Genomic DNA, 115343 nt, shown 5'->3' with positions numbered 1-115343 from the left:
CTTTGTAGGAGTGTTGTATGCAGCAGATTGCGCCGCGACGCTGGCGTTTGACGCGTTTTAGCTTCGTTTTACTCTTGCTCTTAGCCGCTTGTGCCGATCTCTCCGAACCAACTCCGGTGGCAAAACGCACTCCGATTGCTGGCCAAGCCACACCTGCCGCCCCAACCCGCACCGCCGCTGGCCGCGATGATCAGACCTGGCTGATTATGCTCTACTCCGATGCCGACGATGAGATTCTTGAGGAAGATATGCTCAACGATCTCAACGAGGCCGAATTGGTTGGCTCGACCGATCGGGTGCGCGTGGTCGCCCAAATGGATCGCTACGATGGTGGCTACGATGGCGATGGCGATTGGACAAGCACCAAACGCTTTTACATCGAACAAGACGACAACCTTGAGCAAATGAACTCCAAGGAACTTGCCGACCTTGGCGAGCAAAACATGGCCGATGCCGATACCTTGATCGATTTTGTCACATGGGCCGCCAAAGCCTATCCCTCGGATAAATATGTGCTGATTATGTCGGATCATGGCTCGGGCTGGCCTGGTGGCTGGACTGACCCCGAACCTTCAACTTTGGGTCGCCACGATATTCCCTTGGCCGAGAGCTTTGGCGATATGCTGTTTCTAATGGAAATGAGCGAAGCTTTTGAACATATCATCGCCGAAACCGGAATTGGCGAATTCGAACTGATTGGCTTTGATGCCTGTTTGATGAGCCATGTTGAAGTGTATAGCGCGATTGCGCCCTATGCCCGCTATGCAGTGGCCTCGCAAGAGGTCGAGCCATCGCTTGGTTGGGCCTATGCCGCGATTCTTGGTCGCCTAACCGATAGCCCCGAGATTGATGGCGCTGAGCTTTCGCGGGCGATCGTCGATAGTTACATCGAGCAAGATCAACAAATTCTCGATGACGATGCGCGGGCGAAGTATGTTTCGCGTACCTACGACTTCGATGGCGAGGTCTCTGCCGAAGAAGTGTTAGTGCAAGAGCGTAAGGCCATTACGCTGACGGCGGTTGATTTGGGCAAATTGCCAGCGGTTATCGATGCCCTTGATCGCTTGGTGATAACCTTGGCCGAGGCCGAACGCAAAGATATTGCTGCTGCCCGCCGTTATACCCAAGCCTTCGAGAGCGTTTTTGATAGCGATCAGCCCAAGCCCTATATTGATCTTGGCCACTTTGCCCAATTGCTCAAGCAAAAAGTCAATGTGCCAAGCGTCAATAAAGCCGCCGACGACTTGATTAAGGCCATCGACAAGAGCTTGATCGAAGAAAAACATGGCGATGAAAAAGCTGGCGCAACTGGCATTTCGATTCACTTTCCCAATTCGAAGCTCTACACGAGCGCCGATGCTGGCTATAAATCGTATAACACGGTTGCAGTAAGCTTCGTTAATGATTCGCTGTGGGATGAATTTTTGGCCTTCCAATACGCCAAAAAGCCCTTGCCAACCACCGTTGAACAACCAACCGCCACCATCGAACGCCGGCCAACGCCTGAGCCAGTCGATGTTGGCGAGGTCGAAGCTCCTGGCGCTGAGCCAATTACGGTTGCGCCAATTCAGCTTTCATCCACCACCGCCAGCCTCGATCGGCCAGTTGTGCTCAACAGCAGCATCACTGGCGATAATATTGCCTTTGTCTATATCTTCATCGGCTACTACGATCAAGAATCCGATGCAATTCGCGTGTTGGATATGGATTATCTTGATGCTGAGCAAACCCGTGAAATTGGCGGGGTATTTTATCCCGATTGGGGTGCGGCCTCGACGATTGATATTGAGTTCGAGTGGGACACCCAAGTGTTTGCCATGCAGAACGAAACTCAATCCAGCTTAGCCTTGTTCAGTCCCGAAGATTATGGCGCATCGCCAGAAGAGGCAACCTACACGGTTGAAGGCATGTATACGACTGCCAAAGGCAAAAAGAGCCGCCGCGCCTTGTTGTTGTTCAGCAATGGCGAGTTGGTGCAAGTGCTGGGCTACACGGGCAAGGAAGATACCGGCTCGTTACGCGAAATCAACCCCAAGCCCGGCGATAAATTTGTGCTGCTCGATACTTGGCTCGAAGAATCGCAGCAAACTGGCGAGAGCGAATTCGTCAATTACGAAGGCGAAGATTTCGTCTTTGGCTCGGATAACTTTACATGGAAGCTTGAGCCAGCGCCAGCAGGCAACTACTTGGTTGGCTTCTTTGCCGAAGATTTTGATGGCAATGTCTACTCGGCCTACGAAACCTTGATCGTCGAATAACTGCTTAAACACATAAGGCGCTGGTTGTGGAACCAGCGCCTTGTTTTATTTTAGCTCGCTGAATGGGCTAGGGAAGCCAAATTAACCAGACTTCGCTATTGCCATAGACCGAGCCAGCCACATCGCGGAAAGTAATCGTCAGCGGTTGATCGAGCCATGTTTGCAACTCGCTACGTGAAACTGCAACAATTTGCGGCGTAGTTAACGTGTTTTCATACAAAATTTGATTATTGGCCCAAACCGTCATGCGATCATCAACCCGTACTTCGGCCACCGCATCGCGGCGCGACGAGAGATAGAAACGCCCAGTCGCTGGCAATGGGCCATTGATCGTCACGGTCGTGGTGTAATAAATTTGGCCTTGCTGAGTAATCGGAATCAAGGCTTGAGCAATCGGATTGATCACAACCGGAAAGATCTGGCGCTGATTCGTCACCAACGGCAGGAAGGTCAGCGAGTTGCCAACGCCTGGGGTCACGCTTGGTTGTATCGTTGGCGTGTTGGTTGGAATTTCGGTTGGCGTTGCAGTGCTCGTTGGCGTGTTCGTTGGCGTTTCGGTTGGCGTGTTCGTTGGCGTTGCAGTATTGGTTGGCGTGTTCGTTGGCGTTGCAGTATTGGTTGGCGTGTTCGTTGGCGTTGCGGTTGGCGTTGCGGTTGGCGTGTTCGTTGGCGTTGCAGTATCGGTTGGCGTGTTCGTTGGCGTTGCGGTTGGCGTTGCGGTTGCCATCGAGCGACTCAAAAGAATCGACATATCATGGCTATGATAGTTGGATGTTGCCAAATCAAGCAAGCTATCGTTATTGAAATGCCCAAGCACCAGCGATACAGGATTGGCACCTACTGCAAAGCTTACTGGTGCATCAAAATTCAAGTTCCCTTGCCCCAGCAATACGCTCACGGTTGTAAGACCAGAGTTTGGTTGGCTATTGGTAATCGCTAAATCGATCAGGCCATCACCATTAATATCACCTGACTCAATATCATTGCCTGTAGAGACATTCGGAATGGTCGAATGCGCCACTAATGCGCCAGTTCCAGTCCCACGGAAAATAGTAATACTACTTGAACCCCAATTAGCAACTGCAACATCAGGGAAGGTATCGCCATTGAAGTCGGCAACAGTACTTTCTTGTGGGGTTGTGCCAACAGTATAATTAACAGCTGCGGCAAATATTCCGTTATTCGAACCTTTCAGCACTGAAATTGTTGTATCGCTAGCATTACTCACAATCAAATCTAAGTTACTGTCACGATCAAGATCAGCAGTAGTAATGCCTAGTGGCCCAAAGCCAACCGTATAATATTGATTAGCTTGAAAATTCCCATTTCCAAGTCCAAAACGAATTCCAATACTATTGCTTGACTCAAAACTTAGCGCAAGATCAAGGTTATCGTCTTTATTGAAGTCACCCAAGCGGATTTTCATTGGTTTTCCGCCAGCAGTTACGGCGCTATGATATTGAAACGTTCCATCACCAACGCCAAGATAGGTTACAAAAGCGTTGCTAAGGCGACTTGCCACGACCAAATCAAGTTTGTTGTCATTGTTAATATCACCAGTGTCAATGCCCCATGATTGACCTAAACCTGTCATATAATTGACAGCTTGCTCGAACGTTCCATCGCCATTGCTGAGGTTGATACTAATAGTTTTACCAGCCCAACTAATGCTTGCCAAATCTTGCAAGCCATCACCATTAAAATCGCCCATAACAATTTCACGGTTAGTAAACGAGGTCGGGTAATGAACTGAGGGAGCAAAATCAACCGCTGGTGGTGGTAATTGAGCGGCAGAGGTACTTTGACTAACAATCATGCCACCAACAAGCCCTAAAGCCACCAAACCGAAAATTGAGGACGTGATCATACGCTGGAATGGTTTTTCCATCACTAATCTCCCTAAAAAATTGAGGAATTGGGTTAAACAAAGCCCTCATTGAAAATCCTCGTTTGTTTCAAACCTAAAAAACAAACTGGATATGCGATAACGATACGAGCCTTGATAAAACCCATTCTATGCTAGCATAAGACGCTCTAATTGTACAATAGAATAAGCAGACGTTTATCAGGATGGTTTTTGTACATCCTCACCAAAAATCCCCATCCAGCCTATTCAATATCGTTTATTCCGCACCAAATGCTTTATAGTAGCCTTTATTATCCGAATAATCTATGTTCGGTTTATCACGAAATTTTCCAATGTTGTTACTAGTACATGCTACTACTACCGCGCATTAAGTATTATTAAAGAAAATGGTGTTGTCATCGATAGAAAATTAACTACTTATTGGCCTATTGGCTATATCTTGTTTTTCCCGAAATTTTTAAGGTTTTGGGAACAGCTGTCTTTTTGGCCAAGCTTGCTAATATCATTATGTATCTTTTTAAACATTTTTTGGCTATACAATTGCTAAAATCTCATGTAATCAAGAAAGTATTGCTAGGGCAAACGTTTTGGCGATCGCACTTTAGCCGAATCATGATGCCTATTGTGCTAAATTAATGGCAGAAATCTTCTCCACATTCCTTTACGATTTCCACCAATTGTCGAATAACTGCTTAAACACATAAGGCGCTGGTTGTAGAACCAGCGCCTTGTTTTATTTCAGCTCGCTGAATGGGCTAGGGAAGCCAAATTAACCAGACTTCGCTATTGCCATAGACCGAGCCAGCCACATCGCGAAAGGTAATCGTCAATGGTTGATCAAGCCATGTTTGCAACTCGCTACGTGAAACTGCAACAATTTGCGGCGTAGTCAACGTGTTTTCATACAAAATTTGATTGTTCGCCCAAACCGTCATGCGATCATCAACCCGTACTTCGGCCACCGCATCGCGGCGCGACGAGAGGTAAAAACGCCCAGTCGCTGGCAGCGGGCCATGAATCGTCACGGTCGTGGTGTAGTAAATTTGGCCTTGCTGGGTTACTGGTAGCAAAGCTTGGGCAATCGGATTGATCACCAGTGGAAAGATCTGGCGCTGATTCGTGACCAACGGCAAGAAGGTCAGCGAGTTGCCAACGCCTGGCGTAACGCTTGGCTGAACCGTTGGCGTTGCAGTGTTCGTTGGCGTTGCAGTATCGGTTGGTGTGTTCGTCGGCGTTGCAGTATCGGTTGGCGTGTTCGTTGGCGTTGCAGTATCGGTTGGTGTGTTCGTTGGCGTTTCGGTTGGCGTTTCGGTTGCAAGCGGAACGCGGCGCAACAAAATACTAATACTATCGCCATAATAATTCGAGGTTGCAAGATCAACTAAACCATCATTATTCAAATCGGCATAAATTAATGAGGTTGGGTGCACGCCGACGTTCACGATTTGCGGCGCGCTAAAATTGGCGTTGCCTAAGCCAAAGTAAATGCTGACCGTGCCTGGATCAACATCGGTAATCGTGTTGGTTGCCAAAATATCCAGCATGCCATCGCCATCAAGGTCGCTGATTTCAATATCACCTGGGCCTTGCAAGAAAATTGTTGGCGCAAGTGGGCTAAAGCTGCCAGTGCCGTTATTGATCAAGCGGGTCATGCTTTGTTCCCAGCGGTTCACAGCAATAATATCGTTATCGCCATCAGCATCAATATCACCAATTCCAGCGCTATGCGGAATCTGTCCAACTGGATAATGCACTGCGGCAGCAAAGTTTCCATTGGCGTTATTGCGCAACACGCTGATGCTATCGCTGCCAGCATTGGCCACCACCACCTCAGGATAGCCATCGCCAGTCAGATCGCCCACTGCTTCGAGCGTTGGCGATGCTTGCACGCTATAAACAACCTGATTAGCAAATGTGCCATTCCCGTTGCCCAATAAAACACTCAAACTTTGGCTATTAATGTTGGTTACAACCGCATCGAGGCGGGTATCTTGGTTGAAATCGGCCAAAATCACGTCGGTTGGGCGTGAACCAGTAGCAAACGATTGGTCCAAAACGAACGTGCCATCGCCATTGCCCAGCATCACAACCAATCGATTTGAGTTTTGATTTGTCACCACAATATCGAGGTGTTGATCGTTATTCAGCCTGCCAACATCAATTCCACAAGGAGCGGCAATCTCATAACTCGCGCGGGTAGGAAAACCACCAGCACCATCATTGATAAAGATCTGAACTTCGCCTACCAATTGATTAGTCGTTGCCAAATCAACAAAACCATCGCCGTTGAAATCGCCACGCCCCAATTCACAAGGCCGACTTGGCGCAGCATAGGTTACCACTGGCTGAAAATCAATTGGATTGGGCAGGTTGGGAACCGTTAAACCTTGACTATTGGCATTAACAATCAATACACTGCTCACCAAAAGAGTGCCGACACTTGCGAGCAGGCCACGCCGAAAAAAGCTGGTTGTCATGCGAAAATCTCCCATCAATCGAATATGAAGCTTGGTTGTTCTCTCCAGTGAAGTTCTAACACAGTATAGCAGAAAGGCTTGCGCAACAGAGTCCTTAGTTTTGAGCTAGTTGCCACGCGACCTGCTGCAAGTATTGGGCTTGGGCATCGGGCAAATCGGTTAAATTCGGCAAATTTTGGCTTGGCGAGCGAAAGAGGGTTGTATAAAAAATACAGGCGGTTAAATAGGCACCGTTCAATGTTGCGTGGTTTTGATCTGGCTCGTAGAGGGCGATTGAGCGATCGTGTTGGCGCACGTGTTGCCAAGCAGCGCCAACCTTAACTAGGATTGCCTGTTGCCCAGCAGCTTGGGCATAGGCCGCATTAAGCTGTGGTTGCTGCTCTGGCGCATACTCGCGCGCCCACGTCACAAAGAGCACTGGGGTTGCCCTTTGCTGGCGAATCGCTTGCAGCCAACGGCTTGTTGCCTGTTGAAACCCCTGCGGATCTTCAATTGGCCCCAGGCTGCGCTCTTGCAACACCACATACTGCCATGGTTGGCTTTGCAAGGCTTGCAAGGCTGCTCCATCATTCCAATGCTTAGCCAAACTTGCCCCGCCTTCAACCACGGTTTTAATTTCAAGGCAATAGCGCGGCTCGCCAGCAGCAGCCAATTCCGCCAACAAATTGGGCATGTCATGGCCATAGGTATGGCTATTGCCAATAAAAAGCAGGCTGACTTTTTGGCAATTCTGCTCGTTATTAATCCAAATCAAGGCTCCAACACCGATCGCCACAACCACAATTAAGATCAAAACTTGCGCAAGCCAACGTTGCATCTATCCTCTCCATAATCATTCAGTATTCTCGGCTGAGTTACAGCCATTATCTAAAAAATCCAAGCAGGAAACAAGTATCTTTCCGCTTGTTTCCTGCTTGGATGTGGGCAAGGAGCAACATTCGAGTGACTGTTTGGGTGAAGAAGAACTTAGTTTGCCAAACGTAGTTGGCGTTGTGCCCACCAACTTTGTGGCCAATTTCATTTTCACAAAGGGAATTATGAGTTCGTCTTATAGATTGTGCATCAAATCGCCGCATGGTGTGGCCCAATGATTGTCTGCACCCAAAGTTCGGGCGTTCCGATGCTCATTACTTATGAGATGGTCTTTGATCAACGCTTGATCGATTTTATGCCTTGGAATGAGCGCTGTGGTTACCACAGCGCTCGTTTAATCTCCTAAGGCACGTTTGCGGTGCGAGCTGCTGCCAGCAGATGATACCATTCTTCGCGATTGAGTTCGATCTGCAACGCTTCTTTGGTGGCAGCAATGCGGCCTGGGTTGGTGGTGCCAATAATTGGTAAAATCTGGGCTGGGTGACGCAACAACCATGCCAATTGAATCGCTTCAGAACTTACGCCATACTGTTCAGCCAATTGATTGACCAAGGCCGCAGTTGCCTTAACATTGGCTGGCGCATCATCCTTGAAATTAACCAATTGGCCACCAGACAATGGCCCCCACGCTTGAATTTGAATCTTGTGCAAACGACAATAATCGAGCAAGCCAAAGGCTGCATTAAAAGCCAAATTGCTGCGATTGGTATCAATGCCTTCGCTAATTAATTGATGGTGTAATAAGCTCAATTGCACCTGATTAACCACCAACGGCTGGTCAAGCGCCGCTTGAGTTAGCTCAATTTGGGCTGGCGAATGGTTGCTGACCCCAAAATAGCGTACCTTGCCGCTTTGTTGCAATTGGTCAAAAGCCCGCGCAATTTCCTCTGGCTCGACCAGCATATCCGGGCGGTGTAACAACAACAGATCAAGGTGATCGGTGTTGAGCCGTTTGAGGCTGCCTTCAACCGAGGCAATAATATGTTCGTAGCTGAAATCGTAGCGCTGTGGCGAGCCAGCAGGCTCATCGGCAAAGCGAATACCACACTTCGATTGCAAAACAATCTGATCGCGCAGGCTTGGTCGCTCAGCCAAAAGTTCGCCAAAAATTCGCTCCGATTTGCCGCGCGTGTAAATATCAGCATGATCAAACAGCGTAATATCCTGCTCCAGTGCCGCAGCAAGGGCTTTGCGCCCAGTTTCATATTCGCTGCTCGTCCATGGCTCGTTGCTCCAATTACCCCCAATCGTCATACAACCATAGCCAATTGGTGCCATCTGGAGATCGGTTCGTGAAATCGTGTACGGGTTTTTCATACGAGCATCTCACACTATCCAAAGCCTTGGGGTAGGCCTCGGCTCAGCTTTAGGGTAACACATTTTTACGCCAAACAGCATTGCTAGTTATATGTTTTATTTTGTATAGCAGAATATTTGCTATCAAAAAATTAACACCATTTTATTGCCAGAGCCTAAATATTTATGTCAATCAAAAATTATTCAGCCTGATCAAGATAGTGCTGAATTTGGGCCAACGAGCCTTGCCACATCGTTTGAGATAGGTAGGGCTTGAAGCCCAAGGCTTGGTTGATTTTCAACATTGGCGCGTTCGAATTGGCGTTGGTTGTGCGGACAAACTGCACCATTGGCAATTCACGCCGCATATAATCGAGCATTGCAGCCTTAAGCCAACGGCCTAGCCCGTAATTACGATAGTGCTCAAAAACACCAGTATCTCCTTGCTGAACAACATGTGGTCGTTCGCGATGCCAAAAAATTTCAGTATAGCCCGCCAAAGCGTTGGTTGCCCGCTCGCGCACATAACACGTCCAGCGTTGCATGCCATTAGCCAATTGGGTTTGCTCAAGCTCACGTAGTTGCTCAGCGGTAAAATGCAACGGCTCATAATCCAAATCATCGTAGGGCTGTTGATTCATCACCTCATACAAGGCCACAATCGCCGCCAATTCAGCCTCAGGATACCGCCCTTGCCACATACCCAACTCAAAGCGCTCGCTTAATTGCTGATTTGGTTGCAGCCATTGCTGCAATAATTGTTCGTCGATTTCAGCCAGCACTAATTGATTAATTTGGGTTTTTAGCCGCGCTTCAGCGCCGAGCTTTTGGGCAAAATGCTCACCAGCGGCAACCGCTTGGGTTGTGGTACCAACAATGACCGTGCGCTCCGATTCAATCACAACGGGCAGCATTTCGCGCAATAAACGTCGTGCTAAGCCACGCCCACGATAGCCAGCCAACACGGCGAGATTCAGGTCTGCAAGATTGCGATTGGTATCGAGCAACAACATATGCAGCATTCCAGTCGCCACAATCTGCCCTGCATCACACAAGGCCCACACCCGATAATCGACAAAATCGGGAATGCTTTGCCACACATTGACCAAAAAGGCAGTCGTCATTGGCGGATCATCGGGCGTGCGCTCGTGGCGAATTTGCTGCTCAAAAAGCGCCAACGCGTGATAGTCGGCCTCGCTTGCATGGCCAAATCTGAAGCTTGTTAAGTGCATAAAGGTTCCTCAGCTTATTTAATGCGATCAGCCAGCGCTGCCTTAACCTCAGGGCTAGACCGCAATGCGCCATACACCTTGATCGATTTAATCGTCGCTTGGGCTAGCTCAACCGAAATATCGTTGCTGAGAATCAGCAAACCAACCACCACAATTCGTGCTTGCTCGTTGTTTTGTTGCATGCGCTCCAAGCGCTCGCGGTCAAATAGAATCACCCCTAATACCGATGAGGTGCGTACAACTGCTTGCTTAATTGCTTCGTCGTGGCCGCCAAGTTGCGTGCGCACCGCCGCCCGAAAAAAATCAGTTCTGCTGGAATAAAAGCCTTGATCAACCAAAAGGTCGATCTGGCCTAAATCGACCACGCTCAAATTAATCGATACTTTTTCTATATCCGCCATATATCCTCCTTATATATTCCCAATGGAATACAAAGAGCATACATATGGAGCATATACTTGTCAAGCAGCAATATTCATCAGCTCTGTAATGAGCGAAAAGCTTATAGTATGTCAAATAAAAACACTATCCTGTTAAGCACTCCAACCAAACGAGGTTAGGCAGATTTGCACAGAGCTACTAGCGAAAAGCTTAATTAATTATTACTATTCAGTCATCGAGCGTAACAAACTTAGGCAATTTAGCCAACCCTAGATTGACTGATCTCTTTGTACAACATGCACAATTAACAATCAATTAAGATCGTGCAATTTGCTAATTCAAGCCCATATTTGGATCGGCTATGCTTAGTGCTAACCAAGTTTCAAGCATCATATTGCTGCCAAGCAAGCGAAAATCGGTTTTTGTTTGTACGTTTTGTACAAGTGTCCAACAAAAACCAGCTTCAACCATTCAACACTCATCCACAATCCGATGATCCCCAGCGCTGCGGATCACGAATGTTCAAGCAGTTAGCGTCCGACATTCAGCACAAGTTAGGGAGACCCGCAGCATGGAAATGATTAACGGAGCCGATACGGTTTGGGTGCTTCTCTCAGCCGCCCTGGTTATGTTGATGACCCCCGCCTTAGGGCTGTTTTATGGCGGGATGGTTCGCAAGAAGAACGTGCTTTCAACCTTGATGCACAGCTTTTTTATGTTGGCCTTAATCAGTGTGCAATGGGTACTCTTTGGCTATAGTTTAGCGTTTGGGCCTGATGTTGGTGGTGTCATTGGCAGCCTCGATTGGGTTGGCCTGCGCAACGTGGGCATCGCGCCAAACCCAACCTATGCAGCAACAATCCCGCATCAAGCCTTTATGATCTACCAAATGATGTTTGCGGTCATCACGCCTGCCCTGATTTCAGGTGCCTTTGCCGAACGCAAGCGCTTCAAATCGTTTGTTGTGTTCTCATTGGCCTGGTCAACCCTGATTTACGCGCCAGTAGCGCACTGGGTTTGGGCTGATGGCGGCTGGTTACGCTCATTAGGCGCGTTGGACTTTGCTGGTGGCACGGTTGTCCACATCACGTCAGGGGTTTCGGCCTTAGTTTGTGCCTTGGTGTTGGGCCGCCGTTCGGGCTATGGCAAAGAAGCAATGGAGCCACACGATACTACAATGACCGTGATTGGCACCGCTTTGCTGTGGTTTGGCTGGTTTGGTTTCAATGCAGGCAGCTCGTTGGGTGCTGGCGGCTTGGCAGTTTCAGCCTTTGTCAACACCAACTCAGCAGCAGCAATGGCAATGCTGGCTTGGATGACCGCCGGCTGGATTCAACACAAACGCCCAAGCGTGCTTGGTGCTTCGGCAGGGGCCGTCGCTGGTTTGGTCGCAATCACGCCTGCTGCTGGTTTTGTGACTCCAATGGCCTCGTTGCTGATTGGCTTCTTGGCTGGTGGTATCTGCTACTTCGTGGTCGAAAACTTGGTGCGTGGTCGGGTCGACGATGCGCTTGATGTGTTCGGCGTGCACGGGGTTGGCGGATTGCTGGGGGCACTTTTGGTCGGTGTTTTCGCTACCAAGAGCATCAATCCAGCTGGCGCTGATGGCCTCCTTGCAGGCAACTGGAGCCAACTCGGCGTACAAGCGCTCACGGTCGGGATTGTGGCAGTCTATGCTGGCGCAATGACCTGGGGCATTCTCAAAGTTGTTGATCTCTTGTTTGGCATTCGGGTTACTGAAGCCGAAGAAGAACAAGGGTTGGATAGCAGCCAACACGGCGAAATCGCCTATCGGATGGGTGCCTAATCGGTTTGAATCTCTATCGCATTCGTTTATAAGGAGTTACACCATGGAATTCATCATTGCTTTGGTCTTATTCGTCGCGATGGTTGCTGTTTGGTTGCGCATGCCAAAGAGCGCTCAAGCCTAAGTCAGTTCGTTCAACCCGAGCTATGGATTTTTCCATAGCTCGGGTTTTTGTTTAAGCATATCATCGCCGAAGCTCAATTCGTGGTGCTCTTTTTGCATACACAACACCTCAGTTAAGATCAATCACGATCAATCGCGGTTTACAATGAGGTCAACCATGCAACGACGGCATATCGTTTGGATGTTCGGGCTGGGTCTAGGATTTGTCGGTTTAAGCCAACTCTGGCAGCGCCGTTTCAAACGCGGCAAAACAACCCAACGCCCACAAGCAGGCAGCGGCTCGCTCTATCGCCGCCGGTATTGGGTCGATTTTGCAGCGCCCAAACAAACACCAGAAAGCTTGGTCAAACATATCAAGGCCAATCTGCCCGATTTCAGCCCTGGCTTATTTGCCGATTTTCGCAAAGCCACTGGCGATGAGCGTGTGATGCAGGTTGGCGATGAATATGATATTGCCATTTTGGGGCCGTGGAATGGCTCAGTGCGCGTGCGTGAAAGTCAACCGTTGAGCTTCAGTTTCAGCACACTCGAAGGCCACCCAGAAGCGGGCCAGATTCACTTTGAGCTTAAACTACATCCTGAGCAAGCCCAAACTTGGCGCTTTGAAATTGGCTCCGAGGCTCGCTCGCGCGATGGCTTGGTCGAAATGGCCTATACGATTGGCAAAGCAGTGCAAACCCAAGTTTGGCGCACCTTTTGCGAACGCGTGGTTGAATACGCCCAAGCAGAGCAGCTTGGCGAAATCCAGACCAGCACAATCGAACAAACAATCGAGGGCGAGGTAGTGATCCATGACTGAAACACCTTTATGGCAACAATATCGCCAACAAATCGAATCCTATCGCGATGCCCAACTGAATTTCGATTTGCAGCGCGTCCACGAATATACTAAGGAAAATGGCTGGAATGTTGATGATTACGAGGCTGAATTGCCGCCAGAACAGCCAGGTGAGCCGCAAGCGTATGGCTCGTGGCAGGCAGCCTGCACGGTGCTACGCGAATATCGCTTTCCGCCACCAGATCTGATCACCGGCATTTTTATTCCCGATCAGCCGTTAGAGCAGCGGATTATGTTGTTGCGCGGCACATTTTTGGGCTTTACCTTCTATTTTGGGGTTAAAATTGGTGGCGTGATCGACGAAACCCGCCAGGCCGACCATGGCAGCGAGCGCATTTGGGGCTACAACTACCAAACCTTGCAAGGCCATTTCGAGCGCGGCCAAATTGATTTCAGCATTGTTAAAATAGTCGAAACTGGCCAAGTGCTCTTCCGAATCCATGCCTTCTCCCAAACTGGGCGCATTAGCAACCCGATCTATTGGATTGGCTTTAAACTTTTTGGGCGGCATTTGCAGTTGCGGTTTGCGCGTGATGCGATGAAGCGTATGCAAACCTTGGTGCAAGAAGCCTTAGCTGGTGTGCCAAGCCAAGCCAGCGAGCAAACGCCCATCCAAAGCACCGCCAATAATCCCGAGGCTGCTGAACAATTGGCCGAGGTCGTCGAAAAACAATGATCAGCACATTAGGCTTCATTCATACTGCCGCCGTGCACGTGGCAACCTTTGATCAATTAATTGTTGAAATTGCGCCAAGCTGTGCGGTTGAGCACGTGGTTGTGCCAGCTTTGCTTGAACAAGCACGCCACGAAGGCTTAACTCCAGACATTGAGCACCAGCTTCGGCAAATCATCGACCAGTTGCAGGCCCAAGGCATGCAGCAAATTCTGTGCACCTGCTCGACCCTTGGCGGCCTCGCCGAGACGCTTAGCCCTAAGGTTGTGCGCGTTGATCGCGCGATGGCCCAGCAGGCAATTGGGCTTGGCTCACGCATAGCCGTGGTTGCGGCATTACAAAGCACGCTTGAACCAACCACGCAACTCTTGCATAGCATTGCCAAGCAACAAGCCAAGCCAATTCAGATCGAAACCTACCTTTGTGGTGACGCGTGGCAGGCGTTTTTAGCCAACGATCAAGCCAGTTATTTGCAGCAAATTGCCATGCAGCTTGCGCAGATTCAGGCCGCCGATGTGATTGTTTTAGCCCAAGCATCAATGGCCGCTGCAATAAAATTATGTCAACAAAAAATTCCGGTTTTGAGCAGCCCACGCAGCGCGATTGAAAGCCTGTTTGCAGCCAACGATTGGGCCTAGCTAAAAAATGGTATTGATACGCTGGTTATCAAAGCAACACCAAATCGCTATTTAAGCTTCATTGACAGCTGGTTAAAATGTAACTATACTTGTTTCATATTCACAATGAGGCAAAAAACCATGAGTGCAAGCAGTCGATTCGCTGTAGCGGTGCATATTTTGGCACTGCTTGAAACCAATGCCAATCAAGCTCTTTCCTCAAGCTCAATTGCAGCCAGCGTCAACACCAATCCGGTGGTTATTCGGCGAATTTTGGGCCGGCTGAACAAAGCGGGCTTAGTTCACACCGAATACGGCGCAGACGGTGGCACGCGTTTGGCACGCTCTGCTCACGAAATTACCCTCAACGATATTTATCGTGCCACCGAAAATTGCCGCATTTTACCGTTGCATGCCAGCTCGCCCAACCAAGATTGTCGCTGTGGGCGCACGATTCAGCCAGTGCTTAGCACGATTTTTAGCAATGCCGAAGCTGCAATGCAACAAGTGCTGGCCAATAAAAGCCTCGCCGAGGTTGTGCGCGAGATGCAGGCCGAAGCCAAGCCACAAGCATGCTCTTAATCCCAATAATTAAACAGAATATCGCCCATGCGTTGGGGTTTCTAAGCGCGAATTTCACGTAACTCGACTGGTGCTAGATTGCTGAGCCATGTTTCCTCAACACAATGATTGAGCATTGCTGCCGGATAGCTAGTCACCCCAAAACTTGCGGCAATAGCTGTCAAGTTTGGGAGATCACAAAAAGGCCGTTGATCAACATAGGGATCGACAATTCCTGTAACGCTGGCGATAATTGGGTGAACTGTATGCCCGAGCAAACTCCAAGATGTCTGCTCCGTTTGGACGATCAGCACATGATAACTGCGAGCTAGCTGCGAATGAATATCCTGCTTTACGATTCGCGCTCCGAGTGCTTGCACAATAGCATAGCCAAGCCGGGTAAAATCCTTCGGATCAAATGCTGGTAATGGATCGTCGTGAGCCATCCAAAAACCAGTGCTTCCGCGTGGCAAGTGCATCGTAGGCCTCCATAGCGCAATCAATCGCATTCACTATACACTGTAGATACCAAGGTTTATAGGCTGGTCTTTTAATTAATCTGCGAAGCACCACATCCCCAAGGCCCAATCTGTTAACGCTCGTGACAATCCTTGTCGTGGGCTAAAGCTACATGCTATGATGCAGCACGAAGAGAAACTAGCGGTAGGAATCCAACAATATGGCAGAAACACGTCGCTGGCCATGGGGCCTTGTTTGGACAGCCCTGATTATTTTTCTGGCCGCCCTCGACCAAACGGTGGTGATCACCGTCTTACCAAATGTGGTCAGCACCTTGGGTTTGAGCGTTGATCAAGCGCTTGAGCAGGGCATTTGGGTTATTACTGGCTATCTGCTTGGCTACACGGTTGCCATGCCCTTGCTTGGCCGCATCGCCGATGCCTACGGCCATCGCCGCTTATTTTTGGCAGCTTTAGGGGTTTTTGTGGTTGGCTCGATTGGCTGCGCCTTGGCCAATAGCGTTTGGTCGTTGGTTGCTTGGCGCATCGTTCAGGCCATTGGCGGCGGCGCTGTCTTGCCGATTGGCCTTGCAATCGCCATGGACGAGGTTAAGCCAATCCATCATGCTACTGCCTTGGGAATTATGGGCGCTGCTGGTGAGGCTGGCGGGGTGCTTGGCCCAGCCTATGGCGGCCTAATCTCGCAAATTCAACTCTTGGATGTTGATGGGTGGCGCTGGGTTTTCTGGCTGAATGTACCCTTAGGTGCCGTATTGGCATGGGCAATTATTCGGACGTTGCCAGATCGGCCAGGCAACCGCGGAGCTGTCGATTATGTCGGTGGCGGCTTGATCGCAATCAGTTTAACTGCATTAACAGTCGCACTTTCACGCTCGCTTGGCAGCCTCGCCGTCGAACCAAGCGCCGAAAGCGGCAATCTCGACCAATATGCAGTCGAGTGGACATCGCCGCTCACAATTGGGCTGTTGCTATTAACGGTGGTTAGTTTTATTGGCTTTATTTGGTGGGAACGGCGCACCAAAACGCCATTAATTGAACTAAGCGCCTTTCGCACTCCAGCGTTTAGCGCCGCCAATATTACCAATTTGTTGGTTGGCATGGCCTTGATTGTTGGCATGGTCAATGTGCCGTTTTTTGTTGGCACTGTGCTCTCAGGCGATGCCCTCAGCGGCGGATTAACCCTTATGCGCTTGACGGTTATGATTCCAATTGGCGCTGTTTTGGGTGGGATGTTGATGCGCCGGATCAGCGCGCGCTTGGTTGCTAGCCTTGGGATGATCATCACGGCAGTCGGCTTTTGCTTGCTTGGTTTTTGGAACCTTGAAACCAACCAATGGATGTTAACGCTCTATCTGCTGCTTACCGGAACTGGCTTTGGTTTGGTGTTGCCAGCGTTAAGCGCCGCTGCGATTGGCAACGTTGCCCGTGAATCAATGGGCACGGCAGCTGGCTTGCTCAATGCATTGCGCATGGTCGGCATTACCTTGGGCGTTTCAGCCTTGGCTTCGTGGAGTTTATCCTATCGAAACAGTCTCAACAGTCGCTTGGTATTAACCCTCGAAGATTTAGAAAATGGCAAGGCGCTAGCAGCATTCACCCAAAATGAGATGACGGTCTATCACAGCACTTTTTTTGCTGCTGCCGTCATTTGCTTGTTGGCCTTGATTCCAATTTGGTGGCTGCCTCGCGAACGCAGCGAAGGCGATACACCGCTGTTTGCTTAACCGATGTTAATTGAGGTGCAGGGAATGAAAAGCCTATGCGAATGATTGCCATTTAGGGGGTACAGGGGGATTAAAGCCCCCTGTGTTTCCCGCCTTGAGGCGGGACGGAAGGGTGGTGATCGCCAATAAAGGTCGATTACCATGTCTTAAAAACCTACCACTCTACAAGTAAACGTTTAGTAGGCATTCTCATTGCCGCGAATCGCATCGTAGGCAGTGCGAATAATAATTTTAATATCAAACATGGGCGACCAGTTTTCGATATAATACAAATCGTAGCGCGTCCGCTCCTCGATTGAGGTGTCGCCACGTAAACCATTAACTTGTGCCCAACCAGTAATACCAGCCTTCTCGCGATGGCGATGCATATAACGTGGAATTTGCTCGCTAAATTGGGCCACATAGCGCGGTTGCTCAGGCCGTGGCCCAACCACACTCATATCACCCAACAACACATTGATAAATTGCGGCAATTCATCGATTGAGAAGCGGCGCAAGAAGGTGCCCAAACGGGTACGCCGATCATCATTCGGCGTTGTCCAGCTGCCCATTTTTTCAGCATCAGTTCGCATCGAACGATATTTGATCATCTTAAATGGCCGACCATCACGGCCAACCCGCTCTTGAATAAAAAACGCTGGGCCTGGCGAATCAATTTTGATCAAAATGCCAATTAACAGCAACAACGGCGAAAGCATAATCAAGGCCGTCGCCGAAACTGCCACATCAAGCAAGCGCTTAATCGTGCGGTTCAATTGGCGATCAAGCGGCACAGCCCGCAAGGTAATCAGCGGCAAACCACTCAATTCACCAACCGACACTTCATTATTGGTAATTAATTGAAAGGCATCGGGATAAATTTTAATCGCCACACTTTCATCATCGATTTGTGAAACCAAGGCAAAAATATCGTTATACGATGCCCCACTAACGGCAATAATCACTTCATCGATCGCACAAGTGCGCACTGCTAAGCCAAGTTTAGCGCGTTTGCCCAAAACTGGCACATCATCAAGCACTTGCTGACCAGTCGGCGTGTCGTTGGAGAGGAAGCCAATAATTTGGTAGCCCAAGGTTGGCACTTTGCTCATCTGGCGATAGACCAATTGGCCAATTTCGCCAGCGCCAACAATCAACACCCGCCGCGTATCATAGCCGCGCAACCGCAGCTGGCCAATGCCTTGATGATAAAGCAAACGCAAGATTGTGGTCAGAATAATCGCCAAAATCCAGCCATAGACCAAGGTTTGGGTGGTGATGTTGAGCAACGGGAACACGGTATTAAGCGCGATAAACATCACCGTGCCAATCGCAATTGCCCGAAAAATATGGTAGCCTTCGTCGATGCGCGAGCCACCACGCTGCATGCGATACAGCCCGTTGGCCGTAAACAGCGTGCCAAACAAGGCATTCAGCACCGCCAAGGTCAGCAGCACTTGGCCAGCACTTGGCGGCTGAAATTCGCGCACAATTGCATCGAGATTAAGGTAGTAGGCTAAGAAAAAACCACCGTTCACGCCAATAATATCGCAGCTAATCAGCAGCAATAGCACAACGTAACGATAGCGGCGCGTAACGACGGTTGTTTGATTAAGCATTCTTGTTGTTGCCATGCATTGCTCGCCGAGAGGCTAACGGACGCAATCGATTGCGCACTAACGCTTGCCATTCTTTTAATCGAATGCCGAGGTAAATCAACCAATTGAGCGGTGCAAGTGTCGTCGCCTCATAATGCTTGCGATGAAAAATTCGCATTGCATCATAAAATGCCCGAATCGAGGGCACTGCGCGGCGCGTGCTCGAAACCCGTTTATAGTGCAAAATGGTTACCCGTGGATCGTACCAAACTTGCCAGCCATAGCTCTTGGTGCGATAACACCAATCGAGATCTTCGCCATACATAAAAAAGGCTTCATCGAGCAAGCCCACATCGCGCAAGACTTCAGTGCGCAACAACATTGCTGCGCCAACAATCGAATCGACTTCGGTCGTCACATCAGGATCAAGATAGGTCATATTGTAGCGGCCAAAGCGCGGCGAGCGCGGAAACAGCGCCGCTAAGCCAATCATGCGGTAAAGCGCAACCTCGGCAGAGGGAAACGAACGCCGACACGCAAGGTCGAGCGAGCCATCGGCTAGCACCAATTTTGGCCCGACAATCCCCGCTTTTGGTCGTTCAACCAAGGCCGCAACCAAGCCAGAAATACCATTGCTTGGCACAACTGTATCGGGGTTGAGCACCAAAACCGCCTCAGGCGTTGGCGTTTCGGCCAAAATCTGGCGCAAGGCGAGATTGTTGCCCGCAGAAAAACCAATATTTTCTGGCGATGCAATGAGGCGCACCCAAGCAAACTGCTCGCGCACCATCGCCACACTGGAATCGGCTGATGCATTATCAACCACCCAGACATCAAGCCGACCATCCCAATCTTGCTCAGCCAATGAAGCTAAACAAGGTTTCAATACATCGCCCGAATTGAAATTAAGAATCACAACAGCAATATGTTTCATAGCGTGCCAATTATACTGCATAATATCAAGCGCAATTGTATCGCTTGCGTAACAATCAGCGTTGGTATAATGGGCAAGCACTCAGCATCCCAGGCGATGCGCCATGCAATGTTCTAGCGAAAGGATTGTGCTGTGACGACTCAAGCGTTCCCAATCGAATCGATCAATGCCTGCCCTATCTGTCAGCACCCAGAGGCGCGCTTTGTGGCCCATTACCCAGAACCACATCTTGAAATAGGCGTAACGCTCAATCAATGCCTTGGCTGCTCGGTTGTCTACCAGAATCCACGCCTAAGCTTAGCAGGCATTCATATGCTCGAAGATCAAAGCGATGTCTATGATTACGATGCTGAGCAACAGGCCCAAGCCGTGGACGACCGCGATGAGATCATTGCCTGGCTTGAAACAATGACCAACCTCAAACCGCGTTCGATTCTCGATGTTGGCTGTAATCGCGGCTATTTGTTGGCGGCAGCAGCTCGCCGCGGCTGGCGGCCAAGCGGGGTGGAATTATCGCTGGTTTCGGCGGCAGCGGCCCGCGAACGCTTTGGCTTTCCAATTTATCCCAATCTCGAAGCCTTGCCAGAAGGGCAATTGTATGATCTGATTACCTGTTGGCATGTGGTCGAACATCTGCATCAGCCAGTCCAGATGCTGCAACAACTCTACGATTTGCTCACGCCCGATGGCGTTTTGGCAATTCAAGTTCCCGCCTACAGCTTTGCCGATGAATATCTGCGCCGCGGCCATAGCTTGCATATTTTTTGTGCCTCGCATCCCGTCCACTATACTGCTGAAACCTTAACGATGGTCTTGGAAAAAGCGGGCTTTGAAGTGTTGTATAGCGATGAATCAACAGAGTATTTGTTTCTGACGATCTATGCAGCCAAACCCTCGCGCAATGCCCAAAGCCGTCATAACGCCGAACTGCAAGCCCAGCTTGAACAAACCAGCCAAAAACTTGCTTGGTTCGAGGCCGATCATGCCGAGATTGCCAAACAACTTCAAAGCATGAATCATTATATTCGCCGCCTTGAAGCCACACTTGAAGTTAAAAATCAATACCTCGAACACCTTGAGCAACGCCTCAACGCGGTTAATAATGGCCGAGCGATGCGCATGCTCAATAAACTTAAGCGTTCATAACTTGAAGCTTAAGCCATTTGCGCTACAATGAGTCTAACTCAGTTGTGAGCCAGCATAGGAGTTCCGCGATGATTGATAAAAAGACCCAAGCCACCGAAGCCAAACGGATCTTGGCCCTAAATCCGCGTGAGCTTTCACTAGAGATAGCTCGCTTGGCAGCCCAAACTGGCCTACCGCAAACCAAAATCCTCGAATTGCTCCGCCGACAGGCCGCCGAGGGCGAACAAAAACGCTAAACCAACCACCAAGCGATCTGATGTGAAGTCCATAAACCTAGCACATCAGATCGCTTGGATCAATTCTGAAATTCATTCCCCGCTCGTTTATCGTTTCGCCTCGAGTGTCCTTCGTTTGAGCCACGACGAGCGAGCGTACAGCGAAATCCCCGACTATCACTGCTGACGACCGGAGTTGTCCAGTAGCGCGCTGCGCACAGCATATCGGCGCTGGTTCCATAGTACGAACCACCACACACCACAAACCCAGGAGCTGATTGGTCGTGCTCAATTGCTGCCTGATAGATTGTTGACGTATATTCCCAGAGGTTGCCAACATAATCGAGCGCTCCACACCCTGCTTGGCCAAGCAACCCTAAACCAACTGCCAATGGCCGCTGCGCCTCGCTCCAAGCATAGACTGCGTGCTCTGGCGTAGCTGGTTGATCACCCCAAGGGGAGCGCTGGCGCTGGCCTTGCGCCGGATAAGCGGCGGCAACTTCCCATTCGGCCTCACTCGCTAAACAAACCTCATAGCCCTGCGGCAATACGGGCGCGAGTTGCTGAGTTAGCCAGTTGCAATAGGCCAACACCTCGTACCAACTCACCCCATAAACTGGCTGATTCGCCGCTTCTGGGTGGGTTTGGCTTTCCCACCATTCTGGCTCAGCTCGTTGATATGTTTCTTTCCAAGCCCAACCAGCGCTGCTCCAGCATTCAGCTTTAGCATAGCCACCAGCCTGCATAAAGCGACGATATTGCTCAACCGTAATCATCAAGCGCCCGACCCAATAGGGCTGAAGCTCCACGCTTGTTGGCGTTTGGCCAACCTCCCAGCCCCCAACCTGATAGCGCGCAGCAGGCACATAGCGCCAATAATGCCCACCCTCACGGCCAAATTGCTTGGTTAAGTCGCTCGTCGCTTGCTGCCATTGCTCAATGCTAACCGGATAGCGGGCATCACCCAAAGCAGCCAATAATTCGGTAGCAGTTTGGCGCTGCTCAACCAACAAGGGCGTTGGTTCGATCGTGTGGCCTTGGCGATAGGCAAGGGCTGTTTGCGCATGATCACGATCATCAAGCAACTGGGCTATGCCTTGCACGATCGTTTGCTTGATCGATTGCCCATCAGGCCCAGCCCAATGCTCTTCAGCTCCCAATTGAGCAGCCAACATCAAATCGCGATACCACGTGCTCAACGGCTTGGGACGCTTATGCATCGAATCATGCTGATCAATTAAGCCAGGTAATCTATCATCCATTCAATACTTCTCCCAATTCAATACTTCCCCCAATAAACCATTCCAATGCGCGTTAGGAAATTAATCTCACCGAATAATAGCGTTAGTAGTGTTATAGCTCTCGATATTTTCCATATTTTTGGGCCAAGGCAGCTTGTTGCTGAAAATAGTGCTGTTCTGCTTGGTAGAGATTTGGCTTTGTGCGCTGCAGTTCCCATGCTACCAGCATAAAAACAACTCCCAGCGAAACGAAGGCCATTCCGTTTAACAACGCGTTTGCATCGTTCCAAGCAAGCCAAATGCCCAAGCCCACTACCCCAAGCCCAGATAATAAAGCAACCCAATTGTTCAGCTCAAAGCGGATTGGATACACGCCATCTTCGTCGGGATGCTGCGGATGAGCGCTATAATATGGTTTGCTATTCTGATAGCGCAACCGCTCATTGAGCCAACGCTGCTCTAATTGCACCAATTCAGTCAGGTAGGCTTGCTCAGCTTTTGGCGCATCAACAATAATCCTTTGGATGCGTGCGTGATAGTGTTTATCACGTTTTGGCTCAGCATAATGCAGTTCTTGCAGCGCATAGATTTGTTGTTCGGCAGCAGTCCATTGGCTGGATTGCTGGTTGGTTGGCGAAGAGATGCGTTGTTTGGGTGTTAATGGCTGCGGTTTGCTTGGCCGATTCAGTGCTTTGGCTAATGCAGCTCGCTGTTTAAGATAGCGGCGTTCAGCCAAGCGCAAACGAATACCCGCCCGCAATCCGAATAGCAGCACAACACAAAAACAACTTGCGACAAGCGTTGCCCCCAAAAAGCGCAGATCAACTTGGTTAATTGCCTCGCGCAAGGCCATTGCCCCAAACATCAGCAACATCCAGAGTAATGCGCCAATCATTGGAATGCTGGCAAGCTTAATCCGCGGATCAGCATTATATTCGCCAACATACGTAACCCGTTCTTGCTCCCATTGCTGATCAAGCGCATCTAAGGCATCAAGCGCTCCTAGATTGTGCTCGAAACGAGCAGCATGGTCGGTTATTGGAGTTGATTGCGCCATAGATTAATCCTCATTTCAAGCAATCGCACAATATCCAATTATTTAGCGGCCATAATCGTGGCTCAGCTGTTGGCGTTGGGCAAAATAGCGTTGCTCTGAGGCAATGAGCGCAATTGCCCGTTTGCGGATTGAAAACGAGCCAAGCAGCATAAACAGCCCAAAAGCAGCGCAGAGCAGCGGATACAATAATGAAGCACTGCGATTGAGCAGCATAACCCCAAAGCCAATCAATCCCAGCCCTAGCCCAAAGATAAACCAAGCGCCAAAGACACTCGGGGCTTGCTGGGTTTCCAGCTGATTAACATAGCGCAACGAGCCAAAACGCTCTTTAAGCCAGCGCTCTTCTAATTGAGCTAATTCGCTGAGATAGCGCTGATCGGCTGCTGGAGCATGGTCAATAAAGCGTTGCAGCGTCGCATAATAGGCTTCGTCGCGACGGCCTGAATCGTAGTATTCTGCTTGCAGCTCGTGAAAACGGCTTTCAGCTTCCGAACGGCTCTTTTTTGGCCAAGTATAGCGTAAGCGCTTGCCTGAAAGCAGCAATTCTGCGCCTGGATTGGTGTCGCCATAGTGCTTGACCAACAGAGCGCGTTTTTGCCGATAGCGGCGTTCGCCAAGCACTGCTTTAATCGCATTTGGCAGCGCCAAAAGAAACAAGAGGCTACAGCCAATACAAAAGATTGCAGGAAAATAGGTAAACCAATCAGGCAGCGCGTTGGCTTCGCGCCACAACATAACCCCAACCCCTAAAAATGATAAGGAGAAGGTTATAATAATTAATGACCCTGCGACGGAAATTGGACTATTACTCTGCATCATGCCAACATATTTTGTGCGTTCTTTGCGCCATGCTTGGTCAAGCTGAGTCACAGGGTCGGCATTGGGATCTGGTTCTAGCGATTTTTCAATTGCAAGCTGTTCTTTGTAAGCTTCGACAAGCATGGCGGAAAATTCATTTAATGTTGCCATTACAGCTTCCTTAATGTTCAAACAAATTTCATTTTTAGCTATTTAACCACGAAAAACCTTCCTGTTAGGTGTAATAAACGACGGTTTCCCCCCTCGCCCCTTCGACAGGAGAGGGGCTGGGGGTGAGGGCATGCAGGTTGCCAACCCAATGAACCAGTACAGTTAGGCTCTACGCATTGCTAACAGGCAGGTTTCGGTTTAGATGTTAATTATGTAAATTTATCAATATTTAAAATGGAGCTTGATCGCGAAAGCGGCCATGGAGTTGGTTGCGCCGTTCAGCATACTTTTCTTCTAAAGCACGATAGGCTTTGACCCGTTGATTTGAATACACGGTTATGCTGGCAAGGATTGTCGGAATTACAAGCGCTCCAAGCACATTGACCCAATTGCCCGTCGACAACCCCTGCATAATCCCAGCAGTAGCAAAAAAGACACAGATGCCACCAACAAACCATACATTCGTTGGACGATTAGCTCGTTGCTCACGCCGACCATTTTTAAAGCTCACATATTTAAGCCGTTCTTGAACCCATTCCGATTCAATGGCAGCAAGCGCCTTGAGATACTGGCGTTCATGTTCGGGTGCTTGTGCAATAATGCTCAAGACTGATCGCCGATATTGTTCTTGATCATTGATACTATGATAATGATATTGCAATTGGCGAATTTGATTTGCCGCAGAGGTTGTTACTGATTTATGGATCAGTGGTTTTTCAATCACTGGCGCGCGCGGAACATCTTGTGGTTTGATGCCTAATTGGGCGATTAATGCAGCTCGTTGGGCTAAATAGCGTTTTTTAGCCGTTGCAAAACGCAATTGGTTACGAATACCAAACCCAGACATTACCACAAACAACAACGAAAACAGGCTAAAACAATAGAGTTGTGGCATATGCGATCGAAAGCCAATCACAATCGTCGCGACCAAAACACTTGCAAACACGCTACACAATACAATCAAGACCATTGGACTTTGCTGCACTGGCATGCCAGTGTGTGATGTTTGCATCCCCGTATATTTGACACTTTCTTTAGCCCATTGCTGATCGAGGTATGTCAAGGCATCGGCGTTAGGATCAGGTTCGAGGGCTTGCATAGCAGCTTCATACTCGCGTTTGGCAAGACCAATATATTGGCCAATCGTTGGTCGGCGACTACTATGAATATCCCATTCCTCGTCCATACAAAACCCCTTTATGCGTTAATCGTTTAATCAGCAATCAAATACGATGCTTGCCAAGCTGTACGGTATACCAAACCAGAATGTTACATAATCACATCGCTTCCGCCTAAAACGAAAAGACCCTCGCCCGTTGGACGGACGAGGGTTTGGGGTGAGCGTAGCTTAAATTTAGGCCTGCATCCATTCGCTGGGCACGCGCACAGCCAACACCGTGCCAGTTGCACACAACTGATCGCCTGCGCTCAATGTACAAGTTACTAGAGTTTTCCGTTCATTTTGCACATCGAAGCGGGCGCGTAAGCCAACGCTTGGCCCAAGCGGGGTTGGTTTATGGTAAGCAATTTCGAGCTTGCCAGTCACATACCAAATTGGCGTGGGGCTGCTGAGCGCAACCCCTGCCTGTTGAGCAGCCAAGGCCATGGCGCTGATAATTGAATGGCAATCGATCAATGCGCCGATTATTCCGCCATTGAGCACATGGGTTGGCGAGGCACAATGCCAAGCCTGCGGTTGCCAATGACAAATAGCCTCAGCCCCATCCCAATAGCTTTTGATCTGCAAGCCATGCGGATTATCCTTGCCACAGCCCCAACAATGATTGCCCTGCAATTGATCTTGAAAGGCTGGTTGCGTCGTTGAAACCATCAGTGCTGCTCCTTGAAATGCAATTATTCGCTATAGCCGTGAGGATGTTGTTGATGCCAAGCCCAGGCACTTTCGATAATGCTCTCGATGGTGGCATAGCGAGGTTCCCAGCCCAACTCATTGCGAATCGTATCTGATGAAGCAACCAAGGTCGCTGGGTCGCCAGCGCGGCGCGGCGCAACAACGGCCGGAATCTCGTGCCCAGTGACGGTGCGCACCGCTTGGATAACTTCTTTGACGCTGAAACCACCGCCATTACCCAAATTGTAGCGGCGGCTAGCACCACCATTGAGCAACGCTTGCAAGGTCAGAATATGCGCCGAAGCCAAATCGCTTACATGCACATAGTCGCGTACACACGAGCCATCAGGCGTGGGATAATCGTCGCCGAAGATTGCGATTGATTCGCGTTGGCCCAAGGCAACTTGCAAAATCAAAGGAATCAAGTGAGTTTCTGGATCGTGATGCTCGCCAATCGTGGGCGTGCAGCCACAGGCGTTGAAGTAGCGCAAGGCTCCATAACGAATGCCATGGACGCGTTCATACCAATAGAGCGCCCGTTCCATCCAAGCTTTCATCTCACCATACGGCGAGCCAGGCACGATGCGCTCGTTTTCGTCGATTGGCATTTTGGCTGGGTCGTCGAATAAATTGGCAGTTGAAGAAAGAATAAACGCTTTTACGCCATGCTCTGCGGCAACGGTCAACAAGTTAATCCCAGCTACAACGCTATCGCGTAGATAATACTCAGGGTGCTGCATCGACTCGCCGACCAAGGTATGCGAAGCAAAGTTTAAAATGCCATCAAAGGGGCCATGGGCTTCAAAGGTAGCGCGAATTTCAGCAATATTATTGAGATCGCCTAAGACAAAGGTCGCAGCAGCAGGAACCGCTTGGCGATGGCCTTGGCGCAAATTATCAAAGATCACAACATCGTAGCCAGCATCAAGCAATGCGGCACTGGTTACGCTGCCAATATAGCCAGCGCCACCGGAGACCAAAATACGCATACAAACTCCTTTTTACACGGCAAGAGCGTCGTGTAGCGTCGAATTCGCTGGCTATTGTAGCCGAATCAGCTTAATTGTGGGTGAGAAGTTGAATAAAGGATGAAGGATGAAGAATGAACAATACGCTTTGGCCTAGCCGAGTGCTTGTTCATGGGGTATACTAGGCCTAACAGCCAAACCATACGAATCACATAAACTCTTGCCTTCAGCATTGCTTCCATTCCTGCAGAGTTTTTTGGAGGAGCGATCAATGTATGTAGGAAGAAAAATCGTTGCTGGTGGCTTGTTCGTTGCTAGCCTCGTCGGCCTTGGCCAACTGCAAGCGCCCGCTGTTCATGCCCAAACGCCCACGCCAACTCCAACCGACCCCGGCTACACCACGACGACGATTGGCACGCTTGGTGGCCACGATGGCTACGCCTCCGATATTAACGATTTTGGGCGAGTCAGTGGCTACGCCGAGACCGAATCGTCAGATTATCGTGGTTTTATGTGGCGGCGCGGCACCATGACCCAGATTAATCCTCTAAGTAATGATGAAAGTGATCGGAGCTATGCCTATGGCATCAATGATACTGGCTATGTTGTGGGCGAAAGCACCTTTGGAGATAATCAAACGAGGGCCTTCTATTGGCGTGGCGGAGGCAACTTGATCAACCTCGGTACCCTAGGCGGTAATAAAAGTAGGGCCGTCGATGTAAGCAATGGCGAACGGATTATTGGCACGAGCGATACGGCCAATGGCGAAAGCCACGCCTTTATGTGGTATCGCGGCACCATGACGGATCTGGGCACACTGGGAGGCCCAAGCAGCGCTGCCAACGAAATTAATGATCATAAAGTCATTGTCGGCACGAGCACCAATGCCAATGGCCAAAGCCGCGCCATGATTTGGAAAAATGGCCAAATTATCGACCTGAATGTGGCAGCACCCAATAGTTATGGCTATGGCATTAATAACCATGAGCAAATCGTTGGCACCATGGTCTTGACTGATGGAATTCCACGGGCTTTTCTATGGGAAGATGGCATAACCACCGATTTAAGCACTAGCACTGATACCTATACCTATGCATATGATATTAACGATGCGGGAATTATCGTGGGTTCTACCTATGATTCGGAAGCCAGAAAGGCAACTGTTTGGCGAAGTGGAACAGTTATGTATATCTGGCCAAGTCACGACGAATGGGGCGAATATCATACGGGGGCTGGTGCGATCAATGAAGCCAATCAAATTATTGGCTATCTTGAGACCAGTACTTGGGGCTATTATGGCACCGATGCGAAGCTCTGGCAACTGACTGAATAACGCTTCGCTTGAGGCTACCTAACAACGCTCCTGCTTCAATTCACAGCCCAGGAGCGTTGTTTCGGGGTATAATGCAGCATCCGAGCCTCAAAGCCATGGGTTGCGCTTGATGAAAATCGACCTGAGCCTGCAATGGACACCAACCAACATTCAAACATTGCTGCAAAACCCGCAGCGGCTGCTTCAGCATGGCCAGTGGCAAACAGTAATTCAACACGTTGGTGGCTTATCGGTAACATTTTCCGTCTAGGTGACCGACCAGCGAAATCGTTACCGATTTATCAAAAGGCAATTAATGCTTTTCGTTTAGTCAACGATTATCAAAAACTATCAATCACTTTAGGCAATTATGCAGCTTCATTACGCGCAATTAATCGAACTGATGAAGCAATCGAGATAATAAACGAAGCTTTAGCCTATACACGAGCCAATAATGATCTACACGCAATGACATTAAATTTAATGTATTTGTATGATATTTTCCAAGTAAACAAGCAGGTTGACGCAGCTGGAGTCGTTCTTGAGCAAGCTAAGGCTAATATCAAAATCCTACGAACAAAATATTTTGCTAATTGGATTAGCCTAGCTGAACAACAATTAGCCGCCTTACGCAACCAGTTGTAACATTTTGCTAAGCAGCCTCAAACGCCACAACAGGCCCTTGCACGCTCACCGCAACCCGTAAATTTGGCGCAAGATCAAGCCGTGGCCCAGTTCGCGCCGCCAGTTGCAACGCGCCAATTTGCACATCAAGCAGTTGGTGATGACCATAAAAGCGTTGGCCAAGAATCTGACCATTGCCGGTTGGATCGGGCACAAGCTGGAGCGCTTCAGGTCGAATCATCAGGGTTACAGGGCCATGCATTGGCTTGGTCAGCAGCAATTGGCCCAATCCACACTCGACACTATTATCACGAGCACTGCCAGCCAAAAAGTTGGCTTCACCCACAAATTGGGCTACTGCTTGGCTGGTTGGCCGCAAATACAGTTCGTGCGGGCTGGCGCTTTGCATAACCTTGCCCCCAAGCATCACCGTCACTTGATCGGCCAAACTCAGGGCTTCTTCTTGATCGTGGGTTACAAACAGGGCAGTGGCCCCAACCTGGCGCAAAATCTGCTTGGTCGCACTCCGCACTTGGTCGCGCAAGCCAGCATCAAGATTGGAAAACGGCTCGTCGAGCAGCAAAAGTTGCGGATTGGGAGCAAGCGCGCGGGCCAACGCAACCCGTTGTTGCTGGCCACCAGAAAGCTCATGCGGCATACGTTTGGCCAAGCCTGCCAAGCCAACCAATTCGAGCAATTCATCGATGCGCTGCTGGCGGGCCTGCCGACCTAAGCCATAACCAACATTTTGGCCAACCGTCAAATGTGGAAACAAGGCATATTCCTGAAAAACCATGCCAATCTGGCGCTGTTCGGTTGGCACATGGGTTTTGGCGCTGGCAATTTCGCGCTCGCCAAGCCAAATCTGGCCTTGATCGAGCGTTTCGAAGCCAGCAATTAAACGCAACAAGGTGGTTTTGCCACAGCCAGAAGGGCCAAGCAATGCCCCCAAACTGCCGCTTGGCAATTGAAAATCAATCTGATCAAGCACCTTGGTTGCATTGAATGTTTTGCTCACGCCACGGCAATTAATTGCAAATTTGGTTGGTTCATGCATGGTTGGTATCTCAGGTTTTGCGTTCGTTCGCCAGCAACAGGGCCAAGGAGCCACAGGCGGCCAACATCAATAATAAAGCAGGCAGCGCGGTTTGCGAAAAGCGCAGTTCGGTGGTGTTGTTCCAAATATCGGTTGCCAAGGTATGAAACCCAGTCGGCCCCAAAAGCAGAGTCGCTGGCAATTCTTTCAAAGTCGAAAGAAACACCAAGGCGGCTCCCGAAACAATGCCAGGCCGCAGCAGCGGCAAGGTAATGCTGAGCACTACCCGCCATGGTGGTTGGCCCAACGAACGGCCAGCCTCCTCCAAACGCGGGTTGATTTGCAACAAACTGGTACGCAAACTGCCAATTGCTTGGGGCAAAAAGCGCACAGCATAGGCCAAAATTAACAAGCCCAAGGTTTGGTAGGCCCATGGCAGATAATTAGCGCCCCAAAAAACCAAAGCCAAGGCGACAACAATCCCAGGCAGCGCATAGCCAACATAGGTTGCGCGTTCGATCAGGCTGGTTAAGCGGCTCGGATAGCGCACGGCCAAAAAGACCACCGGAAACGCTAAAACAATCGTTACGAGGGCTGCCAAACTTGCGGCTAGCAACGAATTGCCAAAATCAGCCAATTGCAGATTCCAGGCTTGACCAGAGCGAATGCCGATAATCAGCCAAGCCACAATCGCCACAATTGGCAAAACTACCGCAAACAGCACCACAACCGCGCAAAAAATTAAGGCTGGCCAACGCCAACGCCCAAGCGCAACAACTTTTGCTTGGCGACTAACGCCAGCAGATGAACGATAGTAGCGCGCTCGACCGCGACTTAATGCCTCGGCAGCCAATAAGCCACAGGCTAAGCCAACCAGCAACAACGACAACACCGCCGCGCCAGTTCGATCAAACGAGGCTCGATATTGCAGATAAATTGCGCGGGTAAATGAGCTATAGCGCAACAACGAAACCGCGCCAAAATCGCTCAAGGCATACAGCACGACCAACAAACTGCCAGCAGCCAGCGCTGGCCGCAACTGAGGCAGGGTAATTCGCCAAAAAATCTGGCCCGAGCGTTGACCAAGCGATCGCGCCGCTTCTTCCAGCGCTGGGTCGAGCTTGCGCAAAGCAACCCGCACATTCAACACAATATAGGGATAGCCAAACAGAATTAATGCTCCGGCTGCGCCCCAAAATCCATAAACTTCGGGCAAGCGCTCAACGCCCAACGGTGCGAGCCATTGCTGCAACAAGCCGCGTGGCCCAAGCACGGCAATAATCGCCCAAGCTCCAATATACGAAGGAATCGCCATTGGCAGCATAATTAAGCCGAGCCAAATGCGTGCGCCAGGTAAATTGGTGCGGGTGGTCAGCCAAGCCAAGGGCAAGCCGATCAGCAACGAGCCAGCAGTCACCGTAATCGCTAGCAACGCCGAGCCAGTGAAAACGCGCAAGGTGGTGGGGCGTTGTAATTGCGCCCATGCAGCATCGCCCGCCTCGCTGGTGCGCAAAAGCAAATAGCCAAGCGGCAACACCATCATTAACGCAATTAGGCCAGCACTGATCGTCAAAATCAGTGCTGGCCAGCGGCGTGGCCGAGTTAATTGAAGCCGTTTAAAAAGCATAGTGCCAACAATCTTCCCAAGCGCACACCGAACATCAGCGCATTATTGAATTGCGCCAACATCTTGCAACAATTCCAAAGTGCCTTGGAGATCTTTCAAGTTGCTCAGATCGATCTCAGGGGTGGTGATTTCGCTCAATGGCTTGATCGCTGGGTTGGTGGTGATGCCAGCAACCAAGGGATATTCATTGGTTTTTTCGGTGAAATAATTTTGGGCGGTTTCGCTCAGCAAGAAGCTAGCAAAGGCTTGAGCTGCTTCTGGGTTTTTGGCGGTTTGCAAAATGCCCACGCCAGCAACATTGACCAACGAGCCAATATCGCCGTTGCTGAAGTAGTGGTTGGCTGCCTTAGCATCTGGTTGGTCTTTTTTCAAGGCAAACAGATAGTAGTGATTGACCAAGCCTGCATCAACTTCGCCATTGGCAACAGCTTTGACGATTGCTGAATTTGATTCGTACACTTTGATTTCGTTGGCAATCAAGCCTTCGAGCCATTGTTTAGCCACATCTTCGCCTTGGCTGACGCGCAACGCGGTGACGAATGCTTGCAATGAACCGTTGGTTGGAGCCCAAGCCAAGCGGCCTTTCCACTCTGGTTTGGTCAAATCGAGAATCGAAGCTGGCAAATCGGTGCTGGTTAAGACATCGGTGTTATAGACCAAAACCCGAGCGCGACCCGAAGCGCCAACCCATTTGCCTTCGCTTGAGGCAAAGCGTGGATCAACCAAGCTCAGCAAGCTGCTATCGAGTTGCACAAAGCGATCGCTCAATGCGCCCAATGCGCCAGCATCTTGGCCAAAGAACACATCGGCTGGGCTGTTTTCGCCTTCTTCAAGAATTTGGGCGGCCATTTCGGCGGTGTCGCCGTAGCGCACTTCAACCGCAATGCCGGTTTCTTTCGTAAACAGCTCCAACAACGGAGCGACTAAGCTTTCTGAACGACCTGAGTACACCACCAAGCTGCCGCCTGCTGGCTCAGTCGTGGTCGTGGTTGGGACGGTTGGCGAAACCTCAGCAACGGCGGTTACTTCGACGGTAGCGGTAGCTTCAGCTGCGCTAGCGGTGGTTGAGGTTGCTGCAGCGGTTGTTGGTGCTGCTGGTACAGCGGTTGGAGTGGCTGCACCACCACAGGCTGCAATAACCATGCTCAGACAGAGCAACAGCATCAAAGAACGCACAAGTTTCACGAGTTACTCCTTAAGCCTATTTGCTCGACAATTGAGCAAGTTTTGGCAAGTATTAATCACATGCTAAAAACTATTTTATCTGAAAAAACAGTTTTTATCAGCCGGAAGTATAGCCTGAGCAATCGGCCATGTCAAATAATTAAATCTAGATCTATTTTTTATTCTAGCGCTATAACAATTTAATTGATGTATTTCAATCAATTTTTGCTCGCTAATTTTATTTTCAGCAAAAATCAGCCCAATTTCGGCCTCGAAGATTGGAGCAGCAACAGCGCGTTTAAGTGGTTGCAAGCAGCTAAAATGGCGTATAATCAACAAATACCTAATGCAGCAGAATGGAGCACCCATGCACTATGATGCCGATGTGGTCATTGTTGGAGCAGGTTTGGCCGGACTAGTCGCCGCCGCCGAGTTGGCCGATGCCGGCAAAAAGGTCATCTTGGTCGACCAAGAGTCGGAGCAGAATCTTGGTGGTCAAGCATTTTGGTCGTTTGGTGGTTTATTTTTAGTCGATTCCCCAGAACAACGTCGCCTCAAAATCAAAGATTCCTATGAATTAGCCTTGCAAGATTGGCTTGGAACTGCCGCATTTGATCGGACTGAGGATTATTGGCCGCGCAAATGGGCCGAAGCCTATTTGGCTTTTGCTGCTGGCGAAAAACGCCAATGGCTCTATGATCAGGGCATGCGCTTTTTTCCGGTGGTTGGCTGGGCTGAGCGGGGCGGCTATGGCGCAATTGGCCATGGCAATTCTGTGCCGCGCTTTCATATTACTTGGGGCACTGGCCCGGGCGTAGTTGCGCCATTTGAGCGCCGTGTGCGCGCAGCAGCCCAAAAAGGGCTGATTACGCTCAAATTTCGCCATCGCGTTAATCAATTGTTACTGAATGGCGGGGCTGTTGCTGGCATCGATGGCGATATTTTGGAGCCAAGCAGCCTAGCGCGCGGCGTGCCAAGCTCGCGCAAGGTCGTTGGCAGCTTCACATTGCAGGCGCAAGCGGTGATTGTGACCTCTGGCGGCATCGGCGCAAACCACGATTTAGTGCGCAAAAATTGGCCCGAACGGCTTGGCCAAGCCCCAAAAACCATGGTTGCAGGGGTTCCCGATTATGTTGATGGTCGGATGTTGGCAATTACTGAGGCTGCTGGCGGCACAATTATCAACCCCGACCGCATGTGGCACTACACCGAAGGCTTGCAAAATTGGAAGCCAATTTGGACCAACCATGGCATCCGAATTTTGCCTGGGCCATCGTCGTTGTGGTTCGATGCGCTTGGCCAGCGATTGCCAGTGCCGCTCTTTCCTGGCTTCGATAGCCTTGGCACGCTCAAACATCTGATGCATACCGGCTACGATTATAGTTGGTTTATTCTGACCCAGAAAATTATCGAAAAAGAATTTGCACTCTCTGGCTCGGAGCAAAACCCCGATTTGACCAACAAAAGCGTGCGCCAAGTGTTAGGGCGGGTTCTGCCCGGGGCAACCCCGCCAGTTGAGGCCTTCAAGCGTCATGGAGCCGATTTTGTTGTACGCGATAATTTGGCCGATTTGATCAAGGGCATGAATGCGCTCACCCCAGAACCCTTGCTTGATCCCGCAGCAATTGAGCGCGAAATTCAGGCCCGCGACCGCGAAATGAGCAATCCATTTACCAAAGATATGCAAATTACCGCCTTGCGTGGAGCACGCAACTATCTTGGTGATAAATTGATTCGGGTTGCGAAACCGCACCAAATTCTCGATCGCAGCGCAGGGCCATTGATTGCAGTGCGCTTGAATATTCTCACCCGCAAAAGCTTGGGTGGGCTGCAAACCGATCTTTCGGCGCGGGTGATTGGCCAAGATGGCCAGCCGATCAGCGGTTTGTATGCTGCTGGCGAGGTGGCGGGCTTTGGCGGCGGCGGCATGCACGGCTATCGTTCGCTCGAAGGCACCTTCCTTGGTGGCTGTATTTTTTCTGGCCGCACCGCTGGCCGCGCAGCAGCCGAAGCGTTGGCCTAACAATTTGTGGTTAAATATGATGCATTCCCCGAACCTAGTAAGCCAGCTCTCTGGATTGACATTGTTCGGGGAATGTCCATTTAATTAACTGATGCGCAACCCAAAGTTTAGAGGCATCAACGGCTCATGCTAAGCCGATCAAGCCACTCGGTTAGTAACGCACGCTCGCCTGAAGTCAACATGTGGGCATTTGGCAGCAGAGCCTTGAGCGCCACCGCCATGCTAATCATATGGCTTAGCTGATTCGGCTGTTCAGCGAGGGTGGGTTCCACAGTTCGCGTGATCGCGGTTAAGATGGCTTCGCGAACCCGATTCGAAAGCGCGAGGTCGCGTTTGGCCGAATCGCTTTCAAGCAAACTAAATGTCACTCCCCGACAGGCAGCGTGCAGCATCTGAGCCGCTGACTCAACATCAACCAGCAAACGCCCTGTGGCAGCAATCTGGGTTACTCGTTCGCGCAAGATAGCGAAAGCCTTGATTGCCGCCGGAACCTCTTTGCTTGGCTGTGGCTCGCCATACATCAGGCGATACAAGGCAGGGTTGAGCAACCCAAACTCTACATGCATATCCCAGCCATGACGAATTTCCTCAACCGGATCATGCTGCGCTAGCCGTTCGCGTTTGCTCTCAAGATAGACCTCAAAACCATGACTGACAACGGCGTTCAGCAACCCACGCATATCACCAAAAAGCCGATAGATGATTGGCACTTGAACTCCGGCGGCTTCGGCGACAGCCCGGGTTGATACGCTTTCAAGGCCGCCATTGGCCAGCAAATGAGCCGTAACGCGGACAATGCGATCATGTGAATTTAAATTATGGGTAATTTCAGCATTTTCCATGATAGCAATGATAGCATAAAAGTGATAACAGCGATTGAATTATCATTGATACCATGATATAGTTATCATCGATAACATTATTTGAATCGGAGAAGCTATGATTTTGGTAACAGGTGCAAGCGGACAGATCGCGACAACAGTCATCACGACCCTTTTACGCCAACTACCCAGCAGCCAAATAGCCGCTTTGGTGCGAAATCCCGCTAAAGCGAGCCAGCTTCAAGCCCAAGGGGTCGATCTTCGCATTGGCAGCTATGATGATCGCGATTCGCTTGATCGAGCGATGCAAGCTATTGATACCGTGCTGCTAATTTCGGGAACGGAAGAAGGCAAACGGGTTCAACAACACCAAAATGTCATCGATGCAGCAAAAAAAGCTGGAGTCAAACGAATTGCCTATACCAGCAGAAACTTACGCAATCCTGCGACCCTCGCCAATACGCTGATGCACGAGCATTTTCAGACCGAAGAAGCGATTAAATCCAGCGGCCTGAGCTATACGATCTTTCGCAATAGCTTGTATATGGATGCAATTCCGCAATTTATTGGCGGAGCACGCGGCTTTGAGCGCGGTATTATGCTCCCTGCGGGCGCTGGTAGGGTTGCGTTTGCGCTGCGCAGTGAACAAGGAGAGGCGATGGCCAATGCACTGGTTCAGATAAGTAATGAGAGCCAGATCTATGCACTTACTGGAGCCGAAACGTGGTCATTTGCTGATGTCGCGGAGTATCTCTCCGAACTGATGGGGCAAGCAATTGCCTATACGCCAATTGAAGGGTCGGCATTTGCCGCAAACTTGAAGCAGCGCGGTCTGGATGATCAAGTCATTCAACGGATCATTGGGTTTATGACTGATATTAAGTTTGGTCAAGAAGATCAAGTTTCAGCGAGCTTAGAAACGCTGCTTGGCCGAAAACCCACCGGACTCAAAGCATGCCTCTCAAGCATCTTCGCAGAAGCATTGCAAGCCAGCGCGCATTAGCACCTGCTGCTCATAGTCGTTTTGAATCAAACGATTTTCGCTGGCTTCGCAAGTTGACGGCGGCAACCAACAAGAGTTGCCGCCGTCAATCATTAAACGTCGACCTGAAACACTTGCTCAAGTGGCTTAGCAAAAAGCAGCGCAATCCGAAAAGCCAATTCAAGCGAAGGATAATATTTGCCTTGTTCGAGCGCAATCACGGTTTGGCGGGTGATGCCAACATGATCGGCCAGCGCCTGCTGAGTCATTTCGTCTGCTTCAAAGCGCAGTTGGCGAATCCGATTGTGAATCAAGAGTTTATCCATGAGCGAGTTTCCGATACCCCACCACAATGCTGGCATAATAGACGCAATTGGCCAGCACAAAACTAGCAAATAGCCAATGGATAGCGGTTAAAGCCTGAGTTATAGGTACGCGAAATTCAGCCAAATTGCTTGGCTCGCCACCAGCGCTCACACCCCACGCCATCATAGAAACCATCGCGAATAAACACCACGTCAGCACCGCGCATGCCAGCACAAAGCCTGCATATTTTGCTGCGCGCAACTCAATCATGCGATCAAGTTCATCGATTGGTGGCGTAACGCCACGCTCACGAATCAATTTGCTGCTGATAGCGTTGATCACGTGAAAGGCTGTCAAAATCACCACTAAGGCGATGACCGCCACCACCAAGATGCCAAACGCCAACGGCTGACGCAAGACAATCACCAGGTATGGGGTAAAAACCACGCCAATTGCCAGCAAACTTGCCCAAGCACTTTTTTCGTGAAAGCTCATCACTACATCCTTAAATTAAATAATCGTTTTGTAATGTATACGTTACACAATGTAATTTATAGCATACTCAATGTAATGTCAAGCATACATTCTCAAGCGCTATAATGTGCGAATGAAGATTAGGTGTGAGCACAAGGAGCAGCGACGATGGGGCTTAATGTGGCAAAAATCAGCACAGCAAACAGCAATGGCGAACTATTTGCCAGCTATGATCGTTCAGTAAAAATTATGTCAATTTCAAACCCGCTAGCCCGCGCGTGGGCCTCTAGCATCAATTTCGATAACTATGTCATCATCGATTTGGACGCTCAGGGCTGGATCATCAATATTGATCTGCTAGCCAAGCCGCGCTTAAACGATCAGCTTACAATACCCGATTCAGCTACGCCTGGAGCAGTGCAATGGGTGATTCCGCCAGCAGCAGAGCGCTTTGTGGCAACGCCGATTCTATTTGAAACCAACCGAAACCGCCGCATTGTTCGCATAACGTTTGGCCCAATCCTTGATGTTAGCGCACAAACTCAGGCAATCAAGACCTCTGAACAGGTTTATCTCCAGCTTCAGCATGCTCAACTTAAAGCAATTTTAGTGGATTTTGGTCAAAAAGGCTTATGGGATTAAGCTTGATCGTTACCATGTTTCTGGTATAGCTAAGCATAGCCCAATCGCTAAACAAGGCCGAAAAAACGGTTCGAGTGGCAGTTTTTGGGTAAGAGAGCGTTGCAATTGCGCAGCACAAAGCTGGGCGATCGCTTGCGGAGAAGCTGGCCACCCAGCTAGTGGCGCAATAATCTCGTAATCGGGGTACTGGCCACATTCGCTGAAGCGGCCCTCATTGGTTGGCGGGCCACCAAAACCATGAGGGCAGCCATAAAGCGCCCGATTGGTTGGCGTAACATGACACCACCACGAAAGGGCATAGGTTGCAATGCCCAATTCAGCACAGCCTTGAATTAGGCTTGCAGCCAGATCGCGCGCCACGATCAGCTCGTGCAACCCTTTGCTTGCAGGCGTAGCTGGCGCTAAAAGCTCGCGCAGGGTCGGTTGAATTATCGCAGCATCGCTGTCAAGTGCTGCATAGTACTCTTGTGGGAACCATTCTCCATCCATGGAAAAACCTCACTTAATTACTAGAATTCGACTATAGAAGGAGTAGCAAGACTATGGATCGGGCCAAAGCAGGATTGGCATTGCAATTCTTATGGGATATACCATGCTTAATTATTTACCCGCAGAGGATGTATGTGTACCAGTTTTGCAATTAACCAAGCCCAAGACTTGGTGGCGATGAATTTTGATATTGGGCCACGCCCAATCGCCTTGAGTATGCCCAATCCAGCCCAATTATTGATTTTACAATCGGAGCAGGGCCAATGGTTGCCAGCAATTGGCCTCACCAACAATGGCCGCTTTATGAACCTGCAAATGCTGCCTGCCACAGCTGCCGGAGCCTATCGGCGCAACAACAATGTCATGCACATGATGAAGGTTTTTAAGCAATTTCTGGCCGGAGCCATTGATTTTGCTGCGCTACAAAACCAACAGATTGTCAATGTGCCGAATCATAGTGTGCATAGCTTACTGCGCGATGAGCATGGCCAGCTTGGCATTTTAGAGCCAGGCCAGATTGGGCTGGTTCAACACGAGCAGAGTCTAATTCAGACCAATTTTTCGTTGCATAGCACGCCAGTAGCCAGCTTGAGCCAACAACCAAGCGCCGATCGCTACTTGAGCTGTCAGCAATTATTGAATCAACAGCAGCCAGACGTTGATCAAGCCTTTGCTATTTTGGCTGCAACCCAACAAACCGCAGGCGATTTTCCAACCCAACTGAGCCTAGTCTTTGAACCACAGCAACACACTGTTTGGTTTGCCCAACCAAACCAATTCAGCCAACGCTGGCGCTTTACATTTGGCGATCAACAGCTGATCGTTGGCAAGCAGAGCTATCAACTGAGCAAAAAACGCCTGTCGCTTAGCAGTCTCAGCAACTAATATTCAATAGCGCAAACCTGAACAAAAATGAATAATTGTTACCAAGGCTTGCAGTTAACCCTACGGCAACTTGTATTATGCATCTATTACTTGAAATGGGAGTAAATGTATGCAACGAGCAAGTTTGATGGGCCTCAAGATCGTGTTGGTTTTGGTGGGTTTGTATAGTTTGTATATCAGCCTCGATTTTGGGCTAGGCGGGTTTGAAACGCTTGGTTGGCAGGGTGCGCCACCGCAAGTTGCCGACGCAAATAATCTGCGCTATGGCGTGCAAGATAGCCATTTTCGATTTTTGGCTGGGGTTTTTGGCACTTTAGGGGTGTGCATTCTGCTAGCAGTACGCGATTTAGCCAAATATCGCTTACTGCTGCAAGCGATATTCAGCGCCTTTATTGTCGGTGGGTTATTGCGCTTCAGCGCCAATAATTTCACCATATTGTTCAGCAGCGAATTGCTAAGGGCATTAATTGCTGAAATTGGGCTGATGCTGGGATTACACTGGTGGTTGCGGCAAGCCTTGAAAGGCGATTCTCTGACCCAAAGCGCACAAGGGTAGGATTTACGATCCTCCTCGCCCGCGTTTCAGTGGGAAAGAGGACTTTTACAAGAGTAGTTTATTAACCATTATCCGTAATCACCACCCTTCCGTCCCGCCTCCAAGCGGGAGACGCAGGGGGCTTTAATCCCCCTGCACCCCCTCAAGGATAATTGGGATGTGGTAGCCATGCACTGCTGAACTACGAGATTGCTGGTTCGGCACGCACAACGATACTAAAATCTACCCTTGAAGTGCGAGAGATCTGCGCATGAGAGAATTAAAATTCGCCTGGCAGGGCATAGGGTTGGAGCCACAGCGTAACGTGCAAAACTACCGCCTTAAACCAAGCAGCATACATCTGTTCAACTTCTGCTGGGCTATGGCCGCCAGCTTTGAGAAATTCTTTGATCGTGATCGTAATTGGCACGATAAAGCCAACCATATAGCGCAACGGGATAATCGTTGGCGCTCCAGCAGCAGCATCGGTATGATTTTTCTTCTCAGTATGGTGGCGCAAGCCAATTTCCATTTGATAGTTAAGCCAGGTCTGATCATACTCGCGCTGGGTTGTATCGCGAATCCATTGGGCAAAGCGGGCACGAACCCGCGCCAAATAATCGGGGAGAACCGCGCCCTGAGTGGTTGAAAAATAGGCGACCAAATGCGGATGCGCGCCCACAAACCCATACCAAACATCCAAAATCGCCTCAACTTGCGGTTCGAGCACAGTGCCAGCCATGCGCAAATACGCCACATCAGCTTCAGTAAAAAGCAGTGTCTGTTTGAGGATGGCAAGATCGTCTAGGCGAAATGGCGATTCGGCCACCTCTGCACTGCCATAAGTATAGCCAGGAATCGATGCTGTCGAAGACATATGGTTCTCCAGAAACAACGCCATTCAATGGCGCGAACATTCAACACCACGATTCTAGCCCGCCTGCTATAATTAGTCTAACAGATAGATCTTATCTTTTTGATAAGCTGAGGTGATGATGGAATTACGTCAACTGCGCTATTTGGTAGCGGTTGTGCAGGCTGCCAACTTTACGCGGGCCGCCGAAACGCTGTTCATTTCGCAATCAGCGTTATCGCAGCAAATTCAGGTTTTAGAGCAAACTGTTGGCACTGTGCTGATCAATCGCTCGAAACGTGGCGTGAGCCTGACCGCAGCAGGCAGCATTTTATATCAGCATGCAGAGCGAATTTTTGGCGAGTTGCAGCAAGCAGAAACGGCAATTCGCGAGCTGGCAGGCTTGCAACGGGGCGAATTAACGATTGGCGTTGTGCAAACAGTCAACGATTATTTGATTCCAGCGCTTGCCGCTAGCTTTGCAAACCGCCACCCTCGAATTAAATTGTTGATCGAGGAAGCACCAGCAGACACAATTGAACAACGTTTGGTCGCAGGTGAGTTGCAGCTTGGTTTAAGTTTTGTGCCAAGTTCGCACGAACTTTTGGCCAGCCAAGCGTTATTCGAGGAACGCTTAGCGCTGATTGTGCGCAACGATCATCCGCTTGCCAGCCAGCAGGAAGTGACAGTTAGCACACTTGATGCGATGGAATTGGTGCTGCTAGCCAAGAGCTTTTGTACCCGCCGCCTGTGGGAAGAAAGCGCGCGCTTGGCTCCAGCCCAGCCCCAGATCGTGATGGAACTCAACACGGTGAGCAGTATTTTGGCGGTGGTTGAACGCACAGGATTGCCAACCGTTTTGCCAGCCTTGAGCTTGAATGATCGGCCAACAGCGAATTTAGCGCGCATTCGCTTAATCAACCCAATCCCAGCCCGCAAAGTTGGCTTACTCTGGCAGCGCGATGTCTACCGCTGTCATGCAACCCAAGCCTTTAGCGAGCTTGTGCAAACTGCGACTGCGCACCTGCGTGAGGCTTAAGCGTGGCCTTGTTCGCCAGCATAAGCCTGTTGCAGTGCCGCCAGATCCAATTTCTTCATGGCGAGCATGGCTTGAGTAACCCGCGCAATTTGAGCTGGATCAGCAGTTTCGAGCATCGTATTCATCGCTTTGGGAACAATTTGCCATGAAAGCCCATAGCGATCTTTCAGCCAGCCACATTGCTCAGCTTCGGGCACTGCTGAAAGTTTCTCCCAGTAATAATCGACTTCAGCTTGGTCATCGCAATACACCATGAATGAGATCGACTCGTTGAATTTGAATAACGGGCCAGCGCTAATTGCCATAAACGGCTGGCCCATAAGGGTAAACGCAACCGTGGTTGCATCACCTGATGGCGCATCGGGCAAAGTGGTATTGCTGGTAATCTGCGAATCGGGGAAGATTGAACAATAGAAGTTTGCTGCCTCGACCGCTTGGGTATCAAACCAAAGATGCGGAACGATTTTGTGGGCAATAGTTGCCATCAGGTTACTCCTTTCGTTGAATCAACAACGAGCACAATCAACGTTTCACATTTTCCAGCATAAAGCATACCAACCACAGGTTTGTATATGGCTATTGGCTACGATAGCCCACTTGAAAGCCATCGCGGCGATAAAGAGCCGCTGGATCGGTCGCAGTGTTATTCCAAATCGGCCCGTTGGCCTGCGAAACAACGACCAAAGTTTGGCCTGGAGCCAACGTGCCACTCAGAATTGCATGACGCTGATTGCCAGTCATTGAACAAATCCACCAGTTGTTTATGTCGACAGGTTGGTTCGAGATATTGCGAATCGTCACGGTTTCTGGATTGCCAGCCTTATTAACATTCGTAATCGCAACGGGATAGTTCGGAGGGGAAGAACTGGCCGCGCCATCACAACTTGGGTTGACCGTGCCCAACGTCGGCGTTGGCGGAATTGCGGTTGGGGGAATCGGCGTTGCAGTTGGAATTCGTGTAGCGGTTGGGATGGGCGTTGGCGTAGCGGTTGGCGTTGGCGGCGCTTTGACCACGATTGGCAGATAGTTATCAAGGCTGATCGGCGCGGCAGTTGGAATTGTGGTGGGCGTGAGCGTTGCAGTGGGAGTCAGTGCAAGCGTAGGTGTTAGGCTTCCACCAGCAAGGCTAACCATTGCTGGGGCTAGATTTGGACTGGATTGATCAGCAAGCACCTGCTGAATCAGCAATAATCCAGCAAGCAAACTCAAGCCGACGACAACAAAACGACGAAGCATAAAAGCCTTCCTGTATCGCATACCATTACGGGATACAATCTAAAGCCCACGCTGCACAATTTGCCTATGCTGCGTGGAGTGCTAACTGTAAGCGTCTGCATTCTAACGCATCTTACTGTGCTTGACACAAAAGTTTTGCTCGGTGTAACATGTGCTCACTAATTGAATTCCGACCACCAAATTTTGGGGACGGCCATCACATAGACCGACAGGTCTGTTGATGCCGTCCCCTTTTTGTTGGATCGGGCAAAGGAGTAGTTGCAATGCAGATTCAGTTCCAAGCACTCACCCAAGCCATGGTTGATACGCTAGCTACCGTTGATGCTGAACAGTCAGCCATCACCCGAGCCTATGCAAACGCCGCTATCATTCCAAATGCCCAAATTCGCGCGATCGTCGAGCAGGAAACGCAGCAGCTGGTTGGAGTGGTAGTCGAAGGCACAGCGATCGCTGATGGCCGCTGGTGGCTATACGATCTCATCATCGATCCGCGTTTGAGACGACAGGGCTATGGCCGCGCGACAATCGCCGCCTTGCTTGCAGAGCGCGCTGCTAACTATAGCATTCAGCAGTTGCATGCAGCCTATCCAAACAGCAATCAGCTGGCTCAACAATTTTGGGCGGCGCTTGGAGCACAGATTGCCCAAAGCGATGCAACGGGAGTAGTAACTGTGGCGTTGGCACTACCACCACGGCCCATGCCGAGCGCAACAATTACGTTACAATCAATTACCCTCGCCAATGCACGGGCTTGTTTGGCATTAAGCGTTGCGCCGCATCAGCAGCAGTTTGTCGCCAGCACCGCAGCCTCGTTGGTCCAATCGCGCTTCGAGCCACATTGGGAAACCCATGGCATTTACGCCGATGAAACGCTGGTTGGCTTCATGATGTATGGCAATGATCCAGACTATGGTTGGGGGTTGCTGCGGCTCTTAGTTGATGCAAAATTTCAGGGTCGGGGCTACGGACGCACGGCAGTTCAACACATGCTGGCCACAATTCGCGCCGCAGGTGGCAGCTCGGTTGCGGTTAGTTATGAAGATGCGAACGATGTCGCCCGCCGCTTGTATCAATCACTAGGCTTTGTCGAAACCGACGAGCAGCCGTTTGGCGAGCCATTTGCCATTTTGCAGCTCAATCAATAAAACAGCAGCTTTGCCCCTTGCTTTTTCGCTCCAAGCAAGGGGCAAATTTTTGCAAGGTGACGATTAATTGCTGTGCTCATGGGCATTATGGTAGCCAGCAGGAAAGCGATCAACAACCAAGTTGAGGGCAATGCCATGTTCAAGCCATGCCTTAAGCCCTGCCAGAACCAAACAAAAGCCTTCAGTGGAATCAACCACTTGTTGCTGAATAGATTCAGCTGTTCCGCTAAAGCCGGTTTCAGCAACCTCAACATAGGTTGTTTGGTTGGCCTGCGGTTGCAATGACCAAGTAACCTGAGTTAAGCCAGCATAGCCGGGCCATTCAATTACAAGTTTGGTTGGTGGCTCAACGACAAGCGGCGTTACTTCAACCACAACCGCATACATAGCCCATTCCCATGTAACCGTTTTGCCCTGCTCAAGCCAACCACTGCTGGCAGTAAACCAAAATTGAGTAGTTATTGCAGGGTTGATGAGCGCCTCAAAAACCACTTCAATCGGTTTACGAATCACCATGCCAGTTTTTGAATCTGGGTTTTGGCTGATCTGTAGCTCACCCATGGGTTGCTCCTTCATAATGATCCAATCGATACTTCTATGCCGCGATGGTTCATTATGAGATCATATGTTCGTAAAATACAAGTGTTGAGCGCTAGATTTGGCGACTATTGTCCTCGCCAAATCGCTGCACATCGCTTATCGTACTCAGTATCGATGATTATGATGTGTACTATTGCCCTCCATACCTGCATCAATAAAGGAATACATATGCGCCGGATAACGACTGTCAGCGAGGTTGAAGCGCTGATTGGTTCACCCAACGAATTGGTTTTGATGAAAACGGTTACGAGCCTCGACGATGATTGTCAAGCGATTCTGGCGATTGCGCCCATCGCTGGCTTGGGCTTTCGCGATCCAGCAGGCCAGCCGCAAACAACAATTATTGGCGGAACTGCTGGCTTTGTGCGGGCCGAATCAGCAACCCAAATAACCTTTGATCGCCCAAGCACGCTCGCGCTCTCCGAGCAGTATCCCAGTGTTTCGTTGCTCTTCTTTTTGCCCGGAACCCACGGCGAAACGCTGCGGGTCAATGGCCAGCTAGCTGAAATTACGCCAAGCCAAGTAACAATTGCGGTAGAAGAGGCGTTTGTGCATTGTGCCAAGTGTATTTTGCGCTCAAAACTTTTTGATGCAAGCACAACGATTACGTCAAGTAATTTCAGCACGCAGCCCAGCGCAACCAGCCTCAACGATCCGCTGATTAGCCAATTTTTGGCGCAATCGCCGTTTGTGCTGCTTTCATCGTGGGATGCCAACAGCGGCAGCGATACCAGCCCCAAAGGCGATCGAATAGGATTTGTGCGGGTGCTTGATGACCAAACGCTGGCGATTGCTGATCGCAAAGGCAACCAGCGGGCAGACACCGTGCGCAATCTGTTGCAATCGGCCCAGATTGGGCTAGCATTTTTGGTTCCAGGCCGTGAGGAAGTATTGCACATCAATGGGACTGGCTATCTGACTGATGATCTGGCGCTATGTGCAAGCATGGCCTTGGGCGAAAAGCCACCGCATGCAGCCTTTGTGATTGAAGTGCAACACATCAGCCTCCAAGCAAACCCAGCCTTGCAACAAGCCAAGCTTTGGGACGCAGCCAGCCAAGCGGCCCAAGCTGAATTACCAACCCCCAATTTGTTGGCAATTGTCGCCCGCCACATCACCAAAAACAAACAATATGCGGCTCAAGCGGCGCTTAATCAGGAGGTTGATCAAGAATTAACCTTTGCAGCCAGTGAAACCAGCATCAGCCCAAGCGTGCGCCAAGCCTACCAACAATCGCTTACGAACGAAGGCTATTAGACAAAAAGCCCGCCAGTCGTTGTGACTGGCGGGCTTGCGCTTGCAACATGAAAGGTTATTTGGTTGCTGCGACTGGTTGCAGGCCGAAGCGTTTGGCAACTTCTGGCGTAATCAAGCCTAGTAAGGCATAACCAAGGCCAGTAATAATGATGCCGAGAACCAAGAAGCCAAGGCCAAGAGCGATTGCGCCATACGAAGCGCCAAGCGCCATTGCTGAAAGGCTCAGTGAAGTCACAAGCCCAGCAGCCGTCAATTGAGTGTTGCGAGCTTGGTTGGCAACTGGTTTGCCATTCGCGTCTTTCAACGCTTCTTCAGCATTGTTGGTACCAGCTGGTGCGCCATCGGGAGTCGAGAAACGACCCATTTGTGCGTACGATAGACCTTGTGAGCTATCAGCAGCGTGGTGTTGAATGATGTCGGCCATGCTCAAGGCGGTTGCAATATCGTTGACTGGTGCATTTGGAATCGATGCATCTTCAGGTGTCGTGATTTGTTGCGCTTCAAGTTTATCGCCAACAAAATTATTGATATAGATGCCGGCCCCCATCGTCACTGCGCCACCTAAGGCAAAGATGATCCCGACGACAATGACCAGTTTAGGAAATACACGTAAGGCTTTCATAACATCCCCCTATATTTGAATGTTGTTGTGTATCGAGCCGCTGTTTGAATTGTGTTATCGATTTCGCTGTTCGAACGTTGTTTGTTATCGATGTATGCAGTATATAGTTGAAAGTAGCATTGCTACGTTAAGAGTCGACAACCACAGGAGAACGCGTCACTTACCTATAATCAAGCGCTGTTTAATCGTTCATTTTCACAACCGTGTAGCCCAAAACCGCTGGTTTCTCGCTGAAGAAGGAGCTTCAATGGAATCGAATCCAATTGCCTTGATCGCTGAGATTGACCATGAATTACGCCATCGTTCGCATGCGGCGTTGCTACTCTTGCAGAACATTAGACCGCATGACGAGCCAGCTCAACAAGCAACCTATGATTTACTGCACCGCTATTTGGAACAAAATGTAGCCCTCGCCGAGTCGATCCACGCTTAGCTTTTGGCTCACATGAATAACCAAATTGTTGATTAATTTGTTTGTTCAGCAGACTTATCTTTATTAAAATTCAATAAACGTTAAACAGAAAAATAGCTTATGCTGCTTCGTTAGGAGCTTCAGTCCGCCACAATTCCTGCATAACTGGCGAGGTTTGCAACAGCTCATCCAAGCGGCCTTGAGCGGTAATGCGGCCAGCATCCAGCACAATCACCCAATCGGCAAGTTGGAGCAGCGAACGCCGATGCGAAACGACCAGCCATGTGCTCGGCAGTTGGCGCAACGCTTGCCAAAGTTGGCGTTCTGTGGTTGCATCCAAGGCGCTCGAACAATCATCAACGACCATTAATTGGCTTTGACGAACCAGCATCCGCGCCAGTGCCGTGCGTTGGAGTTGACCGCCCGATAAGCGCACCCCACGCGCACCTAGTTCGGTCGCAAATCCAGCGGGCATGCTGGCTAAATCAGCTTCGAGCATACTTGTCTTAATTGCCTGTGCTCGCTGCATCTCATCGAGGTTCAAGCCTAAGCTTATGTTTTCATGCAACGATCCGCTGAATAAGCGTGGCACTTGCGGCGTGTAGGCACAATTTGGGGGAATCAGCTGTTCAGCGGGGTGCGCGATAGCCTGATCATTCCAGATAATGGTTCCGCTGGCAGGCACAAGCCCGAGCAAGGCCCGTAACAAGGTGGTTTTGCCAGCCCCAATTTTGCCAGTGATAACCACAAATTGACCACGCTTGATGCTGAAATTAATCGCCTGAACGCCTGCTTGGCTTTGTGGATAGCAATAATTTAAATCTTGTAAAGTAAGGCGCTGCAAGCTGGGCAAAACGCTGGGTGGGCTAAAATCGGCGGGTGAATCGGGGGCAATTGGCCCATGTTCAACCAAAGCCGCAGCAGGAGCGTCGTTTAATAAGCTTTGCATGCGTTGAAACGAAACCCCAGCCTGTTTGGAGTGGGTCAGCAACAAGCCAATCAACGAGGGCAAGCGGGTAACCATGGCAAAATAATAGACAAACAGCGAGAAATCGCCAACGCTAAAATTGCCAGTGCGCATTGCCTCGCCCGCCAAGAGCAAAATCATGCCCGTGCCAAGGCTAATTGTAGTGGCGTAGACCGAATTGAGCAGCGCAGTAAAAACCCGATCCTTAACCATCACCTGCCGGCGTTGATCGTTGAGTTGCTGAAAATGCGCCACCACCGCCGATTCGGCATTGGTAACTTTAATCGTTTGAATTGAACCAAACAGCTCGCCAAGAAAATTCGAGACGTTGCTGGTAGCGGCACGGCTAGCCTTGCGAAAGCGCTGAATTCGTTGGTTGGCAATCGTAAAAGCCGAAACCACAATCAACAAAGGAATCAAAATAACCAAGGTTATGCGCAGATCAATGTTCAACAAAATGCCCACGGCAATCACACTAAACAGCACATGGCCAAGCACATCGAGCAGCCAAACGCTGAAAGTCAAAATTTCTTCAACATCATCACGGAAGCTGTTGATCGCTGAACTCGACGATTCATACAAGGCTTGGGCACCTGGCTGAGCCAAAATTCGCTTGAGCATATTTTTGCGCAATAAGCCAGCGATGTTGTATTGCACCGCAATATCCATGGCCGTGCCAAGTTGGGTCAACAAACGGCGGCTCAATTCGCTGGTGACCAACAGCGCTACCAGCGTCCAGATGCCAAAGACTGCCGGAGCAGCACCACTTAATTGATCGAAGATTGCCCGATTGATCAAGCCAGGCACTAAGGGCCACATAAAAAAGATGCTCCAAACGAACACGCCAAAGCCATACAACGCAGGCCGATAGCGCATCAAATGCAGCATTAATTGCCAAGCTTTCATTCCCACACCTCCGTTAAGCCATGCTGCACCAGTTGGCGATACTGCGATTGGGGATTTTGCAGCAAGGTTTGGCGTGGGCCAAATTCTTGAATGCGGCCAGAATCAAGCACTAAAATCTTGTCGGCACGCTGCAAACTTGCCAAACGATGGGCAATGATAATCGCTGTACGGCCTGCAACCAGCCGATCCAAGGCCCGTTCGACAATTGCTTCGCTCGCAGGGTCAAGCCGCGACGAGGCTTCATCAAGAATAATTAAGCGTGGATTTTTGAGCAGAATTCGCCCAAAGGCCAAAAGTTGCGCTTGGCCAGCAGAAAGCCCATTGGGCTGGATGATTGTATCCAAGCCGTGCTCAAGGCTCTGCAACCACGGCGTTAAACCCAAGGTTGCTACGCTATCAAGCAATGGTTCATCAGCAATCGTTTGATCAAATAGACGCAGATTCTCGCGCACACTAGCTTGAAAAAGTTGGACATCTTGGGTAACAAAGCCGATTGAGCGGCGTAAAGCGCTTAAACTGGTGTTCCGAATATCCGTGCCGCCTAAGCGAATGCTGCCTTGTTGGGGATCATACAAGCGCAGCAACAGCCGAATGAGGCTGCTCTTGCCGCTGCCCGTTCTGCCTAATACGCCCAAAATCTGGCCTGCTGGCAATTCAAACGAGAGTGCATGCAAAATCGGCTCAGCTGCGCTGTAGCCAAACGTCACCTGCTCAAACTGAACAGCAAGCGCCTGCTGTGGCAGCATTGCGATTGGGCCATCGACGATTGCTGGCTGTTCTTGGCGCAATGCATCAATGCGAATAATACTGGCGCTGGCTTTTTGGAACTCCTGAATTTGGCGCAAAATTTGATCAAGCGGCGTAGTAAGTAAGCCAATATACGTAGTAATCAGATACACGCCGCCAAGCGTCGTCTGCTGTTGTTGATAAAGGTAGATGCCAATGCCCAAGCCCAAGCCACTGGCAAGAATAAACATCGATTGGCCAGCATTGTAGAGCCAAGCGGTCGCCAATTCGGCGCTGCGAGTTTTGTGATAGAGCGTGTGCATATGCCGATACAGCTGGTGCAGCACATAATTGCGTGCGCCACTTGAACGAATATCTTCAGTTGCCGCCAAGCGTTCTTCTAAAAAGCCAAAGAGTTCAGCACTGGCTTGCCGCGATTCGCCCCAGCGTGGCACGCCAACCCGCTGCATTTTTCGCAAAAGGCCAATTCCTGCCCCAACACACACGATTAGGCCGAGGGCTACCCGCCAATCTTCCAAGGCCAAAAGAACGATAATTCCCAATAACAATAAGCCATTGCCAACCAATTGAATAATAAATTGAGTAAAAAAGTTGGCTAAACTGGTAATATCGCCATCGATGCGCTCGATCAACTCGCCAGGCGTTTTTTCGGCATGAAAGTGACTATCCAAGCGCAAACAATGGGCAGTTAAGTCAACTCGCAAGGCGTTGGTTGCCGTCCAGCCAATGTTTTCGCTCAGATACACTGCCGCCAAGGCGAGCAGTTGTTGGCCAAAGGCGAGGCCCATAAAAAGCAAGGCAAGCGTGGTGAGCTGTGCTAACGGCTGGGCTGCTAAAGCTGCATCCAAAAATTGGCGCATCAGCTGTGGGTTGAGCAATTGCACGCCGATTCCGCCAAAAACTAACCCTGCCAAGCCCAACACCCGCGCACGTTGGGGCCGCAAATAGGTGCTCAGCAGGTGGCGATAGCGCAGCAAAGGAAACTGCATCAATTCTTCCTTTCATCAATTGACCAATTCACTCATAAATCTATTGGCTCAAGCGGCTCCAGCATGGCCAAGGCTTTGGTTGCCATGCGCTGAATCAGGCTGCGTAATGCTGGTGGTTGCAGCACAACCAACGGCACATCAAGCTCCAGCAGCAAAAATGCCACCCACTCCAAATGAACTGCGGCCCGCCGCAACAGTACGCATTGCGCCGTTGCTTCCAGCGTCGCGATTTGCGGCGCAATCAATTGCTGCGCATGATCAAGACTCGTTTTGAGCAATACTTCAACCTGTTGCTGATCATGCGCAGCATTCAAGCCAGCAAGCAGCGTATCAACAATATTGATTGAGGCTGGGCGCATGAAATTGGTGGTTAACGGAGTTAGGCCGCGAATCCGATCAAGGCGAAAAATCCGCATGGCGCTGCGCAAATGGCAATAGCCAACCATATACCAAGCGCCCTCATTAAACACAATCCCATATGGGTCGATGCTGCGGGTACTTAACTGCTCGCTATATGAGCTATATTCAAGCTGCACTTGTTGCTGATGCAGCGCCGCCAAACTCAATTGCATCAGCCAAGCAGGCTCGATCCGCTGGCGATGAAAGTCATGCTGAATGCTAATTGCCGACTGAATTGCCCGAGCATGCTGAATAAGATGTGCTGGCAATACCCGTTCAATTTTGGCTAAGGTTGTTTCAACAATCGCCCGATCAACCGGAAACTGTAACTCGCGAATGGTTAATAAGCCCAATGTCAGCGCCAGCGTTTCCGATTCAGTAAATAAGAGTGGTGGCACGCGCTGAGCAGGCTTAAGCTGATATGCGCCATAAATTCCACGTTCGGCCTCAACCGGAATGCCCATATCTTGCAGTTGTTGAATATAGCGGCGCACGGTGCGCTGGTCAACTTCAAGCCGTTGGGCCAGCTCGGCCCCGCTGATTTGCTGCCGCGCTTGCAAAAGTTCGAGCACAGCCAAAAGCCGCATCGTTGGTGAATACATCGTACTTGCTCCAAATTAGGGCCAATTCTGTCCTAATTCTAGCTTATGCTCAACCTATCAAATCAATCAGCAAGGAGCACATGCAATGGGTTATGTACCAGCAGGCTATGCCACCGTCAATCCATTTATTATTACTAATGACGCTCAGCACTTGAGCCAATTTCTGCAAGCGGTTTTTGGGGCGCAAGCAGTTGAAGCGGCCCATACGCTTGATACTGACGGCCTCTGGCTGCACTCTGAATTTAAACTTGGCGATTCGACCGTGATGGTGGTTGATCGTAAGCCAGATTGGCCATGGACACCAAGCTTTTTGCAAATTTATGTTGCCGATGTGGCCCAAACGTTGCAAACCGCAGTTGCCAATGGAGCCACGATTGTGACCGAGCCAACCCCAATCTTTGGCGAGCTATTCTCGCGCATCCTCGACCCATGGCACAATCTGTGGTGGGTGTATCAGGTGCTCGAAGCTGAACCGACGTGGGAATCAAGCTCATCCGAGGGTGATAGCTGGGATACTGAATCGCCAGAATTGAGCTATATTCATACAACGTTGATGGAATTTATGCCTCGTTTAGCCCAACCTAAAGCCCAGTAATTCGCTTATCACAATGCAGGATGCTACCTTGCTTTTGGTAGCATCTTGCGAGGGTTTAGCACCCAGCCAATCCACACTAGCAGCCGCTTAATCATCGCTTAATTAGTTGTATAATAGGCCTTGCTGTTTTGTGGAAAGGAATATCTATGCGTTTTGGTCGTTCATGGGTGATCATTTTTGCAGTGGTGAGCATTGCCCTAATTAGTGTGATCACGGCAACTGCAATGTTCACACCCAGCGTCAGCTCATCTGATGGGCTATGGGCGAATGTTGCTGAACAGAGCATTCAACAAAAAGGCTCGCGCGAAATCATTCCAACGGTCTATCGCACGGTTAGCCTCGATTTGGCTTTGCTCGAACAACACTTGAGCCGCGTGCCCCAAGAAGCCCAAACCAAAGTTCAAAAATCGGGGCTGATTTTGGATTTGCCCTTGCCCAATGGCCAATTTGGCAAATTCCGCGTCGTCGAATCGCCAATTATGGCTCCAGCTTTGGCCGCCAAGTTCCCTGAAATTCGCACCTTCTTGGCGCAATCAATCGATCAACCAACCACCAGCGCGCGGCTTGATCTTACGCCACGCGGCTTTCACGGCATGATTTTGAGCGAATCAGGTCGGATTTTTATCGACCCCTACAGCCGCAACGATACCAGCAACTATATTGTGTACGATAGCCGTAACTTTATGGCTGATCCCACTAAGTTGGCCGAACGCACCGGCATCGATTTCGAGCCAAATCTGTTGGATAACGCCCCATTAACCGTGCCAGAACGCTATTCAATCGGCGAAACCTTGCGCACCTATCGCCTAGCCATGGCCGCCACTGGCGAATATACCGCCTTCCATGGTGGCACAGTCAGCGGCGCAATGGCGGCAATCGTCACCAGCATGAACCGCGTTAACGGCATCTACGAACGCGATCTCTCAGTGCGCATGGAATTGATCGCCAACAACGACCTGATTGTCTATACCAACGCCAGCAGCGACCCCTACACCAACAATAGCGGCAGCACCATGCTTGGCCAAAACCAAACTAACTTAACCAGTGTGATCGGCAGCGCCAACTATGATATTGGCCATGTGTTCAGCACTGGCGGCGGTGGCGTTGCCTCATTACGCTCAGTCTGTTCAACCAGCAACAAAGCGCGCGGCGTAACTGGCTCAGGCTCGCCAGTTGGCGACGCGTTTGATGTAGATTATGTCGCCCACGAAATTGGCCATCAATTTGGCGGCAACCATACCTTCAACGGCACAACTGGCAGTTGTGGCGGTGGCAATCGCTCAAGCGGTGCAGCCTACGAACCAGGCAGCGGCTCGACAATTATGGCTTATGCCGGTATTTGTGGCGCTGAAAACTTGCAACCAAACAGCGATTTCGATTTCCACGTCAAGAGCTTGGAAGAAATTTCGGCCTTCATTACCACTGGCGGCGGCGCAACCTGTGGCACGACCCAACAAACTGGCAATACGCCACCAGTCGCCAACGCAGGCAGCGATTACACGATTCCTGCGAACACGCCATTTGAATTGACCGCCAGCGCAACCGATGCAGAAGACAATAGCCTGACCTACGATTGGGAACAATATGATTTGGGGGCTGCTTCGCCACCAAATACCGATAATGGCACGCGCCCAATCTTCCGCAGTTTCAATTCAACAGTGAGCAATGTGCGTACCCTGCCTAAGCTCAGCGACATTTTGAACAACACCAGCACCATTGGCGAAGCATTGCCAACCACCAACCGCACCTTGACCTTCCGCTTGACTGTGCGTGACAATCACGCTGGGGCTGGTGGCTATGGCTTGGATACGGCTGTGCTGACGGTCAACAATAGCGCTGGCCCCTTCCAAGTAACTGCGCCAAATACAGCAATTGCTTGGACAGGTGATGCTAACGAAACCGTCACCTGGGATGTAGCCAATACCACTGCGGCCCCAATTAACTGTGCCAATGTGAATATTTTGCTCTCAACCGATGGCGGCACGAGCTTCAATGCCTTAGTGAGCAATACGCCCAACGATGGCAGCGAAACTGTCGTTGCACCAAACGTCAATGCAGCTGCTGCGCGGATCAAAGTGCGTTGTGCAGATAATATCTTCTTTGATATTTCCAACGCCAACTTTACGATCAACGGGGTCAACATCACGCCAACGCCAATTACCCCAACGGCAACGGCAACCACGACCCCAACCCGCACGCCAACCCCAACGCCAGCAACGGTTAGCCCAACCGCAACCAACACTGCAACTCCAACCGCAAGCGTTACCCCAACCGCAAGCGTGACACCAAGCGTCAGCGTCACGCCAACGCCAAGTGAGCAAAAGGTCTACTTGCCAATCGCAAGCAAGCAATAAGCTCATTAATAACCATCCAACTTCCCAATTGTGCGTAGTATGCTGCGTACAGTTGGGGAGTTTTTTTATGCCTGTTATTTGTTGGTTCCGACGAGATTTACGCTTGGCTGATCATCGTGCCTTGCATGCTGCGGTTGTGGCAAGCGCTGGCGAGGTTATTCCGGTTTTTATTTTCGATGATGCAATTTTGCACGATGGCTATGTGGGAGCAGCCTTAACTGGCGTGACCCTCGCCATGCTGGCAGCGCTTGACCACGATTTGCGCCAGTTGGGCAGCCGCTTGATTGTGCGCCATGGCCAACCGCTAGCCGAATTGCAAACCCTCGTGCATGAAACTCAAGCCAGCGGCGTATATTGGAATCGCGATTATTTGCCGTATGCGATTAAGCGGGATACTGCGGTCAAACACTGGTTGCGCCAAGAGGGCCTGCAAGCCCATTCGTTTCACGATAGCGTTTTAGTCGAGCCTGAAGGGCTAAAAACCAAGGGCCAGCAAAAGCCCTATCTGGTGTTTGGATCATATGTCAAGCGCTGGAGCGAATTGGCTTATGCACAGGCCGAGCAATTGGTGTCAGCCCCCACCAAGCTTGTTTCCCCAGCAAGCGATTTAAGCAGCCTATCAATTCCGCAGTTGGCCGATTTGGGTTTTGAATTGCAGCAAACGCTACCTACGGTTGGTGAAGCAGCAGCCCAACAGCGTTTGAGCCAATTTTTTGATCGGCGGCGCAGTTTATCGGTCTTGAAATATGACCATGCTCGCGAACTGCCCGCCGAAGCTGGCACCTCGCAGCTTTCGGTCGATTTACGCATGGGCAGCATTTCGATACGTCAATGTCTGCAACGCGCCGTCGATCTGCTGACCGAGCCACTAACCGCTGAGCAGCGCCAAGGAGTCGATACCTGGATCAAGGAATTGGCATGGCGCGATTATTACACCCAATTGATCTACCACAATCCGCAGATGCTCAAACAGTCGCTCGATCCACGCTACGACCAGATTGAATGGCGCAACGATCCTGCCGAATTTAACGCATGGCAACAGGGCCAAACTGGCTATCCAATTGTCGATGCAGGCCAGCGCCAGCTCAACCAAACGGCGTGGATGCACAATCGAGTGCGCATGATCAGCGCCTCGTTTTTAGTCAAAGACCTGTTGATCGATTGGCGGTGGGGGGAGCGCTATTTCATGCAGCAATTATGCGATGCAGACCCTACTGCTAATAATGGCGGCTGGCAGTGGGCGGCAGGCTCCAGCGGGCCATCGGCTCAGCCCTATTTTCGCATTTTCAACCCAATTGCCCAGAGCAAAAAGCACGATCCGCAAGGCACATACATTCGGCGCTTTGTGCCCGAGCTGGCCAACGTGCCCGATCGCTACATTCACGAGCCATGGACAATGCCGCAAACCCTGCAAGAACATCTTGGCTGTGTGATTGGCCGCGATTATCCAGCGCCGTTGGTTGATCATGGTTTTGCCCGCGAACGAGCACTCGCCGCCTATCGCGAAGCCTTGCAGCAACCAACGGAAGCATAATTATTCAACCTGCCGTTGGCTTGGCCAAGGCCGCAAAAATTCCATATTGCCATCATCAAGCGTGCCCAGCCGCAACATGAGCAGATCGAGCAGATAATTTTGATAGAGCTTCCACGGGCGGTTGCGGCCTTGGCGTGGCAAATGGCTGAGCACTCGTTGCACATAACTGGAAGTAAAATTCAGCGCTGGCTCGGTGGCCATGGCTGGGTTAAAATTCTTGGGCACACAATACGCATAGCCATGGCGATCCATATAATTCAGCAACCGACAAACATACATCGAGGTTAATTCGCATTTGAGCGTCCACGAAGCGTTGGTATAGCCAAAGGCCAAGGCCAAATTTGGCACATCACTGAGCATCATGCCTTTGTAATTCAGAGTTGTGCCCAGCTCAACCTTGCGTCCATCAACCAGCACTTCAATTCCGCTGAGCAAGCGCAAATTCAGGCCGGTAGCGGTCACAATCAGATCAGCGCTCAAGGTTTGGCCCGATTTAAGCTGAATGCCGGTTGGCGTGAAATGCTCAATCTGGTCGGTCACAACGCTGGCGTGGCCCGCTTTCAAGGCTTTGAAAAAATCGCCATCGGGCGCTAAACAAAGCCGTTGATCCCATGGATTGTAATTTGGCGTAAAGTGCAGTTTGGCATCGTAGCTCGTGCCAAGCTCCTGTTGCGCCATCTTGATCAAGGCCCGTTTGGCAATGCTCGGCAAACTACGCATCAACACATAATAGAAAATACTTTGGATAATCGCGCGCCAGCGAATCACATGAAAGGCCAATTTGGCTGGCAACCACCGCCGAATGCGCTCAGCACTTTGATCATGGGCGGGCTGAGCCACAACATAGCTTGGCGAACGTTGGAGCATGGTCACATGGGCTGCTTGCTTAGCCATTGCTGGCACCAAGGTAATTGCGGTTGCCCCACTACCAATCACAACCACCCGTTGATCGCGATAATCGAGCTGCTGTGGCCAGGCTTGGGGATGCACCACCCGCCCTTGGAATTGGCTTAAACTCGGCCATTCTGGCGTGTAGCCTTGGCTATAATCGTAGTAGCCGCCGCACATATAGAGAAAATTACAGCGATATTGCACGCTATCGCCTTCAGCCAAGCGCTCAACCTCGACCGTCCAAAGCGCTTGCTCCGACGACCAACTAACCCGCCGCACCATCTGCCTAAAGCGAATCTGCTGATCAATGCCATAAATTTGGGCGGTTTCGCGAATATACTGCAAAATCGAGGCTCCATCGGCAATCGCCTTGGAGCTGTGCCAAGGCCGAAAGGCGTAGCCCAGCGTGTACATATCCGAATCCGAGCGAATGCCAGGATAGCGAAAGAGATCCCACGTGCCGCCAATGGCCGTGCGACCTTCCAAAATAGCATAGCGTTTGGTTGGGCAGCGAGTTTGCAAATAATAGGCTGCACTAATGCCTGATAAACCAGCCCCAACAATCAACACATCAAAATCAAGTGTTTGCATTGCCAACCTCATCAAACCAATAACCCATTATACCAAGCGTTGGGCTATTCAAGCCAAGGAAAGCCAGCTGGATTGGCGGTGGCACGCTCGATGAGGGTTGCAAGATTGTGGCTACGCACCTGATTGAGAAATGGAAAATCGTGGGGTTCAACCGTAAGTTTGGCAATTGGCGCAACCTCGTGCCCACTCGCCCATTCCATAATTTGCAATGTCATGCCACGTTTATAACTGCGTGGTTTGGCCACGAAACCAGCTTGCGGCAGAATGTAAATCGTGCCTGCCCGCCATGGCTGGCGCTGATGCGCTTGGTCATCGATGGAGAAGAAATAATGGGGATCAGCGAAGCTCCCATCGTCATTCAGGCTGCGAAAACAGGCATTCAACAACGAAACCTCTGCTTGGCCGCGCTCAAGGATGGCATAAAAAATTGGCCAAATGCCATCGGAGGCCGCATACACTGCCAACTGATTGCCAAATTCGACAATATCGCTTGCTTGACGAGGCACAAGTGTACCTAAATTTGGGTTGCCAGAGCCATGAAACAGCACCGGCTTGTATTCTGCAAGATAGGCCAAAAATTGCCAGCGCGGCGAATCAACCAACGCGGTTAGGTCGATTGGCGTGGACGATGCTTCGATTGTGGCCCAAATTGCCTCGAATTGGGCAATTTGGCTCGGCTCGTTTGGCAAGCTTGGCCGTTGTAAGTAATAGCTAGGCTGCATAATACTCCTTTGCGAATTGCGCTTGGCTGCTGGATTTTTGGCTGCCTTTAGCATTTAAACCCAGCCAAATCTATACCAAAATTGAAACTTAAAAATGATTGACAAATCCCAAGCGATCAACTACTCTATACCGTGAAAGAAGGGGATTTCCCCATACACTAACTCAATCAATGTTGCCAAATTCATAGCAATCGTCACTACTCATGCTCAATCCACCCATAAACGGGTTTGGGTTAATTATGCAGCATGGTGTGGGCAGATGCGCAACAGTTCATCGCATGCATTTGTGCCCGCATTGGCAATGCTTTGGGCTGCAATAGCAGAAAGGAAGCCGTTGATGGGCAAAATTAAACATCTGCGCTGGTTGCTTGCTGGCCTTGGATTGCTGCTCAGCGGCATCGTTATCGGTGCCATCCTGCCCGAAACATGGTTCGCGCGCCCAACCACAACCGATGTGTGTGGCAATGCGATTGTGCCCGTGCCCATAGCCACCCAACGCGCCATGCAAACAACCATGTATTCAATGGATATTTTACGGCAAGCCTTTGCCGAAGGCCGGATTAGCCGCGATCAGTTCTATCTTTACCAGATATATCTCGTGGATTATCGCGAGAAGTATCCTGACGCACTCCGTGGCAATCATAGAGACCCTTGGAACCCACGCGAACGGGGATTTGAGCGCGACACGTTTCTAGACACACGAGAGAAATTCTGTACGTTTAGCCCCTGTGTACAACAGGAGTTAAATAGCATCCGTTTTCAATCAAAGCTGCACTGTCAGCAGGGCCAGGTTGTCACGATCACACCGTTACTGGAACGCACGCCAACGCCATAAGTATTCATTTTGGGAGGAAGTTATGAAAAGGATTAGGTTCATTTCACTCTTCGGGCTGATCGCACTTCTGAGTAGCTATCTGCCAAGCCAGATAAACGCCCAAGAAGCATTACCAAAACAACAGCGTCAGCAACAAAGCCCTGAGACCATGTGTGACCCAACGACCTATAACCCGTCCAATATTAAATTAACACCTCATTTCTTAATCTTAGTCGATCCTATCATTACTGATGCTGAAGGCAATGTCGATATTGAAGGGCTAACCCTAGCAGATTATACAAATACTCTAGAAGCTGTATATGCTGCCGAAACAGCCAACTGGCCAGAGCCACCAGTCATTGATATAGACAGAGACCCTGAATGGAATGGAAAACAGCTTGTCTATATTGGCCTAGAAACCAACGGCTATGGGCGGGTTGTACCAAATGCTGTTGCTGATGATACCAACTATGGCCCATTTGTTGGGGTTGTAAACCAAGCAACAGGCGCAATGGCAACTTGCATGCTCCTGACCAATGACTATTCACGCTTTGAGTCGGATTACAATGGAACATTAAAGGCCAATGCGTATTTAAGGGCAGCAATTGCCCATGAGTTCCACCATATGATTCAGCTTGGCATGGGCGATAACGATCCTTTTGCCCATACGCTCTGGTTTGAATCGACAAGTATGTATATGGAGGAGCAAGTTGACACCACCATCAACGCAAACCATATCTATGGCTATCCAATTATCGAAACTGCGTTAGCTGATAATGAAAATAATCGACTTGATAATAAATTTCGCCAATGGTTAATGCTGCAATATGCCCATGAGCACTATGGGGGCATGGCAAAAATTAAGAATTTATGGAATGGAATTGCTGCTGGGCAAAGTGGCCTGTATAGTTTTGTGCATAGTTTTGCTAGCGAAGCCGAATTCAACGAGTTTTATCATCGCTATGCGATTAGCCTGCGTTTTATGAAGGATTGTGCTACGGTCAGCCGCTATTGTTTTCAAGAGGGCAGTGCTTATCAAACGCGCATCCTCGATGCTGGTTTGGAACCACTAATTGACCATGAGCGACTCCTGAAGCGAAAGTTCATTTCAGTCACCTTAAATGATCACTATGCTTCGAAATGGATCACCGTTCCGCATACTGGTCAATATAAGCTCGCCTTCAAGCAAACAGCTGGGTCAGGCCAATTTAAAGTCAGCCTTGTTACAGAGGTCGTTACGAACCAGGGCGATAGCCTTGAAGTCCAACCCTTGACAATTAATCAACAAGGAATTGGCGAAATTAATTATGTAGCTCCAGCAGGCGCAACCCAAGCGGCCTTAGTTGTGAGTAATGTTGCAGCACCACAGTTGAATCAGATTAATGAACCAAATAGTGTCAATGAATCAACATTTTCGCTAACCATACAAGGGCCTATTGCATTCGTCATTGACGATACTGCCAGCATGGCCGACGATTTGCAGGAGGTAAAATCAATCATTACCGAAGTGATTGATACTCCATCCACGCCATTAAATGTGAGTGAATACCTATTAACGACCTTCAAAGACGATGTTAATTATCGCGGCAGTTTCAATGCCCAAGATTTCAAAGCCCAAATTGCGGCCTTGGAAGCTGCTAGTGGTGGCGATTGCCCAGAGAACTATCTTGGTGCAGTGCGCGAAACAGCCCAACATACTACGAACGCAGACTTACATATCTATACTGATGCTGGCTTTTTTGGCACATATCGTGAACACAGGGAGGTATACAAGCTGCTTAACCAGCGGGGTATTCGACCCATTGTTTACTTTCAAAACGATTGTGAACCATTAGGATCACGTGCAGCAGCAGATTCAACCCAAGCTGATCAACAACCAGCCAACAATCAGCGTTCATTGGCTCCAATCATCGCTGGCCAGCAAATAATGGGCCGCGCTGAAATGCAGTCCTTGAGCGAGCAAACTGGGGGACTGTTTCTGCCAATTCGTCCGTATGAACTTGCAGCAGCAACCCGTTTGGCACTCACAACAAGCCAATTTCAGATCGCTGCCGATTATGTAAATCGGCCAATCAATGGCCCAACAACACGTTCCTTCCCGATTGACTCCAGCGTGAGCATGGTGCAGGTGTTGAATACCACAACACAGGGCAATAGCAGTTTTACGCTCAAGAATCCGGCCAATCAAGCAATAACGAGTGATCAAGCAAACATAACCGAACTGAGCAACATTCAAGCCTATAGCATCGAAAACCCGCTACCTGGAACATGGTCAACCCAGCTCGATGGTGATGGAACCGCAGTCACCAATGTTTGGGTTCAATCGCCGTTACAACTCGTGGTGAACCAACCAACCATTTTAACCTATGAGCAAACCAACACCTTAAACTTTGAGGTTGTGGGAAAAGTACTCAGCCCAACCTTTGAATTACAGCACGCCGATGGCAGCCTTGCTGCGGTGATTCAAGCCTACGATGATGGCCTACACGGCGATGGCGTTGCCCGTGACCGACGCTTTACTGCCCAATATTATATGGCGAGCGACGAACCTGTTTGGTTGGTGCTCAATGGCTGGAATTCAGCCCATGAACCAATCCGCCGGATTGGCCTCCAACCATTCTCAGCGATCAAACCGATCTCGATTGATCTTCCTCGTAATCCAATCACAACTGAAGAAGGTAAGACGCTTGCAATTCCTGTCAATTTAAGTCAAATTGAAACAACCCCAATCACGGTAAGCTATAGCGTCCATGAAGCTACTGCTACAATCAATAGCGACTTTCAGGCGGTCAGCGGAACGTTACGCTTCGAGCCAGGGTTTAGCAATCAAATAATTATTATTCCGATTATTGATGATCAAGTGCTTGAAGCTGCCGAAACCTTCTCAGTTCAAATCAGTCAGCCGACGACGGGTACGATCAGGACAGCTGCGGTATCGGTAACGATTCAAGCCAGCGATCGCATTGATCTGCCAACGCAACCAATCTTGACGAATGAAGGGCGTTCGGTGCTTGTTCCTGTAACTCGCACTGAAACCACGCAGCCGATCACGCTTAGCTATACAACCCAAGCAGGCACGGCTCAAGCAGGCAGCGACTTTGTGGCGCAAACAGGCACAATCAGCTTTTTTGAAGGGGTAGCTAGCCAGCATATTGCCATTCCAATTCTTGATGACAATTTGGCTGAGGCTGCTGAATCCTTCACGCTGCACTTAACGAATTCCAACCAGATTCAGGCTGGGACAAGCCAAACAACTATTACGATTCAACCAAATGACCAAGTGAATATCAAAGCAGATTCGTATACTGTGAGCGAGGGGCAACCAGCACTGGTGCAGATTGAACTGAATGCTCCAGCAACCAAGCCAGTTTCCGTAACCTATAGCGTTACTGCGGGAAGTGCGCTCGAGGGCGAAGATTATTATCATTCCATCGCACCAGTAGTTATCGAACCAGGGCAAACAACCGCCACCCTCTATTTCTATATACCGGATGACAACCAATACGAAGCCGATGAAACCTTCAGTATCAGCCTAACAGGTGTTCAAAATGCCCAAGTTGGAGCTACGATAACCAGCAACGTTACAATCAGTAAAAATGATGAACTTGCATTGAGTCCATATCCACGTTTGTATCTTGATGAATGGCAGCAATTGGTAGAATTGCCACTCACCTTGGCCCAACCACGTGCAGTAACAGTCACGGTTGATTACCGAACACTTGCCTATAATGGCACAAATGCAGCAACCCCATTGCTAGACTATACGCCAATAAGCGGGACGCTCACCTTCCCACCGTATACGACTGTTCAGACATTAACCCTACCGCTTATCGATGATCGCTGGGCCGAGCCAGATGAACGCTTGTTCATCCGCTTAGAGAATCCAATTAATACAACGGCTGTCGCTTCAACCGAAATCGTGATTCTTACGAATGATACAATTGAACTCGGTAACACAACCACGAGCATCAATGAACAGGCGACAATTCAAATTCCAATCGGGCTGAGTATGAATGCGCCTGCGTCACAACCAATAACTCTTACGTATCAGACCATTGATGGCACTGCCTTAGCAGGCCAAGATTATATCCACCAAACTGGTGTAATCACAATGCCGCCACTTTCTTACGAACGCGTCGTCTACCTAGATATTCCAATTATTGATGACAACGAACTGGAAAGTGCCGAAACCTTCAATATCGTCATTGCCAATCCATCCCATGCCGAACTTGGGGCAAAACGCAACTTGACGATTACAATTAAAGCCAATGATGTGCCTATTCCCACGGCAACCCCATTACCAGCCAATAGTGTTTTATTTGTTACTGGCTCGCCAGCTAGCGCAAATGACGCTGCTGTAATCGATCGTTTAGAACAGCAATTGGGATTAAATGTGATTACCAGAGATCACAATAGCGTCACTGCTGCTGATGCAAGCAATGGGATTAAACTAGTCCTCGTTTCATCATCGGTCGCTTCAACCAAGATCGGCAGTATGTTCCGCGATACACCTATTCCAGTGCTAGTTTGGGAAAATGCAATCTTCGACGATATGCAAATGACGGGCAGCACCAATGGAACCCACTTTGGAGTTACCGCAGCAGGAACCCAACTTACGATCACCAATGCTTCGCATGACTTGGCTGCTGGGCTGAATGGAACGATTAGTGTTTATACCTCGGCCCAAACAATGAGCTATGGCGGCAATCTGCCAACAAGTGCGATTAATATTGCCTATGCAGCTGGAAACTCGACTAAACGCGTAATTTGGGGCTACGAAAGCGGCACATCCATGGTTGGATTAACCGCACCAGCCCGTAGAGTCGGCATCTTTTTCGGCGATCTGAATACGAATCAATTAACAAACCAAGGCTGGCAACTGTTTGATGCAGCAGTCACGTGGGCCATGACAGCTCCTACTGCGCCAAATCCAACGGCAACCACGGTTATCGCCAGCCCAACCGCCACCAGTAGCTTGCCAACGGCAACCACGGTTATCGCCAGCCCAACCGCCACCAGTAGCTTGCCAACGGCAACCCCAGCAGGCGGAACAATCTTATTTGTTGCTGGTTCGACCAGCCTCAACCCATCCGATACCGTGATCAAAAGTTTGCTGGAGGCACGCGGCTATAGTGTTTTGGTAAAAAAAGATAGCGATGCGCAAAGCAGCGATGCCAACGGCAAAAAACTGATTGTAGTTTCATCAACCGTCACTTCGGGCAACGTCACAACCAAATTTCTGCATGCTGATGTGCCAGTTCTCGTCTGGGATATGGCGTTGTTCGACGATATGAAGCTGACTGGAGCCACTGTTGGGCAAGATCAAGGCACAACCGAAAATGTTACAACCGGCACGATCGTTAACAGCAGCCATCCGCTTGCAGGTGGCCTGAGTGGCAGCGTAACGCTGACATCCAACGGCCAAGCTCTAACCTTTGGTGAGCCAAATTCAAATGCAGTGGTGGTTGCGCGTGCTGGCGGCTCCAATCGAAGTGTCTTGTTCGGCTACGAAGCCTGCGCTCTATTGAAAGATAACCTTAGCCCAGCACCAGCACGGCGGGTTGGTTTATTTCTCAATGATAATACTGCAATCGTCTTGGAACCAAGTGGAACAACATTAGTCAATGCTGCTATTACTTGGGCGCTTGGCGGGTATCCATGTATTAATGGTGCAACCGCAACCCCGAGCAACCCAGCATCAAGTACCGCCACAAGCGTACCACCAACCAGCACCACTACGCCTCCAAGCACTCCAGTTGTAACCACTACGCCAAGCGCTAAAACAGCATTGTTTGTTGTTAACAATGCCAATAGTCTAAATTCTGGCGATGCAGCGGTTAAAACACGCTTGGAAACACTCGGCTACAGCGTTACCCCAATCAGTGCTGGCTTAGCAACAAGCAGTGATTCCAATGGAAAAACGCTAGTGCTTATTTCATCATCTGTTTCCGCAACCAATGTTAATACCAAATTCAAGGCCGTAACAGTACCAGTTATCATTTGGGAATATGCGCTCTATGATGATATGGCAATGACCAACACAACGTCAGGCAGCGATTATGGCTATACATCAGGGAGCAGTATCTTCATCAGTAATGCTACTCATGCCTTAGCAGGTGGCTTAAGTGGCACCGTTAATATCTATTCGAATGCGGTTAATATTCCTTTTGGCGTACCAAATGGCAATGCCATTACAATCGGATCGGCAAGTAATGCAAGCACCAATAAACCCTATTTCGCCTATGAACGTAATGCAGCTATGCTTGGTGGGTTTAGTGTTAATGCCCGTCGGGTAGGCTTATTCTGGATTGATACTGCTAGCCCAACCAACGATGCTTGGACGCTCTTTGATGCAGCAGTTACCTGGGCAAGTATGCCCTAACCTCAAGCCTGTTCATCGAGCAATCACAAGCGGCAGGATCATCGGTTGATCCTGCCGCAGATCATTTAATTACAAATCAGATCTCTCTGAGCAGCAACAGGCTTACATTAGCCATAACGCTCAACTTGCTGCTCGACCCATGGAACGCCATCGAGCAAGGCGATCGAGAGCCAAGGGTTGGTGGAATCAAGCGCTTCCACGATTGTGCGCAGTTCCCATAGTTCATCGAAGGCAGCGCAATTACGCCATACAACATAAATCAGCTGGATACTTTCGACGATTTGTTGCTGTTCAACATAGTAAGTAACAATCTGCCGTAGAGCTTCGGTTCGTTTGGCTAGCGAATCAAAGCTCGGTACAAGCTGATAGGCACTAATAGGATCAGCAGCTTGCAACAATGCTGGCACTAAATATTCCAAGACTAAATCTTTTTCTTCCCAAGGCTCGCCAGCCGCAATTAGTGCTTGAGCAAAGGCCAAATCGCCACGTTTGGCATAGGTCATGGCGATAGTTTCAAGCCCCAAATTAAGAGCCATTTGGTGTATTTCAGCAATCAGCGCTTGGAGTGCAACCCGATTATCAACATCGGCATAGCCATTCGCAAGCGTTCTAAGCGCCTGCACACGTTTCTGAACCTCTGAAATTTGCAATGCATACTGATAGGCTTTGGCAAAAAACTCAGCATGGCCACGCACAGCATAAGCAGTACAAATCTCAGTCAAGCAATTAAACAGATCGTCTGCATAGCTGCTTGGTTTGATGCCATCGGCGAGGCTTAGCAGATCAGTCAAAAATACTTGGGTATCTTCGTCAGGAGCATGATTAATATAGGTTGCCTCAACGTAGCGGTAAGCAACAACTTTGGGTCGGGTTTGGCTAACAATCGATTGCGCAATCGTATGCGCATAGCGCAACCAATCAATAAATACAGGGTAATTGCCTTGCTTCGCGTAGGCCTTAGCAATTTCACACAGCATTCCGATATATTCATATTCCGCCAAACCCGTTATATCGGCATTGCGAATAGTTTCCAAGAGATTCATCAAATATTGATTAGCACCATAGTTGATTTGGGCAAGTGCAAGGTTGGAAACCCATTTCAGCGCTTGAACTGGTCGAGGCAATCCATTACATAGTGCAAGCAGTTCACTATAATATCGGGCGGCAATGGTGGCTAGGCCTTGTTCATGGCTTTTAATGACAATTTGGCATAGGTTCCTAGCATAAGTTTCGGGCTGGGCTTGCGCCAAATTAAGCATTGTATAGGCTTGCTCAAGCTCACCATTAGCAGCGTAGCAATGGCTAATTTCGGTTATGATTCTCGTTTGAGATTCATGATTCCTCATAGATTGCAGAATAGCACTCGTTTCTGCTAATAGTCCATAGTCATGGTAGCTTTGTACAAGCTTCGATCCTGCCCAAGTTTGCTCATTTTCAGCTTCGATCGTTGCCAGCAGTTGGCGAGCCTCATCGAGCATGGTTTTACCGAGCGCTTCAAGCTCGCTCTTCAAAGCTATAGTAGCAAGGTCACACAGCAATCGAATCTGATGATAGGCAGAATCGGCTGCTTGAGCATACGGCAAAGCTGCAAGCAGGCAGCTTTGCACGAGGGAATGATTATGCTGCTCGCTGGCCTTGGTTGCGAGCATTTGGAAAAGGTTAACCGCCAAATATGGCGAGATATTTTGGTCAATAATCTGGCGCACCGAATCAATAGCACCATGGTTGAGATAGATCTTGGCTTTCTCAAATTCCAAAGAATAGACGAAAGCCTCGTGCTGAGCAATTAATAAGGCCGCTTGGACAATTCGCGGATAGAGATCTCCATAGTTATAGCGCTTAGCGATTTGAGCAAGCTCCAACAATTGATGCATTTGTTCAGTTGGCAGCGAGCTTAACATTGCTGAATCGACAATTATGGTTAATACCTGCTCAAACACACTCTTTGACTGATTGTGCATGGCATGCTCAGCATAGGTATTGGCGATGCACAGCAAACTTTTTACTGTATTGTGATTCTTCACAATCTCGCGTAATTCCAGCCGTACAGCTTCAAGCAACTCCTCAATTTGCACATAGTTGCCATAGCTGCGCGCCAACGAACAATAGCATTCAACTCGCTGATGGGGATCAACAATCAGTTGAATCATTGTTTCGGCACGATCAGGCTCAGCATTGTTGCAGTACCAGTCAGCAAGCGCAGCATACGCAGGATCGCTGCGATGCCAATGAGTAATTGTAGCCGCTAACTCAACGGCAGTTGCTATATCAGCATGCTCAATAGAGATCAAAACCAGTTCGCGCCGAAAACGATCTGATTCGATTGCAGTATGTAAACTCCGAGCTTTAAGCAAATTCCCTTGATTCAAGTAACCCTTAATCAACGCTGGTAGCGCCAAGAGTTGCGCTTCGCGGCTTAATCGTTCGTTTCTGGCTTGGGCCTTAATTAATAATGCTTGGGCTTGGTGCTGGTTGCCAACGCGCCACTCGACCGTTGCAAGCATAGCGTTGAGTATCACCACATGCTCAGAATAAGCAAATGGAATAGTTTCGGTTAATACTTGGCGTGCTTGCGCAAATTCAGCAACCGCAATTAACGCCGTCGCCAAAAGCACTGCACTCTTAAGCCGATACTTTGGAATTTGAATCTGCTTAACAATGTTGGCAGCTTGGGCTAAATCAGCTTGATTAATTGCCGTTTCTGCGCAATGAGCCAAGGTTTCATCACGAGTATCATCAAGCGTGCGCGCCATTGACAATGCCTGATCCGGCATGGCGTTGTTAGCATAGGCTAGCGCAAGCTGATGCAGCGCATAATCACGTTCTCGATGATTGTGCATACTACGGGCAACTTGCTCCATGCGCTGCAAAATCGTCAAGCGGCGCTCTGGCTCTGCATAGGGAATAACGAGCGGCCATAATTCAATTTGGCGCATTGGATCTGAGCAAATCTCAATCTGGGCCAAGGCTTCGGCTACCCGCCCAACCACTGCAAGAATCACAAAGTGATCATGATGCCATTGATCGGCATGGCTGGTGAGGCTGGTGCGCAGCAGGCTATAGCGCCATAGTCGCGGCAACAATTCAAGCTGCTGTTCAAGGCTCTGGCCCGCCGCAATCACACTTTCGCGCGCCCGATCCAAATCGAGGCCATACAAGCGCGTGCTTGGCTCAAAACGTATTTTCTGCGCCCCGTAATCGCCTGCATCGACCACCTGCCACAAGTCAGCCCAACGCTCTGCTTGCGCCAAGTGGGTGATGTAATGCTGGCGCGCATACCAGCGTCGCGCCTGTTCAACTGGCTCGCTGCTATCCTGCCAAATTGCATCAAGCTCAGCCCCACACCAGTCGGCCATGCGGCTATGCCATTCACGCAGTTCAAGGGCCGTAAATTCGTGCGCTAGCAAATAATCGTGAAACAACAAATGCTGCAAGGCTAAGCGCTGATCGGCGGCAACACTGACCCAACCTGCCAGCAACGCGATCGGCTCCAACAGCGCTTCGACTGGCTGGTCTATCAGTGACGCGAGCACGGCTGGCTGCAATGGCTCGTGCGTCACTAACAAAACCGCCAAACTTGGTCGCGTAATCGTGTGCCATTCGGTTGGCGCGAGGCCTTGAATCCGCGCCAAGCTCAACCGAAACAGATTGGTTGGCACAGCAATGCTTTGATCGATGATGGGCACGACTTCGGCAGCGGGCATTGCGCTCATAGCCCGCGCTGCTAACTCCACCAACAAGGCATTGCCCTTGAGCGAGTCGGCTAATTGCCTCAACAAGGCTGGGTCAAGCCCTGGTTGAAGCGTTTGCCAACGGGTAATCGCATCGGCATCGCTCAATGGCGGCACGTTATAGATCACGCCCTGCTCAAGCGCCAGGCTTGCAAGGCTCTCGTTGGGTCGTGCACCAAGCACAATTACAATCCCCGGCGGCAGATGCAAAGGCAAAAACGTCAAATCGCGGCTACCATCAACTTCTGGTTGCAGCTGATCCAAGCCATCAAGATAGATCGTTTCGGCAATGCCGCTCTCCGAGAGCGTTTGCAGTATGCGCCCAAATTCCAAGCGCAGCGCAGGGTAACTGTCGGCGGGAAAATAGCCATTAGTCAGATTGTGTTTAAGCATTAATTGGGCAACGATGCTGCGCAACAAGTCGATTTGATAGGCGCGGCCCGGGGTCAGCGCAATAAAATGATGCGGCGTATGCTCCAAACCTGCACGCACGATTAATTGGGCGATCAGGCTGCTTTTGCCTTCGCCAGCACCGCCCGTCACCAAGACATAGCCGCCAGTCGGGCGAGTTTGGGCAATTAACTGATTAATCGCAGCTTGTTCGGCCACTCGTCCGACAAAGCCCGCTAAACGAAGCTGAAGCAAGCGCGCGCTTTCGCGATGCATCGCTGCTGCCCGCAGTTCGTGCTCATTGATTGACATTCTGCTTCTCTCCAATTACAAAAATAAGTTTCGCTGAGTGGTTGCCCACTCAGCGATGGTGCAATGCTCGCTGATTAGCGATGGGCAGCAAGATCGTGATAGGCCCACAGCACATTGACCACCGTCCAGTGATCATTAATTTTGACAATGTGCATGTAATCGATCCACTCATCGGCTGTTAGCTTCACGCTGGCAACAACTCCTTGCACATCGAGAATTTCAACAGTTTTTTGTGGATTCGACGGAAATTTATCGCCTGCCTGATTATAACTTGCCGCCAGCAAAATCATCTCTTCGGCGCTGGCTTCGCGCAAATATTCCTTGCCCGTGGCGCGATGCGTCCAAACCGTCCGTTTGACCATGCGCGGATGAATACTGCGCTGCATTTGTTCTGGGTTGAGCGTATGCTGGGATTCCAAATAGTCGAGGGCTGCCTGCTGAATTGCCGCAATGTCGTCGCTGGTTGCGTGGTTCATTCATAACTCCGGTTATGCACCAAAATGAGGATTCCGTGTGCTGCTCAATCAATTAAGCAGCTTCCTTAGTCTAGAAGCTCACGCTATAGCTTGTCAATCGGTCGTTCGCATGAAAGGGTGAGGGGCATAGGTGGTGTGGTAGATAAAATGCATGGAAAGACCCGCGTGCTGCTGGTTGGGTAATTGCTTCCAGCATACCACGCGGTCTTTCCATGTCGCCCCCACGCATATCGTGGCTTAATTTAACACCTATGAGGGCTGGGATTGAGAGCATCCATTAAAAACTACGAACGCCACGGCTGATAATCGACCAAGGCTGGCTCGGTGCGAACCACTGGCAACACCACCCAAAAGCAACTACCCTCGCCAACAGTGCTTTCGACCCCAACTTGGCCGCCCAAGGCCAACACGAGCGAACGCACAATCGCTAAACCCAAGCCCCAACCATGGGCAACGCTGCTGGCCCGTGCATGACGCTCCCAAATCCGCTCAATATCAACAGGATCAATGCCAGGCCCAGTATCTTCAATTTCAATCCGAATGGTTTGATGATTGTTGGCTCGCGTGCGCACCGTAATTGTGCCTGTTTCGGTGTAGCGCACAGCATTGCTGATCAAATTGTGCAATACCTGCCAAACTCGATCGCGATCGCTAATCAGGGTTGGCAGATCTGGCTCGATTGCAACAACCAAGCTACAGCGTGGGTTGAGCGTACTTTTGGCAACCGCAGTAATCTCTTCAATTAATGAGCCAAGCTCGATTGTATGGCGCACAAATGAGAGCGATCCGGTCATTAACGTCGTGGCATCAACCAAATCGCGCACCAGCCGTTGAATGTGCAGCACCGAGCCATAGGCTTGGGGCAACAAACTACCCAATGTAGGATCAGGAATCAGCGCAGGCTCGCTTTGCAATAATTCGAGCGTGCCTTGCAAAAAATGCAGGGGATTACGAATATCATGAGCGACAATCTGATTCAGTTCTGCCACGCTCATATTGGCCAAGGCAACGGGTGGTTCATCGGTGGCGGGAGCACGTAACTCCGGCATCCAACGTGCAATTTGATGGGCCAATAATTTAAGCGCTGCCACATGAACTGGCGTAAAGCGATGGGCCTGTGGATCAAAGGTACACAAGGTTGGAGTCAGGGCTGCGGTCGAGGCGGGAATCGGCACGCCCAAGTAGGCCCGAATTGGGGTTTCAAGCCGCGAAAGCAATGGTTGCACCCGCTGATCGCTTGCTGCATCGCCCACAACCAGCGGCTGAGCAGTCACATCGATATACTGACAAAAGGTATCTTCACGCGCCAAAATACTGCCCGCTGCCAAATTGCCAGTCGAGGCTGGGTAAATTGCCCGAATATATTGATGGGTTCGATTAAGGTCGCCGATTAGTGCAGTTTTGGTACCAGCGACCTCACATGCAACTGCCAGATAGGTTTGGATTGCCCGATCAACATCATCAAATTGCATTGTACTCAGCATTGCTAAACGCTCTAATACCTCCTGTTCAGCAGCGCGATCAGGGTCATGCTGATTCATAGTTACTCACTTTCTAGCACCATTGCTCAAACCACAATCAACCAGCAACGCTGATGATGTGTGAATAATCCAAGCTCATCAAGACGATTAATTTAGCTTCATCGTCGATCAATAATGCTGGTTTTAATTAGTATTTTTGCCTATCGCTCGCTAGTATACAATGCAATTGAGGCTCAAAACGGCCACGATTAAATGTCGGTAGCGTTTCCATTAATCTAAGCAGGGAGTGTGCGCTGCAATTGTGCCCATCAACCCACGAAAAAATCTGATTGGGCTAGGCTTTTAGCAGGCAATATCGGCTTTATCCAATATCACAATTATTGCAACCAGCTCCAGCAATGGCATTTGCACGATCAGGTTAATGTTTAACCTGTGCTTTAGCAAAGCATCATCCTCGGGCTGTACCCTTCGATGTATCCGAAAAATGCCACAATCGGCTATACTTAGGCCCACACCCACGGAACACACATTCATTCCTCTTGCATGGCACAAGGAGACCACCAGTGGCCGATTTAGTTCCTAGCACAGCTTCAGCTCATCCAGTTAATGATCGACGGGAGATCGCAGGTTGGCGGCTTTACGACTGGGCAAACTCAGGTTTCACCACAACTGTGATTGCTGCCTTATTTGGGCCATTTTTGGAAGCCTTGGCCGTAAAGGCGGTTGAGGGTACGGGTAGTAATATAGTGCTCAATTTGGGCATCTATACCGTTACCGCCGAATCGCTCTACCCCGATGCAGTTTCGTTATCGGTGTTGCTCCAATTTCTCTTTTTGCCATTACTCGGCGCATTGGCCGACTACACCAATATTAAAAAGCAATTGTTGATGTTCTTTTGTTTGTTGGGCGCTGCTGCCACAACGATGTTGTTTATTGCCACGCCCGCAACCTATCTTTTCGCGGCGCTGGCCTTTGTGGTGGCCAATCTCAGCTTTGGGGCTTCAATCGTCTTCTACAATGCCTTCCTCAACGAAATTACCACCGAGGATATGCGCGATAAGGTTTCGAGCCAAGGCTTTGCCTTTGGTTATATTGGCGGCGGGGTGCTGTTGGCCATCAACCTTGCGTTGGTAACATTTGCCGAGCAAATTGGCCTCACGACGGCGCTGGCGGTGCGCATTTCATTGGCATCGGCAGGCTTATGGTGGGGTATTTTTGGCTACTTTGGCATCAAGCGGCTCAAAAATCGCGCTGCCAGTCGCAAAGTGCCAGAAGGCCAACATTATCTGACGGTCAGTATGCGCGAACTCTGGACGACGTTCCGCGAACTTAAGCGTTTGCCCCAAACCTTGCGCTTCTTAATCGCCTATTTGCTCTACAACGATGGCATTCAAACAGTCATCGGCATGTCAGCGGTGTTTCTGTCCAACGAACTCTTCAAAGCCAAAGGCTTACCAGAGGATGATTCACAATCGTTCTTGCTTGGCTTGGTGCTGATGATTCAGTTTGTGGCTTTTGGCGGTGCGTTGGGCTTTGAGCGGGTTTCGCGTAAAGTCGGCACCAAAACGGCGATTTTGATCTCGCTGTTTATTTGGACAGGCGTGATTGTGTATGCCTATGCCTTGCTTGATAGTGTGCTGCAAGCTTGGTTTATGGGTGCAGCCATCGCCTTGGTGCTTGGTGGCTCGCAATCACTCTCTCGCGCTTTGTTCTCGCGCATGATTCCGCATGGCCGCGAGGCTGGCTTCTATGGCATTTACGAAATCTCCGAGCGGGGCACATCGTGGATTGGGCCGTTTATTTTTGCGCGGGTGGTCGCTGAAACAGGCTCGTATCGCCAAGCAATTCTCTCGTTAATTGTCTTGTTTGTTGGTGGGATTGTGATTCTCTTTTTGACCAACACCACCAAGGCGATTCACGATGCTGGCAATCAATTGCCTGAGGAAGCAGCCGCAACCCATAGCTAATTCCATTCGATTCATTGGTTCAACCAAGCATCAGCCAATGATGCTTGGTTTTTTTGTGGATAGGAGCGTCGTTTGACTGCGCGTGTGATTATTGCTGCCGCCCATAGTGGCAGCGGCAAAACTTTGTTAACTGCTGGCTTGATTGGGGCGCTGCGCCAGCGTGGCTTAAGCATTCAGCCCTTCAAATGCGGCCCCGATTATATTGATCCAGGCCATCATAGCCTCGTTGCTCAGCGCCAATGCCGCAATTTAGATGCGTGGTTATTCGGCGCTGAGCAATTGCAACGCCACTTTTGCCACATCGCCGCCAACGCCGATCTCGCGGTTATTGAGGGTGTGATGGGCCTGTTCGACGGCTATGGCGCGTTGGATGATACAGGTAGCACCGCCCATATTGCCCGTTTATTGCAAGCGCCTGTCGTTTTAGTGGTTGATGCTGGCGGAATGGCCCGCAGTGCAGCGGCCTTAGTCGCTGGCTTTCAGCACTTCGATCCGCAGGTGCAAATCGGTGCGGTGTTGTTGAACAAAGTTGGCAGCGCGCGCCACGCCGATTTATGCGCTAGCGCGATTGAGCAACACACTAAGATTCCATGCTTGGGCTATTTGCCGCGCCAAGCTCAATTCAAGCTGCCTGAACGCCATCTTGGCCTCGTAACTGCTGATTCTGCTAAGCAGACTATTTTGGCAACACTTGAATCGGTTGCGACAATATTAAACAGCACCTGCCAGCTTGATCGCTTGCTTGAATTGGCCCAAACTGCGCCAGCAATCGATCTTGAGCCATTAGCATCGCCCACGGTTGAATATTCACAGCGGCCAGTGATTGCAGTGGCCTATGATGCAGCGTTTAGCTTTATCTACCCTGAGCTGCACGAATGTTTGCAAGCAGCAGGAGCTGATGTGGCATTATTTAGCCCAATCGCCGATCAACAATTGCCTGCTGGTTGCGCAGGAATTATTTTGAGCGGCGGCTATCCTGAGCTGTATGCTACCGAGTTGAGCGCGAATCAGGCGATGTTAGTTGCATTACGTCAAGCTCATGCGCGCAACATGCCAATTTATGCAGAGTGTGGCGGATTGATGTATTTGACCGAGGCGATTGTTGACCACGCAGGCGAATGCTGGCCGATGGTTGGTTTGTTGCCTGGCGCAAGCAGCATGCAACAGCGAGTGAGTTTGGGCTATCGCAGCATCAGCAGCTGCCACGATAATCCCTTGTTCAGTGCCAATAACCACGTGCGCGGCCATGAATTTCATTATTCGCGTTGGGAAAACCCCGAGCCAAGCAAGGCCGCCTATCGCGTAATTGCGCCTGATGGCACAACCCAGCATCACGAAGGCTATCAGGCGGGCAATTTGCTGGCAAGTTATATTCATCTGCACTGGCTCGCCAACCCAAGCATGGCGCAGCGTTTTGTTGCAACCTGCCATGCTTGGGTTGAGGGATCACAATTTAGATCTGATAGGCTAGATCTTTGATTTGATTGAGGGCGGCAGTTTGCAAGCGCCCAGCCAGCTGCTTGTTGCGAATATGACAGGCCACGCCAACGATATGCATGGCTTGCATAATTTGGTCGGCAAGTTGCAAGCGATAGGGCTGCGGTGGCGGGCGATCGACCAAGCCATCAAGCTCGTCGAGCAGATTATCGGTTTCAAAAAGGGGCGTTGGTGGAGGACGATCAAACATATCTTCCGCCAGCCAGCCAGTCAGCGTGCCAGCATAACGAGCAAGCTGGTTGGCTTGATCGTGAATGAATGGACGCAACGTATCAAGCCGATAGGCTCCGCGTGCGCTATCGCTATAGCGTTCGGCAACCGCCATTTGGAGCAAATTACGTTGCAAATTCATTGCAAGCTCGCGTACATCGCACGGTGGAATAGGAATCGGCGGCACGGCCAAGCCATTCTCGGCCAAATCAACCCACCAATTTGGGCGGGGAATTGGCCACCACCACGGGCAAATATCATCGCCTAGGTATAATCCAGCCATGCTTTGGCTATCAACGAGGCGTTGAGTTTGGGTTTGCAATTCGGCCAAGGCCAAATTTTGGCTTAGTTCGGCAAATTCAAGCTGATCGGAATAAAAAGCGATGTTATAACTGTCGAGGCTGCGCAGCAGATCCAAGACCAAGCCGCCAGCCTCAGGAATTGGCTCATGGCTTGGAATTTGCCCAGCATAGAGCCGCAAACGCCGCTTGGGCCACCACCATGGCCGCGCTGGCAGGCTCTCGTCAGGATTTGGCCGATAGCTCACAAGGTCGCTTGTGCCCCAACCAACCAAGGCTTGCAAATTGGTTGTAAAATCTTTAAGGCCAACGGCGTAGACTTCAGCGCTAAATACCTGATCTGCCAGTTTGGCGCTCATCGTTAGCAAGGTCAGCGCACGCAGACAACGAATGCTGATTTTGGCGCTTGGTGGCAGCGCCATTTGATCAAATATGGTTGGGCTAGAATTTGGGGCCGCAGCTACGTGGTTTTGATCGCCCAACAGGCTACTTGCGGCGACAGCTGCCAAGCCGCTACTGGCGAGAAATCTACGCCGTGAATGTGGTTTATTCAGTCCATCCATCACATACCTCCTTTGGTTTGATGATTGATCCAATCACTATTCGATGAATGCAGCTTAGCGCAAACCAACGCTTAAAACTTGACATTTTCTACCAATAGCGAAGGCTTTTTTTCGATGGAACATCAACGCCCAAACCCTGATCATCTGCTTGAACGAATTCAACATACCAGCCAACAAGCGCAACGTGGGCGATTAAAGGTCTTTTTTGGGGCGGCAGCAGGGGTTGGCAAAACCTATGCAATGCTCCAAGCCGCCCAACAACGCCACGCCGAAGGGGTTGCGGTGCTGGTTGGCTATATCGAAACCCATGGCCGCGCCGAAACCGATGCGCTCTTGGTTGGTTTGCCTCAGCTGCCAGCCTTGCAAGTTGAATATCGCGGCACAACCCTGCGCGAGTTTGATCTTGATGCGGCTTTGGCGCGCAAGCCAAGCTTGATTTTGGTCGATGAATTGGCCCATAGCAACCCGCCCAATTCGCGCCATGCCAAACGCTGGCAGGATATTGACGAGCTGTTGCATGCGGGCATTGATGTCTATACCACCGTTAATGTGCAGCATCTGGCCAGCCTCAACGATCTTGTGGCCCAAGTTACTGGCGTAATTGTGCGCGAAACGGTGCCCGATGCAGTGCTTGAATCCGCCGATGAAGTGGAGTTAATCGATCTGCCGCCTGATGAATTGCTTGGGCGCTTGAACGAAGGCAAAATTTACATCGCCAGCCAAGCAGCCCAAGCAGCGCGCAATTTTTTTCGCAAAGGCAATTTGATTGCGCTGCGCGAGTTGGCCCTGCGCCGCACTGCGGATCGAGTCGATGCCCAAATGCAGCGCTATCGCTCAGATCACGCGATTCCTACGACTTGGCCAACTCGCGAACGCTTGTTGGTTGGCGTTGGGCCAAGCCCGCTTTCCGAGCGTTTGGTGCGCGCAACCCGCCGCATGGCCACCGATCTACGCGCCGAGTGGATTGTGGCCTACGTGGAAACGCCCAAACAGCTGCGGCTTAGCGAGGCCGATCGCGACCGCGTAACCGCAACCTTACGCTTAGCCGAAAGTTTGGGCGCGCAAATTGTGACCCTTGGCGGCATCAACCCGGGCGAAGAAATATTGCGCTATGCCCGCCAACGCAATGTTTCAAAAATCGTTGTGGGCAAGCCAGCCCAGCCCCGTTGGCGCGAATTACTGTTCGGATCAATCGTCGATCAATTGATTCGCCAAAGCGGCGAAATTGATGTCTATGTGATTAGCGGCGAACACGACGACACCCATAGCACCTCAACCAAGCCAAGCCAGCAACCCAAACCAGCAACCATAAATTATGTCAAATCGATTGGTATTATTGGCCTGTGTACGATTGTGGCTCAGGGTATTTTTCCACATCTCGAATTATCGAATTTGATTATGCTCTACCTGCTAGGCGTAACCTGGGTCGCGGCGCGCTACGGACGCGGGCCAGCGATCTGCGCCTCGCTGTTGAGTGTCGCAGCATTCGATTTTTTCTTCGTGCAGCCCTATTTGACCTTTGCCGTCTCCGATGTGCAATATCTGTTGACCTTTCTGGTGATGTTGGTCGTCGCCTTAACCATTAGCACATTAACGGTGCAAATTCAGGCGCAGGCCGAAACTGCCCGCCAACGCGAGCGCCGCACCGCCGCGCTTTATGCAATGACTCGTGAATTTGCCAGTATTCGCGGCTTGGATAATTTGCTGCAAACTGCGGTTCAGCATATTAGCAGCGTCTTTGAAGGCCAAGCAGCGATTTTGCTGCCCAATGCCAAGGGCCAAGTACGGGCGATTGTTGGTCAACAAGCAGGCTTTATCAACGACCAACGCGAACTCATCACCGCCCAATGGGTCTATGATCATCAGCAAAAAGCGGGCATGCACAGCGACACCTTGCCCAGCGCCCAAGCCATGTATCTGCCCTTAGTTGCCACTCGTGGAATTGTCGGCGTATTAGCCTTACAACCAGAACAACCACGCCGTTTGCTCGACCCAAGCCATGGCCATTTGCTCGAAACCTTTGCCAACCAAACCACCGTCGCAATCGAACGCGCTCACCTCGCCGAGGAAGCCCAAGCCGCCAGCGTGCAAATTGAAACCGAGCGCATGCGCAACTCGCTGCTCAGCTCAGTTTCCCACGATCTGCGCACGCCGTTGGCCGCAATTAGCGGCGCAGCCAGCACCTTGCTTGATCAGAATAATCAGCTTGATCAGCAAGTACAGCAGGAACTGATTCAGATGATTGCCGATGAGGGCGAACGGCTTAACCGCTTATTAAGCAATTTGCTCGATATGACGCGCTTGGAAGCAGGCGCGGTGCAGGTGCATAAAGAATGGCAAGCGCTCGAAGAAGTGATCGGCACAGCCCTTGCGCGCTTAAGCCCGCAGATCGAGCAACGTCCAATGAGCATCGATGTGCCAGAACAAGCCGTTGTGGCCTTTGATAGCGTGTTAATCGAGCAAGTGCTGGTCAATTTGCTCGAAAATTGCCTCAAATATACGCCGAGCAGCAGCCCAATCGAAATTCGCGCCGTCCAAGAGGTGGCGATGATCGAGGTTCAGATTGCCGACCATGGGCCTGGCATCCCAGCCAGTGCGCAGGAAACGATCTTCGAAAAATTTTTTCGCTTGCAAACCAATCGTTCAGCAAGCAGCGGGGTTGGGCTGGGGCTAACGATCTGTCGCGGCATTATCGAAGCCCATGGTGGTACAATTTGGGCTGAAAATCGCCCAGCAGGCGGCACAATCTTTGCCTTCACCCTGCCAATCGACGGCCAACCGCCGCAAATCGACGAGGAATAAGGTTGATGTCAAACGCGATCAGTGTTTTAGTGATTGAAGATGAAGCGCCAATTCGGCGTTTTCTGCGCGCCTCGCTGCCAAGCCATGGCTATACGCTGATCGAGGCGGAAAATGGCGAGGATGGCTTATTGCAAGCGGCTATGCAACGCCCAGCAATCATCATTTTAGATTTGGGCCTGCCCGATATGGATGGATTGCAGGTCACCAAGCGCTTGCGTGAATGGACAAATACGCCGATTATCGTGCTTTCAGCGCGTGGTCGCGAGGACGATAAAATTGCCGCGCTCGATGCAGGCGCAGACGATTACTTGACCAAGCCGTTTGGCATGGGCGAATTGTTGGCGCGCTTACGGGTTGCCTTGCGCCATCTGCACCACCAAACTGGCGAAAAAAGCGAGCCAATCTTTCAGGTTGGCAGTTTGCGCGTCGATTTGGTGCGAAGGCAGGTGTTTGTGGCCGAAGAAGAGGTGCATCTGACACCCAACGAATATAAATTATTGACCACGTTGGTGCAACACGCAGGCAAAGTGCTGACCCACCGCCAGCTTTTGCGCGAGGTGTGGGGGCCAGCCTATACCGAAGAAAACCACTATCTACGGGTGTATATGGGTCAATTGCGGCATAAACTTGAGGCCGATCCCGCCCGACCACGCTATTTATTGACCGAGCCTGGGGTTGGCTATCGCTTGGCAATAGAGTAATTTAGCGTTGCAGCGAATTCAACAGCTCACGAATTCGTTGCTGGGCTTGAGGTTCACGGGTGCTAGCCAAGGCTTCGGTTAATTTTTGAATCGCCGCCGGAATTTGGCCAACTTCGATATAAGCAGCGCCTTGGGCCTCAAGCAACACCGCCCGCTCTTCTGGATTGGCATTGTGCTGGCTGATTGCTTGATCAATTAATTCAATCGCCGTGGCTTCGAACTGGGCAATCCGCGCCAATTCTGCTTCGTTACAGCTATTTTTTTTGCAGCGCGCAAGCTCGGTCAAGGCCCAGTTGTGGTAGGCCAAGGCCTGCGTTCGCGCATCGTAGTCGCGGTTATTAACAATTGCCGTGTATTGCTGGTCGGCTTGCTCCCAATCGCTGCTTTGGCTGGCCAGCACTGCTTGCTCTAAAGCCATAGGCCGCTCAAACAGAATTGTGGTTTGGGCCACTTCGCGCAAGCGATCATCAGCCGCCGCCGCCTCGTTGCCCTGAATGGCGTAGGCATACGAACGAGCATGATAAAACTCGCGCCAAACCGTTTCGCGTACAATCAGCATTGCCCCAAGCAACAAGCCAAAACCAACGAAGGTTACGCCCGTGCGCCAGCGCCGATCCTTGCCACGTCGCACCCCAAGCTGATAGATGCCCTCGCTAAACACATAAACTCCAGCGATAAAGAGCGAAACGCTGAAAATTGGCACCCGCACAATCGCGCCATCGGTGATGATAAACAGCACCATCACGATCAAGCCAATCATCGCCGCCAAACTGGGCAAACGCTCATCCAAGGCAAATTCATTATCCAGCCGCAGCGGGCGAATCACCGTCCAGAAGATGGTTGGGCCAATCAGCAAAACCCCGCTAAAGCCAACCAATTGAAGAATTGAGTAGAAGGTTGCTGGCAAAAATGCAGCAAGATTCGGAATCCAGCCATTAACGCTGGCAATGATCAGGCTCAACAACAGCGTGCCAAGCCCAATCACCACGCCCCAACTGCTGCGCAACAAGCTAATATCGGCGCTCAGATAGCTAATCTGCGCCCCAGCTTCCCGAGCACGCTTCTCAATCAAATAGATCACGCTGTTGTACCAGCCCGTAATCCCATCAACCCGCAGCAATGGCTGCATCGTCGAGCGCACAAAACTCCGCGAAAACACCATCAACGGGCGTTTCCAAACCCGCCGATCAGCGGTGATAATTTCGGTCACATCAGCCCATTTGATCCGATGCGATTCATGCCCAGACGAATCGTAATGAATCAACTCATCGGGCGTAAGCGTGTGCACGGTTGGCTGATTATTGCGCAACTGGGTCATTGGCATATACCAAAGCACAATCAAACCCAACACACTATAGCCAACACCCGTTGCCACCAGCATAATCAACGGCGAGATAATCAGCCGATACCACGGAAAAATATAGACATCAGCCGCAGGCAAGACCAAATTGCTGCTGGCTTGGACAATCGTTTGATTGCCAACCGTCGGCGCGACAATAGCCGCAAAGACCAAAATTAAGGGAATCAGCAAGGTTTGGCCAACTTGCAAATAGGGCAACAGAAAGCGCGGAAAGCGCGCCACAAAGCGTTGGGTCGGCTCATCGCGCAAGATTGTGCTAATTTCGCTGGGGTAGGTTAATTCCGAGCGTCGCCAGGTGCGCAGCTCGTATAAAATACGTTCGCGACTCAGCACCGAGCCAATGCCTCGCGCCCGCGCCAAGCCTGCTTGATAAGTTTTGAGGGCTGCTTCCGCTTGGCCAGATTCCTGCAAAGCCCGTCCAAGTGCCGTCAGCGCCCGTGCCTCCCAACGGCCATCATCGACCGCCCGAAACACCGTCAAGGCTTGATTGAGCATATCGATTGCTTGGACAAAATCGCGTTTGGCGATTAATGCTCGCGCCAGCGTCACTTGCACCCGCGCCTTACGATAGGGTTCTTCGCAGCCGGGCCGTTCGAGGCTTTGCTTGGCCAACTCAATGGCTTCATCGACGCTGCCAAACAGCACATCAATATCGATTAAGCGCATCTCGCAACGAATCATATTCATTTGATCGTCTTGTTGGCGAAAGATTCGATAGGCAGCCATGGTTTCTTCGCGCGAGGCCCGAAAAATGCGTGCCAGCAGCCAATTTTGGTAACGCAGTAAAATCAATGGCTTGGGCACAGCCGCCCCCAAACGGCGCAAAACGCTGACCAAAATAAACATCGGAATAATCGCAATCGATTGAAAAACCTTGGCCAAGGCGCGTGCGATTGGGTATTTCTGAATTTGTGGTTGATGCCAACCACCGGCACTAACCGCAATTTCATTATAGGCATCGGCGATGCCAAGGTGGGCTTCGGCCTGTTGGGCTAGCTCAATTTTTGGGGTTGCCAAGGCCTTTTGATACGATAAAATTGAGGCCGACCACTGCCCAGCCTCAACCTGCACATCACCCAAACTATTCGCCAGCAACACTTGCAGCTCAGGATCGAGATCATCACGCTTCAACAAAATTTCAAAACACTCGATCGCCTCGTCGAGCCGCACCATGGCAAAGTTCATCTTGCCGCGATAATAGAGCAGCCAATCGCGCACCAACGGAGTTAGGACGCTACTTTGCTCCTCGGCAGCAAGCAAAATTGCCTCAGCTTCGGCCATGCGATGGGCATTGAAGGCTTCTTCGAACAAATCACGAAAACTTTTAAGCGCTTTTACATATTTAGCGAGAGCAGACTCATTATCAGATGGATCGTGCTGGTTTGTAGTTATAGCCGAGGCCAGCATCAAATCATAGGATACAAATTCACGTCGCCATGTCGCACGGTTTTCGACAACGGTTGACTCCACCCGCTGCTTAAAATATTTATACAAGCGTTCATGGATTTGGCGCAATTCATCAGGGTGCAAGCGCCAATTGCCAAGCAAATAGTGGCGCACATCGTCGATAAAGGCATAGCGGCCCTCGCCAATTTGGCGCACAAAACTATATTCGGCTACTTGTTGCAAAATATTGGCATTATTGCCATCGTCGCGATCGCGCAGCACCGCCAAAATTTCTGCATCAAACCAGCGCGGAACTGCACAGCGGCGCATCACTTCTGCTTGGCCGGGCTTCATGCTTGCCAGAATTTGGGTAATCGAAAGTTGCAATGCATTGCTAAAGGTTGGCATAGTCGGCGTACCACAGCGTGGGCAAAACAGGCTGGTTGGCCGCAAAAGCTGTTCGCAACTGGGGCATTGATGGGGTTCAGAGCCAGTCATCGTCGCCTCCGCTCGCTTGCGATCGCAGAATATTATCGGCCAACATCGCGAGCAATTGGGGCTGGCCAGTGCTACCTTGAAATAAGGCTTTGATCACATTTGGATCATCGTCTAGCCCACGCCGCTGCACCAAATATTCCTTCACATGCGGCTCGGATAATAAATCTAACCCAGTTCGGGCAATCAGATGATCCCATTGACTATCTAATTTTGGCACAGAACGCCCAGCGATTACCACGACCACGTTTTTAATCAAGCCATCGCGAATCTGCGGCAGCAGTTGGCCCATCAGCCACGCTTCGGCTTCAACCGTCACTTTATCGTAGGTATCGAAGAAAAAACAGAGCGGGCCTTGGCTGGTCAGCGCCGCTAAACATTCAAAAAAAGCGCCGCTCAAGCGGTCTTGTAAGGCTTGGCGCACCACCGCATTATCGGCATTAATCACAAACGAATTATCTTTGATTACATTACCAGCAACAACTTCGCCAACATTGACATTCGAGCCAGAGAAGGTGTTACTTTGACCAAGCAAATTATTAATTGCATTGGTATTGGCAACTCCAGTTTCAATCCGCACGGTTGGCTGAGTTACCTCGTTAATTGCTTGGGTAAAGAGATTGAAGGCTGCAACGCCAAAGCCATCGCGCGCTCGCCGCAACAAGGCCAAAAAATCAAACACAATACTATCGGCAAAATCAATTTCAGCATTCGGAATGCCCTGCCGTTGGCATTCAGCCCGCATAAATTCGACAGTCCACGATTTGCCCAATCCCCCGCTAGCCTCGATCATCATGATCCGTTTGGGAGTTTGGCCTTGGAGCATTTTAATAAAGCCAGCAGTTTGTTTTTCGCGGTTTACAAAAAGTTTGTCGATGCTCTGCATAGGCGTTGCTCACCACTCCAGCAAGCCTGCGCCGCTCGCTAAGCACGACGCAGGCTTGAAACACCCCTAGATCACATTGCGTTCGGCGTGCAATTCGCCAGCAGCAAAGCGTTCGATCCGCAACTCGTCAATATCAATTGAGTGAGCGCGGCCATCAAGAATTTCCTCGGCAATCAGCAAGCCCGTTGCCGGAGCATGCATCACGCCATGGCCGCTAAATCCAGCGGCATTCAGCCAGTTGGGGCAATTGGGCATGCGCCCAAGAATTGGCAGGTGATCGGGCGTAATTTCATACGAGCCAGCCCACGATTGACGCTCAGAGAGGCCAGCGCGCTCCAAAATTGGAAAACGATTAAGCATTGCTTCCAAGACCGTATCCAGCCAATCCCAATCAACCGTGGTATCGTGTGATGATGGCTCGTTATGATTGCTCAAGCCCATCAAAACCGTATCTTGTTCTTTGCGAATGTAGGCTCCCGTGCCAACATCAATCGTCAAGGGAATATCTTTGGGCAAGGCAGGAAATGGATCGGAAACGTAAATACAGCGGCGATAGGGCTTGATTGGAATCTCAAAGCCAGCGGTTTTGCCAACTTCGCCAGCATATGGGCCAGCAGCATTGACCACATAGTTGCAGCGAATGCTGCCTTGCGGAGTTTGCACCGCCACGACCTGATCATCGGCAAATTCAAAGCCGAGCGCTGGTGCGTCGCGCAGCACTTTCACACCCAAGGCGCGGGCTTTATTCAAGTAGCCCATGGCAATTCCATGGGGATCGACAAAGCCATCTTCGGCGCAATAGGTTGCGCCAACAAGATCGCTAATGTTTAATTCGGGAATGTAGCCAGCCGCTTGTTCTGGTGTCAGCACCTCGACGGGCACCTTGAGGCTCTGTTGCAACTCGATCACTGCTTGATAGGCTTGCCATGCGGCCTGATCATTAAACAAAAAGAGATAGCCATGTTGATGCAATTCGGCATGGCCGCCAATTTCTTCGGTAAAATGTTTGTAGCGTTCGATACTATATTGGGAAAGTAAGATATTGGTGCGTGATGAGAACTGATGGCGAACCCCAGCCGCAGAACGAGCAGTTGAGCCAGTAACCTCAACCGCCTCTTTTTCTAACACCACTACCTCGGTACAGCCCCGCGCAGCAAGATGGTAGGCAACGGAAGCCCCAATGATGCCTGCCCCAATAATGACGACCTGTGCTTGGTGAACCATTCCGAACGATCTCCTTTGATGTGCAATGATGTTTGCACTATTGTACCAAAGGATGTGCGGCTATGGCAGCCTATTTTGAGCCAAAATGGCCCAACTATTGGCCGTCTTTGGGTGCTGGTTGGGCATAGCGAAATTCAGGCTGGTTACTGACGCGTGGCATGGTGATGACACCAGTTTGCTCGATCGTAATATCAACGCCGTCGATCTCATTCCAAATCCGAATCAGGCCACCAACTCGATTTAATGCGCCCATCAAGGTTTCTTTATCGCCAATTGCTTGAATCGTGTAGGGTGCGTGCTGAATTTCGCCATCAAGATACAATTCGGCGTTATCATCTTCTTCGATCCGAGTGCGGGCAATAATTCGCCGTCCGTTGATGGCAATTGCTTCAGCGCTTGCATTGCGCACTTCGTTGGTCAAGGCAATCACATCGGCGGCACGCAAGGGATAATTAATCGTAATTGTGACCCCAGCGCCTTGGACTTGCACCGCGCCAGTATGCAATTTATAGCGATTTAAATCGCCAGCCAATTGATCGAGCGTGCTGGTACCATTCGATTGGGTGCGGCGATACTCGTCGTTTTGTTGGCGCAAGCCATTGATTTCGCGCTCGGTCGCCGCATTACGGTCAATCAGGCTAATCATCAATTCGGCGCGTTGCTCAGGCGAAAGCTTCACCACATCGTTGGCAATATTTTCATAGGTTCGCAGTTGGGTTACGACTGCAAAGCCAATCAACATACACATCAAGGTCAGCAGGCTTTGGCGCAAAATGCCGCGCCGAATTCGCAGCGACTTCATGGCGCAACCTCCATGTGGCGGTTGGCCAAGGGGCCGGTGTAGGCTGGCACTTGGACTTGGGCTTTTTGCTTGACATCCACGCCAATGCCATATTCGCGCTGGCGGCTCCACAAATCGGTGAGCAATGAAGAATTACTGGCTGCATTAGCCAAACTGGTGGGGTCGCCAATGGCCCGAATCGTAAAAGGCGGAGCCATCAACTCTTGATTAATTAGAATTGTTGAGCCAACGCAGTAAATTGAGGTTTGATCAGTAATCCGTTGATCGTTGATCGCAATTGCTTCAGCACCATTGCTCCACAGCACGCCAACCAAGGTGACGAGCTGTTGCTGATGGATGATATAGCGATTCACGTCGGCAACTTCATCGGGCAACGAATTGGCATTACTATCATTCAGGGTTACAACAACTCCAGGCCCGCGCATGGCAACTAAGGCCGCAAGCTGTTGTTGCTGATCGATTTGAGTGCGAATTTCCTCGAAGTTGCTTTGGCTGGAGGTCGATTGCTTTTGCAAATCTGCTTGTTCATCGCGCAGGCGGCTAAGCTCAGCGTTTAATTCTTGCTGATGCTCGCGCAGCGTGCCAATGCGATCGACGCTAAGGCTAGCCGAGCTATTGCGCGAACTACTACTACTCGAAAGTGCCACTTGGGGCTTGACCGACATCAGCATGCCGACAAACAACCCACCGAAAAGCAAAGCGAACAGCGACAAAATGGCACGGTTTTGGGGTAATAGTTGACGCATAGGTGCTCCCGCAGGCTATGGCTCAACGCGGATGGTAAATTCGCGCGTGTTATTGCTGGTAAGGGTTTCTTGGCTAAGTGGTTCGGCGCGCACAATCAAGCTATAAACATCGGCGTTGGCTGGTATCGCTCCCTCAGGCTCGATCCGTACGACCACGATTTGGCCAGGAGCCAACTCATTGACGCTTCTACTACCACTCAGTATAAGTATATCATCACTCGTGCGGCGCAACCGCGCATTAACTTTGACATTATAGGCGGTTAGCAGGCCGCGATTTTCCAAAGCAACCAAAACCGCGTATTTATCGCTAATTGGCAAGCGCGAACCTTGCAAGGCAGGGTCGAAATCGACGCTTACCACCGCAACATCATAATCATCACTGGTGATCGATTCTGGTGGAGCTGGCTTGGGTTCGACCGCAATTTGGCCACAGCCAACCAATAAAAATAGACACCATGTGAATAATTTAAGCCGTTGCATAAAAACCTCCAAAGGCATAGCAAATCATAGCGATCAGCACACAGGGCATTAATCGAGCTTGATGATTGTGCCAGGGCCGTTTAATTGTCCTGATAACGCAGAGTGCAACTGTTGAGGACCACAAATCCAAATTTCGAGCTGTGGTGCGTGTTGGACTAATTGCCACATTGCTTCAACTTTATTGCGCATGCCTCCGGTGACATCAACGCCATGCGAGCCACCGAGCCGAGCAATAATGGTAGCGTAGTTTGTCCGATTAATCAAAGAAATTGGTTGGGCAGCGGCGTTTTGGCGGGGGTCGGCATCGTAGACGGCCTGTTCGCCAAGTAAAATGATTCGGCTTGGTTGGAGTGTGCTTACCAAGGCACTAAAAATCCGTTCGGTCGAAGCGATTGTGCAGCCTTGAACGGTATCGAGCAAAACATCACCATAGACCACTGGAATCGTTCCCGCAGCCAACAGCGTTGCGATTTGCTGCGTGCCAATTTGTTGAATCTCGCCCGCCTTAGCAAAGCCCGAGGCCATCGGCTGGATGCCAATCGCTGGCAATTCAGCATCAAGGCATGCCCCGACAACCGCCCGATTGAGCCGTGCCATCGCATCGGCCACCCGCGCCACGCCCCACCAGCTTTGGTCGTCGATAATGCCTTGCGCCGTGTGGTAGCGTTCAGCCCAATAATGGCCAAACGAGCCGCCACCATGGCCAAGCAAAATCGGCTGGGTAGGATGGGCCTGTCGCCAAGCAGATAAATCGGTCACAACCTGCTTGAGTGTTTGGTCGACCAAGCGTTCGGCGCTGGTTTTATCGGTCAACATCGAGCCGCCAAGTTTGATAAAGATTGGCTTATTCATCGCGAATGATCAGACGCTCCACAACATGGCGACGCAAGGTTCCCTGCTCATCAAACTCCTGCCACTCGCGTTGACGCAAAAAGACCCGCTGCGCAGCTGATGGCCGAGTTGCCAAGGCCGTGGTTGGTGCAGCAGGCTTTTGACGCTTGCTCAGCAAGTTCGAGCCAAGATCGACCGCCAATGCCGCCAAGCCAAGCGCGACCGATTTCGCCACAGGGCTGCGCAAAATTGGTGATTGACGCAAGCGCGAGGTTAAGCTGGTTGGAGCCTTGGTTGCAAGGCTGGTTGTTGTGGTTGGTTGCGCCAAATCGGCCCCACAGCCTACGCAATGAGTTTGATCGAGGTTATTGCCAGTTTGGCACTGCCAACAAGGTCGTTCAAGCATACGCCACCTCCTTCACAGGTGGTACTATTGTACTAGAAATCTGGCAATCCAATGTTGGGGGTTGATGAGTATTTAAAGTGGTTGAAAAAACTACGATTTGGCATAGGAATAGGCTGATTTAAAGACAGGAGCGCGATGCTTGATCTCGACTCATATGCAGGTTTACGCACCTATTTTCAATCGATGTATGCCATTGATCCTCAAGACTTGCGCTGGAATGCAGCGCTTACAAGCCTAGAAACGTGGCATGAATTTAGTCAAACTAGCCCTATCAATCAAACTGCACTAATCGCACTGATTCAAACAATCAATATCTATAAACACCAAAGTAGCGGCTGGTTTGCCCTCGCCTTGTTGATTAATACCTGGATCAATAACCAAGCTATCAATGCGCCAACAATTTTTGAGTGGAATCCACGCACATAATCATCGTGCATAAAAAAAGCCCCATACATTTATGGGGCTTTGTCGGCGTTTGGCGCAGGCTTGGGTTGGCCTTCAGGATCGAAATGGGCTTTGGTGCGTTGCTCGACAGTGGCACGTGGCAGCATCACTTTATGCTCGCAGGTCATACAGCGCAAGCCAATATCGGCTCCTAAGCGGGTGACCCGCCAGCGATAGCCGCCACAGGGATGTGGTTTGCGCAGTTGCACAATGTCGTCAAGGGCTAAATCTAAACGGGCCACAAACTTACCTCGCTTGCTGTTGGGCGAATGCAGCCAAAGCGGCAGCAAGATCAACGGTTATCACGCCTTTGGCAATGACTCCAACCTGCCAGTCTTCGCCAGCCCGCGCCATCCATTCGCGCTCGCCATCAAGCGCAATCGCGCCACTACGCAGCGCAATCCGTTGCCCAGCGGGCAAATAGCTGTGCTCAGCAATTGGCACTGGCGTAATCATCCCTGGGGCAATTGGCACGTTGATGCTGCGCCCAGCCCCAAGCAGCACATGCACCGCTTGCGCCTCGGCAGGCGCAACTCCAGCATGACCGCCAATCGCGGAAAGCCCAACCGTACCCGGGGTTAAGCGTGTGGTAACCACCTGTTGCACTTTGCTAATTTCCCAAACTGCCCGCCCACCAAGGCTATCGGCAACACTCGCCACATCAACCAACGCTATGTCAAGTAATTCGTGGTTGCGATAGATTTCGAGCAAGGAATGGCGCTTGATAGCCTCAGGTGCAAAACATGCCACGCTACCAGCCGCCAAGCCCGCTAAGGTTGGCTCCATTGTTTGGGGAAAGGCATTGTTGGTACCAATCGAAAGCGCCAAAATCGGGATTGAGCGCGAGCCTTTGATCGCAGCCCGAGCTGTGCCATCACCGCCAAGCGTGATCAAACAGTCAATGCCTTGCTGCTCGGCCAATTGGGCGGCCAAGGTTGTATCATCGGCATGATCGTGCCACTGACCCTCGAATGGAATTAAACGAAATGGCAATTGTTGGCGTTCAGCAGCGTTGCGCACAATCCCAGCATGGTCGGGCAAATACCAAACTTCATCAACTGGCGTAGCCGCCAAGCCTTGCAATACCCGCCGCACAATGCTGGTTTTTTCGTTGTTCGAGACACTCGACGCATGGCTGACCACCCGCCGAATGTCTTTACTTGAGGCTGGATTGGCAATAATCGCAACACTGGTCATAACTACCGATCTCCACAATTGATCCACGAAAGTCACGAAGGAACACGAAGGGCCGCAACCGCGAAGAACGCGAAGCACACGAAGCTTTTTTCGCCACGAATTCCACGAATTGCCCGAAAAATCTTCCGCTAGCCAATAGCCCAAAGCCTATAGCCATCCTCTGCGCCTCTGCGTTAAATTCTGATCCCTGATCCCTAATTACTGAACCCTCGGTTACTTTTGCAACTTACGCAACAAGGCTGGGATATTGGGATAAAAGCCAACCCCAAGCAGTGGTGGAGCAACTGGGCTGCCGTCTGCATTCCAATAGCGTTGGCGTAAATCGCTGCCATTTGGCAGGCGCAGGCTGTAGGGAACGCCCAAAACTTTGCCTTCACCAACCCGCAAGCCGCGTGGTTGCGAAAATTCCTTGAAAATTGCACCCAACAACAGGCTAATCCCTGAAAAAATGATCGTTCGGCGAAGCCATGGTTTCATCGTAAACTCCTCAGCAATTTATGGATACAAATAAGGTGAACTTGGCATCTCAATTGATACTAAGGTTCCTGCAATTTGCGGCACTACCGAGCCATTAATTTCAACTGGCACGAATGTTCCTTCAACCCGCACCCATTGATCGTTGGCAAAATCTGCGCCGTTGCTGGCCTTCACCCGCAACGATAAGGCGGTGCCATCGGCGGTGCAGCATGTAACAACGTAGCGCCCAACCAGCACTTCATCGGCGGGCAAGTCGGGAGTGCGATAGACAAAGCCCTCGAAGGCTGCTTGCTTATCGCGCAACACCGCAAGGTCGCTCTGGCGCACGGCGGTCGTCCACTCAAGCAACGTCCAGCTTTTGCTATCATCGGATAAATTGGTTTTCCAGCGGGCGAGCAAATTATCGCTCGAATTGGCATTTAAGGCCTTGCCAGAGACCAAATTTGCCCCCAATGGACGAGCAGGAACCAGCAAGGCAAAGGCCACCGGAATCGTCAGCAAGGCCAACATGCGTTTGGGAATTGCCGGCGCTTTGGTCAGGGCCATGCCCAGCGCCGCCAGCAGCAACACAATCGCCGTCGCTACCAACAAGCTAGTATAGCGCGGATGAATATACAAATTCAAGCGGTTGGTTTGCCATTTGAAAATAATCATGGCTCCCAAGCCAAACATGACCGCAATCGAGAGCCAACGCTCAAGCACTTGACGTTGCATTCAACACCTCACACCAAAACAACATAGCTGATCAAGCCAGCGATAATTGCAAATAACGCTGCCAGCACGACCATCGCCACCACCGCTGAGCGCCGGAAGGTTGAGGTCAGCATCAACGTGCTTTTAATATCGATCATCGGGCCGAATACCAAGAAGGCCATGACCGCCCCAGGATGGAACAAGCCAAGGAACGAAAGCGCCAAAAAGGCATCGACGGTTGAACAAACCGAAAGCAGTACTGCCACCAACATCAGCACTACAATCCCGACTAACGGCGCAAAAAAGCCAATGCTACTATCGTTCAAAGACAATAAGGCTGATTGGGGGATGAAGGTTTGCATGGTGGCCGCCAGCAACGAGCCAATCACCAAATATTGGGCCATTTCGAAAAATTCGGTGCTGCCATGGGCAATTAAGCCCGCCAAACGACCTTTTGGTTGGTCGTGAGTGTGGTCGCATGTGCCATGATCGTGGTCGCAATGACTATGGTCGTGATCATCGTCGGCAGTCAGCGAAAGTGGCGTGAGAATCGACTCGCGTTTAATTCCCGCGCCGATAATCAAGCCAATCGTCAAAGCAATCACAATCGTAAAGCCAACCCGAGCCAAGGCCCAACGCACATCACCAAAGGCAATTGAGGTTGAGATCAACACAATGGGATTGACCACCGGAGCCGCCAAGGCAAAGGCAATTCCCATCGGGGCTGGTGCGCCTTTGCGCAACAAGCGCCGACTAGTCGGAATCGCGCCACACTCGCAGACCGGAAACAACAAACCTAAGAGCGAGCCAAACATTGAAGCGCCAAAGGCATTTTGCGGCACAAAACTGGCCAAATGCTGGGGCTTCACAAACTCGCCAATTAACACCGAGACAATCACGCCTGCGCTCAAAAAGGGCAAGGCTTCGATAAAAATCCCTTGGAAGGTCGTAACCAAGCCTTGCAGTTTATTGGTTAATGGGGCTAAGTTGCTGGGCACAAGCCAACCGCTTGCCAGCCACAGCCCAATAATGCCAATTATCGGAGCGAAAAACAGGAACCATTTACGTTGGGTTTTGGATTGAGCATTGACGCTGACAACAGCCATGGGGATACCTCGTTGGTTCAACTGCTGCCATGATACCCGAAAATCTCAGTGCTGAAAACACCAAGCCCAAAGTTGATCCACGAAGGGCACGAAGCGCACGGAGGATTGGAACTGCGAAGGCCGCAAAGGTTGATTTTTCGCCACAGATTGCGCAGCTAAAGCTTTTTAGCCACGAATTCCACGAAGCATGTTCCGATAGCCCAAAGCCAATAGCCCTTCATCCTCTGCGCCTCTGCGTTAAAATCGAGTCCCTTTTTGCCTTTTGCTTTTGATTTCTCCTTCTGCCTTTTGCCATTCATCCTTCATCCCCCATCCTTCATAATTTGGTTATGTTCTATGCTCTATGTTCTTTTTGCCTTCTGCCTTTTACATTCATCCTTCATCCTTCATCCTTCATCCTTCATCCTTCTATCTTGATACTTTCTTGATCTGGTTTTGATCAATCTTGATGCCTGCTTGAGGTCTTTTCTGGTTGAATAGTTGCAGGTTAATCACGTTTGATTGAGGTTCATTATGGATGTTTGGTTTCTGGGATTAATTGGCATATTCGTGCTCTTGACATGGGCAATTGTGCGGCTGTGTGCCGCCTTGGGGAGTAAGCAATGAGCACCTTGTATTTAATTGCGGCCCTCGTAACGCTTGGTTTAGTAATTTATCTCTTTTGGGCGTTGATGCAGCCCGAGGTGTTTTAATGATCAGCAATATCATCATTCAAATTGGCAGCTTTTTGCTGGTGCTTTTGGCTTGTGTCATCCCATTGGGTCGCTATATGGCCAAAGTTTACGGCGAAACGCCGCCTATGCAACGGGTTTTTGGCCCAATCGAGCGCTTGATCTATCGGCTCTTGGGTATCGACGCAAAAACCGAAATGAACTGGAAACACTATGCCGTGGCCTTGCTCGGGTTCAATGGCTTGGGCTTGTTGCTGCTCTATGGCTTGCAACGGATACAAGTTTGGCTGCCACTCAATCCGCAACAACTGCCAGCAATTAGCGCCGATTCGGCCTTCAATACTGCTGCCAGTTTTGTCAGCAACACCAACTGGCAGGGCTATGCTGGCGAAACGACGATGAGTTATTTGACTCAGATGCTTGGCCTGACGGTGCAGAATTTTGTTTCAGCTGCAACGGGCATGGCCGTGTTGATTGGTCTGATTCGTGGCATTACGCGCCGTTCGAGCAGCACAATTGGCAATTTCTGGGTCGATTTGACGCGTTCAACGCTCTATATTTTGTTGCCATTAGCGCTGACGCTCTCGCTGGTTTTGGTGTCGCAAGGCGTGGTCCAAACGTTCAATGCTTCGCAAACGGTCGAGTTACTTCAGCCAATTGGCAACGCCGATGGCCAAACCATCAGCCAACAAACGATTGCGCTTGGCCCCGCCGCTTCGCAAATTGCGATCAAACAACTTGGCACGAATGGCGGTGGCTTTTTCAATGTTAATTCGGCGCATCCCTTGGAAAATCCTACGCCGCTCAGCAACTTGTTCGAACTGTTGAGCATTGTTTTGATTCCAGCGGCGCTCTGTTATACCTTCGGGATTATGGTCGGCGATAAACGCCAAGGCTGGGCGATTCTCGCAACGATGACGATTATTTTGCTTGGGTTCACGGCGCTGGCTGTTGGCGCTGAACAAGCTGGCAATCCGCTCTATCAAAAGCTTGGCGTTGACGACCACGCTTCGGCGCTGCAAGCGGGCGGCAATATGGAAGGCAAAGAAACTCGCTTTGGCATCGTCAATTCGGCCTTGTGGGCGACCGTCACTACCGCCGCTTCCAATGGCTCGGTCAATTCGATGCACGATTCATACACGCCGCTTGGTGGTTTAGCGCCAATGGTTTTGATGCAGCTTGGCGAGGTGGTTTTCGGCGGGGTTGGCTCTGGCCTGTATGGCATGCTGATTTTTGCAATCATCACGGTGTTTGTGGCTGGCTTGATGGTTGGCCGCACACCTGAATATTTGGGCAAGAAAATCGAAGCCTTTGAGATGAAAATGGCTGCGCTGATTATCTTAATTCCGTGTGTCACGACCTTGTTGATCACCGCGATTGCCGTGAGCAGCGACGCTGGCAAAGCCACCGTGTTCAATAGCGGCGCACATGGATTTAGCGAAGTGCTGTATGCAGCAACTTCTGCCGCCAACAATAACGGCAGCGCCTTCGCGGGCCTTGGAGCAAACACGCCGTTCTACAACACTTGGCTTGGCATCGCCATGCTCGTCTCACGCTTCTGGCTGATTGTGCCGACCTTGGCGATTGCTGGTGGATTAGCCAATAAAAAGCTGATTCCGCAAAGCGCTGGCACGTTGCCAACCCATACGCCCTTGTTTGTTGGCTTGTTGATTGGGGTGGTGTTGATTGTTGGGGCGCTGACTTTTATTCCCGCCTTGGCGCTTGGCCCGATCGTTGAACATTTATTGATGAGTTTATAAGGCAAGAACGATGAATCATACACTTCCTAAAAACCGCTCGTTGTTTGATCGGGCGATTGTTGGGCCAGCGCTCAAAGCAGCCGTGCTCAAATTCGATCCACGTTTGCAAGTGCGCAATCCGGTGATGTTTGTGGTCTTTGTTGGGGCGATTTTTACGACTGGTTTATGGTTGCAGGCATTAATTGCTGGCGGCGAAACATCGCCCAACTTTAGCTTGGCAATTGCTGGCTGGCTCTGGTTGACCTTGCTGTTTGCCAATTTTGCCGAGGCCATGGCCGAAGGTCGCGGCAAAGCCCAAGCAGACACCTTACGTCAATCGCGCCGCGATGTGCAGGCAATTAAATTAAGTTCTGCGCAACGCACCAGCAAGCAAACAACTGTGGCCGCGAGCGCCTTGCGCAAAGGCGATTACATTTTGGTCAGCGCTGGCGAAACGATCGCAGGCGATGGCGATGTGATCGAAGGCGTGGCGGCGGTCGACGAAAGCGCAATCACTGGCGAAAGCGCACCGGTCATTCGCGAAAGCGGCGGCGATCGCTCAGCAGTAACTGGCGGTACGCGGGTGCTTTCCGATTGGCTGGTAGTACAAATTAGCGCCAATCCAGGCGAAACCTTTCTCGACCGCATGATTGCGATGGTCGAAGGTGCAAAACGCCAAAAAACGCCTAACGAAATTGCGCTCAACATTTTGCTGACTGCATTAACCATCATCTTTTTGATGGCAACTGCGACGCTTTTGCCCTTCTCGATTTATAGCGTCGCAGCGGTCAAGGCACTTGATCCAAGCAGCCAAGCCTTGCCAATTACAGTCACGGCCTTGGTCGCCTTGCTGGTCTGTTTGATTCCGACCACAATTGGCGGTTTGCTCTCAGCAATTGGCATCGCGGGCATGGATCGCATGATTCAAGCCAATGTCATCGCCATGTCGGGGCGGGCAGTCGAAGCAGCAGGTGATGTTGATGTGTTGCTATTGGATAAAACTGGCACCATCACCTTGGGCAATCGCCAAGCTACCAACTTTTTGCCAGCAGCAGGCGTGGATATTCGCGAATTGGCCGATGCAGCCCAACTTGCTTCGCTGGCCGACGAAACGCCTGAAGGCCGTTCGATTGTGCTGCTTGCCAACGAGCACTACCAAATTGGCGAGCGTCAAGCCGCCAAATTAGATGCAGAATTTGTGGCTTTCACTGCCCAAACCCGCATGAGCGGCATCAACATCGCAGGTCGCCAAATTCGCAAAGGCGCGGTTGATGCCATCGAGCGTTATTTGCGCGAACAACAATCGGTTTTGCCAAGCGATGTGCGCGCCAATGTCGAAACGATTGCCCGCGCTGGCGGTACGCCGTTAGTCGTTGCCGATGGCAAACGAGCCTTGGGGGTTATCCAGCTCAAAGATATTGTCAAGGGTGGAATGAAAGAGCGCTTCGGCGAACTGCGCCGCATGGGCATCAAAACCGTCATGATCACTGGCGATAATCCCTTGACTGCCGCAGCAATCGCTGCCGAAGCAGGTGTTGACGACTTTTTGGCCGAGGCCACGCCCGAAGCCAAACTGAGCCTGATTCGCGAATATCAAGCTGGCGGGCGCTTGGTGGCGATGACTGGCGATGGCACCAACGACGCACCAGCCTTGGCGCAAGCAGATGTAGCCATGGCGATGAATACTGGCACCAACGCCGCCAAAGAAGCTGGCAATATGGTCGATCTCGATTCCAACCCGACTAAGTTGATCGAAGTTGTTGAGATTGGCAAGCAATTGTTGATGACTCGTGGTGCCTTGACCACCTTTTCAATTGCCAACGATATTGCCAAATATTTTGCGATTATTCCGGCGGCGTTTGCCAGCACCTATCCAGTGTTGAATAAACTCAACATTATGGGCTTGGCTTCGCCAGAAAGCGCCATTATCTCGGCGGTGATTTTCAATGCCTTAATTATTGTGTTTCTGATTCCGCTGGCCTTGCGCGGGGTACGCTATCGGGCGGTCGCCGCAGCTCAAGCCTTACGCAGCAACTTGCTGATCTATGGGCTTGGCGGCTTGATTGTGCCATTTATCGGCATCAAACTGATCGATCTGCTGTTAGTGGGCTTGGGCCTAGTCTAGGAACACGATAATGCAACGCCATCAAGTCTCGCATGTTTGGCTCGATCTGATTTGTGCTGGAATCATATTGAGCATTGGCGAAATTCAAATTCAAGGCTTGAGCCACATTCTAACTATCACATTATCAATCGTTGTCTTGATCGTGGGTTATGCAGCAATCAGCAGCTGGGCGTGGCGGCATTCGGCCACGCCTGCCCACGGCCATTTGCAGTACGTTCGGCGCGATCAGCAAGCAATTAATTATCGTTGGATTAACGACGAGGAACATCAATAATGCGTACATTTCTTCGGCCAGCTTTGGCCGCAATCATCATCTTTAGCGTTTTGACCGGAATTATCTATCCAGCGTTGGTGACAGTAATTGCCCAAGTGGCGTTTCCGAGCCAAGCCAATGGCAGCCTGATTGAACAAGCAGGCGTGCAACGTGGCTCAGCCTTAGTCGGCCAACAATTTGACCAAGCTGGTTATTTTTGGGGCCGCCTTTCAGCAACTGGCCCAGTGCCCTACAACGCAGCTGCTTCCAGCGGCTCGAACTACGGCCCGCTCAATCCAAGCTTGGCCGAAGCGGTTCAAGCCCGCATCGATGCACTCAAAGCTGCCGATCCCAGCAACCAATTGCCAATTCCGGTCGATTTAGTTACGGCCTCGGCCAGCGGGCTAGACCCTGAAATCTCGCCTGCTGCGGCTAGCTATCAAGTGCAGCGGGTCGCCACGGCACGAGGCCTAACGCCCAGCCAAATTCAACAATTGGTGGAGCAACATACCAGCCAACCAACACTTGGGATTTTGGGCGAGCCACGGGTTAATGTGTTGCAATTGAACATGGCGCTTGATCAAATCAAGGCGCTTGATTAACGCTGCTTAGTTTTCGGATATGTGTTTTACAATCGTGGTAGATCTATTCGATCTACCACCCTTCCGTCCCGCCTCAAGGCGGGAAACGCAGGGGGTTTTCATCCCCCTGCACCCCCTAATATTCGCTTGGTGGTTTACCTGCATTCCTGCTATAAATCGATCCAGATTGCCATTGGCTTCCAAATCAATTCAATTAGATAAATTGGGCGGTAATGCTGCGGGCGCAATCTTTTAAGGCCAACGGTGGGCCTTCAAAAATAATTTCGCCACCAGCACTGCCTCCATCAGGCCCAATATCGATAATCCAATCTGCTTGGCGAATAATATCCAAGTGATGTTCGATCAGAATCACCGTATTCTTGGCATCAACCAAGCTATCGACAATCCGCATCAGTAGGCCAATATCCGAGCGGTGCAAGCCTGTGGTTGGCTCGTCCATCACATAGACGCTACCCTTTTTATGCAATTCGGTTGCCAATTTGAGCCGCTGGCCTTCGCCACCAGAGATCGTGCTGAGTGGCTGGCCAAGCTTCAAGTAGCTCAAGCCAACGTCATTCATGGCTTGCACCACCGGCTTGATCTTCTTTTCGCTGAAGAATTCCAGCGCTTCCTCGGCGGTCATATCAAGCACATCGCTGATCGATTTGCCACGCAGCTGATATTCCAGCACTTCTGCTTTGAAGCGCTTGCCTTCGCAAATTTCACAAGTCGACGAAATGCCTTCCATAAAGGCTAAATCGGTATACACCAAGCCCAAGCCATTACAATTATCGCAGCTTCCAGTTGAATTGAAGCTGAATAACGAGGCACTCACACCATTGGCTTTGGCAAAAGTCTGGCGAATATCATCCATAATGCCGGTGTAGGTCGCTGGCGCAGAACGACTATTGGCGGTAACTTTGGATTGATCGATCACAATTGCATTTGGATGTTGGCTCAAAAAGACTTCGTTAATCAAGGTGCTTTTGCCAGAGCCAGCCACACCAGTCACCACAGTCAACACGCCAGTCGGAATATTAACATTCACATTTCTGAGATTATGTAAATTCGCATTGACAATTGGCAAATAGCCAGTTGGCGTGCGTGAATGCTGTTTGGTCGGCACGTCTTGTTGCAAATAGGTTCCAGTCAAGGTTTTTGAGCGTTTGAGATCGGCAAAACTGCCTTCAAATACAACCTCGCCGCCGTGCACGCCCGCCCGTGGCCCAATATCAACAATATGGTCGGCAATCGCAATCACATCAGGATCGTGCTCGACGACCAGCACGGTATTGCCTTTATCACGCAGTTGTTGCAACAAGCGATTGAGCCGCGCCACATCGCGCGCATGCAAGCCCACGCTTGGCTCATCGAGAATGTAGAGCATTTCAGTCAAGCTATTGCCAAGATGGCGAATCATCTTGACCCGCTGCGATTCGCCACCAGAGAGCGTGGCGGTTTCGCGGCTCAAACTCAAATAGCCCAAGCCAATATCAACCAGCTGCTGGATACGCTCCAAGAGCTTTGCCGCCACCCGATCGCCAATCGGATCAGTAAAATCAGCCAAGAAACTCATTAAATCAGTGGCTTCCAAATCGGAAAGTTCGGCAATATTGCGTCCAGCAATGCGACAATTCAGCGCAGCTTGGGTCAAACGCTGGCCATGACACAACGGGCAGGTTTGCGAGGTTGTGAATTGCTCAAACACAGCTCGATTGCGATCAGACATCGCGGCAGCATCTTTTTTAACATACATCCGATCAAAGCGTTCGATCAAGCCTTCGTATTTCGAGCTAAATTCACCCCAAGAAACCTTAATATCAGCACCATGCAAGAAGGCGTGTAGCTCTTGTTCGCTATAATCGCGAATTGGTTTATCGTTATCAAACAAGCCCGAAAGCGGATACATTTTCCACATCATCTTGCCAACCTTGAACTCGGGATGCAAAATTGCACCCTCATTCAGCGATTTGCTGCGGTCGAGCAATTTATCCATATCGAGCTGCACGGTCTTGCCAATACCCTCGCATTCTGGGCACATGCCTTGCGGCGTGTTGAACGAAAAGGCATAGCCAGGCCCAACATAGGGCTTGCCAACCCGCGAGAAGAGCAAGCGTAATAGCACCGCAATATCGGTGTAGGTCCCAACCGTTGAGCGCGAACCGCCGCCAACCCGCTTTTGGTCAATGATAATTGGCGAGTTGAGATGTTCGATTCGTTCAACATCGGGCTGGCCGTAATGGGGCAAAAAGCCCTGCACAAAAAAAGTAAAGGTTTCATTGAGTTGGCGTTGGGCCTCGGCGGCAATCGTATCAAACACCAACGACGACTTCCCCGAACCAGAGACTCCGGTAAATACTGTCACCCGCTGTTTAGGAATATTCAAGGAAATATTTTTGAGGTTGTTTTCGCGTGCGCCATACACCTCAATAAACGCTCGATCCTGCATCATCAGACTCCTTGATAACTACAAATCTCTGGCCGCTATGTGAATCGTTACGAGCAATCAACTTGCTATCCAAACGATCTAGAGTTATTCTAGAACATAGATGCAAGTCTCGTGAGTTTTAGGCTTTTTTAGGCGCTTTTCACACTCAAATCTCCAATTAAAGCCTCAAGTGTAAGATGAAGGTTTAACATGAAGGTTGAGCGTTATTTTCGTACCGTTGATTTGGCGCGAGCGATTAATATCAGTGTTCAGCAAGTGCGCAATTATGAAGCTGAGGGCTTTTTACCAGCTGTCGAACGTGGCCCGAATGGCTATCGCCGCTATACCCAGCAACATATTGATGCGCTAAACACTGCCCAGTCCATGATCAATGGTTATGGTTGGCGCGCTGCGCAAACAATTATGGCGGCGCTCCACCAAACTGATCATCAAACAGCGTTTAATCTGATTAATCAGCATCACGCCAAGCTCGATAACATTCGCCAGCAGCTTGATCAGACGCTGAGCTTGCTCAAAGCGGTGGCCGACCAATTACCACCCAGCCAGCGCCAGCAGCAACGGCTTTTGGTTGGCGAGGCGGCCAAAGCCGTTGGCGTGCCAATTTCGGCCTTGCGTTTTTGGGAGCAACAAGGTCTGTTGCAGCCAATTCGCCAGCAATCGAATAAATATCGCTATTATGATGAGCGGCAGTTGCGCCGTTTGCGCATTATTGTTTTATTACGTCAAGCAAACGCCGATTTTGGCTCGATTCGTACCACTTTAGCAACTCTCGATCAGCAGCAGCCCCAACGCGCAGTTGCCGCCATCGAACACCGCCGTGCCGCCTTGGCCCAGCAAAGCTGGGAATGTTTGCAAGCAAACACCAGCTTAGTGAGTTATATCAAGACGTACCTTCCACTAGCGCCACTACCAATTATTTAGTTATTACTTCAAATTATCAAGCAGAGTATAGCACAAATGTTTTATTTATTATTAAGCCTTGCGAGGTATTGACAATGCGGATTGTGATTGTTGGCGGCAGCGGTCAGATTGGGCAATTATTAACCAGCTATTGGCGCAATCAAGGCCATACTATTCAGATTATGGGGCGTTCAGCAAGCAAGCAGACAACAATCAGTTGGGATGCGGTTCAGCTTGGGCCTTGGGTTGAGCAATTGGAAACTAGTGATGTTTTGATTAATCTGACGGGCAAAAGCGTTAATTGCCGCTATACCGCCGCCAATCGCAGCGAGCTTTGGCGTTCGCGAATCGAGACCACACGCTTGCTTGGGCAAGCAATTGCGCAGCTTTCAAAGCCACCTTGGCTCTGGCTGCAAGCGAGCGGCTCAGCCATCTATGCCCATAGCCGTGAGCCACAAACCGAAGCCCAGCATACAATTGGGGGCAATGAAACCAATGCCTCAGCACGTTGGCAGTTTAATGTTGATCTGGTTAAGGCGTGGGAGGATGCGGCAGTTGCTGCCAAAACTCCGCAGACGCGCAAAATTATGTTGCGCACCAGCATGATGATGAGCCACGATCGTGGTGGTGTGTTCGATATTCTTTGTCGTTTAGCACGATCTGGCTTCGGTGGAACAATCGGCAATGGCCAACAATATGTCGCATGGATTCATAGCCATGATCTGGTGCGTGCTATAACATGGCTGATTGAACAACCAAACCTAGCAGGGCCAATTAATCTCAGCGCACCCCAACCACTGCCAAATCATCAGTTTATGCTGCATTTACGCCGAGCCTTGGGCATGCGCGTTGGCTTGCCTATCCCTAGCCCGCTGATGCAGATCGGCGCATGGATGCTGCGCACCGAAGCCGAATTAGTGCTCAAAAGTCGCAATGTTATTCCCCAACGCTTGCTTGAGCATGGATTTCATTTTGAGTATCCAAGCTGGCCTGACGCATTAGCAAACCTCGTAAAATCCCCAATTTAGCCAATTTTGATGAATTTGATTGCAGCATGCAAAAAAAAGCCTGTTTCTGCATCTATATACAGTAGCGACAGATTCGATGGTTTAGCGGAGGAAACGCAATGACTCCAGAGCAAGAAGCACGCTTCAATCAATTATTGGCCGAAATTATCGATCCTCATGCCTCATTGGCAACAGCAATTCGTGAATTAGAACAATTGATGGCTATGCTGCAAGAACAAAATACCATCACTGCTGAGCAAGTGCGCCAAGCCAACGCCTTGATCAAAATTATGCAATTAAGCCTCAGCCAGCAAATTCCCGCCAACCAACGCTTGATTCAGGCCTTAGTCGCAACCCAAAAGTCGGTTGTTGCAGCCACCACGCTGACCAGTTGCGCCTAAGTTTAGTGAGTAAAAAAGGAGTACGTTATGAATGTATACGAATTGCTTGATGATTTATTTTTGAAAATCGATGCCATCAGCATGAGCATCAGCGTCCAAGATCATTTATCGAATGAGTTAGATACCCAAGTTTGTGCCTGTGCCTACCTTCTATTTGCCACCTTGACCAATCAAATTAAAGCAGATAAGGCGATGACTGCTGTTTTAGAGGGCATGGCGTGCCGCATTACCTTGGCAGATCTCACATTGGCCGCTTAACGATCAAGCAGCAGTAATCGCCCATGATTGCTGCTGCTTTTAATCGATCTATTCAGCTAGGAGGCGCTATTGTTGGGGCACTGCTGCCAACAAATATTCCAATACATCAACCGCGCTAAAGCCCTGCGGATGAATTTCAAGCAAAGCGGCGACAGTTTTAATATCATCACCCAAGGTCACCAAGGGTTGCTCAGTATATTCTTTGCGTTGCTGCGGCATACCAATGTTGGCAAACAAGGCATTGCACAAGCATTTACGCCCAGTTGTGTCGTTAATATCGCCGCCTTTTTTCACATATTGATCGACTGGCTCTGCTGGGCAGCGAAAGCCCATCGTGCCATCTTCGCGCGGGTAGGCCACCCGCAAATAGCCCAAATCGCAGATCCGTGGGCGTTCTTTGTAGGTCGGCTCTAAGGCTAAAGTGGTGTTCAACTCAGCGACTTTGAAGGGAAAGCCAGTTGGCGAGGCCAAGGCATCAGTAAAAATCGTCAGGCTATCGTTGGCAATGTCGGTTAGCAGCGATTGACGAATTTCCGGGCTAAACCCTGAGTCGTTCGAGAGGGCAAATGCAGTGCCAACTTGAATGCCAACCGCACCACTAGCCAACGCTTCAGCCAAGCGCTCAGGCGAGCCATACGAACCAGCCATCCAGAAGGGCAAGCCTAAATCCTGCAATTTGACCAAATCGACCACATCGCGCTGACCATAGACTGGCTCGCCGCGTTCATTAAAGACTGGTTGGCCGCGTGGCGGTGCATTATGGCCCCCAGCCGTTGGGCCTTCGACGATAAAGCCATTGACCTTACCGGTGGCTTTTTTGGCCAAGGCAATCGCCAAGGTATTCGAGGCAATAATTGCCAAAAATTCTGGGCGCTTGAGCGTGGCAGGTGGATTATCAAACATTTGCTTGGGATCAAAATGGACAGCTAATTTATCGTCAGCCCCAGCTTGCTCAACGTAAATATTCAGGCTAGTAGCCTCACCAACTGAAAACTGATCAAGCACGCCTGGAATCTCGCGCGGAATGCCCGCGCCCATCAGCACATAATCAACCTCGGCCAACATTGCGCCATACAAGGCCGATAAATTGGGCATTTGCACTTTTTCCAGCAAGTTGATGCCCACAACGCCCTTGTGGCCTTCCTTGGCCAACCACACTTCGACAAACGAAGCCACAACATTCAAAATCTGCCATTCGTTTGATGGGACGGCAGTATACATCGGCACAGCCCGATATGGCTGATCAGCAGGCTTGCCACCCTCGATAAAATAGCGTTCGAGAATGCGCTCGACATAGCCAGCAATCGGAAAATGCGCTAGCGCTCGGCGCATCGCTCCATCATGATCGCCCTCTTGCAAACGCCGAGCAAGCACTACATTGATCCCAGTCCCAGAAACTACACCAAGTTGACCTGCGCTTGCAACGGCCTTGGCCAGCCGCCAATCAGATACGGCGACACCCATGCCGCCTTGAATTACAATGGGAAAACGCATGAGGCTGCTCCATGTTTAGTAAGCTATTGCGTGATTGTATGCTATCCTAATAGCCACAACGTAGTGAATTATAGCCCCTTGTGGCATATTTCTCTACAATGCAGTGCGTCAAATGCATTGCAAACAACCTAAAACGTGGTATAGTTGCGCCGTTTTGATAACCCATGTATGGAGGAATTCCCTGTGAATATTTGGCATGATGTGCCATTTGGCGACGATGCGCCAGAAATTATTAACGTAGTGATTGAAATTCCCCGTGGCTCACGCAATAAGTATGAAATCGATAAAGATACCGGTTTGGTCAAGCTTGATCGAGTGCTTTCATCAGCAGTCTATTACCCAGGCGATTATGGCTTAATTCCCCAAACCTATTGCGATGATGGCGACCCATTAGATGTCATTTTGCTGATCAACTTCCCAACCTTTCCTGGCTGCTTGATTGAAGCGCGCCCAGTTGGCGTGTTTGGCATGATCGACGGCGGCGAAAACGACGATAAAATTCTCGCCGTTCCAGCCAACGACCCATATTTTGCCAATATCAAAGATTTGGGCGATGTGCCACCACACTTCATCAAAGAAGTAACCCAATTCTTTGCCTCATACAAAGCCTTAGAAAACAAAACCGTTGAAGTTGGCGAATGGCAAGGTGCTGAAGCCGCCAAGCAACGCATCCAAGACTCAATTCAACTCTACAACGACAATTTTCGCAAGCCTGAGTAGGTTTGAGGGATCAGGATTCAGGGGCTAGGGTTCAGGATTAAGGTTTAAGTATGCAGGGTTGCTTAGCCCTGCATACTGTGTTTAAAGGGGTAATAGAAACACCAGAACAATCCACAACCCAAATATTTGGGGGTGATGAAAACCCCCTGCGTCTCCCTCCAGCGGAGGGACGGAAGGGAGGAGAATCAAAAATTATCATCAATCCATAATTTCGATTAACGAGCAGCACGGCGAATTTTCTGATAGACCTGAATCGCACTTTGGGTCACCGCCGCGGTGCTTTGGCCAGGAAACGTACTATCGCCCACCAGCCATAAACCATTAATCTTTGCAGCTTGCGGCCCCAAACTGAGCAACCCCGAGATTGAGCGCCACTGCGGCAAGCCGCCAACCATGCCCCGCTTGCGTTGGGTATAGCGCGCAAACGACACTGGCGTGCCAATTTGTTGATAGCGAAGATGCTGGCGAATTGTGGGCAGCGCTAGTTCAACCGTATCGAGCATACGCTCAGCCATCGCCGCTTTTTCAGCCCGATAACGCGCGGGATCGGTTTGTCGCCAATGCCACCAGCGACTCACATTAGTATGGGTTGAAACGGTCATCGCACGTTGGCCCTGCGGCGCACGCGAACGATCGGCGGCAGGGTGTAACGAAATAAAGACGCTATTAGCTTCGCCCAGCGCTTGAGCATAATCAGCAATAATTTGGTGGTGCTCAGCCAAACCGTGGGGAATTGCCGCCTCGTCGATGCCCAAATAGAGCGTTGTGGCCCCCCAGCCTTGCGGAACCGCTTCAATTCTGCGCCGCAACAGCCAAGTTGGCGGCTGATCGAGCAAATCGGCCAGATCCCACATGGTTGTATTCGCAATCACATGCCGCGCTCGCAAACGCTCGCCTTGCTCCGTCTGCACACCCACAATCTGGCCGCGATCAGTCTGAATTTGGCTAACTTTTTGGCGATAGCGAATTTCGCCGCCAGCTTTGATTAACGCTTGTTCAAGCGTTTTGGCCAAATTCCAAGCGCCGCCTTCCACGTAGTAAGTGCCAATGCGCGCCAAATCGAGTGCAACCGCGCCATAGAGCCACGCGCATTCAGCATTGCTACTTTGGGCGCTGATCAATAATTGACCGTCGATAAAGGCGCGCATGCGCCGATCATCAAGCTTATGGCGATCTAAGACGTGTTTGACGGTACGCGGTAAGGCTGGCAGTAAATGCAGCATTTCAGGCCGAATTGTGCTGGTCAAGCGGCCCACATCTGCCAGCGATTCTGGCGGCATCGGCGGCATGCGCCCAGCAAAACGCCAAGCAACCTCGGCCACCTGTTCTTGCTCGCGCCAAAATTGCTCTGCTTCCCACGCTTGGCTTGGGCAAAGCCGCTGACGCTCTGCACGCCAACGTTCATCGCCCCAACGCGTCACCCGCAGATCGGGTAACCACACCTCCATGGCTGGGTTGAGGGGCTGAATTGGCCAAGTTAAGCCCAATTTTTGACCAAGCCAATGATGCGCACCGCCAGGCCGAAAACCAGCAAAAACGGTTGCACCAACATCAAAAATATATTGATCGCCATTGGGGCGTTTACGTTGATAGGAAGAAGCACAGCCACCAGGCTCGATATGCGCCTCAAGCACGAGCACGCGGTAGCCATCGTTGGCTAAGAGGGCGGCGGCAGACAACCCTGCAATGCCTGCGCCAATCACAATCAGATCATAATCCATCGCCAATTCCCCAGCTAGATCGTACAGGCTATGCTACGTGAGGAATCAGCGTGTGGTTTAATACAAATCCCAAATCGTTTCGCCACGCAAAATCCGCACAATATAATCAGGAAAGGTTTTAACTGAGACCGGTTTCGCTACAAACCCATCGAAGCCAGCCAAGCGCATCTTTTCAACATCTTCGCGGCTGCTATAGGCCGACATCGCGACAATTTTGGTGCGCTTGAAATCGGGCAAGACGTGTAACTTTTGCAGCACCATGTAACCATTCTCTCGCGGAATCCGAATATCTAGTAAAATCAGGTCGAGCATTCCTAAGGAGGGGTTTTGTTGAACTTGTGGCGAACTCAACCAATTGAAAAAGGCATCGCCAGAGGCGCGAGCATTACAATAAGCCACTTGAACCCGCTCGCGCAGCAGCAACAAGGCCAAATTCATACTATCAACATTATCTTCAATCACCATAACTTTGGCCTGGGTTGCAGCGACGCTGGTTGGTTTTGGCCGAAGTGCAGCACCTACCATATGAGAACCTCCGAATGGATTGGTTATGTGTCGCATGGCATCAGCAACGCAAGCAATAATTATGGGTGATGCCACTATCCCCCCAAAGTAGCAGCTTTACTACTACTATCTCATCCCTTGGGGTTAAATTTGCCTCAAACTCAGCAATAAATCAAGAGCCTAGGATAAAATGGGGACTTTTAGGCTAGGTCGCTCGTTCGAGATTGGGTATGAAATTGGAGCACTGATGTGCAGAGGCAAGCTTGGTTCGCAACGTAACCAATGGTTGCTGCGTAGCAAGACAGCCCTCGCAACCCCAACCAAGGTCTATTAGGAGGATTGGATGCACGATACTATGACTAGCACAGCCCTCTATACGGCGTGCTTTGAACAAGATTCGCTCGCGCAGCACGAGGCCTATACGACACTTTGGCACATGCTGTATCGCGTGGCCTACGCCATGTTGCATGCCTACCCCGATGGCGATGCAATTACCACCGATTGCACCCAAAAAGCCTTGATCAAAATTCATCGCAATCTTGGGCAATGCCAAAATCCAGCCACCTTCCGCGAGTGGTGTATGCAAATTGTGCGCCGCACGGTGCTCGACGAGCTGCGCCGCCCTGAGCATCGCCGCCGCGCCAGCATGCCCGATGCTGAACATGGGCCATGGGCTGCCCCAATCGAAACCTTGCAACTCGATGATCTGCGCGGTATCCTAACTGAAGTAATCGATGCTGGGCCGCTCAGCGCCCGTTCACGCCGCGTGGTGGTTGGGCGCTATTTCAGCGAGCAAAATGATGATCTGCTGGCGCAAACCGAAAGTGAATTAGCCCAAAAACCGGTTTTAGCCTCGCACATTCAGGTAACTCGGGCCAAAAATTTGGCAGCGCTGCGCCGCGATCCTGCATTAATCGCCCGCTTACGCGAATTTGTCGAAGAAGGATAGGTTGAGGCGCTTGCATGCGTCTCCATGCTGAAGCCGCTGATTAGTTGTAGTAGGAACGTTCTATGAATCAAGCAAACTGGAGCCAGAATGCCATGCAGCATTTGGTACAAACCTTGGTCGCGCCAGTTGATCAACACACATGCGACACATGCTGTGATCAACTGGCCATCTACACTGAGCGCAACCAGAGCATCGCCCAACAATACTTACCACCCAGCATCCAACAACACTTAGATGCCTGCGTCAGTTGCGCGGAATATTTCGCCGCCCTCGATCGTTCGTTTACCGCTGTCGATACCAATTTGCCAGTGCCAACACCAGATTTAGGCTGGTTGCAGCAAGCGCCAAGTTGGTACGAGCGGGTTTCTTCTGCCCTAGCCTTGGTTGGCAAAAACATCCAAATCAGCCTCAATCAAAGCTTGCTCGATGGCTTTGCCGCGTTGCAACCAGCCCAGCCAGCCTTGCGCGGCGAAACCAATCAGCCATTGCAATTGACCTTCACGCCAAGCATTCAGCCGTTGCGTGAGATCAATTTGGCAATTTACCCAGCGGAAGCAAATGTTTGCCGCGTGCGGGTGCAAGTGCAACTCCACGACCGCGAATGGCCCGATTTGGCCCAAATTGGGGTGCATTTGATCGCCGCCTCAGGCCGCCAAAGCAGCGAAACCGATGTTTGGGGCGAAGCAGTCTTTAGCGATGTTCAAGCAGCCGATGTTGCTGGCTTAACTTTAGAAATCGAGTTGCCAACTCCAATCAACTGATAGCCTGCCCAATAATGGGGATCGGCAAACGGGTATTCACCCTGCTGGCTTGGCGCAAGCGGGATGCTTACCTGTGCCTGCGGCATGCTACGAATCTGTTGAATCGCCTGTTGAAGTGCTTCTGCTGGCTCAAATTCCGCTTGCAAGGCCTGATAAAACAGCTGCATCAAGACAGCACTCGCCACATCGTCAACTGGCCAGAGCGTAACCAAAACCGCCCGTGCCCCGACCGCCAAAAACGCCCGTACCAAGCCAAATGGCTCATCGCCACGCACAATTTCGCTCACCCCACTTTGACAAGCACTCAACACCACCAAATCAGCATCCAACTGCCAGTTGGTTAATATATCCAAGGCCGAAACTGTCTGATTGGGGCCAAATTGTAGCCACGAGGCCAATGGTTGGTCGAGCACAAACACGCCATGACAGGCAATATGCACAATGCGATAATCCCCAAGCTGCTGATCGATATTTGGCGCTGGCAGCGGATAATGCTGGCCACCAAGCGCCGCTACTGCTGCTGCGGCCTCAGCATACGTATGCACCAAAGCTGGCTCAACTCCGCCCGCATAGCTCAAGGCCACACATGGCTCGCTGGCATGGCTTGGTTGGCGTTGGCTTAATTGGAGATAACTGGCAGCACTGGGAATCGTGGTTGTTGGCAGATCAAGCCCAAGCTGACCCAACAAAAGTGCATTCCACGGCACATGATGCAAAGCGCCATGCGGCACAACCACCACCTGCTGCGCCTGTTGCAAGAAATTTTGGGCTGGGCCAAGGAGACGTTGGGCGAGACGGTGCAAAATTGCTGGGCGTAAAAAGCGCCGCCCATCACACTGAAACGGCGAAGTTGCCAAGAGAATATTTGGGTCAAGCTGGCAATTGAAGGCTTGAACCTCATCGGTCGTAATGGCAAACAGCCAGGTTGCTGCTGGTTGAATTAACAAACTGCGCAAGGCCTTGGCCGTCGCTGGCAATGCAGCCAAGAGGCTGGCCTCCGGCCCAACCGCGCCAAGCGTCATATAATCGAGCATCAGGCTGCCCTGCGCCAAGCCCTGTTGCACATCGCTAAGGCTGGGAATCGTGCCAAATGCTTGATTGGTTTGGCCATTGCGGGCTAGCAAATCGTTGAGCGCCCGTGCTCGCGCTTTTTCGGCCATTAAAAAGGCTTGTTCAAGCTTATCTTGAGCCAGATAGGCCGCAATCGCACCTTCATAGACTTGTTGCCAACGCCCCATCAAGCTAATTTGCAGGCTTTCGGCCAAAATTGGCGCACGCATTGCCTCAATCAAATCAATCGCTTGCAAATAATGCTGCTCAGCTTGTTGATGATCGTTGCGCGCCGCCGCAACTTGGCCTAAGCGAAACCATACCAAAGCCGCAATTTCTTGGCGCTCAACACTTTCAACCAAATCAAGTGCTTGGCGATAGGCGATTTCTGCTTGTTCAACCATGCCCTCGACATGCCAGGCTAAGCCATAATTCAAATAGGCATCAATATGATACACACGGCTGCTCATCTGGGCTAAGGCTTGCTCAAAATGCTGGCGTGCTGCTGCATATTGGCCTTGCAACAAGGCTAATTCCCCAAGATTATTGGCAATTCGGCCAAGAAAATCGGTGGCATTTTCTGCTTGTAAAATCGCTTCTGCTTGCTCAAAATGGCTCAGCGATTGCACCCAATTGCCGCGATCACGGGCCAACAAACCCAAATTGATCAGCACCAAGGCTTGAGGGTAGAGCAGATTTTGAGCTTGCAAGGTCGCCAAACTGCTATTCAAGCAGCGCTCAGCAGCTCGATATTCTTGCAAATGGTAGCGCAAACTGCCTTCGTTCAGCAGCACATAGGCTTGGCGCACCGGATCAGCCTGGGCTTCCCAAAGCGCAAAACTAGCCTGATAATTGGCCAACGCCCGATCGTAGTTGCCGCTATAACGGGCAAAGGTGGCATCGGAGTTCAGCGCTCGCCCGCGAATCATCGGTTCGAGGTCTGGTTGCGCCAATAATTGGCTGAGCAACGTACATGCTTCTGCATATTGATCATGCAGGCCAGCAGCAAGCCCACAATAATACTCCAACAGCTGGCGATCAGCAGTGCTTGGCGCTAATTCAGTGGGAATTTGCTTGACCAAATCGGCTAATTCATGCGGCGCTTGGCGAATCAGCAATTCGGCAAAGGTTCGCAGATCAGCAAACAAACGGGTTGCCAGCGCAGGGTTGTGAGCAGCATGAGCCAATTCAGCAGCAATTAATTGCTGATAAGCAGCCCGCAATGCTGCTGGCTCAGCTTGGAGTTGTTCGCGGCGCTCAGCAGGAATCTGCCAGCCTTCGGCGGTCGTTTGCAACCAACCAGCGGCTTGGAGTTGGGCGACGCTTGGTGCGGCTGGAGCAATCAGCGGCCACAGCTCAGGATCAAACGGTTCAAACACCAATAAGAGTGCGCGATGCGCAAACTCAGCATCGAGAGCAGTCATAGCAACCTCCTACAGAAAGAATTTAGCCGCACGTCCGTCTTTATCTATGTAACAGGTGTCACGCTCTTTTACGGATTAATTAAAGGAGTTGAGTGTATGTTTTGGCGCAAATTTAGCTTAGTCCTCATCAGTAGTTTATGTTTAACCCTGCTGATGACCGCAAATCAACCACATGCTGCGAAGGCGAGCAGCCCTTTTGAAAGCATTCATTTAATTGTTTCACTCGAATGGCAGCCAGGCCAACAAGATCTTTTACGCCCAACTGAGGGCAGCACATGTAAAGATCTGACCTACACAGCTATGCAAGATGTGCTCGAAACCGCGCTGCAAGAAACCAGCCAAACCTTGTATCAAGCGACCCAAGGCCAAGTTTGGGTCGAGCAATATTCGGTCTATACCAATGGCGAGCATTGGAACGATGCTGATATTCGGATTTTGGCCAGCAATGAGTATCGGCCAACGGCTTTTTTGGGCGGCTTTGAAAATAGCCTCCGTACCGTCAACACCCAAGCAGGCAAAGTGCATTTTGTGCCCGCAGCAATTATGCTTGGCCGCTTGTGGAACGGCATCAATGCCCGTTGTGGCCTCTGGTCAGATGTTGCTGGCAGCCAAACGATCAGTCACGAGCTTGGCCACCATATTTTGGGCCTGCACGATGGCTATGCGCCCGATTTGAACACTGCCAATTATACCTATTGTAGTTCAACCAGTAACGACCTTAGTGCTGAGATGCCACGTAATCGGACAAACCATAATTCGCTGATGTCGTATCACTATAGCGCCAGCAACTTGCGCGGTTTCTCACGCACTGCGTATCATTGCGATCAAACACCACAAGATTTAATGTATGGGCTGAATGATTGGAAAACGGTGGAAATGCTCTATGGTTTAGTGCCAAGCAGCACGCCCAGCATTATGCAGCCCCAAGGCACGGCAATTGTCAATTTCATGCCCAATAGCGCCAAAGGCACCAGCAGCGTCGTTGAATACAATGGAGCCAACGATAATCAAGCCCTCGGGTTTAGCATCAAAGGCGATTTAGCCAGCCCGCAGCAGATTATTGATCAAGGGACGCTGCAAGCCAACACGCAAGAAGCCTGGTTGGGCATCGATACCTCGGCCAAAGATCGCGCCCTAATTTTGGCGCGCGATTGGCACAATAAAACAGTCTATTCAATCTACCCAAACCAAAATATCTTAGCCGCTAAAAACGACTTTAGCTTAGTAAATCAGCGCTGGGTTGCCAATTTACAAATTAAGCCAATGCTGAATACCAACAGCACATTGCCGCAAATTAATGCGATTGAGGTCAAAGGCCAGGAATGTGGCGTTCATGGTAAAAAGGTAAACTTAGCGTTTTGTCCTGCTGGTGGCAAGTGCCGCACGATTGCAGGGCTTGATATTAGCAACACTGGCAGCTTTGGCACGACATTCCAATTACGAACTGATGAAATTGCCGGCTTAGCCAGCTATCACAATTATATTTATGCCTATAGCACCGATTTCAACACGCCAATTGCCACCTGGTATCAAATTGCTGGTGGTTTTGGGCCAGCAACAGCCGAAATTCATGCGCCAATTGCTGATGGTGGGGTTGGACTCGATCTTCAAACCCAAGTTGCTGCTGATATTACCGGCACAACAATAGCCGTCTATCAACCAGCGCCATTATGCACCAACCTGAACAATCTCCAAAATTACACGATCAAACAATGGCCAATGTTAATTCAGCCCTATTTGATTCGCGATAAACGTTTATTAGCTTGGTCTGGCAACCAACCACCGTTATATGCGCAATTGAGCTATGATCCAAGCGCATTCAGTAGCAATGGCCCAACTGTTTTGGTATACAATCCCGCCAATCCAACCGCTGGCTGGAATGCGGTGCCAATTGTTGCCACCAGCCCAGAATTAGGCTTATTGACCGTCGATTTACGCACTTACTACAGCCAAGGCTTGATCTACGCTTTAGCTGAATAACGCAAAAAGGCCGTGGGTTTATTGAAACCCACGGCCTTGCCCAATCAGAGTTTAGCTTTTGACAGCTTCCAAACGCTTCGCACGAATCAACGAAGCGCCAATTGCGACAACGATAATCGTGGCCACCACACCTAGCGCAATCCCCGAAGGAATTTTGAATGCGGTTTCGACCAAGAGCATCTTGACCCCCACAAAGCTGAGCACAAACGCCAAACCAAGCTTGAGATAATGAAACTTGTGCACCATTCCGGCGAGCACGAAGTAGAGCGAACGCAAGCCCAAAATCGCAAATACATTCGCGGTATAGACCAAAAACGGCTCTTGGGTCACTGCAAAGATTGCCGGAATCGAATCGACAGCAAAGATCAAGTCTGTCGCTTCAATCATCAACAGCACCAAGAACAGCGGCGTTGCCATCAATACGCCAGCTTTGCGTACAAAGAATTTATCTTCGTGGTATTCATCAGTTACTGGCATCAAACGGCGAAAGCTGCGCACCAAAATATTGTTCTTTGGATCAAGCGTTTGCTCCTGATGAAATGCCATCTTGATCCCCGTTACAATCAGAAACGCCCCGAAAATGTAGATAATCCAGTGGAATTCGCGAATCAAGGCCGCGCCAGCGCCAATCATTGCTCCGCGCATTACCAAAGCCCCAAGCACACCCCAGAACAACACACGATGCTGATATTTGGCTGGCACAGCAAAGCTGCCGAATACCAACACAAACACAAAAATGTTATCAATACTAAGTGATTTTTCAATCAGATAGCCGGTCATAAAGGCCAAGGCTGCTTCGCCGTTGGTATAGCTACTTGTAGGAACGAGCTGCTGCCAGAAGAGGTAAATCCCGAGGTTGAAAAGCGCTGCTAAGCCAATCCAGGCCACGCTCCACAAGGTTGCTTCTTTGATTGAAACCTCGTGGGCTGAGCGATGAAACACGCCTAAATCGAGCGCCAGCATGGCCAAAACGAAAACGTTAAAGCCAATCCACATCCAAACCATCGTATCCATTGTGAAATTGCCTCCTGCAAGGCCGTGGTTGGTCGACACAAAAAAACCAACACGGCAATCAAAGCCAATGTTGGTCTGACCAAATTACGCAGTGCGTATTGTTTGCAACCGAGAAATTGCTTCTGGATTGACGATTGCAAACCCTGTTGATGCAGGTGGCTACTCCCCAACGGAACGTATGGATATATAGTATCAATACTTTTGCATTTGTCAAGGGGGATTGTGATCTTAGTTGAGCATTTTGCTTAGCAATCTTCGGCCAAAAGGCTTAATTGAATCTGAGCGTGCCATGCTACAGTAGGAGCCGTTTGATTGATTTATGAGGAGAAACAATGGGCATTCGACTACACTTTTATTGTGTGCCGCCCGAAGGGCTACGCGCACTAATCCTTGAGCATATTGAACTCTTCGTGGTTTGGTTTGAAGATCTGCAAGGAGAGTATCCTGATGAGTTTCCTGCCGATGTATTGCATCTTGCCAAGCAAATTGAGCGCGATGGCGTAGCAGCACTGCAAGCGATAACTAGCGAACAAGCAGCCCTAGTAACCACTGTTGCTAGTTAAATGAACGGATTGTGATGATGCATGCCGAAAGGATGAACCCTAAACCCCTTGGCTTAACGCAGAACGTCCTCGATG

At 50.5% G+C, this 115343-nt stretch carries 100 protein-coding genes; 44 read left to right on the top strand and 56 right to left on the bottom strand.

The genetic code is table 11. The features are described from left to right. The first annotated feature begins 17 nt into the window (after positions 1-17). Positions 18-2258, top strand: coding sequence for a clostripain-related cysteine peptidase (locus JOD20_RS16090; protein WP_204756247.1), 2241 nt, complete (start codon positions 18-20; stop codon positions 2256-2258). A 67-nt stretch (positions 2259-2325) separates the two neighbouring features. Here JOD20_RS16090 and JOD20_RS16085 read toward each other — a convergent pair whose 3' ends face one another. The 7 genes from JOD20_RS16085 to JOD20_RS16055 all read right to left on the bottom strand — a co-directional run bounded on the left by JOD20_RS16085 (position 2326) and on the right by JOD20_RS16055 (position 10855). Next, positions 2326-4146 carry an FG-GAP repeat domain-containing protein gene (locus tag JOD20_RS16085; protein ID WP_204756246.1) on the bottom strand — a complete coding sequence of 607 codons (1821 nt, stop codon included), beginning with the start codon at positions 4144-4146 and terminating at the stop codon, positions 2326-2328. A gap of 734 nt (positions 4147-4880) precedes the next feature. Next, positions 4881-6602: an FG-GAP repeat domain-containing protein gene (locus JOD20_RS16080; RefSeq protein ID WP_204756245.1), complete on the bottom strand. Its 1722-nt coding sequence runs from the start codon at positions 6600-6602 to the stop codon at positions 4881-4883. 94 nt (positions 6603-6696) lie between these two features. Further along, positions 6697-7419, bottom strand: coding sequence for a hypothetical protein (locus tag JOD20_RS16075; protein ID WP_204756244.1), 723 nt, complete (start codon positions 7417-7419; stop codon positions 6697-6699). 398 nt (positions 7420-7817) lie between these two features. Further along, on the bottom strand, positions 7818-8753 hold the full coding sequence (locus JOD20_RS16070) for an aldo/keto reductase (protein WP_239583891.1): 936 nt from the start codon (positions 8751-8753) through the stop codon (positions 7818-7820). Positions 8754-8971: 218 nt separating this feature from the next. Continuing rightward, entirely contained in the window at positions 8972-10003 is a 1032-nt protein-coding gene (locus JOD20_RS16065) for a GNAT family N-acetyltransferase (RefSeq protein ID WP_204756242.1), read from the bottom strand. A gap of 14 nt (positions 10004-10017) precedes the next feature. Continuing rightward, positions 10018-10404, bottom strand: coding sequence for a CopG family transcriptional regulator (locus tag JOD20_RS16060; protein ID WP_204756241.1), 387 nt, complete (start codon positions 10402-10404; stop codon positions 10018-10020). A 313-nt stretch (positions 10405-10717) separates the two neighbouring features. Then, positions 10718-10855 (bottom strand): hypothetical protein, encoded by a 138-nt coding sequence (locus JOD20_RS16055; RefSeq protein ID WP_204756240.1) that lies wholly within the window; start codon positions 10853-10855, stop codon positions 10718-10720. A gap of 100 nt (positions 10856-10955) precedes the next feature. On the opposite strand from JOD20_RS16055, the gene JOD20_RS16050 reads away from it, so the two are divergent. From JOD20_RS16050 to JOD20_RS16030, 5 genes are all read left to right on the top strand, one after another. Next, positions 10956-12191 carry an ammonium transporter gene (locus JOD20_RS16050; protein WP_204756239.1) on the top strand — a complete coding sequence of 412 codons (1236 nt, stop codon included), beginning with the start codon at positions 10956-10958 and terminating at the stop codon, positions 12189-12191. Positions 12192-12471: 280 nt separating this feature from the next. Next, on the top strand, positions 12472-13113 hold the full coding sequence (locus tag JOD20_RS16045) for a DUF1990 family protein (RefSeq protein ID WP_204756238.1): 642 nt from the start codon (positions 12472-12474) through the stop codon (positions 13111-13113). Beyond that, positions 13106-13828, top strand: a complete 723-nt coding sequence (locus JOD20_RS16040; protein ID WP_204756237.1) for a DUF1990 domain-containing protein — start codon at positions 13106-13108, stop codon at positions 13826-13828. The genes JOD20_RS16045 and JOD20_RS16040 overlap by 8 nt, the downstream gene beginning before the upstream one ends. Beyond that, positions 13825-14463, top strand: a complete 639-nt coding sequence (locus JOD20_RS16035) for a hypothetical protein (protein WP_204756236.1) — start codon at positions 13825-13827, stop codon at positions 14461-14463. The genes JOD20_RS16040 and JOD20_RS16035 overlap by 4 nt, the downstream gene beginning before the upstream one ends. A gap of 120 nt (positions 14464-14583) precedes the next feature. Continuing rightward, entirely contained in the window at positions 14584-15024 is a 441-nt protein-coding gene (locus JOD20_RS16030) for an Rrf2 family transcriptional regulator (RefSeq protein WP_204756235.1), read from the top strand. A 41-nt stretch (positions 15025-15065) separates the two neighbouring features. On the opposite strand, the gene JOD20_RS16025 is transcribed toward JOD20_RS16030, so the two are convergent. Beyond that, entirely contained in the window at positions 15066-15482 is a 417-nt protein-coding gene (locus JOD20_RS16025) for a hypothetical protein (RefSeq protein WP_204756234.1), read from the bottom strand. A gap of 200 nt (positions 15483-15682) precedes the next feature. On the opposite strand from JOD20_RS16025, the gene JOD20_RS16020 reads away from it, so the two are divergent. Continuing rightward, positions 15683-17206: an MFS transporter gene (locus JOD20_RS16020; RefSeq protein ID WP_204756233.1), complete on the top strand. Its 1524-nt coding sequence runs from the start codon at positions 15683-15685 to the stop codon at positions 17204-17206. 176 nt (positions 17207-17382) lie between these two features. On the opposite strand, the gene JOD20_RS16015 is transcribed toward JOD20_RS16020, so the two are convergent. Further along, positions 17383-18819: an undecaprenyl-phosphate glucose phosphotransferase gene (locus JOD20_RS16015; RefSeq protein WP_204756232.1), complete on the bottom strand. Its 1437-nt coding sequence runs from the start codon at positions 18817-18819 to the stop codon at positions 17383-17385. Then, entirely contained in the window at positions 18797-19717 is a 921-nt protein-coding gene (locus JOD20_RS16010) for a glycosyltransferase family 2 protein (RefSeq protein ID WP_204756259.1), read from the bottom strand. Before JOD20_RS16010 ends, JOD20_RS16015 begins: the two co-directional genes overlap by 23 nt. A gap of 132 nt (positions 19718-19849) precedes the next feature. Here JOD20_RS16010 and JOD20_RS16005 point away from each other — a divergent pair, with 132 nt between their 5' ends. After that, positions 19850-20863 (top strand): methyltransferase domain-containing protein, encoded by a 1014-nt coding sequence (locus JOD20_RS16005; protein WP_204756231.1) that lies wholly within the window; start codon positions 19850-19852, stop codon positions 20861-20863. Between the two features lie 68 nt (positions 20864-20931). Continuing rightward, complete coding sequence (locus JOD20_RS16000) at positions 20932-21099, top strand: hypothetical protein (protein ID WP_164689274.1); 168 nt, start codon at positions 20932-20934, stop codon at positions 21097-21099. A gap of 59 nt (positions 21100-21158) precedes the next feature. Here the strand turns inward: JOD20_RS16000 and JOD20_RS15995 are convergent, their stop codons facing one another. From JOD20_RS15995 to galE, 6 genes are all read right to left on the bottom strand, one after another. Further along, entirely contained in the window at positions 21159-22340 is a 1182-nt protein-coding gene (locus JOD20_RS15995) for a formylglycine-generating enzyme family protein (protein WP_204756230.1), read from the bottom strand. Positions 22341-22431: 91 nt separating this feature from the next. Further along, positions 22432-23376, bottom strand: coding sequence for a hypothetical protein (locus tag JOD20_RS15990; protein WP_204756229.1), 945 nt, complete (start codon positions 23374-23376; stop codon positions 22432-22434). 42 nt (positions 23377-23418) lie between these two features. Continuing rightward, complete coding sequence (locus tag JOD20_RS15985; protein WP_204756228.1) at positions 23419-24345, bottom strand: hypothetical protein; 927 nt, start codon at positions 24343-24345, stop codon at positions 23419-23421. Between the two features lie 229 nt (positions 24346-24574). Continuing rightward, on the bottom strand, positions 24575-25531 hold the full coding sequence (locus JOD20_RS15980) for a hypothetical protein (protein ID WP_204756227.1): 957 nt from the start codon (positions 25529-25531) through the stop codon (positions 24575-24577). 168 nt (positions 25532-25699) lie between these two features. After that, positions 25700-26176, bottom strand: coding sequence for a PaaI family thioesterase (locus tag JOD20_RS15975; RefSeq protein WP_204756226.1), 477 nt, complete (start codon positions 26174-26176; stop codon positions 25700-25702). A gap of 23 nt (positions 26177-26199) precedes the next feature. Then, positions 26200-27186 carry a UDP-glucose 4-epimerase GalE gene (gene galE, locus JOD20_RS15970; protein WP_204756225.1) on the bottom strand — a complete coding sequence of 329 codons (987 nt, stop codon included), beginning with the start codon at positions 27184-27186 and terminating at the stop codon, positions 26200-26202. Positions 27187-27436: 250 nt separating this feature from the next. On the opposite strand from galE, the gene JOD20_RS15965 reads away from it, so the two are divergent. Further along, entirely contained in the window at positions 27437-28498 is a 1062-nt protein-coding gene (locus JOD20_RS15965; RefSeq protein ID WP_204756224.1) for an HAF repeat-containing protein, read from the top strand. A gap of 132 nt (positions 28499-28630) precedes the next feature. Continuing rightward, the gene (locus JOD20_RS15960; protein ID WP_204756223.1) at positions 28631-29122 is read left to right on the top strand and encodes a tetratricopeptide repeat protein; all 492 of its coding nucleotides are present in this window, start codon (positions 28631-28633) and stop codon (positions 29120-29122) included. Positions 29123-29129: 7 nt separating this feature from the next. Here the strand turns inward: JOD20_RS15960 and JOD20_RS15955 are convergent, their stop codons facing one another. The 3 genes from JOD20_RS15955 to JOD20_RS15945 are packed head-to-tail and all read right to left on the bottom strand — an operon-like array spanning position 29130 to position 32949. Next, the gene (locus JOD20_RS15955) at positions 29130-30158 is read right to left on the bottom strand and encodes an ABC transporter ATP-binding protein (protein ID WP_204756222.1); all 1029 of its coding nucleotides are present in this window, start codon (positions 30156-30158) and stop codon (positions 29130-29132) included. A gap of 10 nt (positions 30159-30168) precedes the next feature. Then, on the bottom strand, positions 30169-31764 hold the full coding sequence (locus tag JOD20_RS15950) for an ABC transporter permease (protein ID WP_204756221.1): 1596 nt from the start codon (positions 31762-31764) through the stop codon (positions 30169-30171). Between the two features lie 42 nt (positions 31765-31806). Next, the gene (locus tag JOD20_RS15945) at positions 31807-32949 is read right to left on the bottom strand and encodes an extracellular solute-binding protein (protein WP_204756220.1); all 1143 of its coding nucleotides are present in this window, start codon (positions 32947-32949) and stop codon (positions 31807-31809) included. Positions 32950-33295: 346 nt separating this feature from the next. Here JOD20_RS15945 and JOD20_RS15940 point away from each other — a divergent pair, with 346 nt between their 5' ends. After that, complete coding sequence (locus JOD20_RS15940) at positions 33296-34951, top strand: FAD-binding dehydrogenase (RefSeq protein WP_204756219.1); 1656 nt, start codon at positions 33296-33298, stop codon at positions 34949-34951. Between the two features lie 116 nt (positions 34952-35067). Here the strand turns inward: JOD20_RS15940 and JOD20_RS15935 are convergent, their stop codons facing one another. Then, on the bottom strand, positions 35068-35793 hold the full coding sequence (locus tag JOD20_RS15935) for a TetR/AcrR family transcriptional regulator (protein ID WP_204756218.1): 726 nt from the start codon (positions 35791-35793) through the stop codon (positions 35068-35070). A gap of 97 nt (positions 35794-35890) precedes the next feature. Between JOD20_RS15935 and JOD20_RS15930 the strand changes: the two genes are divergently transcribed. Beyond that, complete coding sequence (locus JOD20_RS15930) at positions 35891-36775, top strand: SDR family oxidoreductase (protein WP_204756217.1); 885 nt, start codon at positions 35891-35893, stop codon at positions 36773-36775. A 92-nt stretch (positions 36776-36867) separates the two neighbouring features. On the opposite strand, the gene JOD20_RS15925 is transcribed toward JOD20_RS15930, so the two are convergent. Together JOD20_RS15925 and JOD20_RS15920 are read right to left on the bottom strand one after the other, a co-directional pair. Continuing rightward, positions 36868-37080 (bottom strand): helix-turn-helix transcriptional regulator, encoded by a 213-nt coding sequence (locus tag JOD20_RS15925; protein ID WP_239583890.1) that lies wholly within the window; start codon positions 37078-37080, stop codon positions 36868-36870. Beyond that, positions 37073-37555: a hypothetical protein gene (locus tag JOD20_RS15920; protein WP_204756216.1), complete on the bottom strand. Its 483-nt coding sequence runs from the start codon at positions 37553-37555 to the stop codon at positions 37073-37075. Before JOD20_RS15920 ends, JOD20_RS15925 begins: the two co-directional genes overlap by 8 nt. Positions 37556-37702: 147 nt before the next feature. Between JOD20_RS15920 and JOD20_RS15915 the strand changes: the two genes are divergently transcribed. After that, positions 37703-38176 carry a hypothetical protein gene (locus tag JOD20_RS15915; protein ID WP_204756215.1) on the top strand — a complete coding sequence of 158 codons (474 nt, stop codon included), beginning with the start codon at positions 37703-37705 and terminating at the stop codon, positions 38174-38176. A gap of 9 nt (positions 38177-38185) precedes the next feature. On the opposite strand, the gene JOD20_RS15910 is transcribed toward JOD20_RS15915, so the two are convergent. Then, positions 38186-38665, bottom strand: coding sequence for a hypothetical protein (locus tag JOD20_RS15910; protein ID WP_204756214.1), 480 nt, complete (start codon positions 38663-38665; stop codon positions 38186-38188). Between the two features lie 132 nt (positions 38666-38797). Between JOD20_RS15910 and JOD20_RS15905 the strand changes: the two genes are divergently transcribed. Together JOD20_RS15905 and JOD20_RS15900 are read left to right on the top strand one after the other, a co-directional pair. Continuing rightward, a complete protein-coding gene (locus JOD20_RS15905; protein WP_204756213.1) occupies positions 38798-39550 on the top strand; it encodes a hypothetical protein in 753 nt (250 codons plus the stop codon). A 109-nt stretch (positions 39551-39659) separates the two neighbouring features. Further along, positions 39660-40106 (top strand): DUF4345 domain-containing protein, encoded by a 447-nt coding sequence (locus JOD20_RS15900; RefSeq protein ID WP_204756212.1) that lies wholly within the window; start codon positions 39660-39662, stop codon positions 40104-40106. Positions 40107-40365: 259 nt separating this feature from the next. Here JOD20_RS15900 and JOD20_RS15895 read toward each other — a convergent pair whose 3' ends face one another. Beyond that, entirely contained in the window at positions 40366-40962 is a 597-nt protein-coding gene (locus JOD20_RS15895) for a protoglobin domain-containing protein (RefSeq protein ID WP_204756211.1), read from the bottom strand. Between the two features lie 115 nt (positions 40963-41077). On the opposite strand from JOD20_RS15895, the gene JOD20_RS15890 reads away from it, so the two are divergent. After that, positions 41078-41977, top strand: coding sequence for a LysR substrate-binding domain-containing protein (locus tag JOD20_RS15890; RefSeq protein WP_204756210.1), 900 nt, complete (start codon positions 41078-41080; stop codon positions 41975-41977). Here JOD20_RS15890 and JOD20_RS15885 read toward each other — a convergent pair. Next, complete coding sequence (locus tag JOD20_RS15885; protein ID WP_204756209.1) at positions 41974-42462, bottom strand: VOC family protein; 489 nt, start codon at positions 42460-42462, stop codon at positions 41974-41976. The two genes, JOD20_RS15890 and JOD20_RS15885, sit on opposite strands and share 4 nt — an antisense overlap. A gap of 91 nt (positions 42463-42553) precedes the next feature. Beyond that, positions 42554-43213 carry a lamin tail domain-containing protein gene (locus JOD20_RS15880; RefSeq protein WP_204756208.1) on the bottom strand — a complete coding sequence of 220 codons (660 nt, stop codon included), beginning with the start codon at positions 43211-43213 and terminating at the stop codon, positions 42554-42556. 263 nt (positions 43214-43476) lie between these two features. Here JOD20_RS15880 and JOD20_RS15875 point away from each other — a divergent pair, with 263 nt between their 5' ends. Then, entirely contained in the window at positions 43477-44358 is an 882-nt protein-coding gene (locus JOD20_RS15875) for a GNAT family N-acetyltransferase (protein WP_204756207.1), read from the top strand. Between the two features lie 63 nt (positions 44359-44421). Here the strand turns inward: JOD20_RS15875 and JOD20_RS15870 are convergent, their stop codons facing one another. Further along, positions 44422-44919: an SRPBCC family protein gene (locus tag JOD20_RS15870; RefSeq protein ID WP_204756206.1), complete on the bottom strand. Its 498-nt coding sequence runs from the start codon at positions 44917-44919 to the stop codon at positions 44422-44424. A 207-nt stretch (positions 44920-45126) separates the two neighbouring features. On the opposite strand from JOD20_RS15870, the gene JOD20_RS15865 reads away from it, so the two are divergent. Further along, positions 45127-46215, top strand: coding sequence for a pyridoxamine 5'-phosphate oxidase family protein (locus JOD20_RS15865; protein WP_204756205.1), 1089 nt, complete (start codon positions 45127-45129; stop codon positions 46213-46215). A 55-nt stretch (positions 46216-46270) separates the two neighbouring features. On the opposite strand, the gene JOD20_RS15860 is transcribed toward JOD20_RS15865, so the two are convergent. After that, positions 46271-46837: a hypothetical protein gene (locus JOD20_RS15860; protein ID WP_204756204.1), complete on the bottom strand. Its 567-nt coding sequence runs from the start codon at positions 46835-46837 to the stop codon at positions 46271-46273. Between the two features lie 247 nt (positions 46838-47084). On the opposite strand from JOD20_RS15860, the gene JOD20_RS15855 reads away from it, so the two are divergent. Next, positions 47085-47270 (top strand): hypothetical protein, encoded by a 186-nt coding sequence (locus tag JOD20_RS15855; protein ID WP_204756203.1) that lies wholly within the window; start codon positions 47085-47087, stop codon positions 47268-47270. A gap of 97 nt (positions 47271-47367) precedes the next feature. Here the strand turns inward: JOD20_RS15855 and JOD20_RS15850 are convergent, their stop codons facing one another. From JOD20_RS15850 to JOD20_RS15840, 3 genes are read right to left on the bottom strand one after another with little or no spacing between them, the layout of a single operon-like run. Beyond that, positions 47368-49122 (bottom strand): ABC transporter ATP-binding protein, encoded by a 1755-nt coding sequence (locus tag JOD20_RS15850; RefSeq protein WP_204756202.1) that lies wholly within the window; start codon positions 49120-49122, stop codon positions 47368-47370. Next, on the bottom strand, positions 49119-50858 hold the full coding sequence (locus JOD20_RS15845) for an ABC transporter ATP-binding protein (protein WP_204756201.1): 1740 nt from the start codon (positions 50856-50858) through the stop codon (positions 49119-49121). Before JOD20_RS15845 ends, JOD20_RS15850 begins: the two co-directional genes overlap by 4 nt. A gap of 32 nt (positions 50859-50890) precedes the next feature. After that, positions 50891-51859, bottom strand: a complete 969-nt coding sequence (locus tag JOD20_RS15840) for a helix-turn-helix transcriptional regulator (protein WP_204756200.1) — start codon at positions 51857-51859, stop codon at positions 50891-50893. A gap of 85 nt (positions 51860-51944) precedes the next feature. Here JOD20_RS15840 and JOD20_RS15835 point away from each other — a divergent pair, with 85 nt between their 5' ends. The 3 genes from JOD20_RS15835 (at position 51945) to JOD20_RS15825 (ending at position 56342) form a co-directional block, all read left to right on the top strand. Next, entirely contained in the window at positions 51945-52454 is a 510-nt protein-coding gene (locus JOD20_RS15835; protein ID WP_204756199.1) for a VOC family protein, read from the top strand. Positions 52455-52600: 146 nt separating this feature from the next. Further along, positions 52601-54808 carry a reprolysin-like metallopeptidase gene (locus JOD20_RS15830; protein WP_204756198.1) on the top strand — a complete coding sequence of 736 codons (2208 nt, stop codon included), beginning with the start codon at positions 52601-52603 and terminating at the stop codon, positions 54806-54808. A 67-nt stretch (positions 54809-54875) separates the two neighbouring features. After that, complete coding sequence (locus JOD20_RS15825) at positions 54876-56342, top strand: cryptochrome/photolyase family protein (protein WP_204756197.1); 1467 nt, start codon at positions 54876-54878, stop codon at positions 56340-56342. Here JOD20_RS15825 and JOD20_RS15820 read toward each other — a convergent pair whose 3' ends face one another. Together JOD20_RS15820 and JOD20_RS15815 are read right to left on the bottom strand one after the other, a co-directional pair. Further along, positions 56343-57824, bottom strand: coding sequence for a flavin-containing monooxygenase (locus JOD20_RS15820; RefSeq protein ID WP_204756196.1), 1482 nt, complete (start codon positions 57822-57824; stop codon positions 56343-56345). A 44-nt stretch (positions 57825-57868) separates the two neighbouring features. Next, positions 57869-58546: a hypothetical protein gene (locus tag JOD20_RS15815; protein WP_204756195.1), complete on the bottom strand. Its 678-nt coding sequence runs from the start codon at positions 58544-58546 to the stop codon at positions 57869-57871. 337 nt (positions 58547-58883) lie between these two features. Here JOD20_RS15815 and JOD20_RS15810 point away from each other — a divergent pair, with 337 nt between their 5' ends. Both JOD20_RS15810 and JOD20_RS15805 read left to right on the top strand, forming a co-directional pair. Then, positions 58884-59381: a hypothetical protein gene (locus tag JOD20_RS15810; protein WP_204756194.1), complete on the top strand. Its 498-nt coding sequence runs from the start codon at positions 58884-58886 to the stop codon at positions 59379-59381. Between the two features lie 22 nt (positions 59382-59403). Next, positions 59404-65742, top strand: a complete 6339-nt coding sequence (locus JOD20_RS15805; RefSeq protein ID WP_204756193.1) for a Calx-beta domain-containing protein — start codon at positions 59404-59406, stop codon at positions 65740-65742. A gap of 107 nt (positions 65743-65849) precedes the next feature. Here the strand turns inward: JOD20_RS15805 and JOD20_RS15800 are convergent, their stop codons facing one another. The 3 genes from JOD20_RS15800 to JOD20_RS15790 form a co-directional block, all read right to left on the bottom strand. After that, positions 65850-70175, bottom strand: coding sequence for an ATP-binding protein (locus JOD20_RS15800; protein ID WP_204756192.1), 4326 nt, complete (start codon positions 70173-70175; stop codon positions 65850-65852). Between the two features lie 74 nt (positions 70176-70249). Then, positions 70250-70651, bottom strand: a complete 402-nt coding sequence (locus tag JOD20_RS15795; RefSeq protein ID WP_204756191.1) for a nuclear transport factor 2 family protein — start codon at positions 70649-70651, stop codon at positions 70250-70252. Positions 70652-70935: 284 nt separating this feature from the next. After that, a complete protein-coding gene (locus JOD20_RS15790) occupies positions 70936-72192 on the bottom strand; it encodes a GAF domain-containing sensor histidine kinase (RefSeq protein ID WP_204756190.1) in 1257 nt (418 codons plus the stop codon). 503 nt (positions 72193-72695) lie between these two features. On the opposite strand from JOD20_RS15790, the gene JOD20_RS15785 reads away from it, so the two are divergent. Both JOD20_RS15785 and JOD20_RS15780 read left to right on the top strand, forming a co-directional pair. Then, positions 72696-74099, top strand: coding sequence for an MFS transporter (locus tag JOD20_RS15785; protein WP_204756189.1), 1404 nt, complete (start codon positions 72696-72698; stop codon positions 74097-74099). 72 nt (positions 74100-74171) lie between these two features. Further along, a complete protein-coding gene (locus JOD20_RS15780) occupies positions 74172-75578 on the top strand; it encodes a cobyrinic acid a,c-diamide synthase CobB (RefSeq protein WP_204756188.1) in 1407 nt (468 codons plus the stop codon). On the opposite strand, the gene JOD20_RS15775 is transcribed toward JOD20_RS15780, so the two are convergent. Beyond that, positions 75553-76668, bottom strand: coding sequence for a hypothetical protein (locus JOD20_RS15775; protein WP_204756187.1), 1116 nt, complete (start codon positions 76666-76668; stop codon positions 75553-75555). The two genes, JOD20_RS15780 and JOD20_RS15775, sit on opposite strands and share 26 nt — an antisense overlap. 114 nt (positions 76669-76782) lie before the next feature. Between JOD20_RS15775 and JOD20_RS15770 the strand changes: the two genes are divergently transcribed. Together JOD20_RS15770 and JOD20_RS15765 are read left to right on the top strand one after the other, a co-directional pair. Beyond that, complete coding sequence (locus JOD20_RS15770) at positions 76783-79470, top strand: sensor histidine kinase (RefSeq protein ID WP_204756186.1); 2688 nt, start codon at positions 76783-76785, stop codon at positions 79468-79470. Positions 79471-79475: 5 nt separating this feature from the next. Further along, positions 79476-80171, top strand: a complete 696-nt coding sequence (locus JOD20_RS15765) for a response regulator (RefSeq protein ID WP_204756185.1) — start codon at positions 79476-79478, stop codon at positions 80169-80171. Between the two features lies 1 nt (position 80172). Here the strand turns inward: JOD20_RS15765 and JOD20_RS15760 are convergent, their stop codons facing one another. The 8 genes from JOD20_RS15760 to JOD20_RS15725 form a co-directional block, all read right to left on the bottom strand. Continuing rightward, positions 80173-83415, bottom strand: a complete 3243-nt coding sequence (locus JOD20_RS15760) for a tetratricopeptide repeat protein (protein ID WP_204756184.1) — start codon at positions 83413-83415, stop codon at positions 80173-80175. After that, the gene (locus JOD20_RS15755; RefSeq protein ID WP_204756183.1) at positions 83402-84298 is read right to left on the bottom strand and encodes a hypothetical protein; all 897 of its coding nucleotides are present in this window, start codon (positions 84296-84298) and stop codon (positions 83402-83404) included. The genes JOD20_RS15760 and JOD20_RS15755 overlap by 14 nt, the downstream gene beginning before the upstream one ends. Positions 84299-84364: 66 nt before the next feature. Continuing rightward, positions 84365-85549, bottom strand: a complete 1185-nt coding sequence (locus JOD20_RS15750; protein WP_338034198.1) for an NAD(P)/FAD-dependent oxidoreductase — start codon at positions 85547-85549, stop codon at positions 84365-84367. Positions 85550-85616: 67 nt separating this feature from the next. Next, positions 85617-86324, bottom strand: a complete 708-nt coding sequence (locus tag JOD20_RS15745; protein WP_204756181.1) for a DUF881 domain-containing protein — start codon at positions 86322-86324, stop codon at positions 85617-85619. Beyond that, on the bottom strand, positions 86321-87070 hold the full coding sequence (locus JOD20_RS15740; protein ID WP_204756180.1) for a DUF881 domain-containing protein: 750 nt from the start codon (positions 87068-87070) through the stop codon (positions 86321-86323). Before JOD20_RS15740 ends, JOD20_RS15745 begins: the two co-directional genes overlap by 4 nt. 15 nt (positions 87071-87085) lie before the next feature. Further along, a complete protein-coding gene (locus JOD20_RS15735) occupies positions 87086-87550 on the bottom strand; it encodes a YajG family lipoprotein (protein ID WP_204756179.1) in 465 nt (154 codons plus the stop codon). A 48-nt stretch (positions 87551-87598) separates the two neighbouring features. Beyond that, entirely contained in the window at positions 87599-88402 is an 804-nt protein-coding gene (locus JOD20_RS15730; RefSeq protein ID WP_204756178.1) for an isopentenyl phosphate kinase, read from the bottom strand. Then, the gene (locus tag JOD20_RS15725) at positions 88395-88787 is read right to left on the bottom strand and encodes a hypothetical protein (protein WP_204756177.1); all 393 of its coding nucleotides are present in this window, start codon (positions 88785-88787) and stop codon (positions 88395-88397) included. Before JOD20_RS15725 ends, JOD20_RS15730 begins: the two co-directional genes overlap by 8 nt. 135 nt (positions 88788-88922) lie before the next feature. On the opposite strand from JOD20_RS15725, the gene JOD20_RS15720 reads away from it, so the two are divergent. Then, positions 88923-89213, top strand: coding sequence for a hypothetical protein (locus tag JOD20_RS15720; RefSeq protein ID WP_204756176.1), 291 nt, complete (start codon positions 88923-88925; stop codon positions 89211-89213). A gap of 29 nt (positions 89214-89242) precedes the next feature. Here JOD20_RS15720 and JOD20_RS15715 read toward each other — a convergent pair whose 3' ends face one another. The 5 genes from JOD20_RS15715 to JOD20_RS15695 all read right to left on the bottom strand — a co-directional run bounded on the left by JOD20_RS15715 (position 89243) and on the right by JOD20_RS15695 (position 92704). Then, positions 89243-89473, bottom strand: a complete 231-nt coding sequence (locus JOD20_RS15715) for a DUF951 family protein (protein WP_204756175.1) — start codon at positions 89471-89473, stop codon at positions 89243-89245. A gap of 4 nt (positions 89474-89477) precedes the next feature. Next, positions 89478-90428 carry an NAD(+)/NADH kinase gene (locus tag JOD20_RS15710; protein ID WP_204756174.1) on the bottom strand — a complete coding sequence of 317 codons (951 nt, stop codon included), beginning with the start codon at positions 90426-90428 and terminating at the stop codon, positions 89478-89480. Positions 90429-90641: 213 nt separating this feature from the next. Next, positions 90642-90905 carry a hypothetical protein gene (locus tag JOD20_RS15705; RefSeq protein WP_054532711.1) on the bottom strand — a complete coding sequence of 88 codons (264 nt, stop codon included), beginning with the start codon at positions 90903-90905 and terminating at the stop codon, positions 90642-90644. 18 nt (positions 90906-90923) lie between these two features. Further along, the gene (locus tag JOD20_RS15700) at positions 90924-91619 is read right to left on the bottom strand and encodes a TIGR03943 family putative permease subunit (protein ID WP_204756173.1); all 696 of its coding nucleotides are present in this window, start codon (positions 91617-91619) and stop codon (positions 90924-90926) included. A gap of 8 nt (positions 91620-91627) precedes the next feature. Continuing rightward, on the bottom strand, positions 91628-92704 hold the full coding sequence (locus tag JOD20_RS15695; protein ID WP_204756172.1) for a permease: 1077 nt from the start codon (positions 92702-92704) through the stop codon (positions 91628-91630). A 602-nt stretch (positions 92705-93306) separates the two neighbouring features. Between JOD20_RS15695 and kdpF the strand changes: the two genes are divergently transcribed. The 5 genes from kdpF to kdpC are packed head-to-tail and all read left to right on the top strand — an operon-like array spanning position 93307 to position 98094. Beyond that, positions 93307-93396 carry a K(+)-transporting ATPase subunit F gene (gene kdpF, locus JOD20_RS15690; protein WP_110518082.1) on the top strand — a complete coding sequence of 30 codons (90 nt, stop codon included), beginning with the start codon at positions 93307-93309 and terminating at the stop codon, positions 93394-93396. Beyond that, a complete protein-coding gene (gene kdpA, locus JOD20_RS15685; protein ID WP_239583888.1) occupies positions 93396-95135 on the top strand; it encodes a potassium-transporting ATPase subunit KdpA in 1740 nt (579 codons plus the stop codon). The genes kdpF and kdpA overlap by 1 nt, the downstream gene beginning before the upstream one ends. Before the next feature lie 10 nt (positions 95136-95145). Continuing rightward, positions 95146-97239: a potassium-transporting ATPase subunit KdpB gene (kdpB, locus tag JOD20_RS15680; RefSeq protein WP_204756171.1), complete on the top strand. Its 2094-nt coding sequence runs from the start codon at positions 95146-95148 to the stop codon at positions 97237-97239. A gap of 10 nt (positions 97240-97249) precedes the next feature. After that, a complete protein-coding gene (locus JOD20_RS15675) occupies positions 97250-97513 on the top strand; it encodes a hypothetical protein (RefSeq protein ID WP_204756170.1) in 264 nt (87 codons plus the stop codon). Next, the gene (gene kdpC, locus JOD20_RS15670; protein ID WP_204756169.1) at positions 97513-98094 is read left to right on the top strand and encodes a potassium-transporting ATPase subunit KdpC; all 582 of its coding nucleotides are present in this window, start codon (positions 97513-97515) and stop codon (positions 98092-98094) included. The genes JOD20_RS15675 and kdpC overlap by 1 nt, the downstream gene beginning before the upstream one ends. Before the next feature lie 193 nt (positions 98095-98287). On the opposite strand, the gene JOD20_RS15665 is transcribed toward kdpC, so the two are convergent. Beyond that, positions 98288-100525 (bottom strand): ATP-binding cassette domain-containing protein, encoded by a 2238-nt coding sequence (locus JOD20_RS15665; protein ID WP_204756168.1) that lies wholly within the window; start codon positions 100523-100525, stop codon positions 98288-98290. Positions 100526-100711: 186 nt separating this feature from the next. On the opposite strand from JOD20_RS15665, the gene JOD20_RS15660 reads away from it, so the two are divergent. The 4 genes from JOD20_RS15660 to JOD20_RS15645 all read left to right on the top strand — a co-directional run bounded on the left by JOD20_RS15660 (position 100712) and on the right by JOD20_RS15645 (position 103088). Continuing rightward, positions 100712-101443 (top strand): MerR family transcriptional regulator, encoded by a 732-nt coding sequence (locus JOD20_RS15660; RefSeq protein WP_204756167.1) that lies wholly within the window; start codon positions 100712-100714, stop codon positions 101441-101443. A gap of 74 nt (positions 101444-101517) precedes the next feature. Then, positions 101518-102450: a TIGR01777 family oxidoreductase gene (locus JOD20_RS15655; protein WP_204756166.1), complete on the top strand. Its 933-nt coding sequence runs from the start codon at positions 101518-101520 to the stop codon at positions 102448-102450. Between the two features lie 98 nt (positions 102451-102548). Beyond that, positions 102549-102830 carry a hypothetical protein gene (locus JOD20_RS15650; protein ID WP_204756165.1) on the top strand — a complete coding sequence of 94 codons (282 nt, stop codon included), beginning with the start codon at positions 102549-102551 and terminating at the stop codon, positions 102828-102830. A gap of 27 nt (positions 102831-102857) precedes the next feature. After that, entirely contained in the window at positions 102858-103088 is a 231-nt protein-coding gene (locus JOD20_RS15645) for a hypothetical protein (RefSeq protein WP_204756164.1), read from the top strand. A gap of 66 nt (positions 103089-103154) precedes the next feature. Here the strand turns inward: JOD20_RS15645 and JOD20_RS15640 are convergent, their stop codons facing one another. Continuing rightward, complete coding sequence (locus JOD20_RS15640) at positions 103155-104582, bottom strand: nitronate monooxygenase (protein ID WP_204756163.1); 1428 nt, start codon at positions 104580-104582, stop codon at positions 103155-103157. 183 nt (positions 104583-104765) lie between these two features. On the opposite strand from JOD20_RS15640, the gene JOD20_RS15635 reads away from it, so the two are divergent. Then, a complete protein-coding gene (locus JOD20_RS15635; protein ID WP_152976525.1) occupies positions 104766-105302 on the top strand; it encodes an inorganic diphosphatase in 537 nt (178 codons plus the stop codon). 215 nt (positions 105303-105517) lie between these two features. Here JOD20_RS15635 and JOD20_RS15630 read toward each other — a convergent pair whose 3' ends face one another. Next, positions 105518-107023, bottom strand: a complete 1506-nt coding sequence (locus JOD20_RS15630; protein ID WP_204756162.1) for an FAD-dependent oxidoreductase — start codon at positions 107021-107023, stop codon at positions 105518-105520. Between the two features lie 57 nt (positions 107024-107080). Continuing rightward, positions 107081-107548: a response regulator gene (locus JOD20_RS15625; RefSeq protein ID WP_054532696.1), complete on the bottom strand. Its 468-nt coding sequence runs from the start codon at positions 107546-107548 to the stop codon at positions 107081-107083. Positions 107549-107870: 322 nt separating this feature from the next. On the opposite strand from JOD20_RS15625, the gene JOD20_RS15620 reads away from it, so the two are divergent. Together JOD20_RS15620 and JOD20_RS15615 are read left to right on the top strand one after the other, a co-directional pair. Beyond that, a complete protein-coding gene (locus tag JOD20_RS15620; protein WP_054532695.1) occupies positions 107871-108476 on the top strand; it encodes an RNA polymerase sigma factor in 606 nt (201 codons plus the stop codon). A 62-nt stretch (positions 108477-108538) separates the two neighbouring features. Continuing rightward, positions 108539-109237 (top strand): hypothetical protein, encoded by a 699-nt coding sequence (locus JOD20_RS15615; protein ID WP_204756161.1) that lies wholly within the window; start codon positions 108539-108541, stop codon positions 109235-109237. Here the strand turns inward: JOD20_RS15615 and JOD20_RS15610 are convergent. Continuing rightward, positions 109177-111711: a CHAT domain-containing protein gene (locus JOD20_RS15610; protein WP_204756160.1), complete on the bottom strand. Its 2535-nt coding sequence runs from the start codon at positions 111709-111711 to the stop codon at positions 109177-109179. The two genes, JOD20_RS15615 and JOD20_RS15610, sit on opposite strands and share 61 nt — an antisense overlap. A 96-nt stretch (positions 111712-111807) precedes the next feature. On the opposite strand from JOD20_RS15610, the gene JOD20_RS15605 reads away from it, so the two are divergent. After that, a complete protein-coding gene (locus tag JOD20_RS15605; protein WP_204756159.1) occupies positions 111808-113691 on the top strand; it encodes a zinc metalloprotease in 1884 nt (627 codons plus the stop codon). A gap of 51 nt (positions 113692-113742) precedes the next feature. On the opposite strand, the gene JOD20_RS15600 is transcribed toward JOD20_RS15605, so the two are convergent. Next, positions 113743-114705, bottom strand: a complete 963-nt coding sequence (locus JOD20_RS15600) for a TerC family protein (protein ID WP_204756158.1) — start codon at positions 114703-114705, stop codon at positions 113743-113745. 332 nt (positions 114706-115037) lie between these two features. Here JOD20_RS15600 and JOD20_RS15595 point away from each other — a divergent pair, with 332 nt between their 5' ends. Then, positions 115038-115268 carry a hypothetical protein gene (locus JOD20_RS15595; RefSeq protein ID WP_204756157.1) on the top strand — a complete coding sequence of 77 codons (231 nt, stop codon included), beginning with the start codon at positions 115038-115040 and terminating at the stop codon, positions 115266-115268. The last annotated feature ends 75 nt before the right edge of the window (positions 115269-115343 follow it).

The sequence above is a fragment of the Herpetosiphon giganteus genome (assembly GCF_016907925.1).
Taxonomy (GTDB): domain Bacteria; phylum Chloroflexota; class Chloroflexia; order Chloroflexales; family Herpetosiphonaceae; genus Herpetosiphon; species Herpetosiphon giganteus.
The sequence above is the reverse complement of the archived record's forward strand: the minus strand, read 5'-3'. Positions and strand labels throughout refer to the sequence as shown.

Bases quoted from the DNA above. Each gene is read 5' to 3' on its own strand.
- JOD20_RS16090 (WP_204756247.1), top strand. From the start codon at position 18: ATGCAGCAGATTGCGCCGCGACGCTGGCGTTTGACGCGTTTTAGCTTC.
- JOD20_RS16085 (WP_204756246.1), bottom strand. From the start codon at position 4,146: ATGGAAAAACCATTCCAGCGTATGATCACGTCCTCAATTTTCGGTTTG.
- JOD20_RS16080 (WP_204756245.1), bottom strand. From the start codon at position 6,602: ATGACAACCAGCTTTTTTCGGCGTGGCCTGCTCGCAAGTGTCGGCACT.
- JOD20_RS16075 (WP_204756244.1), bottom strand. From the start codon at position 7,419: ATGCAACGTTGGCTTGCGCAAGTTTTGATCTTAATTGTGGTTGTGGCG.
- JOD20_RS16070 (WP_239583891.1), bottom strand. From the start codon at position 8,753: ATGGCACCAATTGGCTATGGTTGTATGACGATTGGGGGTAATTGGAGC.
- JOD20_RS16065 (WP_204756242.1), bottom strand. From the start codon at position 10,003: ATGCACTTAACAAGCTTCAGATTTGGCCATGCAAGCGAGGCCGACTAT.
- JOD20_RS16060 (WP_204756241.1), bottom strand. From the start codon at position 10,404: ATGGCGGATATAGAAAAAGTATCGATTAATTTGAGCGTGGTCGATTTA.
- JOD20_RS16055 (WP_204756240.1), bottom strand. From the start codon at position 10,855: ATGGTTGAAGCTGGTTTTTGTTGGACACTTGTACAAAACGTACAAACA.
- JOD20_RS16050 (WP_204756239.1), top strand. From the start codon at position 10,956: ATGGAAATGATTAACGGAGCCGATACGGTTTGGGTGCTTCTCTCAGCC.
- JOD20_RS16045 (WP_204756238.1), top strand. From the start codon at position 12,472: ATGCAACGACGGCATATCGTTTGGATGTTCGGGCTGGGTCTAGGATTT.
- JOD20_RS16040 (WP_204756237.1), top strand. From the start codon at position 13,106: ATGACTGAAACACCTTTATGGCAACAATATCGCCAACAAATCGAATCC.
- JOD20_RS16035 (WP_204756236.1), top strand. From the start codon at position 13,825: ATGATCAGCACATTAGGCTTCATTCATACTGCCGCCGTGCACGTGGCA.
- JOD20_RS16030 (WP_204756235.1), top strand. From the start codon at position 14,584: ATGAGTGCAAGCAGTCGATTCGCTGTAGCGGTGCATATTTTGGCACTG.
- JOD20_RS16025 (WP_204756234.1), bottom strand. From the start codon at position 15,482: ATGCACTTGCCACGCGGAAGCACTGGTTTTTGGATGGCTCACGACGAT.
- JOD20_RS16020 (WP_204756233.1), top strand. From the start codon at position 15,683: ATGGCAGAAACACGTCGCTGGCCATGGGGCCTTGTTTGGACAGCCCTG.
- JOD20_RS16015 (WP_204756232.1), bottom strand. From the start codon at position 18,819: ATGGCAACAACAAGAATGCTTAATCAAACAACCGTCGTTACGCGCCGC.
- JOD20_RS16010 (WP_204756259.1), bottom strand. From the start codon at position 19,717: ATGAAACATATTGCTGTTGTGATTCTTAATTTCAATTCGGGCGATGTA.
- JOD20_RS16000 (WP_164689274.1), top strand. From the start codon at position 20,932: ATGATTGATAAAAAGACCCAAGCCACCGAAGCCAAACGGATCTTGGCC.
- JOD20_RS15995 (WP_204756230.1), bottom strand. From the start codon at position 22,340: ATGGATGATAGATTACCTGGCTTAATTGATCAGCATGATTCGATGCAT.
- JOD20_RS15990 (WP_204756229.1), bottom strand. From the start codon at position 23,376: ATGGCGCAATCAACTCCAATAACCGACCATGCTGCTCGTTTCGAGCAC.
- JOD20_RS15985 (WP_204756228.1), bottom strand. From the start codon at position 24,345: ATGGCAACATTAAATGAATTTTCCGCCATGCTTGTCGAAGCTTACAAA.
- JOD20_RS15980 (WP_204756227.1), bottom strand. From the start codon at position 25,531: ATGGACGAGGAATGGGATATTCATAGTAGTCGCCGACCAACGATTGGC.
- JOD20_RS15975 (WP_204756226.1), bottom strand. From the start codon at position 26,176: ATGGTTTCAACGACGCAACCAGCCTTTCAAGATCAATTGCAGGGCAAT.
- galE (WP_204756225.1), bottom strand. From the start codon at position 27,186: ATGCGTATTTTGGTCTCCGGTGGCGCTGGCTATATTGGCAGCGTAACC.
- JOD20_RS15965 (WP_204756224.1), top strand. From the start codon at position 27,437: ATGTATGTAGGAAGAAAAATCGTTGCTGGTGGCTTGTTCGTTGCTAGC.
- JOD20_RS15960 (WP_204756223.1), top strand. From the start codon at position 28,631: ATGGACACCAACCAACATTCAAACATTGCTGCAAAACCCGCAGCGGCT.
- JOD20_RS15955 (WP_204756222.1), bottom strand. From the start codon at position 30,158: ATGCATGAACCAACCAAATTTGCAATTAATTGCCGTGGCGTGAGCAAA.
- JOD20_RS15950 (WP_204756221.1), bottom strand. From the start codon at position 31,764: ATGCTTTTTAAACGGCTTCAATTAACTCGGCCACGCCGCTGGCCAGCA.
- JOD20_RS15940 (WP_204756219.1), top strand. From the start codon at position 33,296: ATGCACTATGATGCCGATGTGGTCATTGTTGGAGCAGGTTTGGCCGGA.
- JOD20_RS15935 (WP_204756218.1), bottom strand. From the start codon at position 35,793: ATGGAAAATGCTGAAATTACCCATAATTTAAATTCACATGATCGCATT.
- JOD20_RS15930 (WP_204756217.1), top strand. From the start codon at position 35,891: ATGATTTTGGTAACAGGTGCAAGCGGACAGATCGCGACAACAGTCATC.
- JOD20_RS15925 (WP_239583890.1), bottom strand. From the start codon at position 37,080: ATGGATAAACTCTTGATTCACAATCGGATTCGCCAACTGCGCTTTGAA.
- JOD20_RS15920 (WP_204756216.1), bottom strand. From the start codon at position 37,555: ATGAGCTTTCACGAAAAAAGTGCTTGGGCAAGTTTGCTGGCAATTGGC.
- JOD20_RS15915 (WP_204756215.1), top strand. From the start codon at position 37,703: ATGGGGCTTAATGTGGCAAAAATCAGCACAGCAAACAGCAATGGCGAA.
- JOD20_RS15910 (WP_204756214.1), bottom strand. From the start codon at position 38,665: ATGGATGGAGAATGGTTCCCACAAGAGTACTATGCAGCACTTGACAGC.
- JOD20_RS15905 (WP_204756213.1), top strand. From the start codon at position 38,798: ATGTGTACCAGTTTTGCAATTAACCAAGCCCAAGACTTGGTGGCGATG.
- JOD20_RS15900 (WP_204756212.1), top strand. From the start codon at position 39,660: ATGCAACGAGCAAGTTTGATGGGCCTCAAGATCGTGTTGGTTTTGGTG.
- JOD20_RS15895 (WP_204756211.1), bottom strand. From the start codon at position 40,962: ATGTCTTCGACAGCATCGATTCCTGGCTATACTTATGGCAGTGCAGAG.
- JOD20_RS15890 (WP_204756210.1), top strand. From the start codon at position 41,078: ATGATGGAATTACGTCAACTGCGCTATTTGGTAGCGGTTGTGCAGGCT.
- JOD20_RS15885 (WP_204756209.1), bottom strand. From the start codon at position 42,462: ATGGCAACTATTGCCCACAAAATCGTTCCGCATCTTTGGTTTGATACC.
- JOD20_RS15880 (WP_204756208.1), bottom strand. From the start codon at position 43,213: ATGCTTCGTCGTTTTGTTGTCGTCGGCTTGAGTTTGCTTGCTGGATTA.
- JOD20_RS15875 (WP_204756207.1), top strand. From the start codon at position 43,477: ATGCAGATTCAGTTCCAAGCACTCACCCAAGCCATGGTTGATACGCTA.
- JOD20_RS15870 (WP_204756206.1), bottom strand. From the start codon at position 44,919: ATGGGTGAGCTACAGATCAGCCAAAACCCAGATTCAAAAACTGGCATG.
- JOD20_RS15865 (WP_204756205.1), top strand. From the start codon at position 45,127: ATGCGCCGGATAACGACTGTCAGCGAGGTTGAAGCGCTGATTGGTTCA.
- JOD20_RS15860 (WP_204756204.1), bottom strand. From the start codon at position 46,837: ATGAAAGCCTTACGTGTATTTCCTAAACTGGTCATTGTCGTCGGGATC.
- JOD20_RS15855 (WP_204756203.1), top strand. From the start codon at position 47,085: ATGGAATCGAATCCAATTGCCTTGATCGCTGAGATTGACCATGAATTA.
- JOD20_RS15850 (WP_204756202.1), bottom strand. From the start codon at position 49,122: ATGAAAGCTTGGCAATTAATGCTGCATTTGATGCGCTATCGGCCTGCG.
- JOD20_RS15845 (WP_204756201.1), bottom strand. From the start codon at position 50,858: ATGCAGTTTCCTTTGCTGCGCTATCGCCACCTGCTGAGCACCTATTTG.
- JOD20_RS15840 (WP_204756200.1), bottom strand. From the start codon at position 51,859: ATGTATTCACCAACGATGCGGCTTTTGGCTGTGCTCGAACTTTTGCAA.
- JOD20_RS15835 (WP_204756199.1), top strand. From the start codon at position 51,945: ATGGGTTATGTACCAGCAGGCTATGCCACCGTCAATCCATTTATTATT.
- JOD20_RS15830 (WP_204756198.1), top strand. From the start codon at position 52,601: ATGCGTTTTGGTCGTTCATGGGTGATCATTTTTGCAGTGGTGAGCATT.
- JOD20_RS15825 (WP_204756197.1), top strand. From the start codon at position 54,876: ATGCCTGTTATTTGTTGGTTCCGACGAGATTTACGCTTGGCTGATCAT.
- JOD20_RS15820 (WP_204756196.1), bottom strand. From the start codon at position 57,824: ATGCAAACACTTGATTTTGATGTGTTGATTGTTGGGGCTGGTTTATCA.
- JOD20_RS15815 (WP_204756195.1), bottom strand. From the start codon at position 58,546: ATGCAGCCTAGCTATTACTTACAACGGCCAAGCTTGCCAAACGAGCCG.
- JOD20_RS15810 (WP_204756194.1), top strand. From the start codon at position 58,884: ATGGGCAAAATTAAACATCTGCGCTGGTTGCTTGCTGGCCTTGGATTG.
- JOD20_RS15805 (WP_204756193.1), top strand. From the start codon at position 59,404: ATGAAAAGGATTAGGTTCATTTCACTCTTCGGGCTGATCGCACTTCTG.
- JOD20_RS15800 (WP_204756192.1), bottom strand. From the start codon at position 70,175: ATGTCAATCAATGAGCACGAACTGCGGGCAGCAGCGATGCATCGCGAA.
- JOD20_RS15795 (WP_204756191.1), bottom strand. From the start codon at position 70,651: ATGAACCACGCAACCAGCGACGACATTGCGGCAATTCAGCAGGCAGCC.
- JOD20_RS15790 (WP_204756190.1), bottom strand. From the start codon at position 72,192: ATGAATCAGCATGACCCTGATCGCGCTGCTGAACAGGAGGTATTAGAG.
- JOD20_RS15775 (WP_204756187.1), bottom strand. From the start codon at position 76,668: ATGGATGGACTGAATAAACCACATTCACGGCGTAGATTTCTCGCCAGT.
- JOD20_RS15770 (WP_204756186.1), top strand. From the start codon at position 76,783: ATGGAACATCAACGCCCAAACCCTGATCATCTGCTTGAACGAATTCAA.
- JOD20_RS15765 (WP_204756185.1), top strand. From the start codon at position 79,476: ATGTCAAACGCGATCAGTGTTTTAGTGATTGAAGATGAAGCGCCAATT.
- JOD20_RS15760 (WP_204756184.1), bottom strand. From the start codon at position 83,415: ATGACTGGCTCTGAACCCCATCAATGCCCCAGTTGCGAACAGCTTTTG.
- JOD20_RS15755 (WP_204756183.1), bottom strand. From the start codon at position 84,298: ATGCAGAGCATCGACAAACTTTTTGTAAACCGCGAAAAACAAACTGCT.
- JOD20_RS15745 (WP_204756181.1), bottom strand. From the start codon at position 86,324: ATGAAGTCGCTGCGAATTCGGCGCGGCATTTTGCGCCAAAGCCTGCTG.
- JOD20_RS15740 (WP_204756180.1), bottom strand. From the start codon at position 87,070: ATGCGTCAACTATTACCCCAAAACCGTGCCATTTTGTCGCTGTTCGCT.
- JOD20_RS15735 (WP_204756179.1), bottom strand. From the start codon at position 87,550: ATGCAACGGCTTAAATTATTCACATGGTGTCTATTTTTATTGGTTGGC.
- JOD20_RS15730 (WP_204756178.1), bottom strand. From the start codon at position 88,402: ATGAATAAGCCAATCTTTATCAAACTTGGCGGCTCGATGTTGACCGAT.
- JOD20_RS15725 (WP_204756177.1), bottom strand. From the start codon at position 88,787: ATGCTTGAACGACCTTGTTGGCAGTGCCAAACTGGCAATAACCTCGAT.
- JOD20_RS15720 (WP_204756176.1), top strand. From the start codon at position 88,923: ATGCTTGATCTCGACTCATATGCAGGTTTACGCACCTATTTTCAATCG.
- JOD20_RS15710 (WP_204756174.1), bottom strand. From the start codon at position 90,428: ATGACCAGTGTTGCGATTATTGCCAATCCAGCCTCAAGTAAAGACATT.
- JOD20_RS15705 (WP_054532711.1), bottom strand. From the start codon at position 90,905: ATGAAACCATGGCTTCGCCGAACGATCATTTTTTCAGGGATTAGCCTG.
- JOD20_RS15700 (WP_204756173.1), bottom strand. From the start codon at position 91,619: ATGCAACGTCAAGTGCTTGAGCGTTGGCTCTCGATTGCGGTCATGTTT.
- JOD20_RS15695 (WP_204756172.1), bottom strand. From the start codon at position 92,704: ATGGCTGTTGTCAGCGTCAATGCTCAATCCAAAACCCAACGTAAATGG.
- kdpF (WP_110518082.1), top strand. From the start codon at position 93,307: ATGAGCACCTTGTATTTAATTGCGGCCCTCGTAACGCTTGGTTTAGTA.
- kdpA (WP_239583888.1), top strand. From the start codon at position 93,396: ATGATCAGCAATATCATCATTCAAATTGGCAGCTTTTTGCTGGTGCTT.
- kdpB (WP_204756171.1), top strand. From the start codon at position 95,146: ATGAATCATACACTTCCTAAAAACCGCTCGTTGTTTGATCGGGCGATT.
- JOD20_RS15675 (WP_204756170.1), top strand. From the start codon at position 97,250: ATGCAACGCCATCAAGTCTCGCATGTTTGGCTCGATCTGATTTGTGCT.
- kdpC (WP_204756169.1), top strand. From the start codon at position 97,513: ATGCGTACATTTCTTCGGCCAGCTTTGGCCGCAATCATCATCTTTAGC.
- JOD20_RS15665 (WP_204756168.1), bottom strand. From the start codon at position 100,525: ATGATGCAGGATCGAGCGTTTATTGAGGTGTATGGCGCACGCGAAAAC.
- JOD20_RS15660 (WP_204756167.1), top strand. From the start codon at position 100,712: ATGAAGGTTGAGCGTTATTTTCGTACCGTTGATTTGGCGCGAGCGATT.
- JOD20_RS15655 (WP_204756166.1), top strand. From the start codon at position 101,518: ATGCGGATTGTGATTGTTGGCGGCAGCGGTCAGATTGGGCAATTATTA.
- JOD20_RS15650 (WP_204756165.1), top strand. From the start codon at position 102,549: ATGACTCCAGAGCAAGAAGCACGCTTCAATCAATTATTGGCCGAAATT.
- JOD20_RS15645 (WP_204756164.1), top strand. From the start codon at position 102,858: ATGAATGTATACGAATTGCTTGATGATTTATTTTTGAAAATCGATGCC.
- JOD20_RS15640 (WP_204756163.1), bottom strand. From the start codon at position 104,582: ATGCGTTTTCCCATTGTAATTCAAGGCGGCATGGGTGTCGCCGTATCT.
- JOD20_RS15630 (WP_204756162.1), bottom strand. From the start codon at position 107,023: ATGGATTATGATCTGATTGTGATTGGCGCAGGCATTGCAGGGTTGTCT.
- JOD20_RS15625 (WP_054532696.1), bottom strand. From the start codon at position 107,548: ATGGTAGGTGCTGCACTTCGGCCAAAACCAACCAGCGTCGCTGCAACC.
- JOD20_RS15620 (WP_054532695.1), top strand. From the start codon at position 107,871: ATGCACGATACTATGACTAGCACAGCCCTCTATACGGCGTGCTTTGAA.
- JOD20_RS15615 (WP_204756161.1), top strand. From the start codon at position 108,539: ATGAATCAAGCAAACTGGAGCCAGAATGCCATGCAGCATTTGGTACAA.
- JOD20_RS15610 (WP_204756160.1), bottom strand. From the start codon at position 111,711: ATGACTGCTCTCGATGCTGAGTTTGCGCATCGCGCACTCTTATTGGTG.
- JOD20_RS15605 (WP_204756159.1), top strand. From the start codon at position 111,808: ATGTTTTGGCGCAAATTTAGCTTAGTCCTCATCAGTAGTTTATGTTTA.
- JOD20_RS15600 (WP_204756158.1), bottom strand. From the start codon at position 114,705: ATGGATACGATGGTTTGGATGTGGATTGGCTTTAACGTTTTCGTTTTG.
- JOD20_RS15595 (WP_204756157.1), top strand. From the start codon at position 115,038: ATGGGCATTCGACTACACTTTTATTGTGTGCCGCCCGAAGGGCTACGC.